Source organism: Amycolatopsis sp. NPDC051061, assembly GCF_040682935.1.
GTDB lineage: Bacteria > Actinomycetota > Actinomycetes > Mycobacteriales > Pseudonocardiaceae > Amycolatopsis.
Genome location: NZ_JBFBBZ010000004.1, coordinates 55,391 through 167,450 on the forward strand (window position 1 = coordinate 55,391; position 112,060 = coordinate 167,450).

The following is a 112,060-nucleotide window of genomic DNA, read 5'->3' on the forward strand; positions in this document are numbered from 1 at the left end:
CTGCTTTCTCGGTGAGGGAGAACGGACCCCTCCGATGCTACTGGCACCCACCGACAGAACGCAGACGGGTTTCGCCTAGTCCTGCTCAGGAGCCCCGAAGAGCCCCAGAGGCTCACCCCCCAGAACATGGGCATGAACATGAAAAACGGTCTGCCCGGCATCAGAGTCGGTGTTGAAGACAACCCGATACCCCGACTCGAGCACCCCCTCGAGCTCAGCAACCCGACGAGCAGTGGCCACAACGTCAGCAAGCAGCTGCGGGTCAGCGGCGGCAAGTGAAGCAAGGTTCCGATACCGAACCTTGGGCACCACAAGCACGTGAACCTTCGCCTGAGGCCGAATATCCCGAAAGGCAAAGGTCCGCTCGTCCTGATAGACGACATCAGCAGGGATCTCCCCGCCAATGATCCGTTCGAAGAGAGTCTCATCCTCACTCATGAGAAGAACCCTACCGACCGGCACCGTCCACCAGACGTGCACCGAGCGAGGGCACGGGGATCCGGGGGCTTGCCCCGGCGGGGGTCTGGGGGTCTGCGGGCTTGCCCCGGCGGGGGGTCCGGGGCTCGCCCCGGCGGGGGTCTGGGGGTTCGACCCCCAGAAAACACAACGAACGCAAAGCGGCCCACGAGGCGAGCGAAGCGAGAGGAGGGGGCCGCGGAGCGGTAGACCCTGGGGGTCGATCTACCGCCACCGCGGCGGCCGCCGGACCGAGGGGGGAGGTGCCCGGCGGGGTCTGTGCTTTCCCAGTGGCGCGCCGGGACCGGAAACGGTGTGTGGCGCGTTAGTAAACGAGAGTAACGGGTCGGAGTGTGATCGCGCCATAACTGGGCGCAAAATCGGGGGGTCTTTTTTCGGTGATCTTCTTACCGCCAGCGGGTGGTGAGGGCGCCGAGGGCACCGAGGGCGACGGCCGCGGCGGTGGACGTGCGCAGCACCGTGGTGCCCAGGCGGACGGCGTGGGCGCCGGCTTCCCGCAGGGTGCGGAGCTCGTCGTCGGTGATGCCGCCTTCGGGTCCGACGACGAGGAGGAGGTCGCCGGTGTCCGGGAGGTCGAGGTCGGTGAGGTGTTCGGGGACGTCGGACTCGAGCACGATCGCCAGGGACATCGTGGCGACCAGCCCGGCGAGCTCGCCGGTGCCGGCGGGTTCGGTGACGTCGGGGACGTGGGCGCGGCGGGCCTGTTTGGCGGCGGCGCGGGCGGTGGCGCGCCAGCGGGCGAGGGCTTTGCCGCCGCGGCCGCCGTCGTCCCACTTGGCGACGCTGCGGGCGGCTCGCCAGGGGACGATCGCGTCGACGCCGGCTTCGGTGGCGAGCTCGACCGCGAGCTCGCCGCGGTCGCCCTTAGCGAGGGCTTGGGCGAGCACGACGCGCAGGGCGGGTGGTTCCTCGGTCCAGCTTTCCTCGACCGACAGTGTCAGGGCGGGGTCCCGGCCGGGCTGGACGGCGTCGACGACGCAGCGGGCCATGGTGCCCGCGCCGTCCGACAGCAGCAGCCGCTCCCCCGTGCGCAGGCGGCGGACGGTGACCGCGTGCCGGGCTTCCTCGCCGTCGAGGACCGCGCGCCCGCTCGGGGGCACCGAGGAGGCGAGGAAGACCGGCAGGGTGGTGTCGGGCACGGTCAGCGGTGGTTCTTGGCGCGCAGCTTGGAGAACAGGCCGCCGTGCTTGCTGCCGTTGGACGCCAGCGTGGGGACTTCCTCGCCGCGCAGGCGGGCGAGTTCGACGAGGAGCTCGCGCTGGGCTTCGTCGAGCTTCGTCGGGACCACGACGTCGATGTGGACGTGGAGGTCGCCGCGGCCGTCGACGCGGCCGGAGGACCGCAGCCGGGGCATGCCCTTGCCGGTGAGGACGAGCTCGGCGGTGGGCTGGGTGCCGGGTTCGACGTCGAGCTCGTAGTCGCCGTCGATCAGCGTCGAGATGGGCACCGTGGCGCCGAGGGCGGCGGTGGTCATCGGGATGCGGAAGTTGCAGTGCAGGTCGTGGCCTTGGCGGACGAAGACCTCGTGCGGGGTCTCGTCGATCTCGACGTAGAGGTCGCCGGCCGGGCCGCCGCCGGGGCCGACCTCGCCCTGGCCGGACAGGCGGATGCGCATGCCGTCGCCGACGCCCGGCGGGATCTTGGCGGTGACGTTGCGGCGGGCGCGGATGCGGCCGTCGCCGCCGCACTGGCGGCAGGGGTCGGGGATGACCTCGCCGAAGCCGCGGCAGACCGGGCACGGGCGGGCCGTGACGACCTGGCCGAGGAACGACCGCTGGACCGACTGGACCTCGCCGGCGCCGCCGCAGGTGTCGCAGGTCTTGACGCCGGTGCCTTCGGTGGTGCCGGCGCCGCGGCAGAGGTCGCAGACGATCGCGGTGTCGACGGCGATCTCCTTGTCGACGCCGGTGGCGCAGTCCTCGAGGGACAAGCCGAGCCGGATCAGCGCGTCGGAGCCGGGCTGGACGCGGCTGCGGGGCCCGCGCCCACGCCCGCCGCCGCCACCGCCGGACGCGCCGAAGAACGCGTCCATGATGTCGCCGAGGCCGCCGAACCCGGCGAACGGGTCACCGCCGCCCCCGCCGCGCGCGCCGCCGTCCATCGGGTCGCCGCCGAGGTCGACGATCTTGCGCTTCTGCGGGTCGGACAGCACCTCGTAGGCCGTGGTGACCTCGCCGAACTTGTGCTGTGCGTCCTCCGACGGGTTGACGTCGGGGTGCAGCTCCCTGGCCAGCTTCCGGTACGCGCGCTTGATGTCCTGATCGCTCGCGTTCTTGGCCACCCCGAGGATGCCGTAGTAGTCCCTCGCCACCGTCTCTGCTTCTCCTTCTGCTCTGCCCGGCTCAGCGGCCGGCCAGGATCTGCCCCACGTAGTTGGCGACCGCGCGCACCGCGGCGATCGTGCCGGGGTAGTCCATCCGGGTCGGGCCGACCACCCCCATGCCGCCGAGCACCATGTCCTGGCCGTATCCGATCGAGACGACCGAGGTGCTGCGCATCTGCTCGTCCTCATTTTCCTCACCGATGCGCACCGTGATCGCACCGGGGTTGCGCGCGGCGGCCAGGAGCTTCAGCACGACCACCTGCTCCTCGAGGGCTTCGAGGACCTGGCGCAGCGAACCCGGGAAGTCGGCGACGTTGCGCGTGAGGTTCGCGGTGCCGCCGAGGACCAGGCGTTCTTCGGGGTGTTCGGCCAGCGACTCGACGAGAACCGTGGTGACGCGGATGAGCGCGTCCCGCAGCTCGCCGGGCGCCTTGTCGGGCAGCTCGGCGACGCGCGCGGCGGCCTCGTTGAGCCGCCGCCCGGACATGGCCGTGTTCAGCACCGAGCGCAGCCGCGCCACGTCTTCTTCGGTGACGACGTCGCCGAGGTCGACCGTGCGCTGGTCGACGCGGCCGTTGTCGGCGATCAGCACCAGCATCAGCCGCGCCGGGGTGAGCGGCACCACTTCGAGGTGGCGCACCTTGGCGTTGGTCAGCATCGGGTACTGGACGACGGCGACCTGCCGGGTCAGCTGCGCGAGCAGCCGGACCGAGCGGCGGAGGACGTCGTCGAGGTCGGTGCCGCTGTCGAGGAAGGTGGTGATCGCCCGGCGCTCGGGGGCGCTCAGCGGCTTGATCTCGGAGAGCCGGTCGACGAAGAGCCGGTAGCCCTTGTCGGTCGGCACGCGGCCGGCACTGGTGTGCGGCTGGGTGATGTAGCCCTCTTCCTCGAGGGTGGCCATGTCGTTGCGCACGGTGGCGCTCGACACACCCAGGTTGTGCCGCTCGACGATCGCCTTGGAGCCGACGGGTTCCTGGTTGGAGACGTAGTCGGCCACGATCGCGCGCAGCACGTCGAAGCGTCGCTCGTCCGCGTTGGCCACCGGTTCCTCACCTACCTCGCTCGCTGCTCACCTTGAGTTTACGGAAGCCTGAGCGGGCCGTGCTCAACCCCGCCCATCCCGGCCGGGTAAAGAACTCATAAACGAATTCCCATGCATTCTTCTCGCCATGAATTTCCGGCTTGAAAGGGGAACCGAAAAGCGGTTTGCTGCCTCTGATCCGCATGCCCTCCCCCGACTCCGAGGTCGCCGTGAACCGAATTGAACCCGCTTCGGCCGGAATGCCCGATATCGCCCGGCGCGCGGCCGAGGCGAAAGCACGGCTCGAGCGCGTCTCGGCGACCGCCTCGAGTGCCGACGGGGCCGTCACGGTCACCGTCAACACCAGCGGTGCGCTGCAGGAACTCACCTTCGGCCCGCGTGCGGACGAGCTGCCGCGCGCCCGCCTCGCCCAGGCCGTGCTCGCCGCCGCCAAGCGCGCGCAGGTCGACGCGGCCCAGCAGCTGACCGCCGTCATGGCGCCGGTGATCGGCCCGGACAGCGACGCGATGAAATTCCTCCGGGAACAGATCCCCGCGCCCGAAGTGCCGGAAGAAACGCCGCGGCAGGAATTCACCGAAACCCCGCCGCCGCCCGTGCGCCCGGCCCGGCCGCCGCGTCCGGACGACGACGAGGACTTCGGCGGCCCGATCCTGCGCCGGGGGCTCTGATGGCGGGCCAGGCGATGAAGGTCGACTTCGACGTCCTCGGCGGTCACGAGGACGAGATCCGCGAGATCGCCGACCGCGTCCAGGAGGCGGTCGAGGCCGCCGGCACCGCCGGCGCGCTCGACTTCGACGCGTTCGGGCTGGTCGGGCAGGTGTTCGCGCTGCCGATCCAGGCGTGGGTGGACACCGCGGACAGCTTCCTGAGCGCCGCCGTCGAGGCCGGCCACGAGGTCGCGGACCGGGTGAAGACCGCGCACACGGCGTTCCGCGACCACGAACAGACGACGACGTCCCTGATCGAGGGCATCGGCAAGGAGCTCCCGGCATGACCGAGAACGCACTGGTCGCGACGGCCGATTCGCCGGGCGGCTTCTGGAGCGGCATGGGCGACGGCTCGAAGGGCGAACTGGACAACGTCAACGCCCAGACCGGCGGCGCGGGCATCTTCAGCGACGCGGCGTCGACGCTCACCGACGCTCGCAACGGCGACTGGGGCAACCTCGCCATGGACGTCGGCACCGACGCCCTCGACCTGCTCGGCGCGGCGATGGACCCGCTCGGCACGCTGGCCAGTGCCGGGGTCGGCTGGCTGATCGAGCACATCAGCTTCCTCAAGGACGGCCTCGACAAGCTCGCCGGGAAGCCCGAGGCCGTCACCGCCAAGGCCGTGACCTGGACGAACATCTCGAAGTCGCTCACCGAGACGGCCGAGAGCTACGAGCGGCAGGCCAAGAAGGTCCAGCAGTCCTTCAGCGATTGCGCCTCGGCGGAGGCCTACCAGCGGACGGCCGAGAGCTACGTCAGCGTCCTGCGCGGCGCGGCGTCGCACGCCGGAGACGCGTCGACGGCCATGAACGTCGGCGCGGCGCTGGTCGGCACCGAACGCGGGCTGATCCGCGACCTGATCTCGTCGTTCGTGGGCGAGCTGATCGTGAAGGCGCTGGCCGCGCTCGCGGCGTCCTGGTGCACCTTCGGCGGCACGATCGCGGCGTTCATCGCCGACACGGTCGTCGAGGGCGGCGTGCTCGCCGAGAAGATCAGCACCCGGATCACGAAGATCGTCGAGAAGCTGGAGAGCCTCGCGAAGGGCGCGGGCAAGTCGAAGGCGGCTCTCGAAGGCGCGGCGAACGCGCTGAAGAAAGTGGGCAAGGGCGTCGACAAGCTGGTGGACAAGAGCGTCGACACGGCCGCGGGCATCGAGCGCAGGGCGAACGAGCTCAAGCAGGCGGGCAAGGAGGCGAAGTCCGCCGAGGAGACGGCCAAGGGGTGGAGCGACGCCGCCAAGGAGCGCGTCCCGGGCCGCGAGAAGGTCGAGGGCCTCGGCGACAAGTACTCCGAAGACGGCCGCAGCGTGCTGAACCAGCACAAGGAGCTCGACCCGAACGAAAGAGTGCACTGGAACACAGCCGACACCGCCGGCGTGGCGACCGAGGGTCGCCGCCAGGAGAACGAGCAGCAGGACCGGTACCACGAGGCGACGGAGGCCTACGAGAAAGAGCACCCCGAAGGCGAGGGCGAGTGATCGAGCAGGCCGAAGTGGAGCTGGCCAACCGCACCGGCCGGCTCCACCCGTCGCAGCGAGGCAAGCTGCTCGACCTGAACTTCTGGGTCGCCGCCGTGCTGGCGCTCGCCGTGCTGGTGGCGGCGGTGGGTATCGGGCTCGTGGCGGAGACCGCCGGCGAAGTGCTGGGCACCGTCGTCCCGCTCCTGGCGATCGCCGGCTGGTTCGCCTACGTCTGCTGGCGCCGGCTGGCCGACGCGGGCAGCGGCCGGCTGGTCGCGATCACGGGCTGGACCCACGACTTCGACAGCGCGCGCACCACGGACGAGTACCCGATCGGCCTGCATCGCAGCCCGGAGGGGTTCAAGAGCCTCGAGTCGTTCAGCCTTCGCGCCGGTGGCCGGACCTACCCGGTGGAGCGCAAGCTCCGCGAGCGGATCCGGCCGGACCGCGTCAACACGGTGCTGATCGCCCCGCGATCGAGGCTGCTGATCAACGTCCTGCCCGCCTAGAAGTTCGTGAAGGCCACCTTGAGGAACTTGAAGTTCCTCAAGGTGGCCTTCACGCACCTTGCCTCAGGAGTTGCGCGGGAAGCCCAGGTTCACCCCGGCGTGCGACCGGTCGGGCCACCGCGAAGTCACGACCTTCGTCCGCGTGAAGAAGTGGAACCCCTCCGGCCCGTAAGCGTGGCTGTCGCCGAACAGCGAGTCCTTCCAGCCGCCGAACGAGTAGTACCCCACCGGGACCGGGATCGGCACGTTCACCCCGACCATCCCGACCTCGACCTCGTTCTGGAACCGCCGCGCCGACGAGCCGTCGCCGGTGAAGATCGCCACGCCGTTGCCGTAGGGGTTCGCGTTGATCAGGTCCAACGCGTCGTCGTAGGAAGCCGTGCGCGCCACCGCCAGGACCGGGCCGAAGATCTCGTCCGTGTAGATCGACATCTCCGGGCGGACGTGGTCGAACAGCGTCGGGCCGAGCCAGAACCCGTCCGGGGCGCCGGACACCTCGAGACCCCGCCCGTCCACCACCAGCGACGCGCCCTCCGACACCCCTGCGTCCACATAGGACTCCACGCGCGCGTGGTGGGCCGCCGTCACCAGGGGTCCCATCTCGGACGAGGGCTCGCGGCCGTCGCCGACGCGCAGGCGGGACATCCGCTCGGTGATCTTCTCGACGAGCGCGTCGCCGATCGGGTCGACCGCCACGACCACCGACACCGCCATGCAGCGCTCCCCCGCCGAGCCGAACCCGGCCGACACCGCGGCGTCCGCGGCCAGGTCGAGGTCCGCGTCCGGGAGGACGACCATGTGGTTCTTCGCCCCGCCGAGGGCCTGGACGCGCTTGCCGTGCCGGGTGCCGGTTTCGTAGACGTAGCGCGCGATCGGCGTCGACCCGACGAACGAGATCGCCTTGACGTCGGCGTGCTCCAGCAGCCCGTCGACCGCCGCCTTGTCGCCGTGCAGCACGTTCAACGCGCCCGCGGGCAGCCCGGCCTCGGCGAACAGCTCGGCGATGAACACCGCGGCCGACGGGTCCTTCTCGCTCGGCTTGAGCACGACGGTGTTGCCGCAGGCCAGCGCGTTCGGGACGAACCAGAGCGGCACCATCGCCGGGAAGTTGAACGGCGAGATCACGCCGACCACGCCGAGCGGCTGCGCGATCGAATAGACGTCGACGCCGGTGGACGCGTTCTCGCTGAACCCGCCCTTGAGCAGCTGCGCCGCGCCGCACGCGAACTCGACGTTCTCGATCGCGCGCGCGACCTCGCCCGCCGCGTCGGACTCGACCTTACCGTGCTCGCTCGTGACGATCTTCGCCAGCTCGTGCTTGCGGGCGGCCAGGAGCTCGCGGAAGGCGAACAGCACCCGCGTCCGGCCGGCCAGCGACGTCCCGCGCCAGCCCGGCAGCGCCGCCTTGGCCGCGGCCACCGCCTGGTCCACTTCGGCCTGCTCGGCGAAGTCGACCTGCGCGCGGACCTCGCCCGTGGCGGGGTCGAACACGTCGCCGGTGCGCGCGGGAGTCCCGGTGAACGGCTTGCCGTCGATCCAGTGGCTGATGCGGTCGGTCACGGCGTGCGCTCCTTCGGTCGAGTACGTCTCCCCGAGTCTCCGGGCGGGCGCCACGCCAACGCCATCGACAACGTGTACGGAGTCACCGTCCCGGCCGTACAGTCTGTCCCTGCCGATAACTGTGCCGATGGTTACCGATCCGACCACAGTCACGGCCGGATGACTTCGTACCTCGGGTTACGTGCCGCTCGGGGTCGGCCTGCTTTCGGTCGGATTGGTAACACCCGAGGAGCCATGTACCCGACCGTCGCCGAGGTGCTCGCGCTGCCGGTCCTGCGCCAGGGCCGTCCGCACGTCGTCGCGGGCTCGGCCGGGCTCGACGCGCCGGTCCGCTGGGCGCACGTCGCCGAGGTCGCCGACATCGCGCACCTGCTGCGCGGCGGCGAGCTGGTGCTGACGACCGGCGTCGCGCTGCCCGACGACGGCCCGGCGCTGGCCCGCTACGTCGCCGACCTAGCCGGGGTCGGCGCCGCCGGCCTGGTGATCGAGCTGGTCCGGCACTGGAGCGACAAGCTGCCCGCCGCGCTGGTCGACGCGGCCGAGAAGCACGGCTTGCCGCTGGTGACGCTCTCGCGCGAGACCCGGTACGTCAGCGTCACCGAGGCGGTCAACGGCCAGATCGTCGACGCCCAGGTCGCCGAGCTGCGCGCCGCCGAGCGCGTCCACGAGACGTTCACCGCGCTGACGGTCGCGGGTGCCGAACCCGGCGTCGTCCTCGGCGAGGTCGCCCGGCTGACCGAGCAGCCGGTGGTGCTGGAGACGCTCTCGCACGAGGTCCTCGCCTACGACGCGGCCGGCACCGACCCGGCCGAGCTGCTCATCGGCTGGCCGGCCCGCTCGCGGGTGGTCCAGCTCGGCGAACGGACGGGCTACCACCCCGGCTCGGGCTGGCTGGTGACCGTCGTCGGCGCGCGCGGGCACGACTGGGGACGGCTCGTGGTCGTCTGCGCCGATCAGCCGCCGCACCGCCACCGGGTGGTCGCCGAGCGGGCCGCGTCCGCGCTGGCCGTGCACCGGCTGGTCGCCAAGGACTCCGACGGCTTGGAGCGCCAAGCCCATCGAGCCGTGCTGCACGAGCTGCTCGCGTCGCCGGCCCCGACGGCGGAGCTGCTGGCGAGGGCTTCCGCGCTGGCCGTGCCGCTGACCGGGCGGCAGCTGGTCGGCTTGGCGGTCCGGCCGCGGCTGATCGGCACCCGGCCTTCGTTGTCCACGCCGCCGGTGCTGCGCGAACTGGCCGAGGCGACGGTCCTGGCGGCGCGCCGCGCGAAGGTGTCGGCGCTGGTGGCGACCGACGACCTCGGCGTGCGGGCGCTGATCGCGCTGTCGCCGGAGGCGAACGCCGACACCGTGCTGCACCGGCTCGCCACCGACGTCCACGAGGCCCGGGGCAGCGCCCCCGGCGTGCTCGCGGTCGGCACGACGGTGTCCTCGCCCGCCGACGCGGCCCGGACGCTGCTGGAGGCCGGCCAGGTCGCGGCGGCGGCCTTGGGATCGGGCGCCGAGCGGGTGCTGCACCGGCTGTCGGACGTCCGCCTGCGCGGCCTGCTGCACCTGCTTTCGGGCGACGAGCGCGTGACGGCGTTCGCCGTGCGCGAGCTCGGGCCGCTGCTCCAGCGCGACGCGGCTTCCGGCAGCCGGCTGGTCCAGGCGTTGCGGCACTACTGCGAGCAGGGCGGCAACAAGTCGGCGGCGGCCGCGGCGGCGCACACCTCGCGGACGGCGTACTACCAGCAGCTCGCCCGGATCGAGCAGGTCCTCGGCGTCCGGCTGGAGGACCCGGAGTCGATGCTCTCGCTCTACGTAGCTTTGCTGACGTGGGACCTCACTCGGTCGAGCGAAGAAGACGTACCCGGACGGGGAGCACAGTGATCGACCCCGGTCTGCCGATGGAACCGATATGGCCCTACTCCCCTTCGCCGCCTGCCTGATGAGCTTGAGCTGCCTCGCGCCGGCGCAACCGCCGGCGTCGACGTTGCAGCTGACCAGCCACGACACCGCCAACCGGATCGGCTCGGTGGTCCTGACGTGCGACCCGACCGGCGGCACGCACCCCGAGCGCGACAAGGCGTGCACGGTGCTTTCGGGGGTCGACGGTGATTTCTCGCGCATCCCGGCGCGGCACCAGATGTGCACGCTGATCTACGCCCCGGTCGACGTGACAGCAGTCGGCACGTGGCGCGGGAAGCCGGTGTCGTACCGGACGACATACGCGAACCGCTGCGAGGCGGACCGCGACTCGGACGACGTTTTCGCCTTCTGACGCTGGGGCGCGCGGAAGCCATCGGGCCGCCCCCACGACGGCCCGATGGCTTCCGCGCAGCGCTTTTGACTACGCACAGCCCGCGCCGGCGGTTCAGCAGTCGCCGAGAGTCACGTCGCGGGCGCTCGATCGGCTGAGGTTCCAGGCCGGCCAGCTGTCCGGGGTGTCGCCGGCGAGGACTTCTCGCAGCACGCACGTCCGGAGCGGCTCGGGCAGCCGGGCCGAGACCACCGGGACGACGTCGGCGGAGAAGCCCGCCAGGTAGTGGTGGTCCAGGGGCTTCCCGGCGGCCGCGCGGTCGAGGTTGGCGCCGGCGATGAGACGTTCCGGGTCGAGGACGGCGAGCACCAGCAGCGCCGCGGCGGCGGTGCCGATCGCCGCGCGGGGCAGCCACGCCGAACGGAGCTTGACCAGGGACGCCGGCACCAGCACGAACACCGCGCCGAACCACAGCTCGCAGACCTCGACCAGCAGCCGCAGGACGGTGAAGCCGTAGGCCTCCTGGTACGTCCACATGCGACTCAACGCCGAGCCGACGAGCACCAGGCTCAACGCGCTCAGCGCACCCAGCAGGACGCGCTGGCGGAGCCGGTCGGCTTTCGTGACGTTCGGGGCCCAGCGCAGCGCCGCGGCGACGATGGCCAGCGTCAGCACGGTGACGGCGCACAGCTGCCAGAAGCCGCCGCGGGCGTACTCGGCGGAGGTGAGGTTGCCGGTGCGCAGGACGTACCCGGTGCCGCCGAACAGCACGACGAGCCGGACGCCGACGAACACGCTGAACAGCAGGACGAGGACGGTGAGCGGGACCGTCCACTCCAGACCATACTTGGTCCGGTATGGACGGTTTGCTGCCGCGCGATGCGCTGGGGCGGCGAGGAAGTAGCAGGCTCCGGCGACGAGCAGCGCCGCGATGACGAACACGCAGCACCAGCGCACCAGGACGTCGAGGCTGAGATCGGGGATGACGGCGTTGACGACGGCGGCGAAGGCGGCGTCGGCACTGGCGAGCAGCGGCACGAACACGGCGACGAGCGCGGCAGTGGCCAGCACGGCGAGGCCGATCCGCCGGGCGACGCCGTCGCGGCGGGCGGCGAAGCGTCCCACTCCGCGGCCGGCCCAGGGAACGGCGCGCAGGGCCTCCAGGGGGACGGCGAGCATGTCGTAGAAGACGGAGTTGACGGTCCGCTTTCCCACGACGGCGAGCGAGCCCGTGACGACGGCCCCGAGCACGCAAAGGACGAACAGCCACCCGGACGCCCGCACGGCGCCCATCCCGAGCAGGGCGAGGGCGAGAAAGGCCCAGCCGGCGCTGCCCCAGGTGAAGGACGTGGCGCCGTCTCGCGACCGCCGGTCGGCGAGGAAGACGGCGAGGGTGACGGCCAGGCCGGCCAGCAGCCACCCGATTCCGGGCCGGTCGACGGGCAGCACGAGGGCGGCGGCCACCCCGGCGAGCCCGGCGGCGGGCAGGACGGCGGGAGGAAGCGGGACGACGGCGGACCTGGGCGGCGGGATGGGCCGCAGGAGGACGGGCGGCGCGGCCACGGCAACACCGCCGGCCCGGGCTCCAGTCATGGCTTCAGGGGCAGCCACTCCCGCGGCCCCACCGAGCCCCGGCCCGCCTCCCGTCGGCCGCTTTCCCCTCGGCACCCGCTTCTCCGAGCCCGGCTCACCGATCTTGCTCTTCGGCATCTTCCCCCACTCTCGTTCGCATTCGCAAATGTCACCGCGCGCACCGCCCGCTCCACCGGTTTCAAAGGTCGCGAATGACTCATTCGAGACCTCCGGCGCCGCGAATGAGTCATTCGCGGCCGGCACCGGCTGGCCCGCCGCCGCCGCCGCGCCGAAAAACTCAGCCTGTCGGCAGCGTCACCCGGATCCGGCTCCCGACCCCCGCCGAAGGCTCCACCACCCCGATCGTCCCCCCGTGCAGCTCCACCGCCCACCGCGCGATCGCCAACCCCAGCCCCGTCCCCCCGCCCGACGGCCGCTCCCCGCGCGTGAACCGCTCGAAGACCCGCTCCCGGTCGGCCGGCGCGATCCCCGGCCCCTCGTCGCACACGTCGACGCGCACCTCGCCCGGCCGTACCTCGGCCAGCACCTGCACCGAACCGCCCGCCGGGCCGTGGCGGACCGCGTTCTCCAGCAGGTTCGCCACCACCTGGAACAGCCGCCCGCGATCCGCCCGCACGACCGCGTCCTCCGGCGAAACCGACACCGTGAAAGTCACCCCGCGCACCAGAGCCGCCTCCGACACCGCCTCCGACAACAGCGAGCCAAGCGAAAACGACGTCTTGTGCAGCGGAATCGCCCCCGCGTCGAGGCTCGAGAGGTCCAGCAGCTCGTCCACCAGCGTCGCCAGCCGTTCGGTCTGCTGCAAGGCGGTCTTCAAAGTGGCGGGATCGGGATCTTCGACGCCGTCGACGAGGTTCTCCAGCACCCCGCTCAACGCCGTGATCGGCGTGCGGAGCTCGTGGGACACGTTCGCCACCAGCTCGCGCCGCTGCCGGTCCGCGTCCCCCAGATCGCCCGCCATCTGGTTGAACGCCTCCGCCAGCGACCCCACCTCGTCGTGGGTCGTCGCGCGGATCCGGCGCGTGTAGTCGCCCTTCGCCATCGCCCGCGCCGCCGCCGTCATCTCGCGCAGCGGCCGGGTCATCCCGTGCGCCAGCACCTGCGACAGCAGCAGCGCCAGCACCATCGCCGTGATCGTCGTCTTGGGCGGCAACCAGCCGATCTGCCAGTTGAAGAACGCGAACGCGACCCCGCCGGACGCGACCATCAGGATCGCCAGCTTCAGCTTGATCGACCGGATCCCGTCGAGCGGCCGGGGCAGCAGCTCGACCACTCTGACCAGCAACGCCTTCACGATCCCGCCTCCAGCGCGTACCCGACGCCGTGCACCGTCCGGATGAGATCCGCGCCGAGCTTCCGCCGCAGCGCCTTGATGTGGCTGTCCACCGCCCGCGTGCCCGCGGACGTGCCGTGGACGTCCCAGTCCCACACCTCCGACAGCAGCCGTTCGCGCGGCTGGACCACCCGCGGCCGCCGCGCGAAGTGCACCAGCAGGTCGAACTCGATCGGCGTCAGCTGCGCCGCAACGCCGGCCCGGGCGACGCGCCGCTGGTCGACGTCGATCTCGAGGTCGCCCAGCACGATCCGCGTGCCCACCACCGAAGACGAGCGATCGACCCGTCGCAGCAGCGCGTGCACCCGCGCCGTCAGCACCCGCATCGAGAACGGCTTCGTGAGGTAGTCGTCGGCGCCGACGCCCAGCCCGACCAGCATGTCCGTCTCGTCGGCGCGCGCGGTCAGCATGAGCACCGGCACCGGCCGCCGCCCTTGGATCCGGCGGCAGACCTCCAGGCCGTCGAACCCCGGGAGCATGACGTCGAGCACCACCAGATCCGGCTCCGACGACGTGTCCGCTTCGACGGCCGCCGGCCCGTCGTGGGCGACGTCCACGTTGAATCCCTCGGCCCGCAGCCGCGCCGCGATCGACGCGGCGATCGTGACGTCGTCCTCGACGACCAGCACCCGCCGCCCACCCAGTTCCATGGCCACGACCCTATGCACCCCCGGTGGAGACGGTTCGCGTGAAGTGTGGAGATCCTGTGGAGACGTTTCACCCGCTTTGCCGGTTCGTGACGACCAGATGTGTGACGCAGGTCATGCACCCCGGCCCCGATCGCGCAATCGACAGACTGCACTCCTGATCAGGGAAGAGTGAACAGTCTGCCGTTGCCCCGGTCACGACCCGGCGCGCAGGATTCCGCAATGGCGCCGACACCCGCAGACCAGCGCGTGCACGACGACGGCCGGGTCGAACTGGATCCCGCCGACGTCGGGTCTCTCGAAGGCAGCCGGTTCTTCAACGAGGAGCTGGCCCCCGTCCCGGTCGAAAAACGGACCTGGACCACCTACAACTACTTCGCGCTCTGGATGGGGATGGCCCACAACATCCCCAGCTACGCCCTGGCCGCGTCGCTGATCGCGCTCGGCATGAACTGGGTGCAGGCGCTGATCACGATCACGATCGGCAACCTCGTCGTGCTCGCGCCGATGCTGCTCAACAGCCACGCCGGCACGAAGTACGGCATCCCGTTCCCGGTGTTCGCCCGCGCGTTCTACGGCTTGCGCGGCGCCAACCTGGCCGCGCTGCTGCGCGCGTTCATCGCGTGCGGGTGGTTCGGCATCCAGACGTGGGTCGGCGGCGAGGCCATCTACGTCATCCTCGGGCGGCTGCTCGGCTCGTGGTGGCGGGACGCGCCGGAGATCGCCGGGCAGCACTGGACGCTCTGGCTGTCCTTCGTGGTCTTCTGGATCGGCCAGATGCTGATCATCTGGCGCGGCATGGACGCGGTCCGCAAGTTCGAGAACTGGACGGCGCCGCTCGTGTCGGTCGGCTTCCTGATCATGCTCGGGTACGTGCTGGTCAAGGCGGGCGGACTCGGCCCGATCCTGTCCGACGGCGGCAAGCTCGGCTGGGGCCCGGACTTCTGGAAGGTGTTCGCGCCGTCGCTGATGGCGATGATCGCGTTCTGGTCGACGCTCTCGCTGAACATGCCGGACTTCACGCGCTTCGGCGGCAGCCAGCGCAAGCAGGTCCGCGGCCAGATCCTCGGCCTGCCCACCACGATGACGTTCATCGCCATCGTGGCCATCCTGACCACGTCGGGCGGGCACGTGCTCTACGGCGAGGACATCTGGGACCCGGCGCAGCTGGCCGACAGGTTCACCAGCCCGGTCGTGGTCGTCGTCGCGCTGGTCGCGTTGGTCCTGGCCACGATTTCGGCGAACCTCGCGGCCAACGTCGTCAGCCCGTCCTACGACTTCTCGAACGCCTTCCCGAAGAAGATCACGTTCGCGGTCGGCGGCGGCATCACCGGCGTCATCGGCGTCCTCATCCAGCCGTGGCGGCTCTACTCCGACCCGAACATCTACATCTTCGCCTGGCTCGGCTTCTACGGCGGCCTGCTCGGCGCGGTCGCCGGCGTGCTCGTCGCGGGCTACTGGGTGATCGCCCGCACCAAGCTGCGTCTCAAGGACCTCTACACACCCGATGGGGTGTATTGGTTCAGCGGCGGCTGGAACTGGCGCGCGCTGGTCGCGACGCTGGTGGGAGCCCTGCTCGCGGTCGGTGGCGCCTATGGCGGGCCCTTCCCCGACAGCGGCCTGATCCCGTTCCTCAAGCCCCTTTACGACTACAACTGGGTGGTCGGCTTCGTCGGCGCGTTCGTCGTCTTCGCCGCCCTGTCTCTGCCGTCAAAGAGGTCCACAACATATGAGCACAAGGAGGAAGCAAGTGAGCGTCGTCCGAGCCGGATTGATCCAGCAGCGGTGGACGGGTGACAAGGAGTCCATGATCAAGGCGGCGGTCGACCACATCGCCTCCGCCGCCTCACAGGGCGCCCAGGTCGTCTGCCTGCAGGAACTGTTCTACGGCCCCTACTTCTGCCAGGTGCAGGACACCGACTACTACTCCTACACCGAGGGCATCCCGGACGGCCCGACGACCAAGCTCATGCAGGAGGTGGCCGAGCGCCACGGCGTCGTGCTCATCGTGCCGATGTACGAGGTCGAGCAGCCCGGCGTCTACTACAACACCGCCGCGGTGATCGACGCCGACGGCACGTACCTCGGCAAGCACCGCAAGAACCACATCCCGCAGGTCAAGGGCTTCTGGGAGAAGTTCTACTTCCGGCCCGGGAACATGGGCTACCCGGTGTTCGACACCGCTGTGGGCCGCATCGGCGTCTACATCTGCTACGAGCGGCACTTCCCCGAGGGCTGGCGCGCGCTGGGCCTGGCGGGCGCGAAGATCGTGTTCAACCCGTCGGCGACCAGCCGCGGCCTGTCGCAGTACCTGTGGCGGCTGGAGCAGCCGGCGGCCGCGGTGGCGAACGAGTACTTCGTCGGCGCGATCAACCGCGTCGGCAAGGAACCGCTGGGCGACAACGACTTCTACGGCCAGACGTACTTCGCCGACCCGCGCGGGCAGCTGATCGGCGACGCCGCGTCGGACACCGAGGACGAGGTGGTCATCCGCGACCTCGACATGACGCTGCTCGACGAGGTCCGGGACCTGTGGGCGTTCTACCGCGACCGCCGCCCGGACACCTACGGCCCGCTCACGGAGGCCTGATGACCACGCTCATCAAGGGCGGTCAGGTCATTTCGCCGGCGGGTGCTCTCCTGGCGGACGTCCTCGTCGACGGCGAGACCATCGCCGCCGTCGGCGCGCCCGGCACGCTTTCCGGCGACGAGACGATCGACGCCACCGGCAAGTACGTGCTGCCCGGCGGCATCGACGCGCACACGCACATGGAGATGCCGTTCGGCGGCACGCACTCCGTCGACACGTTCTCGACCGGCACCACGGCCGCGGCCTGGGGCGGCACGACGACGATCATCGACTTCGCCGTGCAGGCCAAGGGGACGTCGCTCTTGTCCACCTTGGACAAGTGGCACTCGAAGGCCGACGGCAACTGCGCGATCGACTACGGCTTCCACATGATCGTCTCCGACGTCAACGACCAGTCGTTGAAGGAGATGGAAGCCTGCGTCGACGGCGGGGTCGGCAGCTTCAAGATGTTCATGGCCTACCCGGGGGTGTTCTACTCCACGGACGGGGAAATCCTGCTGGCGATGCAGAAAGCGCGCGAAATCGGCGCTACGATCATGATGCACGCGGAGAACGGCATCGCGATCGACCAGCTGGCGGCGCAGGCGGTGGCCGCGGGCAACACCGACCCGGTGCACCACGGCCTGACGCGGCCGCCGGAACTGGAAGGAGAAGCGACGTCGCGGGCGATCCAGCTCGCGAAGGTGACTGGCTCACCGTTGTACATCGTGCACCTGTCGGCGTCGCAAGCCCTTGCGGCGGTCGCGGAAGCGCGCAACGACGGTCAGAACGTCTTCGCCGAGACGTGTCCGCAGTACCTCTATCTGTCCATTGAGGACCTGGCGAAGCCGGACTTCGAGGGCGCGAAGTACGTCGCTTCGCCGCCGTTGCGGGAGAAGTCGCACCAGGCCAATCTGTGGCGGGGGCTGCGGACGAACGACCTGTCCGTGGTGTCGACCGACCACTGCCCGTTCTGCTTCAAGGACCAGAAAGAGCTGGGGCGCGGCGACTTCCGGGCCATCCCGAACGGGATGCCGGGGGTCGAGCACCGGATGGACCTGCTGCACCAGGGCGTCGTCGCCGGTGAGCTGACGCTCGGGCGGTGGGTCGAGACGTGCTCGGCCACGCCGGCGCGGATGTTCGGGCTGTACCCGCGCAAGGGTGTCATCGCGGCGGGTTCGGACGCGGACATCGTGATCTACGACCCTGCCGCGAAGCAGACCCTCTCGGCCGAGACGCACCACATGAACGTGGACTACTCGGCGTACGAAGGGTTCGAGCTGACCGGTCGCGTGCACACCGTGCTCTCGCGTGGGCGCGTCGTCGTCTCCCCCGACGGCTTCACCGGGTCGACGTCGCACGGGAAGTTCCTGTCGCGCGAGCTGAACCAGTACCTGAACTGAGGGAGCCATGGACTTCGGGATCGTGCTGCAGACGGACCCGCCCGCGCGGGACGTCGTGCGGCTGATGAAGGACGCCGAGGACGCCGGGTTCCGCTACGGCTGGACGTTCGACTCCTGTGTGCTGTGGCAAGAGCCGTTCGTCATCTACTCGGCGATCCTCGCGGCGACGTCGTCGCTGGTCGTGGGGCCGATGGTGACCAGTCCGGGCACGCGGGACTGGTCGGTGATGGCGTCGACGTTCGCCACGCTCAACGACATGTACGGCAACCGGACGGTCTGCGGCATCGGCCGCGGCGACTCCGCGCACCGGGTCGTCGGGAAGCCACCGTCCACTTTGGCCACCGTGCGCGACTGCATGCGCGTGGTGAAGGACCTCGCCGAAGGCCGCGCGGTGACGATGAACGAGACGACCGTGCAGATCCCGTGGATCCGCAACGGGCGCCTGGAAATGTGGATGGCCGGGTACGGGCCGAAGGCGCTGAAGACGGTCGGCGAGCACGCCGACGGCTTCATCCTCCAGTGCGCGGACCCGGCGATCGCGCGCTGGACGATCGGCGCGGTGCGCGACGCCGCGCGGGCGGCCGGGCGCGACCCGGGCGGCATCACGATCTGCGTCGCGGCCCCGGCGTACGTCGGCGACGACCTGGCGCACCAGCGCGAGCAGCTGCGCTGGTTCGGCGGGATGGTCGGCAACCACGTCGCGGACCTGGTGGCGCGTTACGGCGCCACGGGCGCGGTGCCGCGGGAGCTGACCGACTACATCCGCGAACGCGAAGGTTACGACTACAGCCACCACGGCAAAGCGGGCAACCCGTCGACGGAGTTCGTCCCGGACGAGATCGTCGACCGGTTCTGCCTGCTGGGCCCGGCCTCCGCGCACGTCGAGCGGCTGCAGGAGCTGGCCGAGCTGGGCGTGGACCAGTTCTCGCTGTACCTGATGCACGACGACCGCGAGGCGACGCTGGCGTCGTACGGCTCGCAGATCATCCCGAAGCTGACCGCGTAGGGCCTGCCCTACCCCGGTTCCGGGGGTGCGCACCAGCGCGCCCCCGGACCCGGCGGCGGGACGATCAGGACCATGAATTCTCCGAAACTCCGTGCTGCGCTGGCTCTGGGGGCCGCCGCGAGCGTGGTCGCCTTGAGTGCGCCCGCGGCCGCGGCGAGCCCCGCCGGAATCGTCTGGGAATCCGCGTGCAGCGCCGGGTACCAGTGCGGCCACCTCGACGTCCCGATGTCCTATCAGGACCCTTCCGCCGGCACCGTGTCCATCGCCGTCGGGAGGTTGCCCGCCACCGACCAGGCCCACAAGCTGGGCACCATCTTCTACAACCCGGGCGGCCCCGGCTCGTCCGGGCGCTTCGCCCCGGCGTTGACGCCCTTCCTGCACGCGCGCTTCGACATCGTCGGGTTCGACCCGCGCGGCGTCGGCGCGAGCTCGAAGATCCACTGCTTCACCGATCCGTCGCAGCTCGAGGTCCTGCAGCGGGCGCTCGGCACGTTCCCGCTGACCCGTGAAGCCGAACAGCAGCAGATCGCGGACACGCACACGGTCACCGACCTCTGCGAACAGAACGCGGGCGCCTTGGCCGACCACCTGTCGACCGGGACGATCGCCCGTGACCTCGACCGGCTGCGGGCGGCGTTCGGCGAGCCGAAGCTGCGGTACTACGGGAAGTCGTACGGCACCTACCTCGGCGAGACCTACGCGAACCTGTTCCCCGGCCGCGTCGGCTCGCTCGCGCTCGACGCCGTCGACGACCCGGCGCGCTGGGCGACCGGCTCCGGGCCGATGAGCTACCGGTTGCGCGGCTACGAAGACGGGCCTCGCGCTCTTCAGTCCTTTTTGGACGCATGCGCGTCGCGCTGCGCCTTCGACTACGACGCGATCCTGGACCGGCTCGAAGCCGGCCCGATCACCGTGACGGACACGGCCGGGAAGCAGGTCGCCGTCACCTACCAGAGCGCCATCGCCACGATCCACAACTACCTGACCAACGCCCAGGCCGCGCCCCAGCTGGCGGCGTTCCTGCGGGCGCTGGCGGACCCGGCGGCCCGCGCACCGGTGTCGGCAGGTGGCCCGCCGGACGTCGACTCCCTGCTGGGTGGCGGCGCGACGCTGTGTTCGGACGCGGCGAACCCGCGTGATCCGGCCGTCTGGTGGGACTACGCCCGGCGCGCCGACCAGGTCGGCCGCGGCTTCGGGCCGTACGACGTCTACAAGACGCTGCCGTGCGCCACGTGGGACGTCTCGGACACCGGGCGTTACGCCGGCCCGTGGAACCGGCCGACGGCGCCGATCCTGCTCCTCGCCAACCGCCAGGGCGATCTGGAGACGCCGTACGCCGGGGCCCAGCGGACCGAAAAACTGCTGGCCAACGCGCACCTGCTGACCCTCGACACGTACGGCCACGGCTCACGCGGCAAGAGCGCGTGCGTGGACGCCTCGCTCGACCGCTACTTCGTCGCCGGTTCCGTGCCCGCCCGCGGCGCGCTCTGCGCCCCGGACCGGGGTCCCTTCGACTGAAGGTAGGCCATCGCCGCTTCGGGATCACCCAGCCAGCCTTCGTAGTCGGCCGGGTTCTCGAAGAGGTGCGCGAACCGGTGTGCCACTTCGGGAACGCATTGCGCGGTGTCCAAAGTGGCCAGTACGTGCGGCGGCGGTGGGGCCAGGAGGTCGTTGGTGAAGCGCGTCGCGTGCCGGGCGTGGTGCCAATAGCGGGCGAAGGCGTCGTGCATGAACTCTTCGTCGAACGGGCGGTCGCCGCGCTCGACGATGGCCTCCTGGTACGCCCGCGCCGCCCGGGCGGCCAGGTTGGCGCCCTGGCCGCCGACCGGGTCGTTGGTCACCGCGGTGTCGCCCATCGCGAGGACCTTCGCCCCGGACGGCAGGGTGCCGACCGGGTGCCGCACGACCGGCGTGATCCGGCCGTGCAGCAGCTCGGTCGGCGCCACGGGACGCGCGTCGTCGAGCAGCGTGGTCTGCCAGGGGTAGTGCGCACGCAGCAGCCTTCGGGCGGTCTCGTAGTGCTGGTCGACGTCGGCGACGTCATCCCAGACGTCCATCGGGCCGCCGGGCAGGCCGAAGAAGCCGATGCCGTGCACCGGGCCGTGGACGGAAAGCACCGGCAGCAGGAAGAACTCGCCGACCGGCGCCATGCCGAAGGTGAGTCCCGGTACGGCGTCGAGCGTGCCGCCGACGTAGAGGATGCCGATCGCGCGCTGCGGCTCGCGGTAGGGCGAGCGCTCGTCGTCACGAGGGAAGAGCGCGTCGAACTGCGGCCCTCGCCCGGCGGCGACGATGAGCAGCTCGAACTCGCGGGCGCATGCGTCGAGGTCGGCCGGGGTGACGCGGCGGAGGCGGAGGTCGCCGCCGAGGCGGGCGAACTCGGTCATCCAGCCGGCGACCTTGACGCGCTGGTCGACCGACTGCGCCGACCGGTCGAGCCCGACGCGCCAGGAGAGGGCGGGCTCGGCGCCTTCTCCGGCGGCGGCGAAAGCGACTTCGCGGATGGGTGGCGCCTCCCAGAAGTTGATGCCGAGCGCGCGTTCCCGTTCGAGGGCGGGGTGGAAGAGGCACTGGTTGGAGACGAGCCGTCCTTCGCGCACGGCTTCGGCGGGGCGTTCGGCGAACACCGTGACGTCGTAACCCTTTTGGCGCAGTCCGATGGCGAGGACGAGGCCCGCTTGCCCCGCTCCGACGATCCCGATCCGCCGCATGGCCGTCCTTCCCCCTGGAAACCCTTTACTGGCAACGTACTCGTTTTTCGTGAACCCGCGGCCGCCCGATCGGGCGGCCGCTAGGGTGGCGCGGTGACGCAGCCGCCCCCGGGATTCGACCGCACGCTCCTCCTCCGCGACGGCCGCCGGGTGCGGGTCCGCCCGCTCACCCCGCAGGACGCGCCGGAGCTGGGCGAAGCCATCCGGAACGCGGACCCGGAGACGCTGCGCAGACGCTTTTGCGGCTCGGCGCCGAGAGTGACCCCCCGTTTGCTGGAGCGGCTGACGGTGCTGGACTACGAGCGCCGGTTCGCCTTGGTGGCCCGTTCGATGGAAGGCCCGGGAGTGGCGGTGGCCCGCTACGAGGCAACGGGCAGGCGGATGGCGGAGGTGGCGATAGCGGTGGCCCCGGCCTGGCGCCGGGTGGGGCTGGCCTCAGCGCTGCTGCACATGCTGGGGCTGGCGGCGCTGGAGCGCGGATTCGATCGGTTCACGGCGGTGTATTCGGCGGACAACCGTCCGGTGGCGGAGCTGCTGGACTACGCCCGGGGGCGGCGGGTGATCGCGGAGGGGGTCGCGGAGGCGGAGGTCCAGTTGCGCGACCATCCCGAGGCGCCACTCGATGCCGCGAGCCGGAGCTTTTCCTTTTTCCAGCGGAATCCGTAACAGACCGCGCGACCGCACCGATCCAGGCCGGGCACCTCGACCCGCAACAGAACGGCACCGGCATGGACATCGCGGAGCGCGCGCAAGCACTCGCCCTGAAGATCCGCAAGCACAAGGACGGCATCGAGACCGAAGAGGCGACCAAGAACGCCTTCGTGATGCCGTTCATCAGCACTGTCCTCGGGTACGACGTGTTCAACCCGGCCGAGGTGATCCCCGAGTTCACCGCCGACGTCGGCACGAAGCGGGGCGAGAAGATCGACTACGCGATCGTGCACGACGGTCAGGTGCAGGTCCTCGTCGAAGCCAAGAAGATCAACGACCCGCTCCGGATCGAACACGCTTCCCAGCTCTTCCGCTACTTCGCCGTCACGAACGCCCGGATCGCCGTCCTGACGAACGGTCAGGTGTACGAGTTCTACACCGACCTCGACGCGCCGAACCGGATGGACGCCAAGCCGTTCCTCGTGCTGGACTTCGCCGACATCGACGAGACGCTGCTGCCCGAGCTGGCCAAACTCACGAAGGAGTCCTTCGACCTCGACTCGGTCATCAGCGCCGCGGGCGAGCTGAAGTACATCGGGCAGCTGAAGCGCATCCTCGCGGCGCAGTTCAAGGAGCCCGAGGACGAATGGGTGAAGTTCCTGACGTCGCGAGTCTACGAAGGCGCGATCACCCAGCGGGTCCGGGACCAGTTCGGCCCGCTGGTGGCCAAAGCGGCCCGCCAGTTCCTGAACGAGCAGGTCAACGATCGGCTGAAGAACGCGCTCGGCGGACCCGACTCGTACGTCAGCGTGTCGAGCGGGAGCACCGCGCAACCCGAGCAGCAGCCGCAACCGGAGCAGGCCTCCGAAGCGGATGACGCCGAGCGGGTCACCACGACCGAGGACGAACTCGAGGGCTTCCGCGTCGTCCGCGCCATCGTCTGCGCCGAAGTGCCCGTCTCACGAGTCGCCGCGAGGGACACCCAGACTTACTTCGGCATCCTTCTGGACGACAACAACCGCAAGCCCATCGCCCGGCTGTGGTTCAACCGGTCGAAGAAGTACCTGGGCGTGTTCGACGAGAACAAGGTCGAGACCCGGCTGCCGATCGCCGGCGTCGAGGACATCTACCAGCACGCGGACCACTTGCGGACCACGGTGGCGAGGTACCTCACCACCGTGCGTCCGGTAGTTGCGGAACCCGCTCAGTCCACCAGTGCCTGGTAAACCAGCTGCCGCAGCTGCGACCGCAGCCGATAGGTACTAGACGGCAACAGCTGCGTATAGAACCCCACCGTCAAGTCCTCATCCGGATCCACCCAGAAAGCCGTCGAAGCCGCCCCGCCCCAGGCGAACTCCCCCGCCGATGACAAAGTCCGCGCCTTCACCGGGTCCTCCAGCACCGAGAACCCCAGCCCGAACCCGTGCCCGTCGAACGGCATCTCCGCGAACAACGGACGCCCGTACTCCTCCAGGTCCACGTGCCCCGGCAGGTGGTTGCTCGCCATCAGCGACACCGTTCGCGGGGACAGCAACCGGACGTCGTCCAATGCGCCGCCGCGTAGCAGCATCTCCGTGAAACGCCAGTAGTCCGAAGCCGACGACACCAAACCGCCGCCGCCGGAAAGGCAGTCAGGGCGCGAAGTCCCCAGCCGGCCGAACGCTTCGTTGCGCGTAGCACGGCCAGTAGCAGGATCCGGGACGTAGAGGGCAGCCAAGCGGGATGGAGAAGAAGCCACGAACCCCGTCTCCGTCATGCCCAGCGGCGTGAAGATCCGCGACGAGAAGAACTCGTCCAGCGGCTGACCCGAAACCACCTCGACGAGCCGTCCCAGGACGTCCGTCGCGATCGAGTAGTTCCACTCCGCACCCGGCTGGAACAGCAACGGCAGCGACGCCCACTGCGCCGAACACGCGGCCAGGTCGAGCCCGGGCGGCGTCCCCCATTCGAAGCCCGCCGCCCGGTAGATCGCGTCCACCGGGTGGCCGTGGTGGAAGCCGTACGTCAGGCCCGCCGTGTGCGTCAGCAGGTGCCACACGCGGATCGGCGAACGAGCCGGCTCGGTCGACGGCTTGAGCGAAGACCCCTTGACGAACACCCGGGGCGAAGCGAACTCCGGCAGCCACCGCGAGATCGGGTCGTCCAGCTCCAGCAGGCCGTCCTCGACGAGCATCATCGCCGCGACCGACGTGATCGGCTTGGTCATCGAGAAGATCCGCCACAGCGTGTCGGTCTCCACCGGCGTGCCCGCTTCGACGTCGCTGTACCCGCCGCTGCCGACGTGGACGATCCGGCCGTGCCTGCTCACCACCGCGAGCCAGCCCGGTAACCGTCCATCCTCGACATACCGGTCGAAATGCGTGTCGATCCGGGAAAGCCGGGCCGCGTCGAACCCGGCTTCGGCCGGGTCGACGTCCACCTTGAGGTTCGCCATGCCGCGAGGTTACTGTGCTGTTGGCATCAATCCGGTCACAGCCACGGCCGAACGGCTTCGCGGCCACGGTTACCAGCCGTGCGGGGGTCGGCCTGCTTTTGGCCGGCTTGCTACCTCTCGCGAGCCCGTTCGGCCGCTTTCTCTTCGCGCCAGGCTTCGTCGTCCTTGCCGACGCGCCAGTACCCCGAAATCGACAGCAGCTCGCGCCGCACCCCGCGCTCGTCGAGCAGGTACCGCCGCAGGTCGCGGACGAACCCCGCCTCGCCGTGCACGAACGCCTGGACGACGCCCTCGCGCCACGGCAGCTCCCGCACCGCCGCGACGACGTCGCCGCCGGACGCGCGGTGCAGCCACGTGATCTGCGCGTTGGCCTTCGTGGCCAGCGACTGCTCCTCGTCGGCGTTCTCGACCAGGATCACGGCCTGCGCCGGGACACCGGCCGGCAGCGCTTCGAGCGACGCCGCGATGGCCGGCAACGCGCTTTCGTCCCCGGCCAGCAGGTGCCAGTCCGCCTCGGTGCCCGGCGCGTACGCGCCGCCGGGACCGGACAGCAGCAGCTCGTCCCCGGGCCGCGCGGCGGCCGCCCACGGGCCGGCGATGCCCTCGTCACCGTGGTGGACGAAGTCGAAGACGAGCTCGCCGGCCTGCGGGTCGAACGCCCGGACCGTGTACGACCGCATCCGCGGCCAGTGCTCCCGCGGCAGCGTGGCCCGGCATTCCTGGACGTCGAACGGCTCCGGGTATTCGACACCCGGGACCTTGAACAGCACCTTCACGTATGCGTCGGTGAACGCGTTGGGCTGGAAATCGGCGATGCCCTCGCCGCCCGCGACGATCCGGATCATGTGCGGGGTCAGCCGCTCGGTGCGCAGCACCCGCAGCCGCACCGCGGGACGCCCGGACCGCCGGGGTGCTTCAGCCATCGACAACTCCTCGCAAGAACTAAGGGTTACCTAAGCACCGTACGCGCCGAATCCGGCCCATGGCCACCGGGCCGCCCCAGTTCTTCGAGCATCCGGGCAAAAGCGGCAGCCGTCCGCGCTCGGAAGCCGAGGAAGAACCGGTTGGCCAGCGGGACTCCCCAGCGTCCCCAGGTAGCCGCGTTGACCACGCGATGCTCGACCCGCGAGCCCGCCGGATCGGCCGTGACGCGGTACTCCCCGCGGTACCACCACCCGCCCTGCACCGCGAGGAAACCGCGTTCGGCGTCGACCTCCGTCCGCATCGGATAACCACCCGCGGTCACCCGGCGCCGCAGCTCCTCGAACACCTCAGCCGGCGGCCGCGCGACGACCCCCGACACCTCCGCAAGCGTTTTCACCCGCGCGGATCCGAGACGCGCGTGTTCTGGAACGCCGTGATCAGCCATTCGCCGTCCTCCTCCACGAGCACGAAGCTGACGGTCGACTCACGGCCCGCGTCGGTGGTGTCGGCGCCGCTGACCGAGGAGCCACCGCCGACGACGACCACGGCGACGTCCGGGCGGACGAACCGCACCTTCGCCGCCGCGCCGAGCTGCCCCGTCAGCTGGGAACCCTTGAGCGGGCCCTCGAAGAGGGCACGGTGTGAGCTTTCGATCGCCTCGCGGCCCGGGAAGTTCCTCCCGAAGAACGTCACGTAGTCCGCGTCCTCGGTGAACAGCCGGGCGTAGGCGGCGGCATCGGCGGAATTCCAGGCCTCGGTGAGGAGGTCGAGCACGGCGCGGACGTCGGATTCGGCGGTGGTCGTGGTCATGAGCTCCCCTTCACGAACGTTGTTCGTCTTACGAACACCGTTCTACATACGAACGGCGTTCGCGTCAAGTACAGTGTTCGCGTGACCGTTCCCCCGCCGCCGTGGCGCAGCGCCCCCCGCCGTCGCGCCGCGAAACCCGCGCTCTCCCAGGAGCTCGTCGTGAAGACGGCGCTGGAAATCCTGGCCGGGGAAGGCCTCGACGCGGTCACCATGCGGCGGGTCGCGCAGGAGCTGGAGACAGGGCCCGCTTCGCTCTACGCGCACGTCGCCAACAAGGACGAGCTGGCGGAGCTGATGCTCGACGCCGTCCTCGCCGAAGCGCCGATCCCGGACCCTGACCCGGCGCGCTGGGACGAGCAGGTGAAGGAGCTGGTCCGCGGCCAGATCCGGGTGCTGGTCGCGCACCCCGGCATCGCCCGGGTGGCGTGGGACATCGCCGTGCCGGTCACGCCGAGCTCATTGCGGCAGGGCGAGGCGATGCTCGCCTTGCTGCGCGCGGGCGGCCTGACGCTCAAGCAGGCGACGTTCGCCGGCGACGCGCTGGCGCTCTACGCCAAGGCGTACGCGTACGAGGCGAGCGGCTGGACCTGGGGCGACATCGACGAAGCCGAGACGGCGAAACGCGGCGAGCAGATGGTGGCGTACATGCGATCCCTGCCGCCCGAGGCGTTCCCGAACATGCTGCGCATCGGCGAGTTCTTCTCCGCCGAGACGGCGACCGAACGCCTCGAGTTCGCCCTCGACGTCCACCTCGCGGGCCTGAAGGTCGTGGCGGCGAAGAACTAGGGCGTCAGCACGATCTTGCCGCGCGTGTGCCGCTGCTCCAGGTCGCGGTAGGCCTCGTGCACCTCATCCAGCGGGTAGACGCGCGCGATCGGTACCTCGAGGAGTCCCTTGCCCACCAGCAGGCTCAGCTCGCGCAGCACCTCGGCCGACGCGCCGGCCATGTTGCCCTCGGTCTTCACGTTGTACTTCGCGGCCGCCTCGTAGTCGATGATCGTGTCGATCCGCCCGGGGTGGATCCCCAGGTGCAGCGCCAATTCCACGTACCCGGAGCCGAAGGTGTCGACGAACGCGTGCACGCCGCCCGGGGCGGCTTCCCTGATCCGCTCGAGCACGCCGTCGCCGTAGGCCACCGGGATGACATTCAGCTCGCGCAGCCAGTCGTGGTTCGCTTCCCCGGCCAGGCCGATCACCGTGGCGCCGGCCAGCTTCGCCAGCTGGACGGCCAGCGATCCGACGCCGCCGGCCGCGCCCGAGACGACGACTGTGTCGCCCTCGCGCGGGCAGACCGCGGCCATCGCGGCGTAAGCGGTGGTGCCGGCGACGAACAGCGCGCCCGCGGCCTCCCACGAAACGCCGTCTGGCCGCGGCGTGAGGTCCGAAGCCTCGGCCACGACGTAGTCCGCGTGGCTCGAGCGCGTGTGCACGAAGCCGATCACCTCGTCGCCGACCGCGATCTCCTCGACGCCGTCGCCGAGTTCCGCGACGACGCCGGCGAAATCGCTACCTTGCCCGGACGGGAAGGTCGCCGGCCAGCGCTCGTGCAGGAAGCCGCGCCGGATGGCGGCCTCGCCCGGGTTGATCCCGGCGGCGCGGACCTCGACGAGCACCTGCCCCCGTCCCGGTGCCGGTCGCGGGACGTCCTCGATCCGGAGGACGTCCACGTCGCCGTACTCGTCGAACCTGATCGCGCGCGCCATGGGCCCTCCTAAAGTCGTTGCTCGATACAAGCAACGACAAGGCCCCGGGATTTAATCCCGTCAGCCCGCGAGACGCCGGACGACTCCGTCGGCCAGCAGCCGGCCACGGTCGGTGAGCACCGCGCGGCCCCGGGAGTCCAAAGCGGACGGATCGAGCAGCCCCTCGGCCGCCGCCGCGCGGGCTTCCGCGAGCCCCGGTTCGTCCAGCACGTCCAGCGGAAGTCCTTCGGCGACGCGCAGTTCGAGCATGATCCGCTCGAGGTGCTGGTCGTCGTCGGTGAGCACCTCGCGCCCGCCCGCGGGCGAGTCGCCGGCGGCCAGCAGCGCGGCGTAGCGCGCCGGGTGCTTGACGTTCCACCAGCGCACGCCGCCGACGTGGCTGTGCGCGCCCGGGCCGGCGCCCCACCAGTCGTCGCCGCGCCAGTAGCCGAGGTTGTGGCGACAGCGGGCCGCGTCGTCCGCCGCCCAGTTCGACACCTCGTACCAGCGCAGCCCGGCCGCCGAGAGCGTCGCGTCGATCATCTCGTAGTCCGTGGCCAGCACGTCGTCGTCCGGCGCGGGCAGCTCGCCGCGGCGCACCCGGCGGGCCAGCGCCGTGCCCTCCTCGACGATCAGCGCGTACGCCGACACGTGGTCGACGCCCGCGGCCAGCACGGCGTCGAGCGTCGCGAGCAGGTCGTCCGGGCGCTCGCCGGGCGTGCCGTAGATCACGTCGAGGTTGACGTGCTCGAACCCGGCCGCGCGCGCTTCGGCGGCGGCCTGGCCCGGCCGGCCGGGGGTGTGCACGCGGTCGAGGATCTTCAGCACGTGCCGCGCGGCCGACTGCATGCCGAGCGAGACGCGCGTATACCCGGCTTCGCGGATCCCGGCGAAGAACTCCGGCGACGTCGACTCCGGGTTCGACTCCGTCGTGACCTCGGCGCCCGGGGCGAGCCCGAAGACGTCGCGGACGGCGTCGAGCACCGAGGCGAGACCGTCGGCGCCGAGCAGCGACGGCGTGCCGCCGCCGACGAACACGGTGTCGGCGGCGGGCGGCACGACCAGGACCTTCGCGGCGAGCTCCAGCTCGCGCCGCAGCCCTTCGAGCCAGGACTGCGGCGACGAGCCCGAGTCCAGCTCGCCCGCGGTGTAGGTGTTGAAGTCGCAGTAGCCGCAGCGCGTCGCGCAGAACGGGACGTGGACGTAGACCCCGAACGCTCTGCTGCCGAGCCCCTTCAGCGCGCTCTCCGGCAACGCCGGATCGATCGAGGTGGTGGAGTCGGGACGCAGCACGGGCACCCCCCGATTGTCCCCTACGACGCCGGGAGGTTCGCCGCCGCCCAGTCCGGGTCGGGCGGGATCATCTCGATGACGTCGAGCAGCACGCCGTTCGGGTCCGCGACGTAGAAGTGCCGCTGCCGTAGAGCTCGTCGACGACCGGCGTGACCAGTGCCACACCGGTGTCCACCAGCCGCTTCGCCTCGGTGGCGGCGTCCTCGACGACGAGCCCGAACATCAGCCCCGCCGTCTCCCGTGCCCGGTAGGCCGGCGGGACCGACTCGTGCCCGCGCTGCACGAAGCTGATTTCGCAGCCGGGCGCGCCCGCGTTGACGCTGGCGAACCAGTCGACCGTCGCCGTCGACCGGGCGGGTCGCCGCGCTGCTCGGCGACCTGATGACCCGGCTGACCACTCGCCGCAGCTCCTACCTCGCCCTGCTCGAACTGCGGCTGGAGGCGAACCGCCGTCCGGAGCTGACGGCGGCGCTGACGGCGGCCGTCCAGGAGAGCTTCGAGCTGAGCGCGGACTTCCACGAGGCCGCCGGCCTGCCCGGCGGACGGGACGAGGTCCTGCTGCTCTATCTGGCCCTGACCGGCTTGACCGTCGAGCGGTTGACATTGCCCGAAGCCTTCGCCGGGTACTCGGACGCGCAGGTCGTGGCCCTGCTGGTCGATCGCATTCTCCCAGGCGAGTGACCCTGCTCCCACCATTCGGGCAGCCCTGGACCACATATTGGACGCGTGGCACGCTGACGCCGTGACTCATGCCGGTGTTCTCCTCGTGGCCCGCCGCCACGTCGACCTCCTGCGGGTCGCCAGCGCCCTCTGCGTACCCGTTCGCTGACTCCCGATCGCCACCACCTGCCACGAATTCTGGACAGCCGGCGCCGGAGGACCCCCCGCGAGCCGGTGGTCCTCCGCTGCCACGAAATGCCTCTCGGAGGACGCCGCCATGGCCACGCCCCAGACCCCCGCCCGCCCCGCGCGCGCCAAGCAGAAGCGCGGCGAAGGGCAGTGGGCGCTCGGTTACCGGGAGCCGCTGAACCCGAACGAGCGGTCCAAGAAGGACGACCACCCGCTGAACGTGCGGGCGCGGATCGAGAACATCTACGCCCACCGCGGGTTCGACGCGATCGACCCGGGCGACCTGCGCGGCCGCTTCCGCTGGTTCGGCCTCTACACCCAGCGCAAGCCGGGGATCGACGGCGGCCGCACCGCGACGCTGGAGCCCGAAGAGCTCGACGACCGCTACTTCATGCTGCGGGTCCGGATCGACGGCGGCGCGGTGACCACCGAGCAGCTCACCGCGCTCGGCGAGATCTCGCAGGCGTACGCGCGGGACACCGCCGACATCACCGACCGGCAGAACATCCAGTACCACTGGATCCGCATCGAGGACGTCCCGGCGATCTGGGACAAGCTCGAAAAGGCCGGCATGACCACGATGGAGGCGTGCGGCGACAGCCCGCGCGTCATGCTCGGCTCGCCGGTCGCCGGCATCTCGGCGGACGAGGTGCTCGACGGCACGCCCGCGCTGGACGAGATCAAGCGCCGCTACATCGGCAAGCCGGAGTTCGCGAACCTGCCGCGCAAGTTCAAGACCGCCGTCTCCGGCCAGCCGGACGTGGCACACGAAATCCACGACGTCGCCTTCGTCGGCGTGAACCACCCCGAGCACGGACCCGGCTTCGACGTCTGGGTCGGTGGCGGCCTGTCCACCAACCCGATGCTCGGGCAGCGCCTCGGCGCCTGGGTGCCGCGCGACGACGTGCCCGACGTCTGGGAAGGCGTCATCTCGATCTTCCGCGACTACGGCTACCGGCGGCTGCGCTCGCGGGCGCGGCTGAAGTTCCTCGTCAAGGACTGGGGTGCCGAGAAGTTCCGGCAGGTGCTGCAGGACGAGTACCTCAAGCGGGAGCTGATCGACGGCCCGCCGCCGGAGAACCCCGCCGTGCCGGTCGACCACGTCGGCGTGCACCCGCAGGTCGACGGCAACTTCTACGTCGGCGCGGCCCCGATCGCGGGCCGTGTGAACGGCGGCGCGCTCGTCGCCGTCGCCAAGGCCGCCGAGCGGGCCGGGTCGACCCGGGTGCGGTTCACCCCGCTGCAGAAGGTCGTCGTGCTCGACGTCCCGGAACCCCAGGTGCCCTCGCTCGAAGCCGAGCTGGCCGAGCTCGGGCTGGAGACGAAGCCGTCGCCGTGGCGGCGCGGGGTGATGGCCTGCACCGGGCTGGAGTTCTGCAAGCTCGCCATCGTCGAAACGAAGGCTCGCGCGCAGCAGCTGGTCTCGGACCTGGAGAAGTCCCTCGCGGACATCCAGGACGGCCTCGACACGCCGGTGACCGTGCACCTCAACGGCTGCCCCAACTCCTGCGCGCGGATCCAGACCGCGGACATCGGCCTCAAGGGCCAGATCGTCACCGACGCCGACGGCAACCAGGTCGAAGGCTTCCAGGTGCACCTCGGCGGCGGCCTCGGCCTCGACGCCGGGTTCGGCCGGAAGCTGCGCGGCCACAAGGTGACCGCTTCGGAGCTCACCGGCTACGTCGAACGCGTCGTGCGCGCCTACGTCGTCGGACGCGAACCGGGCGAGCGGTTCCCGCAGTGGGCCGCGCGGGCCGAGGAAAGCGCGCTCCAGTGACGTCCACCGAGCGTGCCGCGCCGTATTACTGCCCGTATTGCGGCGACGAAGACCTGCGGCCGGAAGAGAACGGCGGCTGGCTGTGTTCCGCCTGTCGCCGGGTTTTCTCGGTCAAGTTCCTCGGCCTGTCCCTTCCGGAGGTTTCCCGATGACCGCCACCGCCGACTACAAGACCCTCGCCGAGCGCGCCTCGAAAGAGCTCGCGGACGCCACCGCCGAAGAGGCGATCCGCTGGACCGTCGAGACGTTCGGCGAGGACTTCATCGTGGCGTCCAACATGCAGGACGCCGTGCTGATCGACCTCGCCACCAAGGTGAAGTCCGATGTGGACATCCTCTTCCTGGAGACCGGCTACCACTTCCCGGAGACCATCGGCACGCGCGACGCCGTGCAGGCGGTCTACCCGGACGTGAAGATCGTCAACGCCCAGGCCGAGCAGAGCGTCGCCGAGCAGGACGCGGAGTACGGCGAGAAGCTGCACGACCGCGACCCGACGTTGTGCTGCACCCTGCGCAAGGTCGTGCCGCTCCGCAAGACCCTGGCGAACTACTCGGCGTGGATCACCGGCGTCCGCCGGGTCGACGCGCCGACCCGCGCGAACACCCCGATCGTCACCTGGGACGACCGCAACGGCCTGGTGAAGGTCAACCCCATCGCGGCGTGGACCGACGACGAGTTCACCGGCTACATCCGGGAGCACTCGATCCTGGAGAACCCCCTGGTCTCGATCGGCTACCTCTCGATCGGCTGCGGGCCTTGCACCGCTCGCGTGGAGCCGGGGCAGGACCCCCGCAGCGGCCGCTGGGCGGGTCAGAGCAAGACCGAGTGCGGACTGCACGGTTGAGGAAGGACGCATGACGACCTTGGAGCCCGCCACCACTCTGCCCTCCGGGGGAGACCCCCAGGCCCCCCTGGCTACGGACAACTTGGCCGCGCTCGAGTCCGAGGCCATCCACATCTTCCGGGAGGTGGCGGGCGAGTTCGACCGGCCGGTGATCCTCTTCTCCGGCGGCAAGGACTCGACGCTGCTGCTGCACCTGGCGATCAAGGCGTTCTGGCCGGCACCGGTGCCGTTCCCGCTGCTGCACGTGGACACCGGGCACAACTTCGACGAGGTCATCGAGTTCCGCGACCGCGTCGTCGAGCGCCACGGGCTGCGGCTGGTCGTCGCGAAGGTGCAGGACTGGATCGACGACGGGCGGCTGGAAGAGCGCGCGGACGGGATGCGGAACCCGTTGCAGACCACGCCGTTGCTCGACACCATCTCCGAGAACAAGTTCGACGCCGTGTTCGGCGGCGGCCGCCGCGACGAGGAGCGCGCCCGGGCGAAGGAGCGGATCTTCAGCCTCCGCAACTCCTTCGGCCAGTGGGAACCGCGCCGGCAGCGGCCCGAGCTGTGGAACCTCTACAACGGACGGCACCGCCCGGGCGAGCAGGTCCGCGTCTTCCCGCTGTCCAACTGGACCGAGGCCGACGTCTGGAACTACATCGCCCGCGAGAAGGTCGATCTGCCGTCGATCTACTACGCGCACCAGCGCGAGGTGTACCTGCGCGACGGGATGTGGCTCGCCGAAGGCCCGTGGGGCGGCCCGCGCCCGGGCGAGGAGGTCCGCGAGCGGACGGTCCGCTACCGGACCGTCGGCGACGGCTCGTGCACCGGCGCGATCGAGTCCACCGCGACCACCGTCGAAGACGTCATCGCCGAGGTGTCGGCGTCGCGGCTGACCGAACGCGGCGCCACCCGTGCCGACGACCGGATGTCCGAGGCGGCCATGGAAGACCGCAAGCGTGAGGGGTACTTCTGATGAGCTCGCTGTTGCGTCTGGCCACGGCCGGAAGCGTCGACGACGGAAAGTCCACTTTGGTCGGCCGGCTGCTCTACGACACGAAGTCGGTGCTCGCCGACCAGCTCGACGCCGTCACGCGCGCGTCCGTCGACAAGGGACTGTCCACGCCGGACTTGTCGTTGCTCGTCGACGGCCTGCGCTCGGAACGCGAGCAGGGCATCACCATCGACGTCGCCTACCGGTACTTCGCCACGCCGAAGCGGTCGTTCGTGCTGGCCGACACGCCCGGGCACGTGCAGTACACGCGCAACACGGTGACCGGCGCGTCCACCGCGCAGCTGGCCGTGCTGCTGGTCGACGCGCGCAAGGGCGTCATCGAGCAGACCCGGCGGCACGCGGCGGTGCTGGCCCTGCTGGGCGTGCCGCAGCTGGTGCTCGCGGTGAACAAGATCGACCTGGTCGACTACGACGAGGCGACGTTCACGGTGATCGCCAAGGAGTTCGCCACGCACGCCGAAACGCTGGGCTACCCCCGGGGCTCGGTGCTGGCGATCCCGGTTTCGGCGCTGGAGGGCGACAACGTCGCGACGCGCTCGGAGCGGACGCCGTGGTACTCCGGCCCGAGCCTGCTGGAGCACCTCGAGGACGTGCCGGTCGCGCCCGACCCGCACGACTCGGCGCTGCGCTTCCCGGTGCAGTACGTGATCCGCCCGCGCACGCCGGAGTACCCGGACTACCGGGGCTACGCGGGCCAGATCGCCGCCGGCACGGTCCGCCCGGGCGACGAGATCGTCGTGCTGCCGCAAGGCATCCGCAGCCGCATCGAGCGGATCGACACCGCCGACGGGCCCCTCGAAGAGGCCGGCGCCGGGACGTCGGTGACGCTGCTGCTCACCGACGACATCGACATCTCCCGCGGCGACCTGATCGCCGCCGCGGACTCCCCGCCGCGGATCACCGACGAGATCACCGGCACGCTGTGCTGGCTGTCGTCGAAGCCGTTGAAGGCGGGCGCGCGTGTGCTCGTCAAGCACGGTGCCCGCACGGTCCAGGCGCTGGTCGGTGACCTCCACGCGCGGTTCGACGAGCAAGTACTGTCCAGTGTGGACTCGCCTTCGTCGTTGGAACTGAACGACATCGGGCTGGTCACGCTGCGGCTGGCCGAGGAGCTGGGCGTCGACGACTACGGCGACAGCCCGCGCACCGGCGCTTTCCTGGTGATCGACCCGAAGGACGGCGACACCCTCGCCGCGGGCCTGGTGGGTGAGCGCTTCTCGTGACGCCGCCCCTGGTCGCCGTCGCGCACGGCAGTCGTGATCCCCGCTCGGCCGCGACCGTGCGGGCGCTCGTCGACGTCGTGCGCGCGCAGGCGCCGGGTCTTTCGGTGCACGAGTCCTTTTTGGACCTCTCCGCGCCGCTCGTCACCGACGTGCTGCGAGGGTTGTACTCGTCGGGGCACCGGTCGGCGGTCGTGGTGCCGCTGCTGCTCGGGAGCGCGTTCCACGCCCGGGTGGACCTGCCGGCGCTGATCGACCAGGTGGTTTCCGAGTGCCCGGGCTTCCGCGTCGAGGTGTCGGACGTCCTGGGCGCGGATCCGGCGCTGGAGGCGGTGGCCCTGGACCGGCTGGCGTCCGCACCTCGCCGGCGTGGGACGGGTGTGCTGCTGAGCGCGGTCGGCTCGTCCAACGCGTCGGCGAACGCGGTCGTCGCTTCTCTGGCCGCGCGGTGGGAGGAGCGGCTGGGTGTCCCGGTGAGCGAGGCCTTCGCTTCCGCCACCCAGCCGGACATCCCCGCGGCGGCGGCCCGGTTGCATGCCCGCGGGGTGCGCCATCTGGTCGTGGTGTCGTGGTTCCTGGCACCCGGTCTGCTGCCGGACCGGATCTCGCGACTGGCCCGCGAGGCGGATCCCCGCGCGTTCGTCGCGGCGCCGCTGGCCGACGATCCGCGCGTCGCCGACGTCGTCATCAGCCGCTACGCCACCGCGGTGAGTGGGCTGCTCCGCCAGTACGCCTAGCCCGGCGCGCCTGCCACCGCCGAAAGGCGAGTCTTTTTCACATTTCTGGTCACCCTGCGCGCATGGGAACGGTAAATCCTTGACGCGCTAGTTAACTTGCCGGTAACTATCTAAGCGCTGCGCGACTTTCTTTCCTCCCCTCCAAAACCGCAGGTAGGTGGATACAAGTGAAAGCACTTCACCTTTCCCAGCTCGGCGTTCTGGTCGCGGTCGCGGCCCTCCCGGTCGCTCTCGCCGCCCCGGCATCGGCGGCCACCACCGCCGTCACCTTCGACTGTCAGGCCGACGCCCCGATCGTCGGGCCCCAGCAGGTGTCACTGAACCAGGACACCGACGTCACCGCGCCCGCCACGGTCGCGCCCGGCGGTGCGTTCGACGTCGTCATCGACCCGGCGCCGAACACCGTCCCGAGCGACGTGAGCGGGAACAAGGTCAAGAACATCAACACGTTCGCGTTGAAGTTCCCGATCCCGGCGAACTCGACCTACGTCGGCGCGGACCTGGCCGGCGGCTCCGGCCTCGGTGACACGGCGCCGACCATCGCCGTCGCGAACGGGGTCGCCACCCTGAGCTTCCCCGGCCCGATCGCCGGTGGCGCCACCTTCGAACTGCCCACGGTCACGACGCACCTGACCGCCGGCCAGTCGGGCACGATCGAGACGAAGCTGTCCGGCACGAGCTACAGCGACCCGGGCCTGACGTTCAAGGCGGTGGCGAGCACGATCATCGGCGACATCACCGCGCCGACGGCCTGCTTCCCCAACCCCAGCCCGGTCTTCACCACGACGACCATCGGCTGACCGTGAGCCGCCCCGCGGGTTCCCGCCCGCGGGGTGGCCCGCGTAACACCGGTGGCGCGCGGGGAGTGTGCAAGGGTGTCGGTCATGGCTGACGAACTGGTGCACTACGACGTGGTGGGCGGCACCGCCACGATCACCCTGGACTCCCCGCACAACCGCAACGCGCTGTCCTCTCAGTTGCGCCGCGAGCTTTCGGATTCGCTGGCGAAGGCGGCCGCCGACGACGCCGTGCGGGTCATCGTGCTCACCCACACGGGTCCGGTGTTCTGCGCGGGGATGGACCTCAAGGAGGCCCGCGGCGCGGGCGCGGGCGACCAGGGCGTGAACGAGTTCCCGAAGATCCTCGAGCAGCTGTGGACCAGCCCGAAGCCGGTCGTCGCCCGCCTGGCCGGCCCCGCCCGCGCCGGCGGCATCGGCATGGTGGCGGCGTGCGACATCGCGGTGGCGGTGCCGGAAGCGACGTTCGCCTTCTCGGAGGTCCGCATCGGCGTGGTCCCGGCGGTCATTTCCCTGACGGTCCTTCCCCGGGTCAACCCCCGCGCGGCGCACGAACTGTTCCTGACGGGCGACACCTTCGATGCTCGTCGGGCGGTGGAGATCGGCCTGCTGAACTCGGCGACGTCCGACCTGGACGCCGAAGTGGCCCGGTTCGTGAAGGCCCTGGCGGCGGGCGGCCCGACGGCGCTGGCCGAGACGAAGGCGCTGCTGAGCCGTCCCCGCCCGGCGACGCCGTCGGAGGGGTTCGAGGAGATGCTCGGGCTGTCGGCGAAGTTCTTCGCCAGTGAGGAAGGCCAGGAGGGGATCCTGGCCTTCGCCCAGAAGCGCAAGCCGAACTGGGTCCCGCAGGACTGAAGCGCCCCAATGTGGCCTTGGTTGCGTCTGACGCACCGAAGGGCCCCTTGGGTGCGTTGAACGCACCGAAGGCCACATTGGGGCGCTCGGGTCAGGCCGGGACGCGGACCCGCTTGCGCGGAACCAGCGCGAGCAGGCCCGTCACCCCGCCGCAAGCCGCGGCCACCACGTACACCGGCGTCAAACCCCCGGCCTGGTAAGCGATCCCGAGCACCGCGACCCCGAGCGTCTGCCCGAGCTGCCGGATCGTCGTGAGGATCCCCGCGGCCATCCCCCGCTCACCACCGGAACCACGAATCTCACCGCGGCGCCGGGACCCGCGGCGTACAGACGCTCGAAAGCGCGCCGCTCAGGCGTCCGGCAGCACGACCGTGAGCCGCCACGAACCGGCGCTGCGCCCACTCGGCCCGAGCGCGCGCTGCGCGTCCGAGAGCACGCTGCGGATCGCCAGGTAGGTCTTGGGCTCGGCCTTGCGCAACGCCTCCGAGCCCGGCCAGATCAGCACGTGCTCCCCCGGCGGCAGCCAGGACAGGTCGGTCAGGCAGTCGTACAGCGCGTCGAGGTTGTGGCCGAAGTAGTCCGGAAAGGACAGTGCGTCGGCGAACGCGCCGAGCGTGCCGGCCTTGTCCACGGTGGGCCGCGAGTTCACCAGGTGCGGGTACGCGCCCCTCGCGAAGGCCTCTTCCGCGGCGGCCTTCGCCTGCTCCGAGGCGCTCATCGGGCCGGGTCCACGACGACGAACGACGCGTAGTGGTCGCCGGTGTAGTACAGCTCGTGCGCCTGCCCGGTGATCAGCCGCCGCGCGCCGCGGTCGGCGCCGCCCGGGGTCTTCACGGTGTACTCGTGGTAGTAGCCGGACTTCTTGCCGGGCAACCGCTTCTCGCGGTTCTCGAACACGACGTCGTCGTTGCGCGGGTACGGGTACGGGCCGCCCTTTTCGATCAGCTTCCACGTGTCGCCGGCCTGGGACGGCAGGGCCGAGAGCGCGTTGACCGGCAGCCCGGAGTCCGCGCCCGGCACGGCCGCGCCGCCCTTCGGGGGCGCGCTCGGCGAGCTGCTCGAGGCGGGGGCCGCGGGCGAGTCGCCGCCGACGGCGTCCTTGACCAGCCAGCCCCCCAGCACCAGCACGAGGAGCCCGATCAGGGCGGCGGTGATCCGCCTTCGGTTGAACATGGTGCGCCAGCCTAGGACGGGGTGTCGGAGCGGTCGTCGTCACGCCCCGGAGCGAGCCAGTGGGCGAAGAGCCCGACGAGCTTGTCGAGCACCCACGCGGCGGCCAGGCACAGCGGCACGACGACCACCATGACCAGCACGAACTGGACCGGGAACCAAGCCTGGGCGAGCCACAGCTCGACCCCGTCCCACCAGTCGGCAAGCCCGTTGAACACGGTGTGAGCCTACGCGCGCTCCACTGCCACCGCGCTTCAGGGCCTGTACGTTGCGAAGCATGTTCGCCGTGTACGCGCAGGAACCCAACGCCGAAAGCCCCCTGGACTCGCTCGTCGTCGGCGAGCGACCCGAACCCGACGTGCCGGACGGCTGGGTCCGCGTGCACGTCAAGGCGGCCAGCCTCAACATGCACGACCTCTGGACGCTCCGCGGTGTCGGGATCAAGCCCGAGCAGTTCCCGATGATCCTCGGCTGCGACGGCGCCGGGACCCTCGACGACGGCTCCGAGGTCGTGCTCCACTCGGTGATCAACGCGCCGGGCTGGCAAGGTGACGACACCCTCGACCCGAAGCGGACGCTGCTCACCGAGAAGCACCAGGGCACGTTCGCCGACCAGGTCGTCGTGCCGGCCCGCAACGTCGTCCCGAAGCCCGCCGCGCTCAGCTTCGCCGAGGCCGCGACCATGGGCACGGCCTGGCTGACCGCCTACCGGATGCTCTTCGTGAAGTCCGGGCTGCGACCGGGCCAGACGATGCTCGTGCAGGGCGCCTCCGGCGGCGTCTCGACGGCGCTGGTGCAGCTCGGCCGCGCGGCCGGGTTCCGGGTCTGGGTGACCGGTCGCAGCGAGGAGAAGCGCGCGCTCGCCTCGAGCCTGGGCGCGCACCAGACGTTCGAGTCGGGCGCGCGGCTGCCCGAGCGCGTCGACGCCGTGTTCGAGACCGTCGGCAAGGCGACCTGGTCGCATTCGGTCAAATCACTCAAGCCGGGCGGAATCATCGTGGTCTCCGGCTCGACCAGCGGCCCGGACGCGGGCGCGGAGCTGCAGCGCGTCTTCTTCCTCCAGCTGCGCGTCGCCGGGTCGACCATGGGCACCCGGGACGAGCTCTCGGACCTGCTCGCCTACCTCGACCTGACCGGGGTGCGGCCGCAGATCGGCGCCGAACTGCCCTTCGCCGAGGCCCCTAAGGGGTTCCGGGCGATGCTCGACGGCGACACGGCCGGCAAGATCGTCTTCACCCGCTAGAAGCCGCTGAGCTGGGCGGATCGTCTTGTTCCGCCCAGCTCGACACTAGGTGAATCGCTAACGTACTCAGTTCGAGATCTGGTCGTTAGCACCTGGATTCGACCAAAACCCAATGGTCGCAAGGTATTCTGTAGTCATGACCGCGACGAAGCGGCCCGACTCGGCTGGACCGGGCGGCCGGCCCAGCAGCGACCCGGACCCGATCCGGGTCTCCTTCCGGCGCTACGCCGGTGTCCGCACCCGTGTCCTGGAGGTCGGCGACCTCGTCCCGGACCCGGAGCTCCCCCGCCGCTCGCTGCGCCGCCGCGCGGCCACGCCCCACGTCCGGCCGTCCGCGCCGCGCCTGGTGCTGCTGCACGGCTACTGCGACAGCGCCGACACGTGGCGCCCCGCCCTGGAACAGCTCGCGGCCGCCGGGATCCCGGCGGTCGCGGTGGATCTGCCCGGGTTCGGGGACGCGCAGCCGCTGCGGCCCGGCCCGATGCTGCCGCAGCTCGACGCGTTCACCACCGCCGTCGTCCGCGAGCAGGCCGTGCTCGGCTCGGTCGTGCTGGCCGGCAACTCCCTCGGCGGCACCATGAGCCTGCGCGCGGCGCAAAACAGCCGCTTGCCGATCTCCGGCGTCGTCTCGATCGCCGCACCCGGGTTCGTCGACTCGTGGCTGATCCGGACCGTCGCGCGCTACCCGTTTCCGCTGCGGCTCTACTCGGCGCTGCCGGTCCCGGTACCGGGCTTCCTGGTCCGCAAGGTCGCCGAGCAGCTCGTCCCGCGGCTGCTCTACGCCGACTCGACCGCGGCCGACGCGATGCAGGTGCAGCGCTTCACCGCGCTCTTCCCGGACTACCGTGCGACCAAGAGCCGGCTGGAGCAGGCCCGCCAGCTCGTCGCGGAGCTCGCCGACGCCTACCGCCTCGACTCGGTGAAGGTGCCGCTGCTGGTCGTCGCGTGCGGCAAGGACAAGCTCGTCACGGCCGCGTCCGGGCGGCAGCTGCACACCCTGGTGCCGCACAGCAGGCTGCTGGTGCGCGAGGACTGGGGGCACTGCCCCCAGCTGGACGACCCGGTGGAGGTCGCGGAGCTGCTCACCTACTTCGCGGCGAGCGCGGTCCGGACCACCCAGGCCAAGCGCGCGGTCGAGGCCGTGAGCGAAGACACCGCGGCGGGCTGAACGGCTCACGCTGTCTTCACGCGGAGTTGGCGGTAGGTTCCGGCGTTGGGTCCGTGATCCGGGCCCGTCCACCGCGACGTTCGGGAGACGATGATGTCCGCTCCAGGAGGCCTGGGCTCCAGCTCCGGCATCTTCCGGCGCAAGCCGATCGACCAGATCCAGGACACCTCGGAAAGCGGTGGCCTGAAACGCACCCTCGGCTTGTGGCAGCTGACCGCCATCGGCATCGGCGGCATCATCGGCGCCGGGATCTTCGCCCTCGCCGGCAGCGTCGCGCACGGCGACGACTCGGCCGGCATCCCGGGCGTCGGCCCGGCCGTGCTGATCTCGTTCCTCATCGCCGGCGTCGCGAGCGCCGCGGCCGCGTTCTCCTACGCCGAGTTCGCGGGCCTGATCCCGAAGGCCGGTTCGGCCTACACGTACGGGTACGCGGTGCTCGGCGAGGTCGTCGGCTGGTTCATCGGCTGGGACCTGCTGCTGGAGTACACCGCGATCGTGGCGGTGGTGGCGATCGGCATCTCCGGCTACTTCAGCTTCCTGCTCGGCCAGCTCGGCCTCGACCTGCCCGCCTGGATGCTCGGCGCGCCCGGCACCGGCCCGGGCCACAAGGTCGACCTGTTCGCCGCGCTGCTGTGCCTGCTGATCGCCTACCTGCTCAACCGCGGCATCCGCAGCGCCGCCCGGTTCGAGACGGTGATGGTCGGGATCAAGGTCCTGATCGTGCTGGTGGTCATCCTGGTCGGCTTCTTCTACGTCAAGACGGGCAACTACACGCCGTTCGCCCCGGCCGGCTTCGGCGGCGCGGTGACCGGCGCGGCGACAGTCTTCTTCGCCGTCTTCGGGTACGACGCCATGAGCACCGCCGCGGAGGAGTCCAAGGACGCGCAACGGCACATGCCGAAGGCGATCCTCTACTCGCTGGCCATCTCGATGGTGCTGTACGTGCTGGCCTGCCTGGTGCTGACCGGCATGCAGAAGTACACCGAGATCGACCCGAAGAGCGGCTTCTCGACGGCGTTCAAGTCGGTCGGCCTCTCCGGGCTGGCCACGGTGATCGCGATCGGTGCCATCATCGGCATCCTCACCGTGCTGTTCACGTTCCTGATGGGCGCCACCCGCGTCGGCTACTCGATGAGCCGCGACGGCCTGCTGCCGCCGTGGTTCGGCAAGACGAACGCCAAGCGGCAGGTACCGAGCCGGATGACCTGGCTCCTCGGCGGCGCGTCCGCGATCATCGCCGGCGTGCTGCCGATCGGCGAGGCCGCGGAGCTGACGAACATCGGCATCCTGCTCGCGTTCGTCGTCGTCTGCGTCGCGGTGATCGTGCTGCGCTACAAGCAGCCGGACCTGAACCGGACGTTCAAGACGCCCGGCATGCCGGTGGTCCCCGCGATCGGCATCGTGTTCTCGATCTGGCTGATCACGTTCCTGCAGCCGGAGACCTGGATCCGGTTCGCCGTCTGGTTCGTGCTCGGCATGATCGTCTACTTCACCTACAGCAAGCGGCACTCGCTGCTGAACCGCACCGGCGGCTCGGACAGCTAGCGGATCCGGTCGAGGCGTGCGGCCGCGTCGCGCGCCTCGACCTTCAGCCGTTCGAAGATGACGGCGGCCGACGCGTCGTAGGCGAGCGGGTACGTCTGGCCCGCCCACAGCGAGATCGCTTCCGGGTCACCGGCCTTCGCCGCCGCCTTGCGCACCGGCCCGGCGAGGCTGTTCAGCTGCGGGTAGGCCGCGGGCGCGCCTTCGGACAGCGCGTCCATGAACTTGTTGACCAGCCCGCGCGCCGGACGGCCGCTGAAGGCGCGCGTGAACGCCGTCTCGCGCTCGGCCAGCGCCAGGGCCTTGCGGTGAGCCTCGGACGTCCCGGCTTCGTCGGCGCGCAGGAAGACCGTGCCCAACTGGGCGGCGACGGCTCCCGCGGCGAGCACGGCGGCGACGTCCGCGCCGTGCACCAGGCCCCCGGCCGCGATCAGCGGCAGGTCGACGCGGGCGGCGACGAGCCGCAGCAGCGCGAGGACGCCGTATTCGGCGCCGCCGCCGGGCCGGCCCGCGTCGTCGGTGAACAAGCTCCGGTGCCCGCCCGCTTCGAAGCCCTGCAGGACGAGCGCGTCGGCACCGAGGTCGGCGGTCCGCTGCGCGGCCTCGGGCGTGGTCACGGTGACGACCACCGAGCTGCCGGCCTCCTTGAGGCGCAGAACATCCGACGGCGAGGGCGACCCGAAGGTGAACGACACGACCGGGACCCGCTTCTCGAGCACGACGTCCAGCTTCGCGGGGTACGCGTCGTCGTCCCACTTCGGTTCGCCGAGCTCGACGTCGTACTCGCGGGCGAAGGCCTGCAGGCGCTCGCGGTGCGCGGAGACGTCGGCGCCGGTGTCGGGCTGCGGGACGAAGAGGTTGACGCCGAACTCGTGGCCGGTCATTTCCCGCGTGCGGTCGATCTGCGCGGCGAGCGCCGCGGGCGTGAGCATGCCGGCCGAAAGGAAGCCGAACCCCCCGGCCTCGGTGACCGCGGCGACCAGCTCGGGGGTGGTCGGGCCGCCCGCCATCGGGGCGGCGATGACCGGGAACGTCAGCTCGTCGAACATGCCACCGAGCGTAGCCCGGGCCCGCCGTTCGCGCGGACCACCCGACTTGGTCTAGACCACGACTCGGGGAAATGCGACGATCCGGGCAGGTGCGACGGCGATGTCGCGCCCTTCCCGCCAGGAGGTCCCCGGTGAAGACACCTCTCGCGCGCCGCGTCGGCCGCGCCCTCGCCGTGCTGGCGCTGATCGGCGCCAGTACGACCGCCGCCCAGCTCGCGCCGGCCGCGGCGGCCACGCCGGCCCTGCAGTCGATCGTGCCCGTGCCGGTCTCGGTCGCCCCGGCGGCCGGGGTCACCTTCCCGCTGGTCTCGACGACGAAGATCGTCACCGAAGCCGGCTCGGCGCCGGCCAAGGACGTCGGCACCTACCTGGCCGGGGTGCTGCGGCCGTCGACCGGCTTCGCGCTGCCGGTGTCGGACGCCCCGGCGGCCGTGCCGTCCGACAGCATCGCGCTGCTGCTGAGCGGTGCGCCCGCTTCCGTCGGCGCGCAGGGCTACCAGCTCGTGTCGACGGCGTCTTCGATCACCGTGCGCGCTCAGACGGCCGACGGGCTCTTCGCGGGTGTCCAGACCCTGCGCCAGCTGCTGCCGGGCAAGGTGGAAAGCCCCACCGCCCAAACCGGTCCGTGGAGCGTCCCGGGCGCGACGATCGTCGACTACCCGCGGTTCGGCTACCGCGGCGCGATGCTCGACGTCGCCCGGCACTTCCACCCCGTGTCGACGGTCAAGCGGTACCTCGACCAGCTCGCCCAGTACAAGATCAACAACCTGCACCTGCACCTGGCCGACGACCAGGGCTGGCGCATCCAGATCGACAGCTGGCCCCGCCTGGCGACCTACGGCGGAAGCACCCAGGTCGGCGGCGGCGCGGGCGGCTACTACACGAAGGCGCAGTACACCGAGATCGTGACCTACGCGGCCTCGCGCCACATCACGATCATCCCGGAGATCGACATGCCCGGGCACGTGAACGCGGCCCTGGCGTCGTACGCGGAGCTGAACTGCACCGGGGTGGCGCCGGCGCTGCGCACGGACACGGCGGTCGGCTACAGCTCGCTGTGCATCTCGAAGGACATCACGTACACGTTCATCGCGGACGTGCTGCGCGAACTGGCGGCGTTGACGCCCGGCCAGTACATCCACATCGGCGGCGACGAAGCCTCCTCGACGTCGGCGGCGGACTACGTGACGTTCGTGAACAAGGTGCTCCCCCTGGTGGCGGCGACGGGCAAGTCGGTGGTGGGCTGGCACGACATCGCGAAGGCTTCCCTGCCCGCGTCGGCTTCCCCGCAGTTCTGGGGGACTTCCACGTCGGACGCGGGCGTGTCGACGGCGGTTTCCCGTGGCAGCAAGGTGATCCTGTCGCCGGCGAACAAGGCCTACCTGGACATGAAGTACAACAGCTCGAGCCCGATCGGCCTGTCGTGGGCGGGGTACATCGAGGTCCAGGACGCCTACGGCTGGAACCCGGGCGCGTACCTGTCCGGGGTGGGCGAGTCCGCGGTCCGCGGGGTGGAGTCGCCGCTGTGGGCGGAGACGGTCACGAAGCCGGCCGACATCGACTACCTGGCCTTCCCGCGGTTGGCGGCGCACGCCGAGCTGGGCTGGTCCCCGTGGTCGACGCACGATTGGACGGCGTTCCGCACCCGCCTGGGCGCGCAGGCCCCGCGCTGGGTGGCGCAGGGGATCGGCTTCTACCGGTCGTCACAGGTCTCGTGGGACACGGGAGGGACGACGAACCCGGGCACCTGCACGGCCCCAGCCTGGACCGCGTCGCAGGTGTACACGGGCGGGAACGTGGTGTCGCACAACGGTCACAAGTGGACGGCGGGGTGGTGGACGCAGGGCGAGGAGCCGGGCACGACGGGCCAGTGGGGCGTGTGGACCGACAACGGCGCCTGCTGACCTACCGCTCCGGGTCCCAGTCCACGAGCTGGTCGAAGAGCCGCCGGTCGCCGTCGAGTTCGAGGGAGTCCAACGGGATGCGGCCGTACAAGGCGAGGACCAGCTCGCCGGCCGTGCCTCGGGCGGAGGCGGTGGCCGCGTCCTCTTCGGATGCGGTCAGGCGGGCGGCCCGTGCGCCGTCGCCCGACAGCCAGTTGCGCCAGGAGCGGCCCTCGGTGGCGTGGTAGTCGGCGGCGGCGGGCTCGTGCGGCCAGGCGACCGTCGTCGTGCAGAAGGTCAGCAGGAACTCCTCGACGCCGTCGAGGGCCACCTCGGCCGGCACCGGCTGCGGCGCGCCGGCGGCGACCTGGGCGTCGTAGGTGTGCACCGCGATCTCATGGAGCTGGCGCCGGGCCACGGCACCGCAGGTCAGCGGCGTCTGCGACCTGCCCCACCACGCCCAGCACCGGCGATCCGGGCCGGCCTCCCGCAGCGCGTCCAGCAGCTCCCGCGTCGACTCGGCCGACCAGGCCAGCAGGGCTTCACGCTCCTCCGGCGGCGCCGGGGCTTCGCTCGGTGCGGCCTTGGCCGTGGCGTCCGGCCCGGCGGCGATGGTGGCCGCCCAGGTGCGGCGGCCCTCGCCCAGGTGCCGCACCAGGTCGGCCAGCGTCCACTCAGGGCAGGTCGGCACCGGCACGTCGAGGCCGGGGGCGGCGGCGACCGCGGCGCGGAAGGCGGCCGAGCGTTCGTCGATCAGGCGCAGCAGGCCGGGGAAGTCCAGGGTGTCGTGCACTCCGGCTGTCTACCACCGTGCTCCGGCGACCGGACAGCGATTTTCCCGGCCGACGCGGTGAGCTCGGGCCTTGCGGACGGTCAGCACCGCACTGCACCCGGTGAAACCGGACCACGCGATCGGCCCGGCGGGTTAGGTTTGGGGCATGAGCGTTGATCTCGAGCAGGTTCGCACGCTGTCGCTGCGGGAAAACGGTCTGGCCACCGTCGCCACGACGCGGGCCGACGGCACCGTGCACTCCTCCGTCGTCAACGCCGGTGTCTTCGCCGACCCGGTGACCGGCGCGCCCGGGGTCGCGTACGTCGCCGTCGGGCGGGCGCACAAGCTCGGGCTGCTGCGGCGGTCCGGACACGCCACCGTGACCTTCCGCCGCGGCTGGAGCTGGGTGTCGGTCACCGGCGCCACCCACCTCATCGGACCGGACGACCCCGACCCGGCCTTCGACGACGCGGGCCTGCCGAAGCTGCTGCGCGACGTCTTCATCGCCGCCACCGGCACCCACGACGACTGGGACGAGTATGACCGCGTGATGGCCGAGGAGCGGCGGGTCGCGGTGTTCGTGACGGCCGACCGGATCATCGGCAACCCCTGACCAGCCCGGCCCCAGGAGTCGACCCGTTGCCCGAGTCCCGATCCCGCGTCACCATGCCGGTCAAGGTGCTGATCGGCGTGCTCCTCGTCGCCGACGCCGGCTTCGGCGCGGCCCTCGCCGCCGGCCTGGTGCGCGGCCTCTCGCCGTGGCTGATCGGGGGCGCCTACGCGGCGACCGTGCTCCTCGCCGTCGCCGCCTTCCGGTTGTCCCGCGCCCGGATGCGCAAACGCGGCTTCGCGGGCCTGCAGGACCTCACCGTCGGCGACGAGGGCCTCCGCCTGCCCGCGGGCACGCTCAGCACGCGGCTGATCCCGTGGTCGCAGATCGCCGACGTCGCCACCCGCCGTTCGGCCCGCTTCGGTGACGGGTACCTGCGCGACGCCCTCTGGGTCGACCTGGTCACCGGCGAAGGCGTCGAAAGCTCGGTGCAGCGGTACGCACCCCGCGGCCGGCTCGCGACGTCGCCGCCGCAGAGACGCCAGTTCGAGCAGACGGCGATCCTCGACCCGGCCCTGTTCGACGCGGTGGTCGACCGGCTGCGGAAGGAACTGCGCCACCGGCAGCTGCACGCTCAGCTGCGCGGCACGCCCCGCATCCGGTGAACCGCTGTCAGCCGGCCGGCCCAGCAGTTCCCGTGGCACGATCCGCACCGGGAACGGCCGCTCGGCTTCGAAGACCTCGTCGGCCGCCGCTTTCGCGACCTGCTGGTAGTGGCCGTCGATGAGTTCATGCCTTCGCCCGTCCTGCTTCAATTCCTCGAGGCACCGGGTGTCGTTCACCGCGCCCTCCTCTCGTTGCCTTGACCAGAGCACACCAGGAGGCACCGACAAAAACGGCGGCCGCGGGGAGCCCGCGACCGCCGTTCACTCGAAAGCGTTACTTCTTGTTCTTGCCCGAGTCCTCAGTGGACAGTGCGGCGACGAAGGCCTCCTGCGGGACCTCGACCCGGCCAACGGTCTTCATCCGCTTCTTGCCTTCCTTCTGCTTCTCCAGCAGCTTGCGCTTACGCGAAATGTCACCGCCGTAGCACTTGGCCAGAACGTCCTTGCGGATCGCGCGGATCGTTTCGCGGGCGATGATCCGGGCACCGATCGCCGCCTGGATGGGCACTTCGAAGTTCTGCCGCGGGATCAGCTCGCGAAGCCGGTTCACCATGCGGTTGCCGTAGGTGTAGGCGTCGTCCTTGTGCACGATCGCGGAGAACGCGTCCACGCCCTCGCCCTGCAACAGGATGTCCACCTTGACGAGGTCTGCCGCCTGCGTGCCGGCCTCTTCGTAGTCCAGCGACGCGTAACCACGCGTACGCGACTTCAGTGTGTCGAAGAAGTCGAAGATGATTTCGCCCAGCGGCAGGTTGTACCGCAGCTCGACCCGGTCTTCGGACAGGTAGTCCATGCCGAGCAGCTGGCCGCGCTTGTTCTGGCACAGCTCCATGATCGTGCCGATGAACTCCGACGGCGCCAGGATGCTGACCTTGCTGAGCGGCTCCAGCACCTTGTCGATCTTGCTCCCCGTCGGCCAGTCCGACGGGTTGGTGACGTGGATTTCCTTGCCGTCGTCCAGCACCACGTCGTAAACCACGTTGGGCGCCGTCGAAATCAGGTCGAGGCCGAACTCGCGCTCGAGCCGATCACGCGTGATCTCCAGGTGCAGCAGGCCGAGGAAGCCGCAGCGGAAGCCGAAGCCGAGCGCCACCGACGTCTCCGGCTCGTAGTCGAGCGCGGCGTCGTTGAGCTGGAGCTTGTCCAGCGCCTCGCGCAGCTCGGGGTAGTCGGAGCCGTCCACCGGATACAGTCCGGAGTAGACCATCGGCTTCGGTTCCCGGTAGCCCGCCAGCGCTTCCTTGGCGCCGTGGCGCTCGGACGTCACGGTGTCGCCGACCTTGGACTGCCGGACGTCCTTCACCCCGGTGATCAGGTAGCCGACCTCGCCGACGCCGAGTCCCTTGCTGGCCTTGGGTTCCGGCGAGATGATGCCGACTTCCAGGAGCTCGTGGGTGGCGCCGGTGGACATCATCTTGATGCGCTCGCGCGGGGTGATCTTGCCGTCGACGACGCGGATGTAGGTGACGACGCCGCGGTAGGTGTCGTAGACCGAGTCGAAGATCATCGCCCGCGCCGGCGCGTCGGCGTCGCCCTGCGGCGCCGGGACCGACTTCACGACCTCGTCGAGCAGCGCACCGACGCCCATGCCGGTCTTGGCCGAGACCCGCAGGACGTCGTCGGGCTCGCAGCCGATGATGTGGGCCAGCTCACCCGCGTACTTGTCGGGGTCGGCCGAGGGCAGGTCGATCTTGTTGAGCACCGGGATGATCTGGAGGTTGTTCTCCAGCGCGAGGTAGAGGTTGGCCAGCGTCTGGGCCTCGATCCCCTGCGCGGCGTCGACCAGCAGGACGGCGCCTTCGCACGCCTCCAGCGCCCGGGAGACCTCGTAGGTGAAGTCGACGTGGCCGGGGGTGTCGATCATGTGCAGGACGTGGTCCTGGCCGTCGACCTGCCAGGGCAGCCGGACGTTCTGGGCCTTGATGGTGATCCCGCGCTCGCGCTCGATGTCCATCCGGTCGAGGTACTGCGCGCGCATGGCCCGCTCTTCCACGACGCCGGTGAGCTGCAGCATGCGGTCGGCCAGGGTGGACTTGCCGTGGTCGATGTGCGCGATGATGCAGAAGTTCCGGATGAGCTCCGGAGGCGTGAAGGTCGTGTCGGCGAACTTGTTGAGCGCTGTCACTCGAATGAGTCCTCGGAAAGTCGGGGATGGCCACCTCTATGCTCCCATGGCGCTCCGGGTGCGGGTGGGGGTCATCCCCGATGCGAGCCCAGGTGATCCGTGGTGCCCTCGAAGTATGAGCACATCGCACCAGCCGGCACCCCCTCCCCAGCCGGATCCAGGCGGCTTCGGCCGCGTCCTCGACCGTGCCTTCGGTCACCCTTCGGGAGCGCTCGGCCGCCTCGGCGGCTGGGTGATGGCGCGGGGCAACGCCGCCACCGAGCAGCGCGTCGTCGACTTGGCCCGGATCGAACCGGACGAGACCGTCCTGGTCGTGGGCCCCGGCCCCGGCGTCGGCCTGGACGCCGCCGCCCGGCTGGCCGGGCGCACCATCGGGGTCGACCCCTCCCCCGAGATGCTCGGGCTGTGCCACGAGCGCTGCGGCGACCGCGCCGAGCTGCGCGAGGGATCGGCGGCGCACACCGGCGAGCCCGACGGGTCCGTCGACGTGGTGCTGACCGTCAACAACGTCATGCTCTGGGCCGACCGCGCGGCCGGGTTCGCCGAGCTGGTCCGGGTGCTGCGCCCCGGTGGGCGGCTGCTGCTGTCCGCGCACGAGAAGTGGCTGCCCGTGAGCAGGCACGTCCTGGCCGACGAAGCCGCCGAAGCGGGCTTCGCCGACCTGCAGACCTGGACCTGGGACCCGCCCGGCTTCGCCGCGCTGGCCGCGCAGCTGCGCGCCGTCAAGCCCGCCTAGCGGGTGTCCGTGCGGATCGGGTGGCCCTCGGGCACCTCGACCAGCACGATCCGCGTGCCGTCCGGATCGGCGATCCAGGCCTCGTCGAGGCCCCAGGGCTCGCGCTGGGCGTCTCGCACCGGCTCCAGGCCCTTCGCCTTCAGATCGGACATGGTGCCGGCCAGGTCGCGGACCTGCAGCCAGAGCACCAGATCGGGTGACGAACCCGTCTCGCCCCGGCCGGAGACCTCCAGGGAGCCGTGGCCGAGGAAGAACACCGTGCCGCCGGGGAACTCACGCTCCACGGCCAGGCCGAGGGTGTCTCGGTAGAACGCCGTCGTCGCGTCGGCGTCGCGCGGGCGGATCAGCAGCCGGCTCTTCAGGACTTCCATCCGACCATCCCTACCGGACGCGCTCAGGCGGCCGCAATCGCGGCGATGCCGGACAGCACGATCACCGAGCCGGCGAGCCGTCGCACGGCGTCACGTTCGCCCAGCACCAGCCAGGCGGCGAGGCCGCCGAGCACGATGCTCAGCTCCCGGGCGGGCGCGACCAGGCTGACCGGTGCCATCGTGAGGGCGAACAGCACGAGGATGTACGCGATCGGCGAAAGCAGCGCGACGACCAGCACCTCACGCCGCTGCTCGCGCCAGATCCGCGTCACCTCGGCGCGGCCGGCCAGGGCGCCGGGCGCGAGCAGCACGCTCTGCAGGACCGAGCCGAGGCCGAAGTAGACGACGGGCGGCACGCCGAGGCCGGTCACCGAGTGCGCGTCCCAGAGGGTGTAGCCGGCGATGACGGCGCCGGTCAGGAGGCCGTAGAGGATGCCGGCTCTGCCGGCTTGCCGGTCGCCTCCCCCGCGCCCGGTGCTGATCACCAGCACCCCGGCGATGACCAGGAACGCGCCGACGAGACCGAGCCAACCGGGGCGTTCGCCGAGCACGAGGACGGCGGCCAGCACCGACAGCAGCGGCCCGGTGCCCCGCGCGACGGGGTAGACGACGGAGAGGTCGCCGACGCGGTACCCGCGCTGCAGGACGATGCCGTAGGCGATGTGCAGCACGGACGTGACCACCGCGGCCACCAGCCAGCTCCACTGTGGACGTTGCGGCTCGACGACCAGCAGCACGACCGTCACCGGCAGGAGGACGACCGCGGACGCGGTGTAGTAGAGCCAGACGAACTGGGTGCCGCCGGAGGAGATCCGCTTGGCGGCCAGGTTCCACGCGGCGTGCACGACGGCGGCGATGAGGACGAAGGTCAGGGCGGTGGCGTTCATGGGACCCCTTACGGGTTTTCGCGCGCGCGAAAACCGGGTCCTCCAGGCTTTTGCCCCGTCAGATGAACGACCGGCCGTCCGGGCCCGCCGACGGTGCCGCTCGGACCAGACCCGCCGGGTCCTGGTTGTGTGGTGCACGGCGTGCGGACCGGCGACGGAACCCTAGGCACTACCGTCGTCGAGGGTACTCCCGGCTCCGGGCACCGGCGGCCCGGCTGTTAGTGTTGTCGCTCGCTGCCCGTGCGGCATTCCGTCATGGAGGAAGCCCGCTCTTTCGAGCGGGGCCAATTCAGCGCGGCGGCGAATCTCACCGAGTGAAACAGGAGTTGCCCTATGGCCAACATCAAGTCGCAGATCAAGCGCATCACGACGAACGAGAAGGCGCGTCTGCGCAACCAGGCGATCCGGTCCTCGGTGAAGACCGCGATCCGCAAGGTCCGCGAAGCCGCCGAGGCCGGCGACAAGGCCAAGGCCGTCGAGCTGCAGCGCGACGCCGCCCAGAAGCTGGACAAGGCCGTCTCGAAGGGCGTGCTCCACGCCAACCAGGCCGCCAACAAGAAGTCGGCGCTGGCCAAGCGCGTCAACGCGCTCTGAGCTGGTTGATTTCTGGGAAAGCCCCGGCTTCGGCCGGGGCTTTTTCATGTCCGGGACGGGCTTCGCGCGGCGGAGGGCGGGGCGCTGCGAATCAGCAGCTCTCGGCTGTCGATGCGGGGATCTGCACTCGTCGGGCCGCGGTGGCCTGACCAGCGCGAACCTTTTTGCGGTCAGCGGTCGCCCTTGGCGGCCGCCACCTGGAGGACCGCGCGCTCCAGGGCGTAGCCCGGGTCCGCCGCCACGCCCTTGACCTCGGCGTTCAGCCTCGCCACCACCCGCATCGCCGTCGCCAGGCCGTCCTGGTTCCAGCCGCGGACCTGGCCCTGGGCCTTCCGGATCTTCCACGGCGGCATGCCCAGCTCACCGGCCAGCTGGTTCGGGTTGCCGCGGCCCGCGCCCGCGACCCGGGCGATCGTGCGGACCGCGTCGGCCAGCGCGTCCGCCACCAGGACGTGCGGGACACCCAGCTGCATCGCCCAGCGCAACGACTCCAGCGCCGCCGAACGGTCGCCGCTCACCGCCTTCTCCGCGACCGCGAACCCGGTCACGTCCGCGCGGCCGCGGTGGTAGCGGCGGACCGCCTCCGCGTCGACACTCCCGCCGGCGTCCGCCACCAGCTGCGTCGCCGCCGAGGAGAGTTCTCGCAGGTCGGAGCCCACGGCGTCGACCAGCGCGGCGACCCCCGCCGGGTCGATCTTGCCGCCGGCCCGGCGCACCTCGTGCCGCACGAACTGCTCGCGCTCGGCCGGCTTGGTCATCTTCGGGCACTCCGTGACCTCGGCGCCGGCCTTCTTCAACGCCGCCGGGAGCGTCTTGCCGGCCTTGCTGCGGCCACCACCGGTGTGCACGACGACCAGCACGACGCCGTCCGCGGGGTCCTTCAGGTAGGACGCCACCGCGTCGGCCAGCTCCTGCGAGATGTCCTGCGCCGACTCCAGGACGATCACGCGGCCCTCGCTGAACAGCGACGGGCTGACGAGTTCGGCCAGCTCGGGGGCTGTGAGATCCGACACCCGGACCCGGGTCAGCTCGGCCGTCGCATCGATCGCGCGGGCCGCGGTGAGCGTGTCGCGGACGGCGCGCTCGATCAGCAGTTCTTCCTCGCCCAGGACCAGGAGCAGCGGGGCCGGGGCGGTGGCTTGCGCGGTCACGGACGGATCCTCTCACTTGCGGTGTCATGCGCCCGCTCCGGTGATGTCGAACGGCCACCATGGCACGGCGTGAGCGCCATGTCGTACGGTGTTCTCGAGGCGGCGCGCTGTTCGGCGCGCACCGACAACCGAATAACGCTCATCCAGAGGGGCAGAGGGAACGGCCCGACGAAGCCCCGGCAACCGGCGTACAGCCTGTCATCCCGCGATCGCGGGGTAGCTGACGACCACGGTGCCAATTCCGGCCCGCTTCGGCGGGGCAGATGAGGAAGGAACCTCGCGATGACCGCCACCCTCGGAACGTCCTCCACCACCAAGACCCCGGATCTCGGTCCCGCCGTCGAACTGGTGTCGAAGGAAGAGGGCCACCGGCAGCCGCTCGCCCCCGAGTTCGTCTCCGCCGAGGACTTCTCGCCGCTCGAGGTCGCCTACGACTTCGGCCGCGTCCGCCGCGAAGACATCGAGGCCGGCCCCAAGAACATCTGGCGCTACAAGAAGCTCCTCCCGGTTCCGTCCAACGTCGAAGAGATCCCGAACACCGAGCCCGGCGCCACCCGGCTGATCCGCGCCGACCGCCTGGCCAAGGAACTTGGCCTCAAGCGCGTGTGGGTCAAGGACGACACCGGCAACCCGACGCACTCGTTCAAGGACCGCGTCGTCGCCGTCGCGCTCGCCGCGGCCCGCGAGTTCGGGTTCGAGGTGCTCGCGTGTCCGTCGACCGGCAACCTGGCCAACGCGACGGCCGCCGCCGCGGCCCGCGCGGGCTGGCGGTCGGTCGTGCTGATCCCGAAGAACCTCGAGCGCGCGAAGATCCTCACCACCGCGGTCTACGACGGCGACCTGATCGCCGTCGACGGCAACTACGACGACGTCAACCGCCTCGCCACCGAGCTCGCCGGCGAACACCCGAAGTGGGCGTTCGTGAACGTGAACGTCCGGCCGTACTACTCGGAAGGCTCGAAGACGCTGGCCTTCGAGGTCGCCGAGCAGCTCGGCTGGCGCATCCCGCCGCAGATCGTCGTGCCGATCGCCTCCGGTTCTCAGCTGACCAAGGTGGACAAGGGTTTCCGCGAGCTGGGCCAGCTCGGTCTCGTGGACGCCAGCCCGTACAAGGTGTTCGGCGCGCAGGCGACCGGCTGCTCGCCGGTGTCGGCCGCGTTCCGCGCCGGCCAGGACGTGGTCCAGCCGGTGAAGCCGGACACGATCGCCAAATCGCTGGCGATCGGCAACCCGGCCGACGGCCCGTACGTGCTCGACATCGTCAACCGCACCGGCGGCGCGATCGAGGACGTCACCGACGAAGAGGTCGTCGAAGGCATCCGGCTGCTGGCCCGCACCGAAGGCATCTTCACCGAGACCGCCGGCGGGGTCACCGTCGCCACGGCGAAGAAGCTGGTCGAGACGGGCAAGCTCGACCCCGACGCCGAGACGGTGCTCCTCATCACCGGCGACGGCCTCAAGACCCTCGACGCGGTCGAGAACCACATCGGCCCGAAGGCGACCGTGGCGGCTTCCGCCAAGGCCGTGAACGAGGCGCTCGGCTACTGACGTCCACCGCCGGGGCGGGCTTTCGCGGCCCGCCCCGGCTTCAGCGGCGCGGCGGCCCACGTGGCTCGCCCCGGCGCGCTACCGCCGGACCTGACGGGTCGCCGACCACCGCCGTGTCACCGTCCACGTCGGTTCGTGTCACCAACGCACCCAGTGCCGTCAAGCTGTCCATTGTGGACTTGTTGGGGTGGCCGTAGGTGTTGCCCGCGCCCACGCTGACCAACGCCACCCGTGGCGCCACCGCCGCGAGGAACGCCGGTAGTGAGTAGCGCGAGCCGTGGTGTGGGACCTTCAACATCTCCGCCTTCAGGTTGTCGCCGTCGGCCAGCAGGTCGGCTTGGGCCGCCAGCTCGACGTCGCCGGTCAGGAGCACCCGGCCGGCCGGGGTTCGCGCCCGCAGCACCACCGAGCTGTTGTTGATCGTCGTGCCGTCCTGCTGCCCGGCCGAACGTGCCGGTACGTAGTGCGGGCCGAGGACGTCGAGCGACAGGCCGGGCCACGCCAGCCGCTCCCCCGTGCTCAGCTCCACCAGGGGCACCCCCTGCTTCGCCGCTTCGACGGCGACTTGGCGCCACGCCCACTCCGGCGCCCGCCCCGGACCGACGGCGATCGCGCCGACCGCCCGGCCGTCGAAGACCGACGCCAGGCCACCGATGTGGTCGGCGTGCAGGTGGCTCAGCACCAGCAATGGGATCCGGTCGACCGAGAGCCGGTGCAGGCACTCGTCCACCGGCCCCGGCTCGGGTCCGGTGTCCACGACGACCGCCCGGCCCGGCTCGGCCGTCGCCAGCACGACCGCGTCGCCCTGCCCGACGTCGCACTCGACCATCGCCCAGTTCCGCGGTGGCCAGGCCGGCGCGATCACCCGCACCGGCACGAACACGAGCAGCGCGCCGGCGACCAGCACCGCCATCACCAGCCGCGCGCGCCGGTGCCGGGCGGCCAGCACCAGCACCACCAGCACGGCGGCGGCGAGCAGCCCGCCCGTCCACCCGCCGGGCCACGCGACGACCGCGCCGGGGGCCCGCGCGCCGTGGCGCGCCACGGTGATCAGCCACCGGGCCTCCGGGTCGGCCAGGTGCACCAGGACCTTCCCGGCGCCCGGCCACCACGGGCCGGTCACCGTCGCCAGCACGCCGAGCACCGTCGCCGGAGCCACCACGGGCGCGGCGAGGACGTTGGTCAGCACCGACACCAGGCTCACCGAGCCGGCCATGCCCGCGAGGACCGGCGCCGTCACCAGGAAGGCGGCCAACGGGATCGCCAGCCCCTCGGCGAACCCCGGCGGGATGCCGCGGCGAGCCAGCCCGGCGGCCCAGCGGGGCGCGATCAAGACCAGCCCGGCCGTGGCGAACACCGACAGCGCGAACCCGAAGTCCGTCGCCATCGCCGGATCCGTCACCACCAGCACGCACACCGCGAACGCCAGCGCGGGCAACGCCGAGCCTCGCCTGCCCAGCGCCAGCGCCAGCAACGCGACCGCCGCCATCACCCCGGCCCGCAGCACGCTCGGCTCCGGGCCGACCAGGACGAGGAACCCGGCCAGGCACGCGCCGGCCGCCACCGCCGACAACCGCGGCCCGAGCCGCAGCACGCGCAGCAGGAGCAGGACCGCGCCGCACGCCACGGCGAGGTTTCCCCCGCTGACCGCGGTCAGGTGGGCGAGACCGGCGGTGACGAACTCCTGCTCGACCCGCGGCGACAACCCGCTCGTGTCGCCCAGGACCAGGCCCGGCAGCAGGCCGGCCGGTTCGTCCGGCAGCACCTGGCACAGGTCGTGGAGTCCGGCGCGCAACCCGGCCGCGGTCCGCTGCCACCACGGCGCCGGCCCGAGGTCGCCCGGCGGGCCGCGCACGGACAGCACCGCGACGGTCAGGTCCGAGCCGCGCGGCGGCATCAGCAGGCCGCTCGCCGTCACGTCCTGACCCGGCAGCAGCGACGCCCACTGCGCGACCGGAGCCAGCAGCAGGACGCGCCCGGACGACGCGACCGGTCTGCCGTCGACCGACGCCGTGCGGACGTCGGCCGTCAGCACCACCGACCGGGCCCCGGCCTGCTGATCGGCGTAACCCGCACTGCGCACGGGCTTCGGGCGCTCGGCGACGACGACCCGCACCGACGCGGGGAGTCCGTCAGCCGCAACCGCGCGAAGGTCGTCACGCTGCGCGTCGCGGATTCGCCAGGCGACCGGGCCCGCGGCGACGAGTCCCAGCACCAGCAGGGCTGCCGCCGCACCGAGCGCCCGGGGACGCCCCCGCGCCCGCCAGAGCACCAGCCCGGCGAGCGCCGCCGAGACGAGGCCGACGGCGACCGCCGTCCACCAGCCCAGCAGCAGGCCGCCGAGTGCGGCGAGCCAGCACGCCAGCGCCGCCGGGACGAGGCGCATGTCCTGCCGGGTGTCGATCGCGGGAAGGGTGCTCATCCGACCGTCACCTGCTCCCGCAATTTTTCAAATTTACTTTCTCCGATGCCTGAGACATCGCGCAGTTGCTCGACTTTCGCGAAGCCGCCGTGCTCGGTGCGCCACTGGACGATCCGCTGGGCCGTCACCTCGCCGACGCCGGGCAGCGTGTCCAGCTGGTCCGCGCTCGCCGCGTTGAGGTCGACCTTGGCGCCCGCCGGAGCACCGGCCGGCCCGGCGGCGGGCGCCGGGATCCCCACCGCGAGCTGCTCCCCGTCGGTGACCCGGCGGGCGAGGTTGAGCGCGCTCAGGTCCGCGCCGGGATCGGCGCCGCCCGCGGCCCGCAGCACGTCCGCGACGCGGGCGCCCTGGACCACGGTGACCAGGCCGGGCGACCGGACGCGGCCGATCACGCTGACGACGAGACCGGCCTGGGGTGCGGCCCGGGCCGAGGCCTCGCTCGCCGGTTTCGCGCTGGGCAGCGCGGGCGGTGGCTCGGGCGCCGGTGGGCCGCCGAAGAGCGCGACCGAGCCGAGGATGATCACCACGACCGACACGAGGACACCGGCGAACGCCCACCGGCGGCGGCCGGCACCGGCCGGTCCGCCCGGCAGCCAGCGCCGGACCAGCCGGCCGCCGGGTCCGACCGTGCTCGCGTCGGGCGAGAGCTGGTCGGCCAGCCAGGCGAGCCGGTCGTTGACGGGAGGGCCCGGATCCCGGGCGGGCTGCTCGAACACACGATCGACGTTAGGGCTCGCGGGGAGCGTCCGACAGGGGTGCCGCCGCGTCCTGTGGACAACCGGGGTGATGTGGACGGATCCACCCCGCCCGGGTCCGGAACGGCCGTTTCCGTCGTACCCGGGTGGCATGCTGGAGGGTTCGGCGCGTCGGTGGGGCTGGGGGTCGTGCGTCCGAGTTCGTCGACAGCGCGGCGGCGAGTGCGAACGACTTGCCCCGCGCGACGCTAGCGGCGGGACGGAACCGTCCGCTGGACGACCACCCCGAGCACCCCGGGCCCGGTGTGCGCCCCGATCACCGCCCCCAGCTCGGAGACCACGCACCCCGCCGACCGCGGCACGGCCTCCTCCAGCCGGTTCGCCAGCGCGACCGCCCGGTCCGGCGAGGCGAGGTGGTGGACGGCCAGCTCGACGTCGTCGTCCCGCGCGGCCTGGGCGGCGAGCTCGACCAGCCGCGCGAGCGCGCGGTTCATGGTGCGGACCTTCTCCAGCGGCAGGATCCGGCCTTCGGACATGTGCAGCACCGGCTTCACCGCCAGCGCCGTCCCGAGCAGTGCCGCCGCCGGGCCGATCCGGCCGCCGCGGCGCAGGTGGTCGAGGGTTTCCACGACGAACAACGTCGACGAGCAGCCGGCCGCGGTCACCGCCGCGGCCTCGACTTCGGCGGCCTCGGCCCCGGCGGAAGCCGCCGAAGCGGCGTGCAGCGCGGCGAACCCGAGCCCCATCGCGGTGGTGCGCGAGTCGACCACGCGCACCCGGTCCGGCCCGACCTCCTGCGCCGCCAGCACCGCGGCTTCCCAGGTGCCCGACAGCTCTCGCGACAGGTGCACCGAAACGATCGCGTCGGCGCCGTCGGCGAAGGCCGCGCGGTACTCCTTGACGAACTCCGTGGGCGTCGGCCGGGACGTCGTGACGATCTTGCGCTGGCTCATCGCTTCGGCGACCGCCGCCGGCCCGGTCTCGACGCCGTCGAGGGAAACCACGCCGTCGACCAGGACGTGCAGCGGCACCACCCGGACCGCGTGCCGTTCGGCGAAGCCCTCCGGCAGGTGGGCGGTGGAATCCGTGACTACGGCGACCGACACGCCGTCAGCCTACGTGGCCGGGGGCCAGCACCGGCGCCATCAACACGGACATCGCGTCGCCCACCGCGGCGTGCCCCTGCCAGCCCCAGTGCATGCCGTCCGGGTTGCCCTCGCCGCTCAGGACGTGCTCTCCGACAACGGCTTCGAGATCCAGCAACGGAACTCCCGCTCGCGAGCCCCAGGCCGCCATCGCGGCGGCCGCGGCCGGGCGCGCGGTGTGCACGCCGCCGTAGGCCGCCGCCCGGTGCACCGAAGGCAGCATGCTGAAGATCGGCAGTTCGGGGCGCAGGACGCGCAACGCACCCACCGCCGTGTCGAGGTACTGCACGGTGAGCTTGGCCGGCAGGACCACGGGACGGCCGCGGAAGGCGACCGAAAGCTGGGGCTGCGCGGCCAGGTAAGCCTTGCGCACCACCCGCCGCACGGGGTCGGGCCGCAGGTACTTCAGGCCCGTGCGCAGGTAGGTCGGCAACGGCGAAGGCAGCGTGTCCATGCTGCCGACGGCCAGCACGACCGCGTCGACGTGGTGCAGGTCGGCCCACACGCGCGGGTCGCCGGTCAGCGACCACCAGGCGTCGCGAGCGGTCCAGCCGATCCCGGCGACGAGGTCGGCGGTGCCGCCGAGGGCGGCGGCGGCGATGTTGGGCCACAGCCGCGGTTCGTCCGCGGCGCAGGGTCCTTCTGGACCGTGGAAGCTCAGCGAATCGCCGAAGACGAGCAGGCGTGGCCCCATCGGCTAGCCGTGCATCCCCGCGTTGTAGGCCTGCAGCCGCCATTTGCCGTCGCGCGCGCCCAGCTCGACCCAGTGGCAGTTCGAGATCCCGCCGAGCGACGGCCAGGTCTCCACCGGCAGGTTCAGCAGCCGCGCGGTGAGCGCGGTGATCAGCCCGCCGTGCGCGGCCAGCAGCACGGTGTCGCCCACCGAAGAGTTGGCCTGCTGCAGGTCGGTGACCACTTCGCTCGCGCGGTCGGCGACGTCGAGGCGGTTCTCCCCGCCCGGCGGCGCCCAGGTCGCGTCCTTGCGCCAGCGGTCGCGTTCACCGGGGTAGGCCTCGTCGACCTCCGCGCCGGTGAGCCCCTGCCATTCGCCGAGGTGCGTCTCGCGCAGCCGCTTGTCGATCCGCAGCGGGACGCCGATCGCGTCGGTGAGCACGGTGGCCGTGTCGGTGGCGCGGCGCAGGTCGGACGCGATGACGAGGTCCGGGGAGAACCGGGCCAGCGCGGGGACCGCGAACCGGGCCTGGTTCCAGCCGACCGGCGTCAGCGCCGAGTCGAGGTGCCCCTGCATCCGCCCGGCGGCGTTGTAGTCCGTCTCGCCGTGGCGCCAGAGCACGAGCCGCCGCGGGCTCACGGGACGTCCGGGTCCTCGTCGGCGGGCGACTCTTCGAGACCGGCCACCTCGATGCGCGGGCAGTCCTTCCAGAGCCGCTCGAGGCCGTAGAAGGTGCGCTCTTCGACGTGCTGGACGTGGACCACGACGTCGACGTAGTCCAGCAGGACCCAGCGGCCCTCGCGGGCGCCTTCGCGGCGGACGGGCTTGTGCCCGCTCTCCCGCAGCTTCTCCTCGACGTTGTCGACGATCGCGCCGACCAGTCGTTCGTTGGACGCGGAGGCGATGACGAAGGCGTCGGTGATGACGAGCTGCTCGGACACGTCCAGCACGACTACGTCGCTGGCCTTCTTGTCCGCCGCCGCGTGTGCGGCCGCTACGGCCAGCTCTCGTGCCTCGGACGTGGCTGCCACGGTGCTCCTTCACAGATCGGGTTCGCCCGAGAAGAGTACCCGCCGCGACCAGGGACGCTTCAGTCGCTCTTCCGGTAGAGATCCTTCTTCGCGATGTAGCGGACGACGCCGTCGGGAACGAGGTACCAGACCGGCTCCCCGCGTTCGACGCGGTCGCGGCAGCCGGTGGAGGAGATCGCCATCGCGGTGACCTCGACGAGGCTCACCTTGCCGCCGGGCAGGTGGTGCGAGTTGAGCCGGTAGCCGGGCCGCGTGACGCCGATGAAGTGGGCGAAGTCGAACAGCTCGTCGGCCTTGTGCCAGGTCAGGATCTGCTCGAGAGCGTCGGCGCCGGTGATGAAGAAGAGCTGGTCCCCGGGGTATTCGGCGTGGAGGTCGCGCAGGGTGTCGACGGTGTAGGTCTGGCCGGCGCGGTCGATGTCGACGCGGCTGACCGAGAAGACCGGGTTGGACGCGGTCGCGATGACCGTCATCAGGTAGCGGTCCTCGGCCTTGGTCACCTGGCGGCTGGTCTTCTGCCAGGGCTGGCCGGTGGGGACGAAGATCACTTCGTCGAGCCCGAACCGGGACTGGACCTCACTGGCCGCGACGAGGTGGCCGTGGTGCACGGGGTCGAACGTGCCGCCCATGACCCCGATCCGCCGTGGTGACATGACTCGGGAGCCTATACATCGCGCGCGCGAGACGTCGGGTGCTGTTGACCACCTCCCCCGACCGGGCCGCGGAGGTGATTCAGGTCACATAACCACCCGTATTCGACACGAACGGTCCGTTCGCGACGCCGCCGATTCCCGGTTCGTCGGTGCCATGGGGTAGACGTGGGGACGTGGACACGACCAGCACCACCTCAGCCCTCCGCGACCGCGCCGAGACCCTCCTCCGGGCCCTGGCCGGCGACTCGGCGAAGCTGCGCGAAGACCAGTGGACGGCCATCGAGGCCCTGGTCGCGCAACGGCGTCGCGCGCTGGTCGTGCAGCGCACCGGCTGGGGCAAGTCGGCGGTGTACTTCCTGGCCACGGCCCTGCTGCGCGAACAGGGCAGCGGGCCGACGGTCATCGTCTCGCCCCTGCTGGCCCTGATGCGCAACCAGATCTCGGCGGCGGCCCGCGCCGGGATCCACGCGGCGACCATGAACTCGGCGAACCCGCAGGAGTGGGAGCAGGTCCAGGCGTCGGTCGCGGCCGGCGAGGTGGACGTGCTGCTGGTCAGTCCCGAACGGCTGAACAACCCGGACTTCCGCGACAACGTGCTGCCGAAGCTGACCGCGAGCACCGGGCTGCTGGTGGTCGACGAGGCGCACTGCATCTCGGACTGGGGGCACGACTTCCGGCCGGACTACCGGCGTCTGCGCACGCTGCTGGGCGACCTGCCCGACGGGGTGCCCGTACTGGCGACCACGGCGACGGCGAACGACCGCGTCGTCACCGACGTCGCCGAGCAGCTGGGCCTCGGCACGGGCACCGACACGCTCGTGCTGCGCGGCAGCCTCGACCGGGAGAGCCTGCGGTTGTCGGTGTGCCGGCTGCCGACGTCGCAGGCGCGGCTGGCCTGGCTCGCGGAGCACCTGGCCGAACTGCCCGGGTCGGGGATCATCTACACGCTCACCGTGGCGGCGGCGCACGACGTCGCGTCGCTGCTGAAAGATCGCGGGTACCCGGTGGCGGCCTACACCGGCAAGACCGACCCGGCCGACCGGCAGGCGGCCGAGGACGACCTGCTCGGCAACCGCGTCAAGGCGCTGGTCGCGACGTCCGCGCTGGGCATGGGGTTCGACAAGCCGGACCTCGGGTTCGTCGTGCACCTCGGGGCGCCGTCGTCGCCGATCGCGTACTACCAGCAGGTCGGCCGCGCCGGGCGTGGCGTCGAACGCGCCGAGGTCGTGCTGCTGCCCGGCGAGGAGGACAAGGCGATCTGGGCGTACTTCGGGTCGCTCGCCTTCCCCGACGAACTGCGGGTGACCCAGGTGCTGAACGCACTCGCCTACGCCGACCGTCCCCTTTCGACGGCCGCGCTCGAGCCGTCGGTCGAGCTTTCCCGGTCACGGCTGGAGATGGTGCTCAAGGTCCTGGACGTCGACGGCGCGGTGCGGCGCGTGAAGGGCGGCTGGACGAGCACGGGCGAGGACTGGGAGTACGACCGCGGGCGCTACAAGCGCGTCGCGGAGGCCCGCCAGCGCGAGCAGGACGCGATGCTCGGCTACCTGGCGACCGACGGCTGCCGGATGGAGTACCTGCGGCGCCAGCTCGACGACCCGGAGGCAGCGCCGTGCGGGCGGTGCGACAACTGCACCGGCGAGCACTGGGACACGACGGTGGCCGACGACGTCGCCGAGGCGACCCGGGAACGGGTGCAGCGTCCCGGCGTCGAGGTCGCGCCCCGGAAGCAGTGGCCCACCGGGATGTCCTCTTTGGACGTTCCGGTCTCCGGCCGGATCTCGGCCGACGACCAGTCCGAACCCGGCCAGGTGCTCGGGCGGCTCACCGACGTCGGGTGGGGCAACCGGCTGCGGGAGCTCGTCGGCCCGGGCGCCCAGGACACCGACGTGCCCGACTCGGTGTTCAAGGCCTGCATCCAGGTGCTCGCCGGGTGGCAGTGGGCGGAGCGGCCGGTCGCGGTGGTGGCGGTGCCGTCGTCGACCCGGCCGAAGCTCGTCTACAGCCTGGCGACGCGGCTGGCCGACATCGGCAAGCTGGACTTCCTGGGCGCGCTCGACGCGGACGGGCCGCCGCCGCGTCAGGCGAACAGCGCGCAGCGGCTGGCCGACCTGTGGAAGCGGCTGAGCATGCCGGCCGACCTCGCGGCCACGTTGCCGGGCGGCCCGGTCCTGCTGGTGGACGACGTCATCGACACGGGCTGGACGATGACGCTGGCCGCGCGCCTGCTGCGGCGGGCCGGGGCGCCCGCGGTGCTGCCGTTCGCGCTGGCCAGCACGGCCTGAGGCGGAGACGGGAGCGAAAGGAGGACTCGGAGCCGGACCAGTCGGAACCTTTCGGACCGCGAACGATTGTGGCAAAGTCCCGTTGCACCTTCGGGTGATGTGGAGGCCGCCATGACCGAGTCCACCGTGCGGGCATCCCAGCGGCACCGGCTGCCGGTGCGCAAGCTGTTCGCGGCGAGCGCGGGCAATGCGCTGGAGTGGTTCGACTGGACGATCTACGCGACGTTCAGCATCTACTTCGCCAGTGCGTTCTTCCCGGCCGGGAACGACACGCTCGCGTTGATCAACACATTCGCCACCTACGCGCTCGCGTTCTTCTTCCGCCCGCTCGGCGGAATCCTGCTCGGGCGCTTCGCGGACACGCGCGGCCGCAAGCCCGCCATGATCCTCACCATCCTGCTGATGGCCGGTGGTTCGGTCGCGATCGGGCTGCTGCCGACGTTCGCGCAGGTCGGCTGGCTGGCGCCGATCCTGCTGCTGCTCGCCCGCATCGCGCAGGGACTGTCGCTCGGCGGTGAGGTGTCGAACGCGTCGGCTTACCTGGGCGAGATCGCGCCGCCGGAGCGTCGCGGGCGATACTCGGCGTTCTTCTACATCTCGACCGGGACGGCCGTGCTGATCGCGACTGTCCTCGGGTTCGTCCTGGCCCGCGCGCTGGACAAGGCACAGCTCGCGTCCTGGGGCTGGCGGCTGCCGTTCCTGCTGGGCGGGGTCTTCGGCCTGGTCGGGCTGTGGCTGCGCCGCAGCCTCGCCGAGACCGAACTGTTCGAGCAGACGAAGGTCAAGGCGCGCAAGCTCGAGCGTCCACTGCTGACGACGCTGACGCACCACCCGAAGGCCGTCGGCAGGCTCGTCGGCTTCACGATGCTCTCGACCCTCTGCTACTACACGTTCTTCAGCGCGCTCACCTCCTTCGCGGTGAAGAACCGGCATGCCGACGCGGACGCCGTGTTCCTCGCGCTGTCCGTCGGCACCGCGCTGTTCATCGCCCTGCAGTACCCGATGGGCGCGCTCGCCGACCGGGTCGGGCGGAAGCCGCAGCTGCTCGTCTGGTCGGGGGCGACCGCGGTCGTCGTCGTGCCGCTGTCCACGTTGATCGGCCCCGGCATCGGCGGCCTGCTCGTGGTGTTCTGCGTCGGACTCGGGCTGTACACCGCGATGACGTCGATCGCGCCGGCCATCATGAGCGAGCTGTTCCCCACCGAACTGCGCGGGCTGGGGATCGGCGCCTGGTACAACCTGACCGTCGCGATCTTCGGCGGCACCGCGCCACTGCTCATCACCGTCTTCGGCGCGGTCTCGCCGACGCTCTACTTCTGGTACGTCGCGGCCGGCGCGGCGATCGCGTTCGCCGTCATCCTCACGCTGCCCGAGACCAAGGGCAGCGAGCTGCGGTAAACCCTTCGTCACCGGCCGGTCACGCTCGCTACGCTGTGACATCCGGGGCTCCGCCCCCGCCCGGGGGCTTCGCCACCCGGAGCCCCCTCAAGCGGTTGAGTGCTCCGAGGCCAAACCGAAGGAGGGACACCGTGCAGCACGCCGACGTTACCGAGGAGCTGGCGCGCCGCGTGGCGGCCGCCGCCGGCAAGGCGCTTCAAGTCGAACTGACGCCGGAGCAGGCACTGATCCAGGCGTCGCCGCGCGAAGGCGTCGACTACCAGGGCAACCTCGCGATGAGCCTGGGCAAGCGGCTCGGCCGCCCGCCGCGCGAAGTCGCGGAGCTGATCGCCGGCGCGCTGGAACTCGACGGGATCGCCGATCCGCCGGAAGTCGCCGGGCCGGGTTTCCTGAATTTCCTGCTGCGCAAGGAATGGCTCGAAGACCGCACCGCCGCATTGCTCGGCGATCCGCGTCTCGGCGTGCCCGAAACGACTGAGCCGCGGCGAATCGCGCTGGACTACAGCAGCCCGAACGTCGCGAAGGAAATGCACGTCGGGCACCTGCGCACGACGGTGATCGGCGACACGCTCGCGCGCCTGCTGCGGTTCGCCGGGCACGAAGTGCTGCCGCACAACCACCTCGGCGACTGGGGCACGCCGTTCGGGATGCTCATCGAGCACCTCCTCGACGTCCCGGCCGGCCAACGCGCCATCGCCGACCTCGACGCGTTCTACCGCGAAGCGCGTCAGAAGTTCGACAGCGACGAAACGTTCGCGACCCGGGCACGCGAGCGCGTCGTGCTGCTCCAGGGCGGCGACGAAGAAACCTTGGCCGTCTGGCGCGAGCTCGTCGCCGAATCGACGCGGCACTTCGACGAGGTCTACGCGCTGCTCGGCATCACCTTGACGGGCCAGGACATCTACGGCGAGAGCTTTTACAACCCGTGTCTCGCGGCGGTCGTCGACGACCTCGAGAAGGCCGGCCTGACCGAGGTCAGCGACGGCGCGGTCTGCGTGTTCCCCGACGGGTTCCGCAATCGCGAGGGCGACCGGCTGCCGCTGATCGTCCGCAAGCGCGACGGCGGCTACGGGTACGCCGCGACCGACCTGGCCACCGTCCGGTACTGGACGGCCGAACGCGGCGCGACCGACCTCCTCTACGTCGTCGGGACGCCGCAGGCGCAGCACTTCGCGATGGTGTTCGCCGTCTGCCGCGCCGCCGGCTGGCTCACCGGGCACGCCGAGCACATCGGCTTCGGCACGGTGCTGGGCGCCGACGGCAAGACCATGCGGACCCGCTCCGGTGACACGGTCAAGCTGGCCGACCTGCTCACCGAAGCCGTGACGCAGGCCGCCGCGGTCGTCGCGGAACGCAGTGAGCTCGACGCGGCGGAGCAGGCCGAGGTCGCCCGCGCGGTCGGCGTCGGCGCGGTCAAGTACGCCGACCTGTCCGGCGACCGCGAGCGCGACTACGTCTTCGCCTGGGATCGGATGCTCGCCAAGGAGGGCAACACCTCGGTGTACCTCCAGTACGCGCACGCGCGGACGCGGTCGATCCTCCGGAAGGCGGGCGGCCTGCACGACGGCACCGAGGTGCTCTTGGAGGCGCCGGCGGAACGGGCTCTGGCGTTGAAGCTGCTCAGGTTCGGCGAAGCGCTGAAGGCCGCGACGGACGGCTACGCGCCGCACAAGCTCTGTACGTATCTGTACGAGACGGCGGTCGCGTTTTCCCGGTTCTTCGAGGAATGTCCGGTCCTGAAAGCGCCTTCGCCGTCGCTGCGCGCGTCCCGGCTGAGGTTGACTACGCTGGCGTCGCAAACGCTCGCGCTCGGGCTCTCCCTGCTCGGCATCGAAGCGCCCGACCAGCTCTAGCGGAGTTCACCTTGGAACTGCCCGGCGACCTGCTCGCGCTGCTGCGCGAGCCCAGCCTCTGCTTCCTGTCCACCTTGATGCCGGACGGCTCGCCGCAGCTCACCCAGACCTGGGTGGACACCGACGGCACGCACATCCTCGTCAACACCGTGCGGGGCCACCAGAAGCAGCGCAACATCGAGCGTGACCCGCGGGTGGCGCTCAACGTCGCCGACCGCGACCGGCCGTCGCGCTACTACGCGATCCGCGGGCGCGTGCTGGAGATGACCGAGGACGGCGCGGTCGAGCACATCGAGAAGCTCGCGCAGCGCTACCTCGGCGGCCCGTACCCGTGGTGGGGCGGCCGCGACCAGACGCGGCTGCTGCTGACGATCAAGCCGGATCGGATCAACCCGACGTGATCATCGTCGCCGGCCGGCTCGCGGTCGCTCCCGAAGACCGGGCCGCCTACCTCGAGGGTTGCGCCGAAGCCGTCCGGCTCGCGCGGGAAGCGCCCGGCTGCCTGGAGTACGCGCTGGGTGCCGACTTGCTCGACGCCGGCCGGGTGACCGTGTACGAGCGCTGGGCGTCCGATGAGGACCTCGAGCGCTTCCGCGGGTCCGGGCCGTCGGACGAGCAGGCCGCGCGGATCCTCGACGCGTCGGTGGCGCGCTACCGGATTTCGGCGGTCGAGGCGCCGTGATCAGAGGGGCATCACGCGTGATCGGGGAGGCATCACCTGCGATTGGCGGGGCATCACGGCGATGCCCGCCGGATCACGCGAGATACCCGCTCAATCACGGTTGATGCCCCTCTGATCACGCGAGATGCCCGCTCAATCACGGATGATGCCTGCTGGGTCACGCGCCGGCGGGGGTCAGCGGCGGAGGGGGACCAGGTCGTCGGCGTGGACGACCTCGCGGCGTTGTTCCGCCGGGAGCTCGTGCGTTGACCGGCCGACCAGGTCCGGCAGCTCGGTCGCGTCGAACGCCACCACTCCGCGGGCCACCGCGCGGTCCTTCGCGTCCACCAGGTCGACCACGTCGCCGGCCTGGAACTCGCCCTCCACGCCCGTGATCCCCGCGGCAAGCAGGGACCGGCGGCGGCGGACCACCGCCGTCACCGCGCCGTCGTCGAGACGGAGCTTGCCCGTCGTGTCCGCCGCGTAGCCGAGCCAGAACCGACGGGCCGACAGACGCGTGTCCGCCGGGGCGAACGCCGTTCCCGGGGAGGCCGTCGTCAGGGCCGCCGACGCCTCCGACGCCGACGCCAGCAGCACCGGGATGCCCGCGCCCGCCGCGGTGCGGGCCGCCGCCAGCTTCGACACCATGCCGCCCGTGCCGAGGCCGGAGCTGGACATGCCGACCGAGATTCCGTCCACATCGGACTCCGAGAGGACCTCGGTGAGCTTGCGGGTGGCGCCGTCGCGGGGGTCGCCGTCGTAGAGACCGTCCACATCGGACAGCAGGATCAGCGCGTCCGCGCCGATCAGGTGGGCGACCAGGGCCGCCAGGCGGTCGTTGTCGCCGAAGCGGATCTCTTCCGTGGCCACCGTGTCGTTCTCGTTGACCACCGGGACCGCGCCCAGCGCCAGCAGCCGCGAAAACGTCCGCTGCGCGTTGCGGTAGTGCGACCGGCGGACGACGTCGTCGGACGTCAGCAGGACCTGGCCGACCGTCAGCGAAAACCGGCCGAAGGACTCCGCGTACGCGTGCGCCAGCGCCAGCTGGCCGACGCTCGCCGCCGCCTGCTGGGTGGCGAGGTCCTTCGGCCGCTTGCCGAGGGAAAGCGGGGCCAGGCCGGCCCCGATCGCCCCCGAGGAGACGAGCACGATCTGCGTGTCGGCCGCGACCCGCGCAGCGATGGCGTCGACCAGGGCGTTAAGCCGGACCGGGTCGAGCCCGCTGCCCGCCGTGGTCAGGGCCGAAGAACCGACCTTGACCACCAGCCGGCGGGCGGCCGCGATGGCTTCCCGCGTGCCGCTCACGCGTCGCGGCCCAGGTCGTCGCCTTCCGGCTCGTCCGGGCCGTCGCGCCGGATCCGGCGGGCTTCCTTGCGCTCGGGCGCGCCGATCCGGTCGTGGTTCTCGAGGCGGACGTCCGTGCCGCGCCCGGACAGGTGCATCGCGACGCTCGGCGTCGACGGCTCCCACTCGAACTGGACGTCGCCGATCGTGACCGGGCTGCCCGGCCGCGCGCCGAGCTTCGCCAGCTTGTCCTCGACGCCGAGGCGGTTGAGCCGGTCGGCCAGGTAGCCGACGGCCTCGTCGTTGCCGAAGTTGGTCTGGCGGATCCACCGCTCCGGGCGGACGCCGCGCACGATGAACGCGCCCTCCTCCTCGGGGTCGACCTCGACGGTGAAGCCGGTGTCGTCGACGGCGAGCGGCCGCAGGACGATCTTCTCCGGCTCCAGCACCGGCTGCATTTCGCGGTACTCCTCGACCACCTTGGCGAGGGCGAAGGTCAGCTCCCGCAGGCCCTTGCGCGACGCCGTGGAGATCTCGAACACCGGCAAGCCACGAGCCTCGAACTCCGGCCGGACGAACTCGGCGAGCTCGGCGGCTTCCGGGACGTCGATCTTGTTCAGGACGACCACGCGCGGGCGCTCTTCGAGCTTCCCGCCGAGGCCCGGCGTGTACTTCGAGAGTTCCAGCTCCAGCGCGTCCACATCGGACACCGGGTCGCGGCCGGGCTCCAGCGTCGCGCAGTCGACGACGTGCACCAGCACCGCGCAGCGCTCGATGTGGCGCAGGAAGTCGAGCCCGAGGCCCTTGCCCTCGGACGCGCCGGGGATCAGCCCGGGGACGTCGGCCATCGTGAAGACGGTGTCGCCACCGGTGATCACGCCGAGGTTCGGCACGAGCGTGGTGAACGGGTAGTCGGCGATCTTCGGCTTGGCCGCGGACAGCACCGAGATCAGCGACGACTTGCCCGCGGACGGGAAGCCGAGCAGGCCGACGTCGGCGACCGAACGCAGCTCCAGCACCAGGTTGCGGGCCTCGCCCGGCTCGCCCAGCAGCGCGAAGCCGGGCGCCTTGCGCGCCTTCGACGACAGCGCACGGTTACCGAGGCCGCCGCGGCCGCCCTGGGCCGCGACGAACGTGGTGCCCGGGCCGATCAGGTCGGCGACCATCTCGCCGTCTTCGGTGAAGACGACGGTGCCGGACGGCACCTTCATCACGAGGGTTTCCCCCGCCGCACCTGCGCGGTCGCCGCCCTGGCCGAGCTTGCCGCTGCCGGCCTTGGCGTGCGGGCGGAAGTGGAAGTCGAGCAGGGTGTGCACGTTCGGGTCGACGACCAGCAGGACGTCGCCGCCGTTGCCGCCGTTGCCGCCGTCCGGGCCACCGAGGGGCTTGAACTTCTCGCGGTGCACCGAGGCGCAGCCGTTGCCCCCGTCACCGGCGGTCAGGTGGATGACCGCGCGGTCCACGAACCGGGACGCCATATCAAGCCTCTTTCACGCAAAAACGGTGCGGGCCACGCTGGGTCTGCCAGCGGCCGCACCGTGGGGGTCCGGGGGCTCGGGCCCCCGGGTCAACACATGGAACGGGCGACGTGGTCCGCGTATTCCGCGGACACACGTCGCCCCGAAGATCGCCCGTTACGCCTCGACTGGTACGACGATGTTGATCGTCTTGCGACCACGCTTCTCGCCGAACTTGACCGCACCGGCGGCCAGGGCGAACAGCGTGTCGTCGCCGCCACGGCCGACGTTCACGCCGGGGTGGAACTTGGTGCCACGCTGGCGGATCAAGATCTCGCCGGCGTTGACTTCCTGGCCGCCGAAGCGCTTGACGCCGAGGCGCTGCGCGTTCGAGTCACGACCGTTGCGGGAGCTGGACGCACCCTTCTTGTGAGCCATGGCTCAGCCCTCTTTCTGAAAAAGCAGATCCGGAAAAGTTCTTACAGGGAGATGGCGGTGACCTCGACGCGGGTCAGCTTCTGCCGGTGACCCTGACGCTTGTGGTAGCCCGTCTTGTTCTTGAACTTGTGGATCCGGATCTTCGGACCCTTGGTCTGCTCGACGACCTTGCCGGTGACCGAGACCTTCGCCAGCGCGTCGGCGTCCGTGGTGACATCGCCACCGTCGACGTACAAAACGGCGGGGAGGATGTGCTCGGTGCCCGGCTCGCCTTCGAGCTTCTCGACCTCGACGACGTCGCCGACGGCCACCTTGTACTGCTTGCCGCCGGTCTTGACGATCGCGTACGCCGACACGGAAGTCTCCTGCATTACTCGACAATGGGTGGGGGCCCGCACGATCGGCCCACCTCGGGGAAGTGGTCCGGCACTCGCGCAGCGACCTACTCTGGTGGCAGGCCGTACTACAGGTTACGTGGGGTGCCCCGGTGCGTTACCACCGGGGTCCCCTAGTCGTTCACTGGCTCTGGTCGGACGCGTGCACCGGCGGACCCGCCGGGCGCGACGCGGCCCGGCGCGACCGGCGCCGGGTGGGGCGCGTGGCCGGTTCGGGCACGTTCACCTCGGGCTCGGCGACGGCTTCCGAAGAATCGACAGCCTCCGAAGACGTCACCGGCTCTTCCGCCGGCTCCGGCGCCGAGGTCCGCTCGACCGCCGGCTCCGGCGCCGAGGTCCGCTCGACCGCCGGCTCCTCCTGCGGCACCGGGGTCTCGTCCGCCTCGGTGGTCACCGGGACGTCCGCGACCTCGGTGGCCGGCACCGCGGCGGCCTCCTGACGCGTCTCTTCGGCGGCCTCCGCGGCTTCGGCCGTGTCGGTCACCTCCGGGACGTGCCCGTTGCCGTTCAGCGCACCGTGGTCGTGGTCCTTGGCCGCCTTCGAGGCGTTGGCCATCGCCGCCACCGCCGACGCGACCGACGCGCGCTGCTCCGGCGGCGGAACCGCGTGGACCTCGGCCTTGGCGGCCTCGGCCTGCTCCTTCGCGGCCTCTTCGCCCTTGCCGCGGCCCCGCGACCGGCGGGAGCTCTTCTCCCCGCCGCCGTTGTTGCCGCCGCCGCCGTTGCCGTTCCCGCCCTGGGACGGCGTGCCGCTGCCGGTGCGCTGCACCTCGGTCGAGACGAGCACGCCCCGGCCCTTGCAGTGCTCGCACGGCGTCGAGAACGCCTCCAGCAGGCCCGTGCCGATCTTCTTGCGGGTCATCTGCACCAGGCCGAGCGAGGTGACCTCGGCGACCTGGTGGCGCGTGCGGTCGCGGCCGAGGCACTCGGTCAGGCGGCGCAGCACCAGCTCGCGGTTGGACTCGAGCACCATGTCGATGAAGTCGATCACGATGATGCCGCCGATGTCCCGCAGCCGGAGCTGGCGGACGATCTCCTCCGCCGACTCCAGGTTGTTGCGGGTCACCGTCTCCTCGAGGTTGCCACCCGATCCGGTGAACTTGCCGGTGTTGACGTCGATCACCGTCATCGCCTCGGTGCGGTCGATGACCAGGTAACCGCCGGACGGCAGCCAGACCTTGCGGTCGAGGGCCTTGGTGATCTGCTCGTCGATCCGGTGGTCGGCGAACGCGTCGCCGGTGCCGGTGTAGCGCTTGAGGCGCTCGGCCAGCTCCGGCGCGACGTGGGTGACGTAGCCGTTGATGGTCTCCCAGGAGCGGTTGCCCTGGATCTCCAGCTTGGTGAAGTCCTCGGTGAAGAGGTCACGCACGACCTTGACCAGCAGGTCGGGCTCTTCGTAGAGCATCGTCGGCGCGCCGCCCTTCTTGCCGGAACCGGCGGCGGCCTTCTCCTTGATGACGTCCCACTGGGCCTTCAGGCGATCGACGTCGCGGCCCAGCTCGACCTCGCCGATGCCTTCGGAGGCGGTGCGGATGATGACGCCCGCGTCCTCCGGGACGATCCGCTTGAGGATGTCCTTGAGCCGGCGGCGCTCGTTCTCCGGCAGCTTGCGGGAGATGCCGGTGGCGCCGCCCGCGGGGACGTACACCAGGAAGCGGCCGGGCAGCGAGATCTGCGTGGTCAGCCGGGCGCCCTTGTGCCCGACCGGGTCCTTGGTCACCTGGACCAGCACGGAGTCGCCGGTGGACAGCGCCTGCTCGATCTTGCGGGCCTTGCCCTCGAGCCCGGCGGCGTCCCAGTCGACCTCGCCGGCGTAGAGCACGGCGTTGCGGCCGCGGCCGATGTCGATGAACGCGGCTTCCATGCTCGGCAGCACGTTCTGGACGCGGCCGAGGTAGACGTTGCCGACGATCGAGCCGGAGCCCGACTGCGTCACGAAGTGCTCGACCAGCACGCCGTCCTCGAGCACGGCGATCTGCGTCGAGTCGCCCTTCTCGAGGACGACCATCGCGCGCTCGACCGCTTCGCGGCGGGCGAGGAACTCGGCCTCGGACAGGATCGGGGCGCGGCGGCGACCGGCTTCGCGGCCGTCACGACGGCGCTGGCGCTTCGCCTCCAGGCGGGTCGACCCGCGGACGCTGCGCACCTCGTCGCGCGCCGGGCGCTCGCGCTCGGCCCGTTCGGCCTGCTCGGCCTTGGCCTGGCGGACGTGGGTGACGGTGTTGGGCGGGTCGTCGGTGGTCTCGGCGTCTTCGCCGTCCGAGCCCTTGCGGCGACGGCGGCGGCGACGGCGCTTGCTGCCGCCCTCACCGTCGTCGCTGTCGGAGTCCGACTCGTCGGTGGCGCCTTCCGGCTCCTCGGCGGTGTCGGATTCGTCCTTCGCGGGCTTTTCGTCACCGTTGCGGGAGCGGCGACGCGCGGGCGGCTGCTCCTCGACGTGGCCGTCGTCCTCGTTGTCGTTCTCGTCGCTGCCGTCGGCGCCCTTGCCCCGGCCACGGCCGCGGCGCCCGCGGCGACGGCGACGGCGGCTGTTGGCGTCGTCACCGTCGTCGTCACCGGAGTCGATGGCCGACGTGGTGTCGTCGGCCTCTTCCTCGGCGACCTCCGGCTCGAGCTGCTTCGCCTTCACCGGGGCCGGCGGCTCCGCGAACGGGTCGGCGGGCTTGCGGGCCGGCTTGGTGGCCGCGGGCTCCGGCGGCAGGAAGACCGGCGACGGCGCGGCGAACACCGGCAGGTGCGCGCGGGTCTTCTGCCGCGGACGCGGCTTCTCGGCCTCGGCAGCCGGCACTTCGGGCGCCGGCGGGACGGCGGAGCGGCGGGGCTCCGGCTCGGCCTTCGCCTGCCCGGCCGGGGCCACCTCGACATCGCCACCGGAAGCCGGCGCGACCTCGACGTCACCACCGGAAGCCGGCGCCACCTCGACGTCGCCGCCCGAGAAGGCTTCGGCGACCTTGTGCGCCACGTCCCTGGTCACGCTCGACTGCGCGCTGCGCACGCTTTCGCCCAGCTCGGCGAGCTTGGCGAGGACGTCCCGGCTGTTCTTCGCGAGCAGCTTGGCCAGCGCGTGCACCCGGATCCGGGCGGGCAGCTCGCCCAGCGAACCGCTCGTGGGTGTGGCGGGATTCCCGCCGGTCTGCTCAGCGGGTGTTTCCGCGTTCGACATGTGTCTCCTCCGCCCCCGGGCGCGTCTGCCGGTTCTCACCGGCAGGGACGCGGCCGCGCAGGGGCCCCTTTCTGTTCGTTCCGCCGTGGTGGTCACCAGCGACGGGAATCCTGGCCCGACGACCGGGCGCCGCACCACCGCATCCCGGCGGCGCACAACCCGGTCAAAGGTCTGCTCGGCGTTGTGCGTTGGGACTCGCGGCCCCCGGGCCGCCCGCCACGTCGTCCAGCCGCCCGCCTCGCGGGCGGCGACGCGCGTCGCGGGAGTTCGCGCACTTCACCGGGCCACAACTCCGCAGGCAGCACCTCTCACATGCGCCCCGCGGCCCAGCGGCCACCCCGAGTATCCCACACCGGGTGACCGCACCGGTGTACTCGGTACCTCGCGCAGGCCGCCCGGGCGTGCCGGGCCCCTCCCACCGGCCCACCGGCCGGGGGAACTTGGCCGCAGCGCTTGTCCGCCGGGCACCGGGTGGCTACCGTGCGGCTCGGGGTGACCGGGATCTCGCACGCCGGGCACCCGCGTTCCTGCATCCGGTGGGAGGTCCGGTGTCCCTGCTGGCGCGGCCCCTGCGGGCGGCCGTGTGCACCGTCCTGGTGCTTTCGGGGTGCGTCACCGCCGGTCCGGCGGCGGCCGACGAGCCCGGCTGCGGCCACGGCCGGAGCCTTCGCTACGTCATCACCTTCGACCGCGGCACGGCCGAGTCCGCCGCTCGCGCGCGGATCACCGGCGCGTGCGGCGCCACCACCGTCTACTACCCCCAGATCGCCGTCGCCGTCGCCACCTCGGGCGACCCTTCGTTCGGCGCCCGGGCCGGGCTCGACCGGGCGTTCAGCGCCCAGGCCGAGCGGCTGGCCGCGCAGCGCGCCACCGAGGTCAGGCCGCAGCCTGCGCGGGCGACGCTGCCCGCCACCGACCCGGCTCGCGTTCCCACCGCGGATCTCGGCGACCGGCAGTGGGACATGCGGATGATCAACGCGGGCCGTGTTTCTGCCGGCCGCCCTGACGTGGTCGTCGGCGTCCTCGACTCCGGGATCGACCCCGATCACCCCGACCTGAGCGGCGCCCTCGACCGCGACGACTCCGCCGGCTGCTTGACCGGCGCCCCCGACCGGTCCGAGCCGGCCTGGAAGCCGACGACGTCGGTGCACGGCACGCACGTGGCGGGGATCATCGCGGCGGCCGACGACGGGCGCGGTGTGACGGGTGTGGCGCCCGGGGTCCGCGTGGCGTCGGTGAAGGTGATCGACGACCGCGGCTACGCCGACCCGGAGGCCGCGGTGTGCGGGCTGATGTGGGCGGCGTCACGGCACATGCGGCTGACTAACAGCAGCTTCTTCGTGAACCCGTGGACGCTGTCGTGCATCCGCGGCGACGACCGCGGGGTGGTGCACGAGGCGCTGGCGCGGGCGGTCGAGTACAGCACGTCGGCGGGCACGCTGAACGTCGCGGCGGCGACCAACGAGGCCGTCGACCTGACGCCGTCGGCGCGGTCCGGCTCGCGCGGGGCGGGTTCGGGCTGTGAAGCGCTGCCGGCCGCGCTGCGGGACGTCGTCGCGGTGTCCGCCGTCGGCTCGGACCGGGTGAAGGCGGGCTACAGCTCGTACGGGCTGGGCGTGATCGACGTCACCGCTCCTGGTGGCGAGACGGGCGAGTGCGTGCTTTCGACGGTGCCCGGCGGGTACGCGCCGCTGTGCGGGACGTCGATGGCCGCGCCGCACGTCACCGGGGTGCTGGCGCTGCTGGCGTCCGCGCACCGGGACGCCGGGCCGCGGCAGCTGCGGCGGACGCTGGACGCGCAGGCGATGCCGATGCCGTGCCCGGCCGACTACGACCTCACCGGCGACGGGATCCAGGACGCCTACTGCGCGGGGTACGAGGGGTTCAACGGCTTCTACGGGCACGGGATGGTGGACGCGCTGGCCGCCGTCGCGCCGCGGGGACGGCCCGACCCGGCCCGCTGAGGCGCTCCGGCTCGTGATTCAGGGCGGAACTCGCGTGATCAGGGACCGAACTCGCGTGATTGAGGGCGGAACTCGCGTGACTGGGCGGGCATCTCGCGTGATTGGAGGCGGAACTCGCGCGACTGGGCGGGCATCTCGCGTGATTGGAGGGGCATCACGTGTGCTTGGGGGGTCGACACGTCAAGTCAGGAGGAGTTTGGCGATCCGGCGGGTCGACGCCCAGAGACCCACCGCGCCCAGGACCAGCAGGTAGGCCAGGTTGACCAGCATGCTGCCGGACAGCAGGCCCGTCGCGAGGCCGCGCATCAGCTCGATCGCGTGGTACAGCGGGAGGCAGCGGACCACCCACTGCAGCGGCTCCGGGTACACCGACAGCGGGAAGAACGTCGTCGCGAACAGGAACATCGGCATCAGCCCCAGCGCGATGTAGTCGAACTGGGCCGTCGACTTCAAGAACGTCACCAGCGCCATGCCGATCGCCGAGAAGGCCAGCCCGACCAGCAGCGCCGCCGGGACCATCAGCAACGCCCACCAGGACGCCAGCAGCCCCATCGCCGCCGCGATCGCGAGGAACGCCACCGCGTAGATGCCGCCGCGCGTCATCGCCCAGCCGATCTCGCCGAGCGCCACGTCCAGCGGGCCGATCGGGGTCGCCAGCATCGCGTCGTACAGCTTCGCGTAGCGCAGCTTGAAGAACAGGTTGTACGTCGACTCGAACACCGCGCCGTTCATCGCCGACGTCGCCAGCAGCGCCGGCGCCACGAACGCGACGTAGCCCATCGGGCGGCCGTCCGGGCCGGCCACCTCGGTGACCAGCTTGCCGAACCCCAGCTGGAACGCCATCAGGTACAGGAACGGCTCGGCCGCGCCGGACAGGAACATCGCCCAGCCGTTCCGGGCGACCAGCACCGACCGCTCGACGAGCATCCGCGCGCGGCCCGCGTACAGCGCCGGCGGCAGGATCCGCAGCAGCAGCCCGGCCCGCGCCGGTGGGGCTTGGACGCTCACCATCAGACCACCAGCCTCCGGTAGAAGGCCCGGTGCGCGATCGCCCACCCGGCCGCGAACAACGCCGCGAGCACCGCGAAGTGGCCGAGCATCGCCCAGCCGCCGACTCCCCCGACGCTCACGCCGCGGGCCAGCTGCGTGCCGTGCCACAGCGGGGAAAGCCAGGCCAGCCAGCGGATCGCGCCCGGCAGCTGGGCGATCGGGAAGAACGTGCCGCTGAACAAGGTCATCGGCATCACGATGAAGCGGAAGATCAGGCCGAAGCGCTGGCCCTCGTCGTACGTCCGCGCCGCCAGAGCGGTGATCGGCGTGGCACAAGCGAGCCCGGTGACCGTGCCCACGAGGATCACCGGCAGTACGCCGGGGCCGGTCCAGGCGCCGAAGAACAGCGCGACGAACGCGTAGATCGCGCCCGCCAGGGTCAGCCGCAGGGCCGTCCAGATCAGGTGGCCGCCGAGCACCTGGCCCGGGGACACCGGCGTGGCCGTGACGGCCAGGTAGTCCTTCTGCCACTTGAAGCCGGACAGCACGGGGTAGGTCGAGTCGCCGACGGCCTGCTGCGCGGCACCGGCGGCGAGCAGCGCGGGCGCGATGTACTGCAGGTACGACAGCCCGCCGGTGACCGCGCCCGGCCGCACCTGCGAACCGAAGCCGAGGCCCATCGCGGCGAGGAACAGCACCGGCTGCAGGCCGGTGGAGTACAAAGTGGACAGCCAGTGGCGGCGGTACCAGGTCCAGTACCCCTCGACGCGCAACCAGGCGCCGTGCCACTTGCCGACGACGCGGCCGGTGGGGATCGTCGCCATCAGTCCACCAGCGTCCGGCCGGTCAGGCACAGGAACACGTCTTCCAGGGAACTGCGCCGCACCAGGCTCGACAGCGGCCGTAGCCCGCGCGAGTGGGCGTGTTCCAGGGTGTCCTCGCCGTTGTCGCTGTACAACAGCACCCGGTCCGGCAGCACCTCCACGCGCTCCGCCAGCCCTTCGACCTCCTGCGCCGCCGCCACCTGCCGACCCGACGCGAACCGCAGTTCCACGACCTCCCGCGTCGAGTACCGGCTGATCAGCTCCGCGGGCGAGCCTTCCGCCGCGATCCGTCCGTGGTCCATCACCACCAGCCGGTCGCACAGCTGCTCCGCCTCGTCCATGTAGTGCGTCGTGACGATCAGCGTCGTGCCCTGCTCCTTGAGCCGGAACAGCCGGTCCCACAACAGGTGGCGGGCCTGCGGGTCGAGCCCCGTCGTCGGCTCGTCGAGCAGCAGCAGCTCCGGGTCGTTGACCAGCGAGCGCGCGATCGTCAGCCGGCGTTTCATGCCGCCCGAGAGCGGGTCGACCTTGTCGGCGGCCCGGTCGCCCAGCTGCGCGAACTCCAGCAGCTCGTCCGCCTTGCTCCGCGCGGCCGCCCGCGACAGCCCGAAGTAGCGGCCGTAGATCAGCAGGTTCTCCCGGACGGTCAGCTCGACGTCCAGGTTGTCCTGTTGCGGCACCACGCCGAGGCGCGCGCGGATCCGCGGCCCGGCCACCTCCGGATCCAGCCCCAGCACGCGGAGGTCGCCGTCGGTGCGCGGGGACACGCACGCGATCATCCGCATCGTCGACGACTTCCCGGCACCGTTCGGGCCGAGGAAGCCGAATGCCTCCCCGCGCCGCACCTCGACGTCGATCCCGCGCACGGCCTCGAACTCGCCGAAGCGCTTCACCAGCGCCTTGGCCTGCACCAGCGCCGGTTCCCGGTCCTCCGATTCGTCCACCCCCCGACCATACGAGCGGGCACCGACAAAAACCGAACGGTTTAGCCCCGGACCGTCACGACCAGCGTCCGCGTCACCCCGTTGACCGTCACCGACAGCCGGGCGACGCCCGGGCGCACCGCCGTCAGGACACCGGAAGCCGGGTCGAACGCGACCACGCCCCGGCCGACCGTCCAGTCCGCGCTCACCGGGTACGCCACCGGCACGTCGCGGGTGCCCTGCCGCAGCGTCGCGCGAACCTCGGCGCGGTCGCCGCGCTTCAGCGAGGAAGGCCCGGACAGCGTCAGCGAGTCGACGTTCGGCCGCGTTTCGAAGCGCACCGGCTGCGCGCGGTCGGCCGGGTCGACGCGCAGCAGCGTCCAGCCGACGAACCCGCCGTCGCCGGGCGCGGCCGCGGGCGCCTTGCCGGAGTTGCCGTTGACCAGGTACGGCACGCCGTCCACGCGGGACAGCGAGAACACGCCGGCGTGCGAAGCCACCGAAGCGGCCGGCTTGCCCGACGCCTGCTCGAACCCGGTGAGCCACCGGGTCAGCAGCGTGGCTTCCTTCCGGTCGCCGAGCTGGGAGTTCCCGGTCGGGCTCGGGTCCTTCACCGGGTGGTGCATGGCGACGACGCCGCCGCGGATCGACCGGTCGGAGACAGCGGAGTCGAGCGCCGAGCGCAGCATCCGGACCTGGTCGAACCCGCCCGCCCGCAACGACCCGCGCGAAGAGTCCATGAGCACCAGCCGGATGCCGTGCACGTCGACGACCTGGTGCGTCACACCGAAGGCGGCCTGGAAGTTGGCGAGGCCGTTGCCGCCTTCGGCCTCGTGGTTGCCCGGCACGTAGTACCAGGGCACCTTGCCGTCGAGCTCCTCGGTGATCACCTGACGCGCCAGCACGAAGTCGGGCGCCGTGCCGCGGTCGACGAAGTCGCCGTTGATCAGCACCAGGTCCGGTTTCGCCGCGACGGCTTCACGCAGGGCGCGGCGGGCCTGGGCGACCAGCGGGCCGGCCGGGTCGTCCGCGGTGAACTGCGCGTCGCTGACTACCGCGACGCGCAGGCCGCCGGTGAGCGTGCCGTCGGTGACCAGCGCCGGGTCGTGCGGGGCCGGATCGGCCGGCACGGCCGTCGTCGGCGCCACCTCGAAGGTCAGGTCGTCGAACACCAGGTGACCTTCGTACTGCTGGTCCGGCACGTTCTCGACGGCGTAGAAGCGCGCCAGGCGCTGGCCGTCGGGCAGCCCGGCCGGGATCGCGGCCGTGACGTACCGCCAGCCCGTCCAGTCGACGCTCAGTGACAAGTCCACAATGGACGCGACGTTCGCCGCGTCCCGCAGCTCGGCCCGCAGCCACGCGCCCTTGCCGTCGCCGTTCACCCACAGCCCGATCTTCTGCGTGCCCGTGGGCACCGCGAGCGGAGAAGACGGCGTCACGTACGCGGCGCGCGTGGCGGTCGTGCCGGTGAGCCGGTAGTCCAGCGCGAGGCCGGCGCCGCCGTCCCGGCCGGGCGCCGCGGACAGCGCCGCGCCGACGACCGCCGGGAACACCGTCGCCGTCCAGCCCGCCGGCCCGTCGAGCGGCGACGCGAGCTGCGGCACGGTCCCCACCGACGCGGCCAGGTGCGTGGTGAGACCCGCCGCCGTCGCGGTGACGGTGGAAGCGCCGGACGCGGTCAGCGCGGTCACCTCGTACCCGTCCCCCGACGGCTCGATCCGCACGACGGAGTGGTCGTAGTCGAGCTTGACGTCGTCGGGCTCCAGCCAGGTGCCGTAGCCGTCGGCGTCGTAGCCGTAGACCTCGAACGTGCTCTTGGCGCCCGCACCGGACAAGGCGACCTGCTCGGTGCTCGTGCCGAGCCGGACCGGCTTGCCCAGGACCGAAAGCGCCGTCTTCCCGGACGCGCGGCCGGAGCGCGCGACGACGTCGACGCCGCCCGCGCCGTGGCCGGTGACGACCCCGTGGGTCACGGTGGCCCGGCGGGGGTCGGACGTGCTCCAGCGCGGGTCGGCGACCACCGCGGCGCCGGTCTCGTCGTGGCCGTCGGCGACCAGGTGCCGGGTCAGGCCGGTCAGCACGCGGTTCGCGTCGGCGGTCGCCACGGCCGGCGCCGGGGAGAACGCCGTGAGCTTGCCGCTGCCCGGCACGGTCGCGAAGCCAATCCCGTTGGGCACCAGGCGTTCCCCGCCGTCGGACGGCGCGTTCCGGACGCTCGGCGCGGCCTCGCCTTCGGTGCGCGCCAGGAGCGTCGACGAGCCACCGCCGTCGAGGTTGATCGCGTCGTCGGCGCCGAGGCTCTTCAGGTGCCGCGCCAGCTCCAGCTCGGTCATCCCGCGGCTGTCGGCCTGGCGTCCGTCCACAGTGGCCAGCCACAGGCGCTTGCCGTCGGCGGAGAAGCCGACCGCGGTGCGCGGTGCCATGGCGACGTCGTCGACCGGCTGCACGACGCCGTCGCGGAGCAGGACTTCGTTGCCGCCCACGGCGACCGCGATCTTCCCGGCGTCCGAGCGCGGCGCGTAGGCGACTCCGACGGCGTCGCCCGGTTTGAGCGACGCGAGGGCGTCCGCCCCGGCTTCGCGGGCCAGCAGCAGCGTGGTGCCCGCCGCGATCGGGCCGTCCGCGGGCTGCTCGCGCACGGCGGTGACCACGCCGTCACGCAACTCCACCTCGCGCACCCGGGACGCCCCGGCCACTGAGGTCGCGCGGCCCGAAGCGCCCCACAACGGCGTGTAGACGCCGATCGCGTCGCGGTCGAGGACCGGGCTGTTGAAGTTCGTGGCCCGCACCGCATCGCCGGGGAGCGTCACGGTGGCTTCGAGGAAGACCGAAGCCAGCTGCGCCTTGCCTTCGTCGGTGATCGAGGCCGTGTAGTTGTGGCCGGCCGCGGGCGCGGTCTGCAGCTGCCCGTGGTCGATGCCGACGCCGATCGGCGCGCCGGTGGCGGTGATGTCGAAGAAGTCGCCGTTGACGCCGGCGACCGCGCCGGTCCGCGCGATCTGCCGCGAAAGCGGCGTGCGCGCGGACACCGTGCCGGGGCTCAGATACGTGGGCGTCAGGACCTTGCTGCCCAGGTCGACGGCGAGGGTGTCGCCGCGGATCCAGCCGGCCGGGTCGAACCGGTCGAACTGGGTGAGGTCGAGCCCGGGCGCGACCTCGGTGGTCGCGCTGCCGGTGACGAGCCCGTCGTCGGGATCCGCGGCGGCGAAGGCGGCCGGGCCCTGGCGGTCCGACGACGCGGCGGGCGCGGCCTCGACCGGCGGCGTGCCGAGCGGCGCCCGCAGCGGGTCGGCGTGGGCGGGGACGACGAGGACCGACGCGAACAGCACGAGCGCGCCCGGCAGCACGAAAAGTGACTTCTTCACCAGGTACCCCAGTATCGAGTGAGAGTGAGCCGGACCAGCACAGCGCAGTGGCACGACCGGGGGAAGACTTCCCGGTGAACGCCGCCTGAATGGTCTAGAACAGCTACCGCGTCAGGCCGTGAAAGGAGCCTGGAGGAAGTGCCCGGCGAGCGCGGTGTCACCGCTGAGACTCGGCGGGGTGGCCGTCCGCTTCCACAGGTGCAGCAACAGATCCTGCGCCGTCGCCTCGGCGGTCGCGGCGGGTTCGGCGACCGGGCCGAGTGCGGGCGGCTCGCCCGGGTGCAGCGTCCACGCATCGCCGGTGTCGGTGGCGCGCAACGCGAGTGGCGCGGCCAGCGACGGCGCGGCGTGCCAGCGCGTGACGCGCGGGAGCCAGGCGCCGAGGACCTCGTCGACGCCGTCCGCGGCGACCGCCGGGTCGAGCGTGACTTCGCCGCCGGCTGCGCTGTGCGCGTCGGCGAGGTGGACGGCGGTTTCGTGCACCTGGCGGCGGAACCAGAAGGCCTTGGTCTTTTCGGTGCCGCCGAAGTGCCAGCACCGGTCTTCGGGAGTGGCCTTCTCGAGCGCTTCGAGCAGCAGCTGGGCGCTTTCGGCGTACCAGGACGCCAGGTCGGCGCCCGCGCCGGTGGCGAAGTCCTGCCGCTGCACCTCACCAGTCGTGACGACGGCGGCGGCCCAGCGGTGCACGTTCCCGAGGTGCGCGCCGAGGTCGTCGAGGGTCCAGCCGGCGCAGTCCGGCACCGGCGCGGCCGGGTCGGTGGTGCGCAGGACCTCGGTGAACCCGCCGGTCAGCTCCCGCAGCACAGGGAGGTAGTCGCGGGCCGGGAACGGCATCGTCGTCACGGGTGCTCCTGGTGCGGGCCGGGGCCACGCGCGGGCGTGGCCCCGGTGCCGATCATAGGTCGGGGAACCAGAGCTTCAGCTCGCGCTCGGCCGACTCCGGCGAGTCCGAGCCGTGGACCAGGTTGTACTGGGTCTCCAGGGCGAAGTCGCCGCGGATGGTGCCCGGGGTGGCCTTCTCGACCGGGTCGGTGCCGCCGGCCAGCTGGCGGAACGCGGCGATGGCGCGCGGGCCCTCGACGGCGAGCGCGACCAGCGGGCCGGACGTGATGAACTCCAGCAGGTCGCCGAAGAACGCACGCTCCTTGTGCTCGGCGTAGTGCTCCTCGGCCAGCGCCTGCGGCACGGTGCGCAGCTCGAGGGCGGCGAGCTTCAGGCCCTTGCGCTCGATCCGCGAAACGATCTCGCCGACGAGGCCGCGCGCGACGCCATCGGGCTTGACGAGGACCAGCGTGCGTTCAGTCACGACGGTGTTTCTCCTTGGTACGGGGTGCGTGTCGGTGCGCGTGAGCGTAGCCGACCCGGTCAGCGGCCTCGGCCGAGGCCGCGAATGACTCATTCGGGGCGTCGGAGGTCGCGAATGAGTCATTCGCGACTTCCGGCCGGCCGGAGCGGACCTCAGCGGCCCTGCGGGTGCAGCTTCTTCGACCACAGCGACGCCCCCGTGGCGTCCCTCAGGTCCACCGTCAGGTCCCCGCTCCCGCCGTCGATGTTCAGCTCGCCGAAGTGCTGGAAACCGTCGATCGGGGCGGTGTTCGCGACCGGTGGGGCGTGCACGAACACCGCCTCCGGGCCGAACGTCGGGTCCAGCGCGTTCGGCCCGAACGCGCCCGCGTTCAGCGGCCCGGACACGAACTCCCAGAACGGGTCGAAGTCCTGGAACGCGGCCCGATCCGGCGAATAGTGGTGCGCCGCCGTGTAGTGGACGTCCGCCGTCAGCCAGACCACGTTGCGGACGCCGCGGCGCTGGATCTCCCGCAGCACCCACGCCAGTTCCGTCTCGCGCCCGCCCGGCGCGCCCGGCAGGTTGTTCGCCACCGCTTCGATCGCGGTGCCGTCCGGGACGACCAGGCCCAGCGGCATGTCCGCCTGGACGATCTTCCACGTCGCCGTGCTGCGGCCGAGCGCGTCGGCCAGCCAGCGGGCCTGGCGATCGCCCAGGATGTAACCCGGCTTCGTCTGGTCAGCGGTGTTGGCGTCGCGGTAGGTGCGCATGTCCAGCACGAAGATCTCGGCGCGCGAGCCGTATTCGAAGCTGCGGTAGACGCGGCCGTCGACCGCCAAGCGCGAGTCGATCGGGTGCCACTCGTGGAACGCTTGGTACGCCCGCGGCGCGAGCACGTCGACGCGCTTCTCGGTGTAGGCCGGGTTGTCGAGGACCTTGCCCGGGTACCAGTTGTTCAAGACTTCGTGGTCGTCCCACTGGACGTAGGCGGGCACCTGGGAGACGAACCGCTTGAAGTTGTCGTCGAGCCGGTTGTACGCGTGCTGGCCGCGGTACTCCGCCAGGGTCTCGGCGACCTTCGCCTTCTCCGCCGTGACGACGTTGCGCCACGTCCGGCCGCCGGGTAGGGCGACTGTCTCCGTCAGCGGACCGTCGGAGTACACCGTGTCGCCGCTGTGCAGGAACAGGTCGGGCCGGCGGGCGGCCATCGCCGAAAAGATCGTCATGCCGCCCAGCTCGGGGTTGATCCCCCAGTTCTGGCCGACGACGTCACCCGACCACAGGATCCGGGTGTCGCGGCGGCCCACCGGCGCGGTGGCGAACCGGCCGGTCAGCGGCTCGCTCGTGGCGCGCCCGTCGAGGGACTCCGCCGTCACGCGGTAGTGGTACTCGGTGCCCGGCGCGAGCCCGGCGACGCGGACCTGCCCGGTGCCGCCGGTGGACGGCCCGGCGAGCGGGCCCGGCACCCGGCGGGCGTGCCGGAACGAGGGGTCGCGCGCGATCTCGACGAGCAGCCGCGACGGACGGTCGGCCCGCGACCAGACGATCGCCGAGCCGGGCGTGACGTCGCCGGACTGGACGCCGTGGGTGAGCACCGGCCGGTCGCCGCGCAGCAGCGGGGTCGCGGCGAAAGCCGTCGAAGGCAACACCAGCGTGGCGGCGGCGCCGGTGAGGCCGGCCTTGAGCAAGGTGCGGCGGGAGTGGTGGGTCGGTTCGGTCATGCGCGGTTTCTATCCCGCCGCGGCCAACGCCGGTTTGCGCGCAGGTGAACGACATCCCCGGGTTTTCCCCCATGTCCGGACGCCGTCTCCCTCGGTAGCGTGACAACCACGACAAGGGGGTCGGATGAGACCATTCAGGAAAAGCCTGGCGGTGCTGACAACCGCACTCACCATCACCACTCTCGGCACCGCCGTCGCTTCGGCAGGCGAAGACGGCGGAAAGGCCGTTCTCCGCTACACCGAACACGGCATCCCGCACATCGTCGCGAAGGATTACGCCGGACTCGGCTACGGCTACGGCTTCGCGGCGGCGACCGACAACGTCTGCGAGCTCGCGAACATCTACCTCACCGTGAGCGGGCAGCGGTCGAAGTACTTCGGCCCGGAGGGCGGCGGCTACCCGTCGCTGTCCGAGGCGGAGAGCAACCTGCACAGCGACCTGTTCTTCCAGCAGATCAACGACTCTCACGTCGTCGACCGGCTGGTCGCGCAACCCGCGCCACTGGGGCCGCGCCGCGAAGTCCGCGAGGTCGTTTCCGGCTACGTCAAGGGGTTCAACGCCTACCTCGCGCGCACCGGCCGCGCCGGCATCTCCGACCCGGCCTGCCACGGCGCCGGCTGGGTGCGGCCGATCACCGAGCAGGACTTCTACCGGCACTACTACGCCATCGCGATCACTGGCGGCCAGGGCGTCGTCACCGAAGGCCTGTTCACGGCGCCGCCGTCCGGCGCGACACCCGCCCCGGGCACCGGTGGGCAGCTGTCGGCGAAGGTGGCACAAGCGCTGAACGGCAGCGGGCTCGGCAGCAACGGCATCGCCGTCGGCGCGGAGTCCACCGCGGCCGGCCAGGGCAGCGTGCTGCTCGGCAACCCGCACTACCCGTGGCAGGCCGGGCGCCGGTTCTGGCAGAGCCAGCTGACCATCCCCGGCCGGCTCGACGTCGCCGGCGCGAGCCTGCTCGGCATGCCGTTCGTCCAGATCGGGCACACCGCGGACGCGGCCTGGACGCACACGGTGTCCACGCCGGTCACGTTCGGCCTCTTCGAAGTGCCGCTGAAGGCGGGCGACCCGACGACCTACCTCGTCGACGGCAAGCCGGAGAAGATGACGTCCCGGGACGTCACGGTCCAGGTGCGCCAGGCCGACGGCTCGCTGAAGCCGGTGGGCCAGACGTTCTGGTCGACGCGGTACGGGCCGGTGATGAGCGACTTCCAGGGCATTCCGCTGCCGTGGACCACGAAGTCGGCGTTCACCGTGCGCGACGCCAACGGGACGAACATGCGCGGGCTCAACACGTGGTTCGAGCTCGACCAGGCGCACAGCACGGCCGACATCGTCGGCACGCTGAGCCGCACGCAAGGCGTCCCGTGGGTCAACACCATCGCCACCGACCGGGCGGGCAACGCGCTCTACGCGGACATCCAGGTCGTCCCGCACGTCACCGACGAGCAGGCCGAGGTGTGCAGCACTCCCTTGGGACGGCAGACCTTCCCCGAAGTCGGACTGGCCATTTTGGACGGATCGCAGTCGTCGTGCCAGTGGGGTTCGGACCCCGGCGCGCTCGAACCGGGCATCTTCGCACCGTCGCGGCTGCCGCGGCAGCAAAGCCGGGACTACGAGCTGAACACCAACGACAGCGCCTGGCTGGCCAACGCGAAGGCGCCGATCACGGGGTACCCGCACATCGTCGGGGACATCGGTACCGAGCGTTCGCCGCGGACGCGGGAAGCGCTGCTCACCGCCGAGAAGGGCGGGTTCACGACGGACTCGATGAAGAAGATGCTCTTCGCCGACCACAGCCTGTTCGCCGACCTGACGGCGGCGGACCTGGCGAAGCTGTGCGCGTCGTTCCCGGGCGGGCAGGCGCCGTCGTCGGCCGGTCCGGTGCCGGTCGGGAACGCGTGCACCGCGCTGGCGAAGTGGGACCACACGTACACGCTCGACACCCGCGGCTCGCTGCTGTTCGAGCGGTTCGCGGGCCGGCTCGGCGGCGTGCAGCGGTTCAGCGTCCCGTTCGACCCGAAGGCGCCGCTGACCACGCCCAACACGCTCAACGTGGCGAATCCGGACGTGCAGAAGGCCTTCGGCGACGCCCTGGCGGACCTGCGCGCGGCGGGCCTTCCGGCGGACGCGCGGCTGCGTGACGGCCAGTCGGTCACGCGCAACGGCGAGCGGATCCCGATCCACGGCAGCCAGGGCTTCCTGGGCGTGCTCAACGTCATGACGCCGCGGTGGGATCCGGCGCGCGGCAACGTCGAGGTGCAGCACGGGTCCAGCTACCTCCAGGTGGTCGGGTTCCGCGGGCGCGCGTGCCCGGACTCCTCGACGTTGCTGACGTACTCGCAGTCGGCGAACCCGAAGTCGCCGTACTACAGCGACCAGACGAAGCTCTACAGCCGTGGTGAGTGGGTGAAGGAACGCTTCTGCGAAGCCGACATCCTGCGCTCCCCCGCGCTGCGGGTCGTCGTGCTGCGGTAGGTCAGGGCTAGGGCTGCTGCTGGCTCGCGAGGGTGCCGGCCGCCATGCGGCGGGCGACGTCCTTGCGCAGCCACAGCAGCCACAGCCAGATCGCCAGGAACACCACGCCCAGCACGGCGATCGCCGCCAGCCAGAACACCAGCGCGACCAGCACCACCTGCAGGGCGAGGATGACCGGCACCGCCCACGGCTTCTTGACGAACCCGCACAGCACGACCAGCACGAGCGCGACGGCCAGCACCGTCCAGCCGGTGCCGGTGCCGATCCCGCCGCCGAGCTTGTTCACCACCGGCAGGGCCAGGGCGACCGTGATCGCCTCCATGATCAGCGTCCCCGACATCACGCCGCGGAAGCCCTTCATGGGGTCCTTGGGCTTGGGTGCTTCCGAGGCCTGGGGCGTCTCCGGAGTGGTCACGCCGGCTCCTTCCCGAACAGCGTGCGGGTCTCGCCCGCCGTGACCACCGAGCCGGTGACGAGCACGCCGCCGCCGGCGAGCGGTTCCTCGGGGTCGTCGTTGGTCTCCACCAGCGCGATCGCCGTCTCGATCGCTGTTTCCAGATCGGTCTCGGCGACCACGCGGTCCTCGCCGAACACCGAGATGGCCAGCTGGTTCAGTTCTTCGAGCGGCATCGAGCGCGGCGAGGAGTTGCGCGTCACGACGACGTCGGACACCACCGGCTCCAGCGCGTCGAGGATGCCGTGGGCGTCCTTTTCGGCCATCACGCCGACCACCGCGACCAGGCGGCGGAAGGCGAACTCCTCGGCCACGGTCGCCGCGAGCGCGCGGGCGCCGTGCGGGTTGTGGGCCGCGTCGATCATGACCGCGGGGGCCGCGCGGACCCGCTCGAGCCGGCCCGGCGTCTCGACCTCGGCGAACGCCTCGCGCACGGCCTCGACGACCAGCTGCTTGTCCTTGCCCGCCCCGAAGAACGCCTCGACCGCGGCCAGCGCGAGCGCGGCGTTCGCGGCCTGGTGGGCGCCGTGCAGCGGCAGGAAGATGTTGTCGTACACCCCGCCGAGGCCCTGCAGCTTGAGCAGCTGCCCGCCGACGGCGACCTCGCGCTCCAGCACGCCGAACTCGCTGCCCGCGCGGGCGACCGCGGCGTCGACCTCGACGGCGCGTTCCAGCAGCACCTTCTGCACCTCGGGGTCCTGCTCGGCGATGACCGCGACCGAGCCGGCCTTGATGATGCCCGCCTTTTCGCGGGCCGCGCCGAGGATGTCCGGGCCGAGGTACTCGACGTGGTCGATGCCGATCGGCGTGATGACCGCGACGGCGGCGTCCGCGACGTTCGTGGCGTCCCAGGCGCCGCCCAGGCCCGCTTCGAGGACGGCGGCCTCCACCGGCGCGTCGGCGAACGCGGCGAACGCCATCCCGGTGAGGATCTCGAACTTGCTCATCGCGACGCCGTCCGCGGCGGCACCGTCCACCATGGACACGTACGGGGCGATGTCGTTCCACAGCTCGGCGTACCGCGCGGCGGAGATCGGCCGGCCGTCGAGCGCGATCCGCTCGGTGACCAGCTGCAGGTGGGGGCTCGTGTAGCGGCCGACGCGCAGGCCCATCCGGGTCAGCAGCGCGTCGATCATCCGGGCCGTGGAGCCCTTGCCGTTCGTGCCGGCGACGTGCAGCACCGGGTAGCCGCGGTGCGGCTCGCCCAGCAGCTGCGTCAGCGCGGAGATGCGGGTCAGCGACGGCTCGATCTTCGTCTCCGGCCAGCGCTGGTTCAGCTCGGCCTCGACGGCCATCAGCTCGCGGCGGGCCTCGGGGCCGTCCGGGCTGCCGTAGACCTCGGGTTCGCCCTGGTCGTCGAGCTCGTGCAGCTCGGTGTCCTCGGGCACGCTCAGGTCGGGCACCGGGCCGGTGGCGAGGTTGTCGCCCAGCTGGCCGACGCCGCCGATGCCGCCGCGCGAGCCGCCGCCGGCGTCGAACGCGGTGTCCCGCGCGTTCAGCTCCGGGTCGTGGTCGTCCGAGTCTTCGTACCCTTGGGCATCCAGCTCGTCGACACCCGCGAAGCTGTCGAGATCCGACAGGTCCGGCCTGCGACCTGTCTCATCCTGCGGCACTGAATCTCCTCCGGCCTGGGGTTTTCGCACTTGCCTTCCGAGTCTACGTGCGCGATCGGTGGCACTCTCGACGCATGCCGTTCAACCACAACGACCACTACCACCCGCTGCTGCTGGACCACCTGCCGCCCGGGCCGGGGATCGCGCTGGACGTCGGGTGCGGCACCGGCCGGTTCGCGCGGCGGCTGGCCGCGACCGGCATGGCGGTGGAGGCGGTCGACGTCTCGGCCGCGATGGTCGAGGCGGCGTCGGGCCTCGGCTCACCGGGGCCGGGCAAGATCGTCTACCGGCAGGCCGACGTCACCACCGACGCCCTGCCCGAACAGCACTACGACTTCATTTCGTGCCTCGCCTCCCTGCACCACATGCCGTTCGAGACGGTCGCCAAGCTGCGCCGCGCCCTGGTGCCGGGCGGCGTCCTCGTGGTGCTCGGCCTGGCGAGACCGAGCACCCCGGTGGACTGGGCGCGGGCGATCGCGGCGGTCCCGGTCAACACTCTCGCCCGGCTGGTCGTCTACGCCGGCGAGCGGCTGAACGGCGGCCCGGAGGACGGCCCGAAGGCCCCGGTCGTCGACGACTACCCGACGCTGGCCGAGGTGCGCCGCGAGTCGGCCCGGCTGCTGCCCGGGAGCACCGTCCGGCCGTTGCTGTTCTGGCGCACGCTGATCACTTACCGTGAGCACGGCGACGGTGACCCGACTGGCGGGTGAAGTCCGTCCCCTCGGTGTCCGGCGCTCGCTAGATGTGGAAGGAGCGTTTCGCCGAACAGACAGGGGCCTTCATGCGCATCACCCGGCTGCTCACCGCGATCTTCGCGGCAGCCATCCTGCTCCCGGCGTCCGCCACCGCCGCTTCCGCGGCGCCCCTCGGCGGCTACGTCGCCCTCGGCGACTCCTACACCTCCGGGCCGTTCATCCCGGTGCAGCAGTTCGACCCGCTGGGGTGCGGCCGGTCGACGGCGAACTACCCGTCGGTGGTGGCCGCGGCCCTGCACCCCGCCCGGTTCACCGACGTCAGCTGCGCCGGCGCGGACACCACGAACATGACGCGCCCGCAGAGCGTGCCGTTCAACGGCACCAACCCGCCGCAGCTCGGCGCCCTGCGGGCCGACACCGCCCTGGTCACGCTGGGCATCGGCGGCAACGACGGCGGCGTGTTCGGCAGCCTCATCTCGACGTGTCCGGGCCTGCGGCCGGGCGACCCGGCGGGCAACCCGTGCGAAAAGCACTTCGGCGGCTCCCTCACGTCGGCGATCGAGAACATCGGACCGCGGGTCGAGGCCGTGCTCACCGCGATCCACGAGCGGTCGCCGGCCGCGCGGGTCCTGGTGGTCGGCTACCCGCGGATCGCCCCGGAGTCCGGCTACTGCCCGGACGTGCTGCCGTTCGCCGACGGCGACTACGCGTGGCTGAACAGCGTCGAAGAGGCGTTGAACGGCATGCTGGCCGAGGCGGTGGACGCGGACGGGAACGCGGTGTTCGTGGACACGTTCGGCGCGTCCCGTGGCCACGACGCGTGTGCGCGCGGCGGCGCGGCGTGGATCAACGGCAAGGATCAGAACATCTTCGTCGCGGCCGCCTACCACCCCCTCAAGACGGGGATGGCGGGCATGGCCGCGGCGGTGCTCACCGCCCTGCGCTGACGAACTCCAGCACGATCCGGGCGAACTCCTCCGGCAGCTCGGCCGGGGCGCCGTGCCCGGCGTCGATCCCGGCGGCGCGCGCGTCCGGGATCGCGGCGACCAGCTCGCGCTGCTGCTCCGCCGTGACCAGCCGGTCGTGCGCGCTGCCGAGCACCAGCACCGGCGCGGTGATCTTCGGGAGCACGGCCCGCAGGTCGACGCCGCGGTCGGCCTCGATCTGCCGGTCCGTTCCCGGCTCGACCATCGTCTCCAGGGTCTTGACCAGCTCTTCGTTGCTCTCGGCGGTGGCGTGGTCCCAGTAGCGCGGGCCGAACGCCATCAGCGGGAGCATCCGGGCGAAGGTCCCGGTTGCGAGCAGGTCGAGCCAGTAGCGGAACTCGGCGTCCTGCCTGGTGCTGGTGACGGGCCACGCGGCGTGCAGAACCGCTTTCCGGACGCGGTCCGGGCGGGTACCGGCCAGGTGCGCGGCCACGACGGCGCCCAGCGAGTGGCCGACGACGTGGGCCGCGCCAGCTCCCGCGTGGTCCAGGACGGCTTCGGCTTGCGCGGCGAGGTCCTCGACGCCGACCGGGCCGCCGTGGTCGGTGGTCAAGCCGGAGCCGGGGAAGTCCGGGGCCAGGACCGTGTAGCCCGGTGTCTTCGCCGTCAAAGGTGCCCACTGCTCGCGGGAGGCGGCGGTGCCGTGCAGCAGGAGCAGCGCGGGGCCGTCGCCGGTCCGGTCGTAGTGGACGACGGTGTCTTCGAGCGTCACTTTCGGCATCGGTCGTCTCCCTCAGGCGATCGCGCGGAGGGCGGCGGTGAACGCGCGCGGGTCCTCCTGGTGCGGGAGGTGGCCGCAGCCGGCGATGACGTGCACCTGGGCGCCCGGCGTCGCGGCGGCGCAGGTGCGCGGGACCTCGAGGGGGATCTCGGGGTCGAGCTCGCCGTGCAGGTAGGTGATCGGGACCGTCAGGTCTCCGAGGCGGGGCCGCGGGTCGTACGTCGTCACCTCGGTGAACAGCGTGTCGATGTAGGTGCTCGAGTCGACCAGCTGCCGCACGGTCCAGTCGACCAGCGCGGGCGAGACGCCCGGCGCGAACCAGTTCGGCACCCACCCCGCGAGCGTGCCGAAGCGGTCGCCGGCCATCTGTTCACGCAGGTCGAGGACCTTTTCCCGCATCGCGGCCGCGGGCCAGTACCCCGGTCCGTCGACGGCCACCACGCCGGCGACGAGCTCGGGCCGGGCCAGGGCCAGTTCGGTGGCGAAGACCGCGCCGAACGACGAGCCGACGACCACCGGCTTGATGGCCAGCTGTTCGATCACGGCGGCGATGTCGGCGGTGTTGCCGGCGATCGTGTTGCCGGTCGCCGGGCGGTCCGAGCGGCCGCAACCGCGCCAGTCGAGCGTGACGACGCGGTGGTCACGGACGAGGTCGGGCAGGCACGCCTGCCAGACGTGGCCGTTGGTCCCCCAGCCGTGCAGGAACAGCAGTGCGGGTCCCGCTCCGGCATCTTCGTAGTGGATCCGGGTGTCGTTGATGTCCAGGTAAGGCATGCCTCGAGCTTGGTGGCCGGGATCCCGCTCATCGAGAGTCGGTCAGCTCCTACACTCATCACGAATGCTGATGAATGGGGGCGGCTCGTGGAGCTTCGCCAGCTGAGGTACTTCGTGACGGTCGCCGAGGAGCTGCACTTCGGGCGGGCGGCGGAGCGGCTGCACATCGTCCAGCCGGCGGTGAGCCAGCAGGTCCGGCGGCTGGAGCGTTCGCTGGGCGTGTCGCTGTTTCTTCGTACGACGCGGAACGTGTCACTGACCGAGGCGGGGCAGCGGTTCCTGCCGCACGCGCGAGCCGTGCTGGCGGCGGCCGAGCGGGCTTCGGATTCGGTGTCGGAGTTCCGCGCACCGCGTGCTTTCCTGCGGCTGGGCACCAGCGAGGGCCTCGGCGATCGCCTGGACCTCCTGCTCAGCGCGTTCACGCGGCTCGAGCCCGCGGCCCAGCTGGAGCTGGTCCATGCACCGACGGCCGAACGGCTCCAGCGGGTCCGCGACGGCTCCCTGGACGCGACCATCGTGCGTGGCTCCTGGCCGTCTTCGGGCCTCGACTTCACTCCCTTGTGGACGGACGAGGTGATGGTGGCGTTGCCGGCCTCGCACCCGCTGGCCGCTTCGGACGTCGTCGAGTTCGCTTCGTTGGCTTCGCTGCCAGTGCGGCTCAGTTCGCCTTCGCGGAACCAGCCGTTGTACGACCTGGTGGTGTCGTGTTGCCGCTCCGCCGGCTTCGAACCGTTACTGGGCAAGGAGTTCACGACGGCACAGGACACGTTGGGGACACTGGGATTCGGCCGTCCACACTGGACCGTCTTCTACCGGGCGCACGCGAACCTGCTGCCGGTGCCGGGAGTGGTCTTCCGGCCGTTGGCCAACCCGACGCCCCGGATGCCGACGTTCCTGGCGACCCCGGCCGATCGCCGGGTGACACCGGAGTCGGTCGCCTTGATCGAAGCGGCGCGGACCATCGAACCCGACTGAGCGGCCCCCAATTCCCAGACTGGCGGAGGAGTACGACAAAGCCCGGCACTTTCACGTGGAAGCGCCGGGCTTTGGTCGACGACCTCAGGAAGCCGGAAGAGCGGCCAACCGAGCCGTGATGCGGTCGATGTCCGACACCGCCGTCTCCTTGCGCACCTTGATCCTGTCGATCACCGGGGCCGGGGCCTTCGCGATGAACGCCTCGTTGCCCAGCTTCGCCTCCGTCTGGGTCAGCTCCTTCTGCGCCGCCGCGAGATCCTTCTCCAGCCGCTTGCGCTCCGCGGCCACGTCGACCGTGCCCGACAGGTCCAGCTCCACCGTCACCACGCCGGCCGCCAGGGCCACTTCGAGCGACGCACTCGCCGCGAACTCGTCCGAAGGCGCGGTCAACCGGACCAGCGACCGGACCGCCTCTTCGTGGCCGCCCGCGTAACCCGCCAACCGGGCCGCCACCTTCTGGCCCGGCTTCAACCCCTGGTCCGCGCGGAAGCGGCGGATCTCCGTCACCAGCTTCTGGACGTCCGCGATCCGGGCGTCCGCCTCGGCGTCGGTGTACCCCTCGAAAGCAATCGGCCAGGCGGCGATCACCAAGGACGTGCCGCCCGTCAGCGCCGTCCAGAGCTTCTCCGTGATGAACGGGATGAACGGGTGCAGGAGCCGCAGCACCGTGTCCAGCACGTGCCCGAGCACCGACCGCGTCGCCGCGACCCGCGCGTCGTCTCCTTGGTACAGCTGGACCTTCGCCAGCTCCAGGTACCAGTCGCACAGCTCGTTCCAGGTGAACTGGTAAAGCGCGCCCGCCACCTTCGCGAACTGGAAGTCCTCGAACAGGCCGTCCACTTCGGACACCAGCGCGCTCAACCGCCCCAGGATCCAGCGGTCGGACTCGGTCAGCTCAGCAGAAGAAGGCAGCGGAGCAGCGACCGAAGCCCCGTTCATCATCGCGAACTTCGTCGCGTTCCACAGCTTCGTGCAGAAGTTGCGGGAACCCGCCGCCCACTCGTCGGCCAGGGCCATGTCCGCGCCCGGGTTCGCGCCGCGGGCCAGGGTGAACCGGGTGGCGTCCGCGCCGTACGCGTCCATCCACTCCAGCGGGTCGATCACGTTGCCGCGGGACTTCGACATCTTCTTGCCCTGCGCGTCACGGATCAGCCCGTGCAGGTACACGTGGTCGAACGGCTGCTTGCCGTCCATCTCGTGCACGCCGAACATCATCATCCGGACGACCCAGAAGAACAGGATGTCGTAGCCCGTCGAAAGAACGCTGGTCGGGTAGAACTTGGCCAGGTCGTCCGAAGCAGAGGGCCAGCCGAGCGTCGACATCGGCCACAGGCCCGACGAGAACCACGTGTCCAGCACGTCCGGGTCCTGCGTCCAGCCCTCTCCGGACGGCGCCTGCTCGTCCGGGCCGACGCACACCACTTCACCGTCCGGGCCGTAGAACACCGGGATCCGGTGGCCCCACCACAGCTGGCGCGAGATCGTCCAGTCGTGCATGTTGTCGACCCAGTCGAAGTACCGCTTGCCCAGCTCCGGCGGGTGGATCTTGGTGCGGCCGTCGCGAACGGCGTCGCCGGCCAGCCGCGCCAGCTCCTCGACCTTGACCCACCACTGCAGCGACAGCCGCGGCTCGACGACCGTGTCGCAGCGCGAGCAGTGCCCGACCGCGTGCACGTACGGGCGCTTCTCGGCCACGATCCGGCCGGCCTCGCGCAGCGCGGCGACGACCGCCGGGCGCGCCTCGAACCGGTCGAGACCCTCGAACGGCCCCGGCGCGGTGATCTCGGCGCGCTCGTTCATGATCGTCAGCATCGGCAGGTCGTGCCGGCGGCCGATCTCGAAGTCGTTCGGGTCGTGCGCCGGGGTCACCTTGACCGCGCCGGTGCCGAACTCGGGGTCGACGTGCTTGTCGGCCACGATCGGGATGCGCCGGCCGGTCAGCGGCAGCTCGACCTCGGTGCCGACGAGGTGCGCGTACCGCTCGTCGTCCGGGTGGACGGCGACCGCGGTGTCACCCAGCATCGTCTCGGCGCGGGTGGTGGCCACCACGATCGCGTTGTCGCCGTCGCCGTAGCGGATCGACACGAGCTCGCCGTCGTCGTCGTTGTGGTCGACCTCGATGTCCGAGAGCGCCGTCTGGCAGCGCGGGCACCAGTTGATGATCCGCTCGGCGCGGTAGATCAGGCCCTCGTCGAAGAAGTTCTTGAACACCGTCTGGACGGCCTTCGACAGGTTCTCGTCCATCGTGAAGCGCTCACGCGACCAGTCGACGCCGTCGCCGAGGCGCTTCATCTGGCCGAGGATCCGGCCGCCGTACTCGGCCTTCCACTCCCAGACGCGCTCGACGAATTTCTCCCGGCCCAGGTCGTGGCGCGAAAGGCCCTCGCCGGCGAGCTGGCGCTCGACGACGTTCTGCGTCGCGATGCCCGCGTGGTCCATGCCCGGCAGCCACAGCACCTCGTAGCCCTGCATGCGACGGCGGCGGCTCATCGCGTCCATCAACGTGTGGTTGAGGGCGTGGCCCATGTGCAGGGAACCGGTGACGTTCGGCGGCGGCAGTACGATCGAGAACGGCGGCTTCCCCGACGCGGCGTCGGCCGTGAAGTACCCGGCCGCTACCCAGCGGTCGTACATCGGTGCTTCTTCGGCGGCCGGGTCCCAGGCACCCGGAAGGTCGGTGGTCTGCTGCGGAGCGTTCTCGGTCACAATGGACAAGTCTACGAACCCGTCACGGCGGGTCACCCAGGGGGAAGGCACTCTCCGATGGCAGAGCCTCAGCAGCCGCAGGATCCGGACGACCGGCGCCTCGAGACGCACCCGGATCTGATGAACCCGGAATGGCAGAAGTACGCCGAGCGGGACGCCTGGCTGGGCGCGAAGAAGGACCTGCAGAAGCGCCGCAAGCGCGAGCGCCGCACCGGCGCGGTCTCGCAGCCGGGGCAGAACCGCTGGCCGGGCATCCTGGCCCTGCTGCTGGTCGTCGTCCTGGTCGCGGCGGCCATCATCGTGCACCAGATCCAGGGCGTCGGCGTCAACGAGGACCCGTTCCTGTTCTTCGGCTCGTAACGCTCCTGCCCCGCTGTCGATGATCAGGCATCGACCTTGGGGGAAAGCACGTGGACGAGGACAACCTGCTCGATTCGCACCCGGACCTGATGGACCCGGATTGGCGCAAGCACGCGCAGACCGACGCCTGGCTGGGCGCGAAGAAGGACCGAAAGCAGCTCCGCAAGCAGCAGAAACGCCGCCGCTCCCGGAAGCCCCGCGGCCGCTGGTGGATGCTCGGCGTGTTCGTGGCGATCCTCGCCGTGACCACCGCGGCGATCGTGCTGGTCGGCCGCCGGCCCGCCCCGGACGCCGCGCCGCCGAACCCCACATCGGTGCCGGACGTCGCCCCGGTCGACCTGGCCCGCCCGTACGCGCACACCCCCGCCGACACCTGGCCGAAGGGCTTGGACGGCATCACCGCGCCCGCCGCGGCCGCGGTCGGCGCTGCCAAGGCCGAGGCGGTTGCCGACGCCTACGCGAAGGTCAAGCAGGTCATCAGCGCCGCGCACCTCGACCCCGCCGTCCTGACCGGCCACGACACGAAGGCGTACGCGGCGCTGTTCGCCCCGGACGACCGCGAGCAGATCGCCGTGGAGCTGGCCAAGAAGCGGACCAAGGACGAGGGCGGCTTCGCCGCGTACGTCACCGAGATCGCCGACGGCTACCACCTGCTCGACGCGGGCCCGCGCACGTTCGGCACGCTCGCCGCGCACCCCGGCGCGAAGGCCGGCGAACTGGTCGTCGACGCGAAGTACGTGATCGCCTACGCCTTCGACGACGTCCACCCCGAGGGCCTGACGAGCCCGGCCGAGATCGTCACCTTTCAGCGCCTGGACGAGACGTACGTCATCCGGAGCGGCTCGAACTTCACGAAGAGCAGCCAGGGTCTGTGGCTCGAGGGTGGTTCGAGCGCCTTCTCGGCCGTCGGCTGCGCCGCCGCGCAGGACGGCTACCTGGCGCCCGGCTACGCCAACCCGCCGGCGCCGCCGACCACCGGTGACGACCAGGACGCGCCCGGCTACTACGACCCGAAGTACCCGGTGCCGACCCTCGACGGCTGCCCGGCCTGACCGGCCGTGAAGGCCACCTTCAGGAACTTAAAGTCCGTGAAGGTGGCCTTCACGGACCTTGGTCACATCCTGATGCACAGTCTGGACTGTACAGTTAAACTGTGTGCATGGGCGAAGTACCCGCACACGTCGCTGAAAGCGCCGGCTGGATCCGCGCGGTCGTCGGGCAGCTGCACCGCCGGCTGCGCCAGGTCGACAACGCCGGGATCCTGACGCCGTCGCAGTCCGCCGTGCTCAACCGGCTCCACCGCGACGGCCCCGCCACCCAGGGCGAGCTGGCGGCGGCCGAGCACGTCCGGCAGCAGTCGATGGCCGCCACCCTCGGCGTCCTCGACGAGCTCGGCTACCTCGCGCGCACCCCCGACCCGGCCGACCGGCGCCGCGTGGTGATCAGCCTCTCCGAAGCCGGCTCCGACACCGTGCGCGGCATCCTGCAGCACCGCGACGAGTGGCTCGCCCAGGCCCTGGTGGACGCCCTGTCCCCCGCCGAACTCGACGCCGTCACCCGCGCGCTGCCGCTGCTGCAGCGCGTCGCCCAGCACTAGATCCCGTCGGCTTGTAAAAACAAGGAGCGTTCTCACGAGCACCATCGCCGCCCCCGCGAAGTTCGGCACCCGCCTGGTCACCCCACTGGTGGCCGGCGCGGTGCTCAACCCGATCAACTCCACCCTCATCGCCGTCGCGCTCGTGCCGATCGGACAGAGCTTCGGGGCCGGCCCCGGCCAGACGGCCTGGCTGATTTCGGCGCTCTACCTGGCCACCGCGGTCGGCCAGCCGGTGGTCGGGCTGCTGGTGGACCGCTACGGCGCCCGCCGCGTCCTGCTCGGCGGCGCGGTGCTGGTGATCATCGCGGGGATCGCGGGCATGATCCCGCTTTCGGTCGGCTGGCTGACCGGGGTGCGGGTCGTCCTGGGGCTCGGCACGTGCGCCGGCTTCCCGGCCGCGATGGCCGTGCTGCGCCACCACGCGGAGGCGAGCGGCCAAGGCGTGCCCGCGCGCGTGCTGTCGGTGCTGTCGATGTCGGCGCAGACGGTGATGGTGATCGGCCCGACCCTGGGCGGGCTGCTGATCGGCCTCTTCGGCTGGCCGGCGATCTTCGCCGTGAACATCCCGCTCGCCGGGCTGTCGCTGGTGCTGGCGCTGCTGTGGGTACCGAAGGACGACCGCGGCGAGCGCACGGCGAAGCCGATCGACGTCCTGGGCATCACGCTGTTCTCGGCGACTCTGCTCGCGCTCCTGTTCTTCCTGATGGACCCGGGCACCGAGCCCTGGCTGCTCGCCGTCGTCGCGGCGTTCGGCATCGCGTTCGGGCTGGTCGAACTGCGTCGCGACGACCCGTTCCTCGACCTGCGGATGCTCGCGGCCAACCGCGCGATCCTGCGGACCTACCTTCGGCAGGCCCTGAGCTTCATGGCCATCTACGCGATCATGTTCGGCTACGTCCAGTGGCTGGAGACCACGCGGCAGCTGTCCGAGGAGGCCGCCGGGCTGATGCTGCTGCCGATGTCGGGCACGGCGGTTTGCGCGGCGGCGTTCTCGGGGCGCGGCTCCGGCATCAAGGCGCGGCTGGTCACGGTCGCGGTCGCGCTGGTCGGCGGATCGGCGTTGCTGCTGCTCGTCCACGACGGCACGTGGACCGGCGCGCTGCTGGCGCTGGCCGCGTTGTTCGGCCTGGCCCAGGGGCTGACCAGCGTCGCGAACCAGACGACGCTCTACCGCGAGGCGCCCGCCGAGCAGATGGGAACGGCGAGCGGCCTCTTCCGCACCGCCCAGTACCTCGGCGCGATCGTGGCGTCGACGCTCATCGCGCTTTGCTACGGCCCGCACGCCGACTCGGCCGGCCTGCACCGGCTCGCCATCGCGCTCGTCGTCATCAGCGTTCTGCTGCTGGCGGTCACCATCGCCGATCGCGGGCTGCGCGCGGCGAAAGTGTGACCTAACCCCGGCACGCAATCGCCCGACCAGCGCGCCGAAGTGCACCCCCTCATCGCGCACCCGGCACAACGGCCCGCACGCCGACTCGGCCGGCCTGCACCGGCTCGCCATCGCGCTCGTCGTCATCAGCGTTCTCCTGCTGGCGGTCACCATCGCCGACCGGGGCCTGCGCGCCGCCAAAGCCCGACCCCTGCTTCGCGCGCGCGATCATCGAGGCGCACGATGAACACATGACCCGTGAAGCGCCGGCGCAGGACGTGGACGAAGCCCGCCTCGAGGTGGGCAAGCCGAAGGGCTGGGCCGCCGGGATACCCGGCGTCGCCGTGTCGCTCGCGCGCAGCATCGAGCAGATGGGCACCGGCCGGACCGTCAAGGCGCTGCGGCTGCTGAACCAGCGTGAGGGCTTTGACTGCCCGGGCTGCGCGTGGCCGGAACCCCGCGAGGTCGACGGCGAGAAGCGCAAGCTGGCCGAGTTCTGCGAGAACGGCGCCAAGGCCGTCGCCGAGGAAGCCACCAAACGCCGGGTGGACCGCGAGTTCTTCGCGAAGCACCCGATCGAGGACCTCCGGAGCAAGACCGACTACTGGCTCGGCCAGCAGGGCCGCGTCACCGAGCCGTTCGTGCTGCGCGAAGGCGCGACGCACTACGAACCGATCTCCTGGGACGACGCGTTCGAGCTCGTCGCCGGTGAGCTGAAGGCCCTGACCGACCCGAACGAGGCGATCTTCTACACCTCGGGCCGCACCAGCAACGAAGCCGCGTTCCTCTACCAGCTGCTCGTGCGCTCGTTCGGCACCAACAACCTGCCGGACTGCTCCAACATGTGCCACGAGTCCTCCGGCGCGGCCCTCGCCGCGACCACCGGCATCGGCAAGGGCTCGGTGAGCCTGGCCGACATCCACCGGGCCGACCTGATCGTCGTCGTCGGGCAGAACCCGGGCACCAACCACCCGCGGATGCTCTCGGCGCTGGAGGAGGCCAAGGGGAACGGCGCGAAGATCATCGCCGTGAACCCGCTGCCCGAGGCCGGCCTGATGCGGTTCAAGAACCCGCAGAACGTCCGCGGCGTCGTCGGCAGGGGCACGCCGCTGGCCGACGAGTTCGCCCAGATCCGCCTCGGCGGCGACCTCGCGCTGTTCCAGGCGGTCGGGCACCTGCTGCTCGCCTGGGACGAGGAAGCGCCGGGCGTGATCGTCGACCGCGACTTCGTCGAGCGGGTCACCGACGGCTTCGACGACTACGCGAAGCACCTGCGGGAGATCGACTGGCCCGAGGTCGAGCGCGCCACCGGGCTGCCGCGCGAGCAGATCGAGCGCGTCGCGCGGATGATCGCCTCCTCCGAGCGCACGATCTACTGCTGGGCCATGGGCCTCACGCAGCACAAGCACGCGGTGCCGACGATCTCGGAGATCGCGAACCTGGCCCTGATGCGCGGGATGATCGGCAAGCCGGGCGCCGGCCTGTGCCCGGTGCGCGGGCACTCCAACGTCCAGGGCGACCGGACGATGGGCATCTGGGAGAAGATGCCGCAGTCCTTCATGGACGCCCTGGCCGGCGAGTTCGGCATCGAGGTCCCGCGCGAGCACGGCCTCGACACCGTCGACGCGATCCGCGCGATGCGCGACGGCCGCGGCAAGGTCTTCTTCGCCGTCGGCGGCAACTTCGCGTCCGCGACCCCGGACACGGAGGCGACCGAGAAGGCGCTCGAGTCGTGCTCGCTCACCGTGCACGTCTCGACGAAGCTGAACCGCTCCCACGTCGTCCACGGCCGCACCGCGCTGGTCCTGCCGACGCTCGGCCGCACCGAGCGTGACGTCCAGGCGAGCGGCGAACAGTTCGTCACGGTCGAGGACTCGATGTCGCAGGTGCACACGTCGCGCGGGCGCCTCAAGCCGGCGAGCGAGCACCTCCTCTCGGAGGTCGCTATCGTCTGCCGGCTCGGCGAAACGCTGTTCGGCGCCGGGCACGCCGTGCCGTGGCGGACGTTCGAGAACGACTACGACCTGGTCCGCGACCGCATCTCCCGGGTCGTGCCCGGCTGTCAGGACTACAACCGCCGCGTCCGCGAGCCGGACGGGTTCGTGCTGCCGCACGCGCCGCGCGACTCCCGCGAGTTCACCGGCACCGCCAACGGCAAGGGCAACTTCACGGTGTCCGAATTGGAGTACCCGCAGGTGCCCGAGGGCCGGCTGCTGCTGCAGACGATGCGCAGCCACGACCAGTACAACACCACGATCTACGGGCTTTCCGACCGCTACCGCGGCATCGAGAACGCCCGCCGGGTGGTGCTGGTGAACCCGGACGACATCGCCACGCTCGGCCTCACCGACGGCGCGCTGGTCGACCTGGTCTCGGAGTGGCGGGACGGCGACCGCCGTGCGCCGTCCTTCCGCGTGGTGGCCTACCCGACGGCCCGCGGGTGCGCGGCGGCGTACTTCCCGGAGGCCAACGCGCTGGTGCCGCTGGACTCGGTGGCGGAGAAGTCGAACACGCCCGTGTCGAAGGCGATCGTCGTGCGGCTCGAGCCCCGGCCCTGATTCAGCCCTGGTAGTCGCGCTGCAGCGTGGTGGTCATGTCGGTGACCACGGCCTGGACGTTGTCAAGGGTCGCCGGTGGGATCAACGCCGCCTCCGTGCCGCCGTCGGCGATGGCCATGCCGAGCACGACGTTCCCGGAGCGCACGGCGGCCCACTGCTCGGAAAACCCGGACTCGTCGCCGACGCCGGTGGCGAGCCGGACACCCGAGTGGTCGCCGAGCGCGTCGGTCATCAGCTGGGTGGCCTTGGTCGCGCCCTCGCTCGCGTCGGAGTCGGTGAACCGCACCACGGCGATCGTGACGAGCCGGTAGTCCTGCATGTTGGGCTTGCCGCCGCCGAGGTCGCGGGCGAACAGGCGCTTGCAGCTGGTGAGGTCGTTGCCCTCGGTGGTGCGATCCTGGGGGACGACCTTGGCGTCGGCCGTCTTCACCGCAGTGGCCGGGACCTCGACGGTGCCGGGGGCGAGCTGGGTGCGCACGTTCGGCCCGGGCAGCTTGCAGGCGTCGATCGACTCGGGGTAGTGCACCGAAGCGGACGCGGACTGGCATCCGGCGCACAGAACGGCGGAAGCGAGCACCGGAAGGAGCCACCCTCCGCGGGCAACGCTGATACGCATAGGTTCCGGACTTTCCCTATTCCTGAAATTGACTTTCCGGTTCGTCACCGGTCCGGTGATCTTTTCCGGTCCGCCGCGCGGTGCTGCCGCCGACGGTCATCGCACACTGCCTCACCAGCGAGGCAGCGTCAAGACCAATCACCCGCGTGGTCCGCCGTGGTCCGGTCGGCGGAAAACGGTCTTGCGGTACTTCGCGGAAATTCTTCGCGCAATTGCGCGAAACTCGGTGAAAAGCCGGACATTCGTTTGCCGGCGCGCGGTCAATTCACGCAGACGACCCCGCCCGAGGTGATCGGGTCGTCGCCGGCGGCCGGGGCGCCCCCGCCACCGGTCGTCCCCGGGCCGGCGTACACCGACCCGAGCACCACCTCGATGTGGCCCGCCGGCACGTCCGCGGCCTCCTGCGTCGACAACCCGCCCAGCAGCTTCGCGACCTCCGCGCCCCGCTGCGCGAGATCGGCGCCGAAGCGGACCAGGGACGTCCGCCGCGTCGCGGTGTTGCCGGTCGTGCCCTTGACGAACCCGTGGTCCCCCAGGAAACCGGCCACGCGGCCGGCGAGGCCGCCCTTCGGGCTCGCGTTGGAGACGTCGACGGTGACCGGGGCGGCGGCCGGGATCTTCGGCGCCGCGGTCCCGATCATGGCCGCCGCGAAGGACTTCACCGCGGCCGGGTCCACCTGCACGGCCGTGGCCCGGTGGTCCTGCGGGTCGTACCGGTAGTCGCGGTTGACGACCGGGATGGTCTCGAACTGGATCCCGCCGCCGCTGACGCCCCGCATCTGCGCGACGAAGTCGAGCAGGTTCCACGAGTCGTCGAGCACGACGGACCGCTTGACGGCGTCGATCAGCGCACCGAGCTTCCCCGGGTCGGCGAGCGTGCCGGCCGAAAGCACTTGCCGCGCGAGGCTGGCGAGGAACACCTGCTGACGCCGCACCCGGTCGAAGTCGCCGCCGATGAGGTGGTCGCGCTGGCGGACGAAGGCCAGCGCGTCCGCGCCCGAGATCCGCTGCGGCCCGGCCGGGAAGTCCGCGCCGGAGTTCTTGTCCTTGGTCGCCTGCTTGAGGCAGACGTCGACGCCGCCGACCGCCTTGCTGATCTCGGAAAAGCTCAGCAGGTTGACCTCGGCGAAGTGGTCGATCTTGACGCCGGTGAGGTCCTCGACGGCCTGCCGCGTCCCGCGCCGCGCCGCGGTGAGGGCGACCTGATCGATCTTCGCCTTGTCGGTCTCCCCGGAGTCACGCTGCCGCTTCGCTTCGGCGGCCTTCCCGCGCCCGAACGCGGCGTTGATCTTGCCCTTCCCGCCGGGCATGGAGACGTAGCTGTCGCGCGGGATGGAGAACGCTTTCACGTCGTGCGTGCCGTTCGGGATCCGCAGCACGATGAGGGTGTCGGTGAGGTCGTCGCCGTTGGCGCCGGCCCGCAGCTCGCGCAGGACGTCCGGGGGAAGCGGCTTCCCCTCCTTGTCGGTACGGGAGTCCCGGCCGACGAGGAGGATGTCGAGCGAGCCGTCGGCGGGCTGTTCCCCCGGCGCGGTGGCGCCGTCGGCGTCGATGACGCTGTCGCGCGTGACGTCGTCGAGGGCGCGGAGGTTCGCGTAGCCGTAAGCGGTACCGCTCAGGACGGCGAAGGCGAGCCCGGCGACGGCGATCTTCCCCAGTAGATGCACGATCTACCGACGCCGCCGGGCCACCTCCCGCTGCACGGGTGACTCAGGTCACACGCTATCCGAAGAGCTGCACCAGCTTAAGGAGCAGCTGGTACACGCCGTAGGCGAAGGGCAGCACGACCCACGCCCAGGCCAGCGCGATCAGCGGCACGTGGTTGGTCTTCGTCGAAGGCTCGCTCATCACGCCTCACTCCTCGCGGCCGCGTCCGCCGTGACCGGCTCGTGGTACTTCTCCTTGACCGGCCGCACCAGCTCGTTGGCCACGAAGCCGACCACCAGCAGGCCGATCATGATGTAGAACGACAGCTGGTAGAGCGCCGGGCCGGACTTGCCGGCCGACTTCTCGTTGTCGGCGATCGCGTTGACGATCAGCGGGCCGAGCACGCCGGCCACCGACCACGCGGTGAGCAGCCGGCCGTGGATCGCGCCGACCTGGTAGGTGCCGAAGAGGTCCTTCAGGTAGGCCGGCACGGTCGCGAACCCGCCGCCGTAGAAGGACAGGATCACCATCGCGCACAGGATGAAGACGACCTTCGACGAGTTGTCCGTCAGCGCGATCACCAGGTACAGCACCGCGCCCACACCGAGGTAGGTGCGGTAGATGTTCTTGCGGCCGACCAGGTCCGAAGTGGACGACCAGACGAACCGCCCGAGCATGTTGCACAGCGACAGCAGCGCGACGAACCCGGCCGCCGCGGCCGTACCGACCGGCGTCGACGTGTTCTTGAAGAAGTCCACGATCATCGGGGACGCCTTCTCCAGGATGCCGATGCCCGCGGTGACGTTGAAGCACAGCACGACCCACAGGAGCCAGAACTGCGGCGTCTTGATCGCGTTGGCGGCCGAGACGTTCGCGGTGCTGATCATGGCCTTGCCGTGGTCGGTCTTCGGCTGCCAGCCGGCCGGCTTCCAGTCGTCGGCCGGGACGCGCACGAGCAGCCAGCCCATCGACATGAACGCCGCGTAGACGACGCCGTGCACCAGGAAGGCCGTCGCGATCGTGCCGGTGGTCGGCGAGGTGCCGAGCATCGACGACGACCACGGCGACGCGATCAGCGCACCGCCGCCGAAGCCCATGATCGCGATGCCGGTGGCCATGCCCGGCCGGTCCGGGAACCACTTGATGAGCGTGGACACCGGCGAGATGTAGCCGATGCCGAGCCCGATGCCGCCGATCCCGCCGTAGCCGACGACGACCAGCCAGAACTGGCCGGTCGCCACGCCGAGCGCGGAGACGAGGAACCCACTCGCGAAGCAGCACATCGACACGAACATCGCCCAGCGCGGGCCGTTCTTCTCGACGAGCGTGCCGCCGAACGCGGCGGACAGGCCGAGCATGACGATGCCGAGCTGGAACGGCAGCGAGCTCTGCGTCCCGTTCAGGTGCATCGTCTTCTCGAGCGGAGTCTTGAACACGCTCCACGCGTAGGCCTGCCCGATCGACAGGTGTACCGAAAGGGCCGCCGGCGGCACCAGCCAGCGCGTCCAGCCTGGGGGTGCCACGATCCGGGAACGGTCCAGGAAGCCGAGAGCCATCGGATCCCTCTCCTAGAGTGGGGATGATGGAGGGAATGTATTACTAAATACCCGGCGTTGCATCATGCGGGTGTCAAACTTTCCGGTCGAGAAGGGGTGTGGGCGATGGGCAGGGTGACCGTGCGCAGGCCGGTGCGGAAGATCTCCGCGACCGGCGACCGCCGCCGCCCCGACTCGCTGGCCGCCGAAGAACCCCTGGAACTCCGCGTCGACGGCAAGGCACTGGCGGTCACCATGCGCACGCCGGGGCACGACGTCGAGCTGGCCCACGGATTCTTGCTGTCCGAAGGGGTGATCGGCGGCCGCGAGGACATCTCGGTCGCCCGCTACTGCGACGGCGTCGACGACCAGGGCCGCAACACCTACAACGTCCTGGACATCGCGCTGGCGCCCGGCGTGCCGCCGCCCGACACCGGGGTCGAGCGCAACTTCTACACCACCTCTTCGTGTGGTGTCTGCGGCAAGGCCGCGCTCGACGCGGTCAAGCTCAAGACCCGCTTCTCCCCGGCCGAAGCGGCCTTCGCGGTGAAGAGCGAGACGCTGGCCGGCCTGCCGGACGCGCTGCGCGCCCGGCAGAAGGTGTTCGCCAGCACCGGCGGCCTGCACGCGGCGGGACTGTTCACCCCGGACGGTGAGCTCGCCGTCGTCCGCGAGGACGTCGGGCGGCACAACGCGGTCGACAAGGTCCTCGGCTGGGCCGTCCTCGACGGCCGGATCCCCGCCCCCGGGCACGGCCTGCTCGTGTCCGGGCGGGCCTCGTTCGAACTGGTGCAGAAGGCCGCGATGGCCGGGATCGGGCTGCTGGCCGCGGTGTCCGCGCCGTCGTCACTGGCGGTGGAGCTGGCCGAGGAGAACGGGATGACGCTGATCGGCTTCCTGCGCGGCGACTCGATGAACCTCTACACCGGCGACCACCGAGTGCTCACCTAAACCGACTCGACCCAGTTGCCGTGGAAGCCGTTGGGCACGCGGTCGGGCAGGTGGATCGCCGCGACCGTCTCCAGCGTGCCCGCGTCGAGCAGCGTCAGATCGCTTCGCTGCGTCGCCGGGTCGAACACGAAGCCCATCAACACGCCGTCGTCCTCCGCCGCGTCCTCGTGGGACGGGACGAAGACGAACTCGCCGGGCTGCTGTCCGTCGCCGAACGCTCGCTCCTGGCGTGCGCCCGTCGAGAAGTCGTGCTTGAACAGGGAGCCGCCGGGGTTCGCGCCGCCGTCGGCCGACATCGCGTAGCCGTAGCGGTGGCGCCGGCCGACCAGGCGCTCGTCCACACGCGGGAATTCCTGGCCGCGGTCGTCGAGCCGCTCCTCCAGGACCTTGCCCGCGGTGAGGTCGACGGTCCAGCGGTCCAGGGTCGGGCCGCCCTCGTCCGGGCCGTGCAGCTCGGTGTCGAACATCTTCGGGTGGCGGACGACGTCGAGCACGATCGAATCGCCGTCGTCGTAGGCGTTGAGCGGGTGGAAGACGTAGCACGGCTCGACCTCGAACCACCGGACGTCACCGTTGCCGCCTTCGCGCGGCATGACGCCGATCCGCGCCGGGTACTCGGGGTCCCAGCGGTACGGCAGGCCGCCGTTCGCGCCGATCTTGCGCGCCATCATCGCCGTCACCGGGTCCGGCACGCGGACCTTGCCGACCATGGCCGAGACGACCAGCTTCGCCGGCGTCCGCAAGGCGCTGGGCACGCTGGCGGCGACCGCCATTTCGGCGTTGAACGTCACCGGCAGGTCGTAGAACACCACGTGCTTTTCGGTCAGCGAGAAGTCGTGCATCATCGGCGACCCGGTGACCTCGACGTCCACCGTGCGGCGCGCGCGGCCGTGCGCGTCGATCACCGAGTACCGGACCTTGTTGCCCATGCCGAAGAAGTACGACACGGCGTGCAGCTCGCCGGTGCGCGGGTCGCGCTTGGGGTGGGCGGTGTAGCCGCCGGGCAGCGTGCCGTCGAAGTCGCAGCGGCCGACGGTGTCGAGCTCGTCGGTCAGCTCGTAGATCGGCGCGCCCGCCTCCACCAGCGCGAGGGTCTTGCCGGCGTGGCCGATGACGTTGGTGTTGGCGCCGAGCGCGTCCAGCCCGCAGTAGCGGCTCGCGTCCTCGCCGCCGAGCGTCGCCGCCACCGCCGGGTTGCGCACCCACCGGTTGCGGTACCACTCGGCCTTGCCGTCGCGCAGGCGCACGCCGTGGACCATGCCGTCGCCCATGAACCAGTGGTAGGCCGCCGGGTCCACCTCGGACAGCGGGTTGGGCCCGTTGCGCAGGTAGCGGCCGTCGAGGAAACCGGGGATCCGCCCGGTGACGGCCAGCTCGGTGCTCGTGTGCTCCCGGCTCACCGGGGCGAAGTTGCCTTCGAGGAACTTGTTGCCCATGCCTGACCCCTCCAGAGCTGACATAACTTGGTTATGACGCAATTTATAACAGGGTTATGAGATACTGGCAAGCATGAGCCCGAAACCCCGCGCGAACGACGTCAAGGAACGGCTCGTCGAAGCGGCCATCCGGCTGCTCGACGAAGGCGGCGCCGAAGCCCTGCAGGCCCGCAAGCTGGCGGCGGAGGTCGGCGTCTCGACGATGGCCGTGTACACGCACTTCGGGGGCATGGCCGCGCTGGTCGACGAGGTGGCGCGCACGGGGTTTCTGAGGCTCAGCGCGTGGCTGGCCGAGGTCGGCGAGACCGACGACCCGGTGGCGGACATCTTCGGCCTGGCCCGCACCTACCGGCAGGCGGTCGCCGAGCAGCCACAGCTGTTCGCCGTGACGTTCGGCCAGACCGCGCTGGGCGGCAAGCGGGCGACGCTGTCCGACCTGACCACCGAAGAGGGCCGTGAAGCCGCCCAGGAGGGCCTGGAGGCGTTCGGCCACATCGTCCGGGCGACCGAGCGGGCCATCGAGGCCGGCCGGTTCCGGGCCGCCGACAAGTACCAGGCGGCCGCCCAGCTGTGGAGCGCGCTCCACGGCTTCGTCACGCTCGAGGCGTCCGGTCACTTCGGTGCCGGTGAGCAGGGCATCGACCACATTTTGATACCCCTGGGGATCACCATGGCAGTGGGTCTCGGGGACACTGTGGAGCGGGCGGAACACTCGACCGAGGCCGCGAAGGCGGCTTGGCGGGCGAGAACCGGAAACGCCGGGCAGGGTGGGAACGACTAACCCGGCGAACGACGGACGCGGGGGAACGCGGAGCGGGTGCGCGGCGTCCTAGGAACGGCAGGCGGGGGACGGAGACAGGTGAACGAGGAAAACGGGGATCGCGGCGAGGCCGAGGTCCCGGCGGGGGTGGCCGCCGTCCGGGACGCGCGGCGGTGGCTCAGCCGCCGCTCGGTGCTGATCGCGGGGGCGTCCGGGCTGGCCGTCGGCGGGCTGGCCGTCGGCACCGCGACCGGCAAGCTGCCCTTCAGCCAGGCCCTGCAGCGCACGCTCGGCGTGACGTCGTCGAACCCGACGACCCAGCTCGGCAGCACCCGCGTCGAGCGCGTCTACTCCCAGGCTCGCGGCCGGATGGTCGACCTGGTGTTCATCCTGCCGTCGAAGACCCCGCCGAAGGGGCTGCCGATGTCGCTGATGCTGCACGGCCTGCACGGCAACGCCCGCAGCGCGGCCCCGACCGGCACGCTCAAGCAGCTCTCCAGCGACGTCGCGCGCAAGGCCGTCCCGGCGTTCGGCTTCGTCGCCGTCGACGGCGGCGACAACTACTGGCACGAGGTCCACCCGGGCGACGACCCGATGGCGATGCTGCTGGAGGAGGTCCCGCAGTGGCTGCGGGCCCGCGGCTTCGCCGGCGACACCGGGCAGCCGTTCGCCTGCACGGGCGTTTCGATGGGCGGGTTCGGCGCGCTGGTGTACACGCGCCGCCGGGTGGAGCGGCGCCAGCCGCCGGCCGCGGTCGCGACGCTGGCCCCGGCGCTGATCCTGTCCTGGCAGGAGATGGCCAAGCGGCACATCTTCACGGGCCTCAACGACTGGACGGCGCTGGACCCGCTGAAACACATCGACGAGACGAAGAGCGTGGCCAACGGCATCTGGTGCGGCACGGAGGACTCGTTCATCACGGGCGTCCGCCGCTACATCGAGGCGGCCCGCCCGGCGGTGGCCCACACGGCCCACGGCAAGCACGGCGACCCGTTCAACCGGACGGTGGTGCCGAGCATGATCAGCTTCCTCGGCAAGCACGTTCCCCGCAAGGACTGACCCGGTCCGGCTCCGATGTCATGAAAGAGTCGTTCATGACGCCCCCGGCCCCCGGCCCCCGGCCAAAGTCACGGCCGCGCGCGGAGTCGGGTGTCGCGAATGAGTCATTGGGGGCGCCGGAGGTCCCGAATGAGTCATTCGCGACGTTGGGCGGGGGTTGGCGACGTCATGAACGACTCTTTCCTGTCGTCCAGCGTCATGAACGACCCTTTCATGACGTCTGGTGGCAGGGCCCCGGCAAAGTCGTCGCGGCTCGGGTGCCCCTGGCTCGCCAAAGGTCTTGAATGAGTCATTGCAGCCACCGACTTTGCCGGGGCCCTGACGTCGGACGCGATGAACGAGTCGCCCATGGCGTCAGCAGGTGAAGTGGACCCGGGTCGTCGTGCGGCCCGGGACCCAGTACGTCCGGACCAGGTCCGCCAGCCGGTTCACCAGCAGCAGCCCGCGGCCGCCCAGCGTCGACGCCGCCGGTGGGATCCGGCCCGCCAGGGGTTCGGTGATCGTGCCCGTGTCGGAGACCTCGCCGACCACCTGACGCTCGTCGGCCCACAGCCGGAGCACGCCCGCGCCGCCGCCGTAGAGGATGCTGTTCGTCGTCAGCTCCGCGATCGCCAGCGTGAAGTCGTCACGCCTCGGGCGGCGCAGGCCGTGCCGCGCGGCCCAGATCTCCGCGAACCCGCGCAGCGAAGCCAGCTGCGCGATGTCGAACTTCCGCTCGATCGCGGCGGGCGGCGGGTCCAGCGGCCGCATCAGCTCCGCGCGAGCTCCGTCCGGGTCGAACCGGGCGCTGACGAACGGCCCGGCCGGCCCCCACACCTCCGGGTGGGTGCGCTCGGCGTCGGCCAGCGCGTCCGGCGCCAGCGCCGCGATGTCGTACGGGCAGAGCACCGCGAGGTCCCGCCCCGCGAGAGCGTGGTTGATGAGCGCTTCGTGCAGGACGCACGCCGGGTACTCGGCGCCGGTGCGCCCACCCCACATCGGCTCCGCCACGATCCGCACCGGGCCCGCGTGCTCGCCGGCGAAGGCGAGCAGGACCGTCGGCAGGATCGCGCCGGGGTTGCGGCCCGCCTGGCACATGTCGGTCAGCCGCACTTCGCGGGCCCGGCCTTCCAGGGCCTTCTCGATCAGCTGGAGATTGCGCCGCGGAACGGCGACGGCCACCGGTTCACCTTGATCGAGACCGTTGAGCAGGAACGGAACGACGCCGTCGAGATACTCACTGTCACCGCGGTAGAA

Annotated in this window: 107 protein-coding genes, 1 pseudogene and 1 riboswitch (1 of these 109 only partly in view); of the genes and pseudogenes, 51 read left to right on the top strand and 57 right to left on the bottom strand. The window is 71.3% G+C overall.

Annotation, left to right across the window (positions count from 1 at the left end; all coding sequences use genetic code 11):
• Positions 1 to 75: 75 nt before the first annotated feature.
• The 4 genes from AB0N03_RS06735 to hrcA form a co-directional block, all read right to left on the bottom strand.
• Positions 76 to 438 carry a histidine triad nucleotide-binding protein gene (locus tag AB0N03_RS06735; RefSeq protein ID WP_364366476.1) on the bottom strand — a complete coding sequence of 121 codons (363 nt, stop codon included), beginning with the start codon at positions 436 to 438 and terminating at the stop codon, positions 76 to 78.
• Positions 439 to 863: 425 nt separating this feature from the next.
• Positions 864 to 1,616, bottom strand: a complete 753-nt coding sequence (locus AB0N03_RS06740; RefSeq protein WP_364366479.1) for a 16S rRNA (uracil(1498)-N(3))-methyltransferase — start codon at positions 1,614 to 1,616, stop codon at positions 864 to 866.
• A 2-nt stretch (positions 1,617 to 1,618) separates the two neighbouring features.
• The gene (gene dnaJ, locus AB0N03_RS06745) at positions 1,619 to 2,788 is read right to left on the bottom strand and encodes a molecular chaperone DnaJ (RefSeq protein WP_364366482.1); all 1,170 of its coding nucleotides are present in this window, start codon (positions 2,786 to 2,788) and stop codon (positions 1,619 to 1,621) included.
• A gap of 31 nt (positions 2,789 to 2,819) precedes the next feature.
• The gene (gene hrcA, locus AB0N03_RS06750) at positions 2,820 to 3,842 is read right to left on the bottom strand and encodes a heat-inducible transcriptional repressor HrcA (RefSeq protein WP_155545739.1); all 1,023 of its coding nucleotides are present in this window, start codon (positions 3,840 to 3,842) and stop codon (positions 2,820 to 2,822) included.
• 239 nt (positions 3,843 to 4,081) lie between these two features.
• On the opposite strand from hrcA, the gene AB0N03_RS06755 reads away from it, so the two are divergent.
• The 4 genes from AB0N03_RS06755 to AB0N03_RS06770 are packed head-to-tail and all read left to right on the top strand — an operon-like array spanning position 4,082 to position 6,520.
• Positions 4,082 to 4,510: a YbaB/EbfC family nucleoid-associated protein gene (locus AB0N03_RS06755; RefSeq protein ID WP_364366485.1), complete on the top strand. Its 429-nt coding sequence runs from the start codon at positions 4,082 to 4,084 to the stop codon at positions 4,508 to 4,510.
• Entirely contained in the window at positions 4,510 to 4,836 is a 327-nt protein-coding gene (locus AB0N03_RS06760) for a type VII secretion target (RefSeq protein ID WP_364366488.1), read from the top strand. Before AB0N03_RS06755 ends, AB0N03_RS06760 begins: the two co-directional genes overlap by 1 nt.
• Positions 4,833 to 6,029: a hypothetical protein gene (locus AB0N03_RS06765; RefSeq protein ID WP_364366491.1), complete on the top strand. Its 1,197-nt coding sequence runs from the start codon at positions 4,833 to 4,835 to the stop codon at positions 6,027 to 6,029. Before AB0N03_RS06760 ends, AB0N03_RS06765 begins: the two co-directional genes overlap by 4 nt.
• Positions 6,026 to 6,520 (top strand): hypothetical protein, encoded by a 495-nt coding sequence (locus tag AB0N03_RS06770; RefSeq protein ID WP_364366494.1) that lies wholly within the window; start codon positions 6,026 to 6,028, stop codon positions 6,518 to 6,520. The genes AB0N03_RS06765 and AB0N03_RS06770 overlap by 4 nt, the downstream gene beginning before the upstream one ends.
• A 63-nt stretch (positions 6,521 to 6,583) precedes the next feature.
• Here AB0N03_RS06770 and AB0N03_RS06775 read toward each other — a convergent pair whose 3' ends face one another.
• On the bottom strand, positions 6,584 to 8,080 hold the full coding sequence (locus AB0N03_RS06775; protein ID WP_364366497.1) for a CoA-acylating methylmalonate-semialdehyde dehydrogenase: 1,497 nt from the start codon (positions 8,078 to 8,080) through the stop codon (positions 6,584 to 6,586).
• 234 nt (positions 8,081 to 8,314) lie between these two features.
• On the opposite strand from AB0N03_RS06775, the gene AB0N03_RS06780 reads away from it, so the two are divergent.
• Both AB0N03_RS06780 and AB0N03_RS06785 read left to right on the top strand, forming a co-directional pair.
• Positions 8,315 to 9,949, top strand: a complete 1,635-nt coding sequence (locus tag AB0N03_RS06780; RefSeq protein WP_364366499.1) for a PucR family transcriptional regulator ligand-binding domain-containing protein — start codon at positions 8,315 to 8,317, stop codon at positions 9,947 to 9,949.
• Between the two features lie 58 nt (positions 9,950 to 10,007).
• Entirely contained in the window at positions 10,008 to 10,340 is a 333-nt protein-coding gene (locus AB0N03_RS06785) for an SSI family serine proteinase inhibitor (protein ID WP_364367148.1), read from the top strand.
• A 93-nt stretch (positions 10,341 to 10,433) separates the two neighbouring features.
• Here AB0N03_RS06785 and AB0N03_RS06790 read toward each other — a convergent pair whose 3' ends face one another.
• From AB0N03_RS06790 to AB0N03_RS06800, 3 genes are all read right to left on the bottom strand, one after another.
• Complete coding sequence (locus AB0N03_RS06790) at positions 10,434 to 11,912, bottom strand: DUF4173 domain-containing protein (protein WP_364366502.1); 1,479 nt, start codon at positions 11,910 to 11,912, stop codon at positions 10,434 to 10,436.
• Between the two features lie 277 nt (positions 11,913 to 12,189).
• Positions 12,190 to 13,206: an ATP-binding protein gene (locus tag AB0N03_RS06795; RefSeq protein WP_364366505.1), complete on the bottom strand. Its 1,017-nt coding sequence runs from the start codon at positions 13,204 to 13,206 to the stop codon at positions 12,190 to 12,192.
• The gene (locus tag AB0N03_RS06800; protein WP_364366508.1) at positions 13,203 to 13,895 is read right to left on the bottom strand and encodes a response regulator transcription factor; all 693 of its coding nucleotides are present in this window, start codon (positions 13,893 to 13,895) and stop codon (positions 13,203 to 13,205) included. The genes AB0N03_RS06795 and AB0N03_RS06800 overlap by 4 nt, the downstream gene beginning before the upstream one ends.
• Positions 13,896 to 14,114: 219 nt before the next feature.
• Here AB0N03_RS06800 and AB0N03_RS06805 point away from each other — a divergent pair, with 219 nt between their 5' ends.
• The 5 genes from AB0N03_RS06805 to AB0N03_RS06825 all read left to right on the top strand — a co-directional run bounded on the left by AB0N03_RS06805 (position 14,115) and on the right by AB0N03_RS06825 (position 20,388).
• Entirely contained in the window at positions 14,115 to 15,689 is a 1,575-nt protein-coding gene (locus tag AB0N03_RS06805; protein WP_364366511.1) for an NCS1 family nucleobase:cation symporter-1, read from the top strand.
• Positions 15,690 to 15,699: 10 nt separating this feature from the next.
• Positions 15,700 to 16,482, top strand: a complete 783-nt coding sequence (locus AB0N03_RS06810; RefSeq protein ID WP_364367151.1) for a nitrilase-related carbon-nitrogen hydrolase — start codon at positions 15,700 to 15,702, stop codon at positions 16,480 to 16,482.
• On the top strand, positions 16,482 to 17,864 hold the full coding sequence (hydA, locus tag AB0N03_RS06815; RefSeq protein WP_364366513.1) for a dihydropyrimidinase: 1,383 nt from the start codon (positions 16,482 to 16,484) through the stop codon (positions 17,862 to 17,864). Before AB0N03_RS06810 ends, hydA begins: the two co-directional genes overlap by 1 nt.
• A gap of 7 nt (positions 17,865 to 17,871) precedes the next feature.
• Complete coding sequence (locus AB0N03_RS06820) at positions 17,872 to 18,870, top strand: TIGR03842 family LLM class F420-dependent oxidoreductase (protein WP_364366515.1); 999 nt, start codon at positions 17,872 to 17,874, stop codon at positions 18,868 to 18,870.
• A gap of 72 nt (positions 18,871 to 18,942) precedes the next feature.
• On the top strand, positions 18,943 to 20,388 hold the full coding sequence (locus AB0N03_RS06825; RefSeq protein WP_364366518.1) for an alpha/beta fold hydrolase: 1,446 nt from the start codon (positions 18,943 to 18,945) through the stop codon (positions 20,386 to 20,388).
• Here the strand turns inward: AB0N03_RS06825 and AB0N03_RS06830 are convergent.
• A complete protein-coding gene (locus tag AB0N03_RS06830) occupies positions 20,319 to 21,581 on the bottom strand; it encodes a styrene monooxygenase/indole monooxygenase family protein (protein ID WP_364366521.1) in 1,263 nt (420 codons plus the stop codon). The genes AB0N03_RS06825 and AB0N03_RS06830 overlap by 70 nt on opposite strands.
• 93 nt (positions 21,582 to 21,674) lie before the next feature.
• On the opposite strand from AB0N03_RS06830, the gene AB0N03_RS06835 reads away from it, so the two are divergent.
• The gene (locus tag AB0N03_RS06835; protein ID WP_364366524.1) at positions 21,675 to 22,247 is read left to right on the top strand and encodes a GNAT family N-acetyltransferase; all 573 of its coding nucleotides are present in this window, start codon (positions 21,675 to 21,677) and stop codon (positions 22,245 to 22,247) included.
• Between the two features lie 62 nt (positions 22,248 to 22,309).
• Positions 22,310 to 23,458 (top strand): type I restriction endonuclease, encoded by a 1,149-nt coding sequence (locus AB0N03_RS06840; protein ID WP_364366527.1) that lies wholly within the window; start codon positions 22,310 to 22,312, stop codon positions 23,456 to 23,458.
• Here the strand turns inward: AB0N03_RS06840 and AB0N03_RS06845 are convergent.
• From AB0N03_RS06845 to AB0N03_RS06860, 4 genes are all read right to left on the bottom strand, one after another.
• On the bottom strand, positions 23,437 to 24,666 hold the full coding sequence (locus tag AB0N03_RS06845) for a serine hydrolase domain-containing protein (RefSeq protein ID WP_364366530.1): 1,230 nt from the start codon (positions 24,664 to 24,666) through the stop codon (positions 23,437 to 23,439). The genes AB0N03_RS06840 and AB0N03_RS06845 overlap by 22 nt on opposite strands.
• Before the next feature lie 110 nt (positions 24,667 to 24,776).
• Positions 24,777 to 25,589 carry a siderophore-interacting protein gene (locus AB0N03_RS06850; protein WP_364366533.1) on the bottom strand — a complete coding sequence of 271 codons (813 nt, stop codon included), beginning with the start codon at positions 25,587 to 25,589 and terminating at the stop codon, positions 24,777 to 24,779.
• Positions 25,590 to 25,615: 26 nt separating this feature from the next.
• Positions 25,616 to 25,987, bottom strand: a complete 372-nt coding sequence (locus tag AB0N03_RS06855; protein ID WP_364366536.1) for a hypothetical protein — start codon at positions 25,985 to 25,987, stop codon at positions 25,616 to 25,618.
• Positions 25,984 to 26,400, bottom strand: coding sequence for an SgcJ/EcaC family oxidoreductase (locus AB0N03_RS06860; RefSeq protein ID WP_364366539.1), 417 nt, complete (start codon positions 26,398 to 26,400; stop codon positions 25,984 to 25,986). The genes AB0N03_RS06855 and AB0N03_RS06860 overlap by 4 nt, the downstream gene beginning before the upstream one ends.
• Before the next feature lie 171 nt (positions 26,401 to 26,571).
• Here AB0N03_RS06860 and AB0N03_RS06865 point away from each other — a divergent pair, with 171 nt between their 5' ends.
• On the top strand, positions 26,572 to 27,186 hold the full coding sequence (locus tag AB0N03_RS06865; RefSeq protein ID WP_364367154.1) for a TetR/AcrR family transcriptional regulator: 615 nt from the start codon (positions 26,572 to 26,574) through the stop codon (positions 27,184 to 27,186).
• Here AB0N03_RS06865 and AB0N03_RS06870 read toward each other — a convergent pair.
• The 3 genes from AB0N03_RS06870 to AB0N03_RS06880 form a co-directional block, all read right to left on the bottom strand.
• Positions 27,183 to 28,103, bottom strand: a complete 921-nt coding sequence (locus AB0N03_RS06870; protein ID WP_364366542.1) for an NADP-dependent oxidoreductase — start codon at positions 28,101 to 28,103, stop codon at positions 27,183 to 27,185. The genes AB0N03_RS06865 and AB0N03_RS06870 overlap by 4 nt on opposite strands.
• Positions 28,104 to 28,163: 60 nt before the next feature.
• Positions 28,164 to 29,381 (bottom strand): radical SAM family heme chaperone HemW, encoded by a 1,218-nt coding sequence (hemW, locus tag AB0N03_RS06875; RefSeq protein WP_364366545.1) that lies wholly within the window; start codon positions 29,379 to 29,381, stop codon positions 28,164 to 28,166.
• Between the two features lie 61 nt (positions 29,382 to 29,442).
• Positions 29,443 to 29,658, bottom strand: coding sequence for a hypothetical protein (locus AB0N03_RS06880; protein ID WP_364366548.1), 216 nt, complete (start codon positions 29,656 to 29,658; stop codon positions 29,443 to 29,445).
• A gap of 74 nt (positions 29,659 to 29,732) precedes the next feature.
• On the opposite strand from AB0N03_RS06880, the pseudogene AB0N03_RS06885 reads away from it, so the two are divergent.
• The 10 genes and pseudogenes from AB0N03_RS06885 to AB0N03_RS06930 form a co-directional block, all read left to right on the top strand.
• Positions 29,733 to 30,056, top strand: a pseudogene (locus AB0N03_RS06885) (TetR/AcrR family transcriptional regulator); the annotation flags it as partial.
• A gap of 61 nt (positions 30,057 to 30,117) precedes the next feature.
• On the top strand, positions 30,118 to 30,204 hold the full coding sequence (locus AB0N03_RS06890; RefSeq protein ID WP_350310667.1) for a putative leader peptide: 87 nt from the start codon (positions 30,118 to 30,120) through the stop codon (positions 30,202 to 30,204).
• Positions 30,205 to 30,312: 108 nt separating this feature from the next.
• The gene (locus AB0N03_RS06895) at positions 30,313 to 32,001 is read left to right on the top strand and encodes a nitrite/sulfite reductase (RefSeq protein ID WP_364366551.1); all 1,689 of its coding nucleotides are present in this window, start codon (positions 30,313 to 30,315) and stop codon (positions 31,999 to 32,001) included.
• Complete coding sequence (locus tag AB0N03_RS06900; protein ID WP_247055118.1) at positions 31,998 to 32,153, top strand: Insertion element protein; 156 nt, start codon at positions 31,998 to 32,000, stop codon at positions 32,151 to 32,153. The genes AB0N03_RS06895 and AB0N03_RS06900 overlap by 4 nt, the downstream gene beginning before the upstream one ends.
• Positions 32,150 to 32,845: a phosphoadenylyl-sulfate reductase gene (locus AB0N03_RS06905; RefSeq protein WP_364366554.1), complete on the top strand. Its 696-nt coding sequence runs from the start codon at positions 32,150 to 32,152 to the stop codon at positions 32,843 to 32,845. Before AB0N03_RS06900 ends, AB0N03_RS06905 begins: the two co-directional genes overlap by 4 nt.
• A gap of 10 nt (positions 32,846 to 32,855) precedes the next feature.
• Entirely contained in the window at positions 32,856 to 33,806 is a 951-nt protein-coding gene (cysD, locus tag AB0N03_RS06910; RefSeq protein WP_364366557.1) for a sulfate adenylyltransferase subunit CysD, read from the top strand.
• Complete coding sequence (locus AB0N03_RS06915) at positions 33,806 to 35,068, top strand: GTP-binding protein (protein ID WP_364366560.1); 1,263 nt, start codon at positions 33,806 to 33,808, stop codon at positions 35,066 to 35,068. The genes cysD and AB0N03_RS06915 overlap by 1 nt, the downstream gene beginning before the upstream one ends.
• Positions 35,065 to 35,802, top strand: a complete 738-nt coding sequence (locus AB0N03_RS06920; protein ID WP_364366563.1) for a sirohydrochlorin chelatase — start codon at positions 35,065 to 35,067, stop codon at positions 35,800 to 35,802. Before AB0N03_RS06915 ends, AB0N03_RS06920 begins: the two co-directional genes overlap by 4 nt.
• 167 nt (positions 35,803 to 35,969) lie before the next feature.
• On the top strand, positions 35,970 to 36,602 hold the full coding sequence (locus tag AB0N03_RS06925) for a cyclase (protein ID WP_364366566.1): 633 nt from the start codon (positions 35,970 to 35,972) through the stop codon (positions 36,600 to 36,602).
• Between the two features lie 84 nt (positions 36,603 to 36,686).
• Positions 36,687 to 37,454, top strand: a complete 768-nt coding sequence (locus tag AB0N03_RS06930) for an enoyl-CoA hydratase family protein (RefSeq protein ID WP_364366569.1) — start codon at positions 36,687 to 36,689, stop codon at positions 37,452 to 37,454.
• Positions 37,455 to 37,545: 91 nt separating this feature from the next.
• Here the strand turns inward: AB0N03_RS06930 and AB0N03_RS06935 are convergent, their stop codons facing one another.
• The 4 genes from AB0N03_RS06935 to AB0N03_RS06950 form a co-directional block, all read right to left on the bottom strand.
• Entirely contained in the window at positions 37,546 to 37,725 is a 180-nt protein-coding gene (locus tag AB0N03_RS06935) for a hypothetical protein (RefSeq protein WP_364366572.1), read from the bottom strand.
• A 78-nt stretch (positions 37,726 to 37,803) separates the two neighbouring features.
• On the bottom strand, positions 37,804 to 38,172 hold the full coding sequence (locus tag AB0N03_RS06940; RefSeq protein WP_364366575.1) for a barstar family protein: 369 nt from the start codon (positions 38,170 to 38,172) through the stop codon (positions 37,804 to 37,806).
• Positions 38,169 to 38,627, bottom strand: coding sequence for a ribonuclease domain-containing protein (locus tag AB0N03_RS06945; RefSeq protein WP_364366577.1), 459 nt, complete (start codon positions 38,625 to 38,627; stop codon positions 38,169 to 38,171). Before AB0N03_RS06945 ends, AB0N03_RS06940 begins: the two co-directional genes overlap by 4 nt.
• Positions 38,628 to 38,638: 11 nt before the next feature.
• Entirely contained in the window at positions 38,639 to 38,842 is a 204-nt protein-coding gene (locus AB0N03_RS06950; RefSeq protein ID WP_329044304.1) for a hypothetical protein, read from the bottom strand.
• A 59-nt stretch (positions 38,843 to 38,901) separates the two neighbouring features.
• On the opposite strand from AB0N03_RS06950, the gene AB0N03_RS06955 reads away from it, so the two are divergent.
• The 3 genes from AB0N03_RS06955 (at position 38,902) to AB0N03_RS06965 (ending at position 42,580) form a co-directional block, all read left to right on the top strand.
• Complete coding sequence (locus tag AB0N03_RS06955; protein ID WP_364366581.1) at positions 38,902 to 39,867, top strand: zinc-binding dehydrogenase; 966 nt, start codon at positions 38,902 to 38,904, stop codon at positions 39,865 to 39,867.
• Positions 39,868 to 40,003: 136 nt separating this feature from the next.
• Positions 40,004 to 41,035: an alpha/beta hydrolase gene (locus AB0N03_RS06960; protein WP_364366584.1), complete on the top strand. Its 1,032-nt coding sequence runs from the start codon at positions 40,004 to 40,006 to the stop codon at positions 41,033 to 41,035.
• 93 nt (positions 41,036 to 41,128) lie between these two features.
• Entirely contained in the window at positions 41,129 to 42,580 is a 1,452-nt protein-coding gene (locus AB0N03_RS06965) for an amino acid permease (protein ID WP_364366586.1), read from the top strand.
• On the opposite strand, the gene AB0N03_RS06970 is transcribed toward AB0N03_RS06965, so the two are convergent.
• Complete coding sequence (locus AB0N03_RS06970; RefSeq protein ID WP_364366589.1) at positions 42,577 to 43,626, bottom strand: nitronate monooxygenase; 1,050 nt, start codon at positions 43,624 to 43,626, stop codon at positions 42,577 to 42,579. The two genes, AB0N03_RS06965 and AB0N03_RS06970, sit on opposite strands and share 4 nt — an antisense overlap.
• A 131-nt stretch (positions 43,627 to 43,757) precedes the next feature.
• Here AB0N03_RS06970 and AB0N03_RS06975 point away from each other — a divergent pair, with 131 nt between their 5' ends.
• Positions 43,758 to 45,530, top strand: coding sequence for a family 20 glycosylhydrolase (locus AB0N03_RS06975; RefSeq protein ID WP_364366592.1), 1,773 nt, complete (start codon positions 43,758 to 43,760; stop codon positions 45,528 to 45,530).
• A gap of 1 nt (position 45,531) precedes the next feature.
• On the opposite strand, the gene AB0N03_RS06980 is transcribed toward AB0N03_RS06975, so the two are convergent.
• On the bottom strand, positions 45,532 to 46,302 hold the full coding sequence (locus AB0N03_RS06980) for a maleylpyruvate isomerase family mycothiol-dependent enzyme (protein ID WP_364366595.1): 771 nt from the start codon (positions 46,300 to 46,302) through the stop codon (positions 45,532 to 45,534).
• A 145-nt stretch (positions 46,303 to 46,447) separates the two neighbouring features.
• Between AB0N03_RS06980 and AB0N03_RS06985 the strand changes: the two genes are divergently transcribed.
• On the top strand, positions 46,448 to 46,894 hold the full coding sequence (locus tag AB0N03_RS06985) for a pyridoxamine 5'-phosphate oxidase family protein (RefSeq protein ID WP_364366597.1): 447 nt from the start codon (positions 46,448 to 46,450) through the stop codon (positions 46,892 to 46,894).
• Positions 46,895 to 46,920: 26 nt separating this feature from the next.
• The gene (locus tag AB0N03_RS06990) at positions 46,921 to 47,496 is read left to right on the top strand and encodes a PH domain-containing protein (protein ID WP_364366599.1); all 576 of its coding nucleotides are present in this window, start codon (positions 46,921 to 46,923) and stop codon (positions 47,494 to 47,496) included.
• Between the two features lie 274 nt (positions 47,497 to 47,770).
• Here the strand turns inward: AB0N03_RS06990 and lepA are convergent, their stop codons facing one another.
• Positions 47,771 to 49,621, bottom strand: a complete 1,851-nt coding sequence (lepA, locus tag AB0N03_RS06995; RefSeq protein WP_364366602.1) for a translation elongation factor 4 — start codon at positions 49,619 to 49,621, stop codon at positions 47,771 to 47,773.
• Between the two features lie 115 nt (positions 49,622 to 49,736).
• Here lepA and AB0N03_RS07000 point away from each other — a divergent pair, with 115 nt between their 5' ends.
• Positions 49,737 to 50,357, top strand: a complete 621-nt coding sequence (locus tag AB0N03_RS07000; protein WP_364366605.1) for a class I SAM-dependent methyltransferase — start codon at positions 49,737 to 49,739, stop codon at positions 50,355 to 50,357.
• Here the strand turns inward: AB0N03_RS07000 and AB0N03_RS07005 are convergent.
• Both AB0N03_RS07005 and AB0N03_RS07010 read right to left on the bottom strand, forming a co-directional pair.
• On the bottom strand, positions 50,354 to 50,728 hold the full coding sequence (locus AB0N03_RS07005; protein ID WP_364366607.1) for a VOC family protein: 375 nt from the start codon (positions 50,726 to 50,728) through the stop codon (positions 50,354 to 50,356). The genes AB0N03_RS07000 and AB0N03_RS07005 overlap by 4 nt on opposite strands.
• Before the next feature lie 23 nt (positions 50,729 to 50,751).
• The gene (locus tag AB0N03_RS07010) at positions 50,752 to 51,615 is read right to left on the bottom strand and encodes a DMT family transporter (RefSeq protein WP_364366609.1); all 864 of its coding nucleotides are present in this window, start codon (positions 51,613 to 51,615) and stop codon (positions 50,752 to 50,754) included.
• A 333-nt stretch (positions 51,616 to 51,948) separates the two neighbouring features.
• On the opposite strand from AB0N03_RS07010, the gene rpsT reads away from it, so the two are divergent.
• Positions 51,949 to 52,209: a 30S ribosomal protein S20 gene (gene rpsT / locus AB0N03_RS07015; protein WP_360672178.1), complete on the top strand. Its 261-nt coding sequence runs from the start codon at positions 51,949 to 51,951 to the stop codon at positions 52,207 to 52,209.
• 170 nt (positions 52,210 to 52,379) lie between these two features.
• Here the strand turns inward: rpsT and holA are convergent, their stop codons facing one another.
• Positions 52,380 to 53,360, bottom strand: a complete 981-nt coding sequence (holA, locus tag AB0N03_RS07020; protein WP_364366611.1) for a DNA polymerase III subunit delta — start codon at positions 53,358 to 53,360, stop codon at positions 52,380 to 52,382.
• Positions 53,361 to 53,496: 136 nt separating this feature from the next.
• Positions 53,497 to 53,630: riboswitch (SAM riboswitch) on the top strand.
• A gap of 12 nt (positions 53,631 to 53,642) precedes the next feature.
• Between holA and thrC the strand changes: the two genes are divergently transcribed.
• Positions 53,643 to 54,908 (top strand): threonine synthase, encoded by a 1,266-nt coding sequence (gene thrC / locus AB0N03_RS07025; RefSeq protein ID WP_364366614.1) that lies wholly within the window; start codon positions 53,643 to 53,645, stop codon positions 54,906 to 54,908.
• Between the two features lie 40 nt (positions 54,909 to 54,948).
• Here the strand turns inward: thrC and AB0N03_RS07030 are convergent, their stop codons facing one another.
• The 7 genes from AB0N03_RS07030 to nadD all read right to left on the bottom strand — a co-directional run bounded on the left by AB0N03_RS07030 (position 54,949) and on the right by nadD (position 61,527).
• Positions 54,949 to 57,330, bottom strand: coding sequence for a ComEC/Rec2 family competence protein (locus tag AB0N03_RS07030; RefSeq protein WP_364366617.1), 2,382 nt, complete (start codon positions 57,328 to 57,330; stop codon positions 54,949 to 54,951).
• Positions 57,327 to 58,046, bottom strand: coding sequence for a ComEA family DNA-binding protein (locus AB0N03_RS07035; RefSeq protein WP_364366620.1), 720 nt, complete (start codon positions 58,044 to 58,046; stop codon positions 57,327 to 57,329). Before AB0N03_RS07035 ends, AB0N03_RS07030 begins: the two co-directional genes overlap by 4 nt.
• Positions 58,047 to 58,273: 227 nt before the next feature.
• Positions 58,274 to 59,131, bottom strand: coding sequence for a DegV family protein (locus tag AB0N03_RS07040; RefSeq protein ID WP_364366623.1), 858 nt, complete (start codon positions 59,129 to 59,131; stop codon positions 58,274 to 58,276).
• A gap of 4 nt (positions 59,132 to 59,135) precedes the next feature.
• Entirely contained in the window at positions 59,136 to 59,864 is a 729-nt protein-coding gene (octT, locus tag AB0N03_RS07045; RefSeq protein WP_364366626.1) for a diglucosylglycerate octanoyltransferase, read from the bottom strand.
• A 3-nt stretch (positions 59,865 to 59,867) separates the two neighbouring features.
• The gene (locus AB0N03_RS07050; RefSeq protein WP_364366629.1) at positions 59,868 to 60,482 is read right to left on the bottom strand and encodes a histidine phosphatase family protein; all 615 of its coding nucleotides are present in this window, start codon (positions 60,480 to 60,482) and stop codon (positions 59,868 to 59,870) included.
• Positions 60,479 to 60,874 (bottom strand): ribosome silencing factor, encoded by a 396-nt coding sequence (gene rsfS, locus AB0N03_RS07055; RefSeq protein WP_103343441.1) that lies wholly within the window; start codon positions 60,872 to 60,874, stop codon positions 60,479 to 60,481. The genes AB0N03_RS07050 and rsfS overlap by 4 nt, the downstream gene beginning before the upstream one ends.
• A 59-nt stretch (positions 60,875 to 60,933) precedes the next feature.
• Positions 60,934 to 61,527, bottom strand: coding sequence for a nicotinate-nucleotide adenylyltransferase (gene nadD / locus AB0N03_RS07060; protein WP_364366632.1), 594 nt, complete (start codon positions 61,525 to 61,527; stop codon positions 60,934 to 60,936).
• A 173-nt stretch (positions 61,528 to 61,700) separates the two neighbouring features.
• Here nadD and AB0N03_RS07065 point away from each other — a divergent pair, with 173 nt between their 5' ends.
• From AB0N03_RS07065 to AB0N03_RS07085, 5 genes are all read left to right on the top strand, one after another.
• Positions 61,701 to 63,812, top strand: coding sequence for a RecQ family ATP-dependent DNA helicase (locus tag AB0N03_RS07065; RefSeq protein ID WP_364366635.1), 2,112 nt, complete (start codon positions 61,701 to 61,703; stop codon positions 63,810 to 63,812).
• Between the two features lie 111 nt (positions 63,813 to 63,923).
• Complete coding sequence (locus AB0N03_RS07070) at positions 63,924 to 65,210, top strand: MFS transporter (protein WP_364366638.1); 1,287 nt, start codon at positions 63,924 to 63,926, stop codon at positions 65,208 to 65,210.
• A 131-nt stretch (positions 65,211 to 65,341) separates the two neighbouring features.
• The gene (gene argS / locus AB0N03_RS07075; RefSeq protein WP_364366641.1) at positions 65,342 to 67,063 is read left to right on the top strand and encodes an arginine--tRNA ligase; all 1,722 of its coding nucleotides are present in this window, start codon (positions 65,342 to 65,344) and stop codon (positions 67,061 to 67,063) included.
• Positions 67,064 to 67,074: 11 nt separating this feature from the next.
• A complete protein-coding gene (locus AB0N03_RS07080; protein ID WP_364366643.1) occupies positions 67,075 to 67,464 on the top strand; it encodes a PPOX class F420-dependent oxidoreductase in 390 nt (129 codons plus the stop codon).
• Positions 67,461 to 67,745: an antibiotic biosynthesis monooxygenase family protein gene (locus AB0N03_RS07085; RefSeq protein ID WP_364366646.1), complete on the top strand. Its 285-nt coding sequence runs from the start codon at positions 67,461 to 67,463 to the stop codon at positions 67,743 to 67,745. Before AB0N03_RS07080 ends, AB0N03_RS07085 begins: the two co-directional genes overlap by 4 nt.
• A gap of 174 nt (positions 67,746 to 67,919) precedes the next feature.
• Here AB0N03_RS07085 and proB read toward each other — a convergent pair whose 3' ends face one another.
• The 5 genes from proB to AB0N03_RS07110 all read right to left on the bottom strand — a co-directional run bounded on the left by proB (position 67,920) and on the right by AB0N03_RS07110 (position 74,461).
• Positions 67,920 to 69,029, bottom strand: a complete 1,110-nt coding sequence (gene proB / locus AB0N03_RS07090) for a glutamate 5-kinase (protein ID WP_364366649.1) — start codon at positions 69,027 to 69,029, stop codon at positions 67,920 to 67,922.
• The gene (gene obgE, locus AB0N03_RS07095; RefSeq protein ID WP_364366652.1) at positions 69,026 to 70,486 is read right to left on the bottom strand and encodes a GTPase ObgE; all 1,461 of its coding nucleotides are present in this window, start codon (positions 70,484 to 70,486) and stop codon (positions 69,026 to 69,028) included. Before obgE ends, proB begins: the two co-directional genes overlap by 4 nt.
• 156 nt (positions 70,487 to 70,642) lie before the next feature.
• Positions 70,643 to 70,903 (bottom strand): 50S ribosomal protein L27, encoded by a 261-nt coding sequence (rpmA, locus tag AB0N03_RS07100; protein WP_364366655.1) that lies wholly within the window; start codon positions 70,901 to 70,903, stop codon positions 70,643 to 70,645.
• A 41-nt stretch (positions 70,904 to 70,944) separates the two neighbouring features.
• Positions 70,945 to 71,259 carry a 50S ribosomal protein L21 gene (gene rplU / locus AB0N03_RS07105; protein ID WP_003067132.1) on the bottom strand — a complete coding sequence of 105 codons (315 nt, stop codon included), beginning with the start codon at positions 71,257 to 71,259 and terminating at the stop codon, positions 70,945 to 70,947.
• Positions 71,260 to 71,419: 160 nt separating this feature from the next.
• Positions 71,420 to 74,461, bottom strand: a complete 3,042-nt coding sequence (locus AB0N03_RS07110; RefSeq protein WP_364366658.1) for a translation initiation factor IF-2 N-terminal domain-containing protein — start codon at positions 74,459 to 74,461, stop codon at positions 71,420 to 71,422.
• 548 nt (positions 74,462 to 75,009) lie between these two features.
• Here AB0N03_RS07110 and AB0N03_RS07115 point away from each other — a divergent pair.
• Positions 75,010 to 76,425 carry a S8 family serine peptidase gene (locus AB0N03_RS07115; protein ID WP_364366660.1) on the top strand — a complete coding sequence of 472 codons (1,416 nt, stop codon included), beginning with the start codon at positions 75,010 to 75,012 and terminating at the stop codon, positions 76,423 to 76,425.
• 180 nt (positions 76,426 to 76,605) lie between these two features.
• Here the strand turns inward: AB0N03_RS07115 and AB0N03_RS07120 are convergent, their stop codons facing one another.
• The 7 genes from AB0N03_RS07120 to AB0N03_RS07150 form a co-directional block, all read right to left on the bottom strand.
• The gene (locus AB0N03_RS07120; RefSeq protein ID WP_364366662.1) at positions 76,606 to 77,436 is read right to left on the bottom strand and encodes an ABC transporter permease; all 831 of its coding nucleotides are present in this window, start codon (positions 77,434 to 77,436) and stop codon (positions 76,606 to 76,608) included.
• Positions 77,436 to 78,239 (bottom strand): ABC transporter permease, encoded by an 804-nt coding sequence (locus AB0N03_RS07125; RefSeq protein ID WP_364366665.1) that lies wholly within the window; start codon positions 78,237 to 78,239, stop codon positions 77,436 to 77,438. Before AB0N03_RS07125 ends, AB0N03_RS07120 begins: the two co-directional genes overlap by 1 nt.
• Positions 78,239 to 79,183 carry an ABC transporter ATP-binding protein gene (locus AB0N03_RS07130; RefSeq protein WP_364366668.1) on the bottom strand — a complete coding sequence of 315 codons (945 nt, stop codon included), beginning with the start codon at positions 79,181 to 79,183 and terminating at the stop codon, positions 78,239 to 78,241. Before AB0N03_RS07130 ends, AB0N03_RS07125 begins: the two co-directional genes overlap by 1 nt.
• A gap of 41 nt (positions 79,184 to 79,224) precedes the next feature.
• On the bottom strand, positions 79,225 to 82,509 hold the full coding sequence (locus tag AB0N03_RS07135; RefSeq protein WP_364367157.1) for a phosphodiester glycosidase family protein: 3,285 nt from the start codon (positions 82,507 to 82,509) through the stop codon (positions 79,225 to 79,227).
• Between the two features lie 129 nt (positions 82,510 to 82,638).
• On the bottom strand, positions 82,639 to 83,370 hold the full coding sequence (locus tag AB0N03_RS07140) for a maleylpyruvate isomerase family mycothiol-dependent enzyme (RefSeq protein WP_364366671.1): 732 nt from the start codon (positions 83,368 to 83,370) through the stop codon (positions 82,639 to 82,641).
• A gap of 52 nt (positions 83,371 to 83,422) precedes the next feature.
• On the bottom strand, positions 83,423 to 83,833 hold the full coding sequence (gene ndk / locus AB0N03_RS07145; RefSeq protein WP_364366674.1) for a nucleoside-diphosphate kinase: 411 nt from the start codon (positions 83,831 to 83,833) through the stop codon (positions 83,423 to 83,425).
• Positions 83,834 to 83,985: 152 nt separating this feature from the next.
• On the bottom strand, positions 83,986 to 85,533 hold the full coding sequence (locus AB0N03_RS07150; RefSeq protein WP_364366677.1) for an alkaline phosphatase D family protein: 1,548 nt from the start codon (positions 85,531 to 85,533) through the stop codon (positions 83,986 to 83,988).
• Between the two features lie 151 nt (positions 85,534 to 85,684).
• Between AB0N03_RS07150 and AB0N03_RS07155 the strand changes: the two genes are divergently transcribed.
• Positions 85,685 to 88,012 (top strand): penicillin acylase family protein, encoded by a 2,328-nt coding sequence (locus AB0N03_RS07155; RefSeq protein ID WP_364366680.1) that lies wholly within the window; start codon positions 85,685 to 85,687, stop codon positions 88,010 to 88,012.
• A 7-nt stretch (positions 88,013 to 88,019) separates the two neighbouring features.
• Here the strand turns inward: AB0N03_RS07155 and AB0N03_RS07160 are convergent, their stop codons facing one another.
• Together AB0N03_RS07160 and AB0N03_RS07165 are read right to left on the bottom strand one after the other, a co-directional pair.
• Positions 88,020 to 88,373 (bottom strand): DUF4233 domain-containing protein, encoded by a 354-nt coding sequence (locus AB0N03_RS07160; protein ID WP_364367160.1) that lies wholly within the window; start codon positions 88,371 to 88,373, stop codon positions 88,020 to 88,022.
• 50 nt (positions 88,374 to 88,423) lie between these two features.
• Positions 88,424 to 90,079 (bottom strand): folylpolyglutamate synthase/dihydrofolate synthase family protein, encoded by a 1,656-nt coding sequence (locus AB0N03_RS07165; protein WP_364366683.1) that lies wholly within the window; start codon positions 90,077 to 90,079, stop codon positions 88,424 to 88,426.
• Between the two features lie 74 nt (positions 90,080 to 90,153).
• Between AB0N03_RS07165 and AB0N03_RS07170 the strand changes: the two genes are divergently transcribed.
• Together AB0N03_RS07170 and AB0N03_RS07175 are read left to right on the top strand one after the other, a co-directional pair.
• Positions 90,154 to 90,789, top strand: coding sequence for a class I SAM-dependent methyltransferase (locus tag AB0N03_RS07170; RefSeq protein WP_364366686.1), 636 nt, complete (start codon positions 90,154 to 90,156; stop codon positions 90,787 to 90,789).
• 71 nt (positions 90,790 to 90,860) lie between these two features.
• Complete coding sequence (locus AB0N03_RS07175; protein WP_364366689.1) at positions 90,861 to 91,721, top strand: SGNH/GDSL hydrolase family protein; 861 nt, start codon at positions 90,861 to 90,863, stop codon at positions 91,719 to 91,721.
• Here AB0N03_RS07175 and AB0N03_RS07180 read toward each other — a convergent pair.
• Together AB0N03_RS07180 and AB0N03_RS07185 are read right to left on the bottom strand one after the other, a co-directional pair.
• Positions 91,705 to 92,481: an alpha/beta hydrolase gene (locus AB0N03_RS07180; RefSeq protein WP_364366692.1), complete on the bottom strand. Its 777-nt coding sequence runs from the start codon at positions 92,479 to 92,481 to the stop codon at positions 91,705 to 91,707. The genes AB0N03_RS07175 and AB0N03_RS07180 overlap by 17 nt on opposite strands.
• A gap of 12 nt (positions 92,482 to 92,493) precedes the next feature.
• The gene (locus AB0N03_RS07185) at positions 92,494 to 93,255 is read right to left on the bottom strand and encodes an alpha/beta hydrolase (RefSeq protein WP_364366694.1); all 762 of its coding nucleotides are present in this window, start codon (positions 93,253 to 93,255) and stop codon (positions 92,494 to 92,496) included.
• A gap of 87 nt (positions 93,256 to 93,342) precedes the next feature.
• On the opposite strand from AB0N03_RS07185, the gene AB0N03_RS07190 reads away from it, so the two are divergent.
• On the top strand, positions 93,343 to 94,230 hold the full coding sequence (locus AB0N03_RS07190) for a LysR family transcriptional regulator (protein WP_364366697.1): 888 nt from the start codon (positions 93,343 to 93,345) through the stop codon (positions 94,228 to 94,230).
• An 84-nt stretch (positions 94,231 to 94,314) separates the two neighbouring features.
• On the opposite strand, the gene AB0N03_RS07195 is transcribed toward AB0N03_RS07190, so the two are convergent.
• A complete protein-coding gene (locus AB0N03_RS07195) occupies positions 94,315 to 96,936 on the bottom strand; it encodes a valine--tRNA ligase (RefSeq protein ID WP_364366700.1) in 2,622 nt (873 codons plus the stop codon).
• A gap of 57 nt (positions 96,937 to 96,993) precedes the next feature.
• Here AB0N03_RS07195 and AB0N03_RS07200 point away from each other — a divergent pair, with 57 nt between their 5' ends.
• The 4 genes from AB0N03_RS07200 (at position 96,994) to AB0N03_RS07215 (ending at position 100,283) form a co-directional block, all read left to right on the top strand.
• A complete protein-coding gene (locus AB0N03_RS07200; RefSeq protein ID WP_364366703.1) occupies positions 96,994 to 97,296 on the top strand; it encodes a hypothetical protein in 303 nt (100 codons plus the stop codon).
• A gap of 50 nt (positions 97,297 to 97,346) precedes the next feature.
• Positions 97,347 to 98,348, top strand: coding sequence for a hypothetical protein (locus AB0N03_RS07205; protein ID WP_364366706.1), 1,002 nt, complete (start codon positions 97,347 to 97,349; stop codon positions 98,346 to 98,348).
• A 107-nt stretch (positions 98,349 to 98,455) separates the two neighbouring features.
• On the top strand, positions 98,456 to 98,893 hold the full coding sequence (locus AB0N03_RS07210; RefSeq protein WP_364366709.1) for a MarR family transcriptional regulator: 438 nt from the start codon (positions 98,456 to 98,458) through the stop codon (positions 98,891 to 98,893).
• Between the two features lie 88 nt (positions 98,894 to 98,981).
• Positions 98,982 to 100,283 (top strand): MFS transporter, encoded by a 1,302-nt coding sequence (locus AB0N03_RS07215; protein WP_364366712.1) that lies wholly within the window; start codon positions 98,982 to 98,984, stop codon positions 100,281 to 100,283.
• A 49-nt stretch (positions 100,284 to 100,332) separates the two neighbouring features.
• Here the strand turns inward: AB0N03_RS07215 and AB0N03_RS07220 are convergent, their stop codons facing one another.
• Complete coding sequence (locus AB0N03_RS07220) at positions 100,333 to 100,494, bottom strand: hypothetical protein (protein ID WP_364366715.1); 162 nt, start codon at positions 100,492 to 100,494, stop codon at positions 100,333 to 100,335.
• A 19-nt stretch (positions 100,495 to 100,513) separates the two neighbouring features.
• On the opposite strand from AB0N03_RS07220, the gene AB0N03_RS07225 reads away from it, so the two are divergent.
• Positions 100,514 to 102,820 (top strand): FdhF/YdeP family oxidoreductase, encoded by a 2,307-nt coding sequence (locus tag AB0N03_RS07225; protein WP_364366718.1) that lies wholly within the window; start codon positions 100,514 to 100,516, stop codon positions 102,818 to 102,820.
• A 1-nt stretch (position 102,821) separates the two neighbouring features.
• Here the strand turns inward: AB0N03_RS07225 and AB0N03_RS07230 are convergent, their stop codons facing one another.
• From AB0N03_RS07230 to AB0N03_RS07245, 4 genes are all read right to left on the bottom strand, one after another.
• Positions 102,822 to 103,397 (bottom strand): hypothetical protein, encoded by a 576-nt coding sequence (locus AB0N03_RS07230; protein WP_364366721.1) that lies wholly within the window; start codon positions 103,395 to 103,397, stop codon positions 102,822 to 102,824.
• A gap of 299 nt (positions 103,398 to 103,696) precedes the next feature.
• On the bottom strand, positions 103,697 to 105,103 hold the full coding sequence (locus AB0N03_RS07235) for an LCP family protein (protein WP_364366724.1): 1,407 nt from the start codon (positions 105,101 to 105,103) through the stop codon (positions 103,697 to 103,699).
• 55 nt (positions 105,104 to 105,158) lie between these two features.
• A complete protein-coding gene (locus tag AB0N03_RS07240) occupies positions 105,159 to 105,284 on the bottom strand; it encodes a hypothetical protein (RefSeq protein ID WP_364366727.1) in 126 nt (41 codons plus the stop codon).
• Positions 105,284 to 106,639: an OFA family MFS transporter gene (locus AB0N03_RS07245; protein WP_364366730.1), complete on the bottom strand. Its 1,356-nt coding sequence runs from the start codon at positions 106,637 to 106,639 to the stop codon at positions 105,284 to 105,286. The genes AB0N03_RS07240 and AB0N03_RS07245 overlap by 1 nt, the downstream gene beginning before the upstream one ends.
• 105 nt (positions 106,640 to 106,744) lie before the next feature.
• Here AB0N03_RS07245 and fdhD point away from each other — a divergent pair, with 105 nt between their 5' ends.
• Positions 106,745 to 107,569, top strand: a complete 825-nt coding sequence (gene fdhD / locus AB0N03_RS07250) for a formate dehydrogenase accessory sulfurtransferase FdhD (protein WP_364366733.1) — start codon at positions 106,745 to 106,747, stop codon at positions 107,567 to 107,569.
• Here fdhD and AB0N03_RS07255 read toward each other — a convergent pair.
• Positions 107,566 to 109,005: a carotenoid oxygenase family protein gene (locus tag AB0N03_RS07255; protein ID WP_364366736.1), complete on the bottom strand. Its 1,440-nt coding sequence runs from the start codon at positions 109,003 to 109,005 to the stop codon at positions 107,566 to 107,568. The two genes, fdhD and AB0N03_RS07255, sit on opposite strands and share 4 nt — an antisense overlap.
• A gap of 73 nt (positions 109,006 to 109,078) precedes the next feature.
• On the opposite strand from AB0N03_RS07255, the gene AB0N03_RS07260 reads away from it, so the two are divergent.
• Both AB0N03_RS07260 and AB0N03_RS07265 read left to right on the top strand, forming a co-directional pair.
• Positions 109,079 to 109,786, top strand: coding sequence for a TetR/AcrR family transcriptional regulator (locus AB0N03_RS07260; RefSeq protein ID WP_364366739.1), 708 nt, complete (start codon positions 109,079 to 109,081; stop codon positions 109,784 to 109,786).
• Between the two features lie 78 nt (positions 109,787 to 109,864).
• Positions 109,865 to 110,824 carry an alpha/beta hydrolase-fold protein gene (locus AB0N03_RS07265; protein WP_364366742.1) on the top strand — a complete coding sequence of 320 codons (960 nt, stop codon included), beginning with the start codon at positions 109,865 to 109,867 and terminating at the stop codon, positions 110,822 to 110,824.
• A gap of 354 nt (positions 110,825 to 111,178) precedes the next feature.
• On the opposite strand, the gene AB0N03_RS07270 is transcribed toward AB0N03_RS07265, so the two are convergent.
• On the bottom strand, positions 111,179 to 112,060 hold the 3' portion of the coding sequence (locus AB0N03_RS07270) for an anti-sigma factor RsbA family regulatory protein (protein WP_364366745.1). The gene runs 39 nt beyond the window's last position; only the last 882 of its 921 coding nucleotides appear in the window; its start codon lies beyond the right edge, outside the window; its stop codon occupies positions 111,179 to 111,181.

Bases quoted from the DNA above. Each gene is read 5' to 3' on its own strand.
- fdhD (WP_364366733.1), top strand. From the start codon at position 106,745: ATGGGCAGGGTGACCGTGCGCAGGCCGGTGCGGAAGATCTCCGCGACC.
- AB0N03_RS06785 (WP_364367148.1), top strand. From the start codon at position 10,008: ATGAGCTTGAGCTGCCTCGCGCCGGCGCAACCGCCGGCGTCGACGTTG.
- AB0N03_RS07180 (WP_364366692.1), bottom strand. From the start codon at position 92,481: ATGCCGAAAGTGACGCTCGAAGACACCGTCGTCCACTACGACCGGACC.
- AB0N03_RS06800 (WP_364366508.1), bottom strand. From the start codon at position 13,895: ATGGAACTGGGTGGGCGGCGGGTGCTGGTCGTCGAGGACGACGTCACG.
- rpsT (WP_360672178.1), top strand. From the start codon at position 51,949: ATGGCCAACATCAAGTCGCAGATCAAGCGCATCACGACGAACGAGAAG.
- nadD (WP_364366632.1), bottom strand. From the start codon at position 61,527: ATGTCACCACGGCGGATCGGGGTCATGGGCGGCACGTTCGACCCCGTG.
- AB0N03_RS07175 (WP_364366689.1), top strand. From the start codon at position 90,861: ATGCGCATCACCCGGCTGCTCACCGCGATCTTCGCGGCAGCCATCCTG.
- AB0N03_RS06985 (WP_364366597.1), top strand. From the start codon at position 46,448: ATGAGCGTTGATCTCGAGCAGGTTCGCACGCTGTCGCTGCGGGAAAAC.
- AB0N03_RS06850 (WP_364366533.1), bottom strand. From the start codon at position 25,589: ATGGCTGAAGCACCCCGGCGGTCCGGGCGTCCCGCGGTGCGGCTGCGG.
- AB0N03_RS07210 (WP_364366709.1), top strand. From the start codon at position 98,456: ATGGGCGAAGTACCCGCACACGTCGCTGAAAGCGCCGGCTGGATCCGC.
- AB0N03_RS07125 (WP_364366665.1), bottom strand. From the start codon at position 78,239: ATGGCGACGATCCCCACCGGCCGCGTCGTCGGCAAGTGGCACGGCGCC.
- AB0N03_RS07150 (WP_364366677.1), bottom strand. From the start codon at position 85,533: ATGACCGAACCGACCCACCACTCCCGCCGCACCTTGCTCAAGGCCGGC.
- AB0N03_RS06965 (WP_364366586.1), top strand. From the start codon at position 41,129: ATGTCCGCTCCAGGAGGCCTGGGCTCCAGCTCCGGCATCTTCCGGCGC.
- AB0N03_RS06765 (WP_364366491.1), top strand. From the start codon at position 4,833: ATGACCGAGAACGCACTGGTCGCGACGGCCGATTCGCCGGGCGGCTTC.
- AB0N03_RS07255 (WP_364366736.1), bottom strand. From the start codon at position 109,005: ATGGGCAACAAGTTCCTCGAAGGCAACTTCGCCCCGGTGAGCCGGGAG.
- AB0N03_RS07260 (WP_364366739.1), top strand. From the start codon at position 109,079: ATGAGCCCGAAACCCCGCGCGAACGACGTCAAGGAACGGCTCGTCGAA.
- AB0N03_RS06970 (WP_364366589.1), bottom strand. From the start codon at position 43,626: ATGTTCGACGAGCTGACGTTCCCGGTCATCGCCGCCCCGATGGCGGGC.
- AB0N03_RS06760 (WP_364366488.1), top strand. From the start codon at position 4,510: ATGGCGGGCCAGGCGATGAAGGTCGACTTCGACGTCCTCGGCGGTCAC.
- AB0N03_RS06820 (WP_364366515.1), top strand. From the start codon at position 17,872: ATGGACTTCGGGATCGTGCTGCAGACGGACCCGCCCGCGCGGGACGTC.
- AB0N03_RS06960 (WP_364366584.1), top strand. From the start codon at position 40,004: ATGACCGCGACGAAGCGGCCCGACTCGGCTGGACCGGGCGGCCGGCCC.
- AB0N03_RS06905 (WP_364366554.1), top strand. From the start codon at position 32,150: ATGACCGCCACCGCCGACTACAAGACCCTCGCCGAGCGCGCCTCGAAA.
- AB0N03_RS06915 (WP_364366560.1), top strand. From the start codon at position 33,806: ATGAGCTCGCTGTTGCGTCTGGCCACGGCCGGAAGCGTCGACGACGGA.
- AB0N03_RS06780 (WP_364366499.1), top strand. From the start codon at position 8,315: ATGTACCCGACCGTCGCCGAGGTGCTCGCGCTGCCGGTCCTGCGCCAG.
- AB0N03_RS06940 (WP_364366575.1), bottom strand. From the start codon at position 38,172: ATGAGCGCCTCGGAGCAGGCGAAGGCCGCCGCGGAAGAGGCCTTCGCG.
- AB0N03_RS06840 (WP_364366527.1), top strand. From the start codon at position 22,310: ATGGACATCGCGGAGCGCGCGCAAGCACTCGCCCTGAAGATCCGCAAG.
- AB0N03_RS06805 (WP_364366511.1), top strand. From the start codon at position 14,115: ATGGCGCCGACACCCGCAGACCAGCGCGTGCACGACGACGGCCGGGTC.
- AB0N03_RS06860 (WP_364366539.1), bottom strand. From the start codon at position 26,400: ATGACCACGACCACCGCCGAATCCGACGTCCGCGCCGTGCTCGACCTC.
- AB0N03_RS07200 (WP_364366703.1), top strand. From the start codon at position 96,994: ATGGCAGAGCCTCAGCAGCCGCAGGATCCGGACGACCGGCGCCTCGAG.
- AB0N03_RS07000 (WP_364366605.1), top strand. From the start codon at position 49,737: ATGAGCACATCGCACCAGCCGGCACCCCCTCCCCAGCCGGATCCAGGC.
- AB0N03_RS06845 (WP_364366530.1), bottom strand. From the start codon at position 24,666: ATGGCGAACCTCAAGGTGGACGTCGACCCGGCCGAAGCCGGGTTCGAC.
- rpmA (WP_364366655.1), bottom strand. From the start codon at position 70,903: ATGGCTCACAAGAAGGGTGCGTCCAGCTCCCGCAACGGTCGTGACTCG.
- AB0N03_RS07030 (WP_364366617.1), bottom strand. From the start codon at position 57,330: ATGAGCACCCTTCCCGCGATCGACACCCGGCAGGACATGCGCCTCGTC.
- AB0N03_RS07225 (WP_364366718.1), top strand. From the start codon at position 100,514: ATGACCCGTGAAGCGCCGGCGCAGGACGTGGACGAAGCCCGCCTCGAG.
- AB0N03_RS07070 (WP_364366638.1), top strand. From the start codon at position 63,924: ATGACCGAGTCCACCGTGCGGGCATCCCAGCGGCACCGGCTGCCGGTG.
- AB0N03_RS06945 (WP_364366577.1), bottom strand. From the start codon at position 38,627: ATGTTCAACCGAAGGCGGATCACCGCCGCCCTGATCGGGCTCCTCGTG.
- AB0N03_RS07120 (WP_364366662.1), bottom strand. From the start codon at position 77,436: ATGGTGAGCGTCCAAGCCCCACCGGCGCGGGCCGGGCTGCTGCTGCGG.
- AB0N03_RS06935 (WP_364366572.1), bottom strand. From the start codon at position 37,725: ATGGCCGCGGGGATCCTCACGACGATCCGGCAGCTCGGGCAGACGCTC.
- AB0N03_RS06735 (WP_364366476.1), bottom strand. From the start codon at position 438: ATGAGTGAGGATGAGACTCTCTTCGAACGGATCATTGGCGGGGAGATC.
- octT (WP_364366626.1), bottom strand. From the start codon at position 59,864: ATGGGGCCACGCCTGCTCGTCTTCGGCGATTCGCTGAGCTTCCACGGT.
- AB0N03_RS06810 (WP_364367151.1), top strand. From the start codon at position 15,700: ATGATCAAGGCGGCGGTCGACCACATCGCCTCCGCCGCCTCACAGGGC.
- AB0N03_RS06755 (WP_364366485.1), top strand. From the start codon at position 4,082: ATGCCCGATATCGCCCGGCGCGCGGCCGAGGCGAAAGCACGGCTCGAG.
- obgE (WP_364366652.1), bottom strand. From the start codon at position 70,486: ATGGCGTCCCGGTTCGTGGACCGCGCGGTCATCCACCTGACCGCCGGT.
- AB0N03_RS06895 (WP_364366551.1), top strand. From the start codon at position 30,313: ATGGCCACGCCCCAGACCCCCGCCCGCCCCGCGCGCGCCAAGCAGAAG.
- hydA (WP_364366513.1), top strand. From the start codon at position 16,482: ATGACCACGCTCATCAAGGGCGGTCAGGTCATTTCGCCGGCGGGTGCT.
- AB0N03_RS07110 (WP_364366658.1), bottom strand. From the start codon at position 74,461: ATGTCGAACGCGGAAACACCCGCTGAGCAGACCGGCGGGAATCCCGCC.
- AB0N03_RS06825 (WP_364366518.1), top strand. From the start codon at position 18,943: ATGAATTCTCCGAAACTCCGTGCTGCGCTGGCTCTGGGGGCCGCCGCG.
- AB0N03_RS07220 (WP_364366715.1), bottom strand. From the start codon at position 100,494: ATGATCGCGCGCGCGAAGCAGGGGTCGGGCTTTGGCGGCGCGCAGGCC.
- AB0N03_RS07240 (WP_364366727.1), bottom strand. From the start codon at position 105,284: ATGAGCGAGCCTTCGACGAAGACCAACCACGTGCCGCTGATCGCGCTG.
- AB0N03_RS07185 (WP_364366694.1), bottom strand. From the start codon at position 93,255: ATGCCTTACCTGGACATCAACGACACCCGGATCCACTACGAAGATGCC.
- AB0N03_RS06790 (WP_364366502.1), bottom strand. From the start codon at position 11,912: ATGACTGGAGCCCGGGCCGGCGGTGTTGCCGTGGCCGCGCCGCCCGTC.
- AB0N03_RS07170 (WP_364366686.1), top strand. From the start codon at position 90,154: ATGCCGTTCAACCACAACGACCACTACCACCCGCTGCTGCTGGACCAC.
- AB0N03_RS06955 (WP_364366581.1), top strand. From the start codon at position 38,902: ATGTTCGCCGTGTACGCGCAGGAACCCAACGCCGAAAGCCCCCTGGAC.
- AB0N03_RS07160 (WP_364367160.1), bottom strand. From the start codon at position 88,373: ATGAAGGGCTTCCGCGGCGTGATGTCGGGGACGCTGATCATGGAGGCG.
- AB0N03_RS06930 (WP_364366569.1), top strand. From the start codon at position 36,687: ATGGCTGACGAACTGGTGCACTACGACGTGGTGGGCGGCACCGCCACG.
- AB0N03_RS07245 (WP_364366730.1), bottom strand. From the start codon at position 106,639: ATGGCTCTCGGCTTCCTGGACCGTTCCCGGATCGTGGCACCCCCAGGC.
- AB0N03_RS07010 (WP_364366609.1), bottom strand. From the start codon at position 51,615: ATGAACGCCACCGCCCTGACCTTCGTCCTCATCGCCGCCGTCGTGCAC.
- cysD (WP_364366557.1), top strand. From the start codon at position 32,856: ATGACGACCTTGGAGCCCGCCACCACTCTGCCCTCCGGGGGAGACCCC.
- AB0N03_RS06870 (WP_364366542.1), bottom strand. From the start codon at position 28,103: ATGGCGCGCGCGATCAGGTTCGACGAGTACGGCGACGTGGACGTCCTC.
- AB0N03_RS07005 (WP_364366607.1), bottom strand. From the start codon at position 50,728: ATGGAAGTCCTGAAGAGCCGGCTGCTGATCCGCCCGCGCGACGCCGAC.
- AB0N03_RS06830 (WP_364366521.1), bottom strand. From the start codon at position 21,581: ATGCGGCGGATCGGGATCGTCGGAGCGGGGCAAGCGGGCCTCGTCCTC.
- thrC (WP_364366614.1), top strand. From the start codon at position 53,643: ATGACCGCCACCCTCGGAACGTCCTCCACCACCAAGACCCCGGATCTC.